This window comes from Ottowia thiooxydans (genome assembly GCF_040548795.1).
In the GTDB taxonomy this organism is placed as follows: Bacteria; Pseudomonadota; Gammaproteobacteria; order Burkholderiales; family Burkholderiaceae_C; genus Ottowia; species Ottowia thiooxydans_A.
This window is the reverse complement of the sequence record NZ_JBEPSH010000007.1, coordinates 288,004-403,346: the sequence shown is the minus strand read 5'-3', so window position 1 is coordinate 403,346 and position 115,343 is coordinate 288,004. Positions and strand designations below refer to the sequence as shown.

The 115,343-nt window shown below is 58.8% G+C and carries 95 protein-coding genes and 1 tRNA gene (1 of these 96 running past the window's edge); 36 read left to right on the top strand and 60 right to left on the bottom strand.

The annotated features are described in order from the left end of the window. Positions 1–719, bottom strand: partial view of a Do family serine endopeptidase gene (locus tag ABIE13_RS18885; protein ID WP_354446260.1) — the 5' portion only. The gene continues 427 nt to the left of window position 1, outside the view; 719 of the gene's 1,146 nt are visible here — the first part of the coding sequence; the start codon lies at positions 717–719; the stop codon falls past the left edge of the window. Positions 720–822: 103 nt separating this feature from the next. Here ABIE13_RS18885 and ABIE13_RS18880 point away from each other — a divergent pair, with 103 nt between their 5' ends. Continuing rightward, on the top strand, positions 823–1,596 hold the full coding sequence (locus tag ABIE13_RS18880; RefSeq protein WP_354446258.1) for a Nif3-like dinuclear metal center hexameric protein: 774 nt from the start codon (positions 823–825) through the stop codon (positions 1,594–1,596). Continuing rightward, complete coding sequence (pdxA, locus tag ABIE13_RS18875) at positions 1,593–2,663, top strand: 4-hydroxythreonine-4-phosphate dehydrogenase PdxA (RefSeq protein ID WP_436278441.1); 1,071 nt, start codon at positions 1,593–1,595, stop codon at positions 2,661–2,663. The genes ABIE13_RS18880 and pdxA overlap by 4 nt, the downstream gene beginning before the upstream one ends. 66 nt (positions 2,664–2,729) lie before the next feature. On the opposite strand, the gene mscL is transcribed toward pdxA, so the two are convergent. Next, on the bottom strand, positions 2,730–3,146 hold the full coding sequence (mscL, locus tag ABIE13_RS18870; protein ID WP_354446256.1) for a large conductance mechanosensitive channel protein MscL: 417 nt from the start codon (positions 3,144–3,146) through the stop codon (positions 2,730–2,732). A 343-nt stretch (positions 3,147–3,489) separates the two neighbouring features. Here mscL and petA point away from each other — a divergent pair, with 343 nt between their 5' ends. From petA to ABIE13_RS18830, 8 genes are all read left to right on the top strand, one after another. Next, entirely contained in the window at positions 3,490–4,110 is a 621-nt protein-coding gene (gene petA, locus ABIE13_RS18865; RefSeq protein ID WP_354446254.1) for a ubiquinol-cytochrome c reductase iron-sulfur subunit, read from the top strand. Between the two features lie 15 nt (positions 4,111–4,125). Next, positions 4,126–5,571 (top strand): cytochrome b, encoded by a 1,446-nt coding sequence (locus tag ABIE13_RS18860; RefSeq protein WP_354446253.1) that lies wholly within the window; start codon positions 4,126–4,128, stop codon positions 5,569–5,571. A gap of 20 nt (positions 5,572–5,591) precedes the next feature. Next, a complete protein-coding gene (locus tag ABIE13_RS18855; protein WP_354446251.1) occupies positions 5,592–6,359 on the top strand; it encodes a cytochrome c1 in 768 nt (255 codons plus the stop codon). A 102-nt stretch (positions 6,360–6,461) separates the two neighbouring features. Continuing rightward, positions 6,462–7,073, top strand: a complete 612-nt coding sequence (locus ABIE13_RS18850) for a glutathione S-transferase N-terminal domain-containing protein (RefSeq protein WP_354446249.1) — start codon at positions 6,462–6,464, stop codon at positions 7,071–7,073. Positions 7,074–7,107: 34 nt separating this feature from the next. Beyond that, positions 7,108–7,638 (top strand): ClpXP protease specificity-enhancing factor, encoded by a 531-nt coding sequence (locus ABIE13_RS18845; RefSeq protein WP_354446247.1) that lies wholly within the window; start codon positions 7,108–7,110, stop codon positions 7,636–7,638. Positions 7,639–7,677: 39 nt separating this feature from the next. Continuing rightward, a tRNA-Thr gene (locus ABIE13_RS18840) sits at positions 7,678–7,753 on the top strand. Positions 7,754–8,043: 290 nt separating this feature from the next. Then, complete coding sequence (locus tag ABIE13_RS18835) at positions 8,044–11,904, top strand: DUF11 domain-containing protein (protein WP_354446246.1); 3,861 nt, start codon at positions 8,044–8,046, stop codon at positions 11,902–11,904. 253 nt (positions 11,905–12,157) lie between these two features. Continuing rightward, complete coding sequence (locus tag ABIE13_RS18830) at positions 12,158–13,951, top strand: monovalent cation:proton antiporter-2 (CPA2) family protein (RefSeq protein ID WP_354446244.1); 1,794 nt, start codon at positions 12,158–12,160, stop codon at positions 13,949–13,951. A 98-nt stretch (positions 13,952–14,049) separates the two neighbouring features. Here ABIE13_RS18830 and ABIE13_RS18825 read toward each other — a convergent pair whose 3' ends face one another. The 10 genes from ABIE13_RS18825 to ABIE13_RS18780 form a co-directional block, all read right to left on the bottom strand. Further along, positions 14,050–15,018 carry an NAD(P)H-dependent flavin oxidoreductase gene (locus ABIE13_RS18825; protein WP_354446242.1) on the bottom strand — a complete coding sequence of 323 codons (969 nt, stop codon included), beginning with the start codon at positions 15,016–15,018 and terminating at the stop codon, positions 14,050–14,052. Positions 15,019–15,085: 67 nt separating this feature from the next. Next, entirely contained in the window at positions 15,086–16,063 is a 978-nt protein-coding gene (locus ABIE13_RS18820; RefSeq protein ID WP_354446240.1) for a Bug family tripartite tricarboxylate transporter substrate binding protein, read from the bottom strand. A gap of 11 nt (positions 16,064–16,074) precedes the next feature. Beyond that, complete coding sequence (locus ABIE13_RS18815) at positions 16,075–17,310, bottom strand: CaiB/BaiF CoA transferase family protein (protein WP_354446239.1); 1,236 nt, start codon at positions 17,308–17,310, stop codon at positions 16,075–16,077. A 6-nt stretch (positions 17,311–17,316) separates the two neighbouring features. Beyond that, positions 17,317–18,318: a Bug family tripartite tricarboxylate transporter substrate binding protein gene (locus ABIE13_RS18810; RefSeq protein WP_354446237.1), complete on the bottom strand. Its 1,002-nt coding sequence runs from the start codon at positions 18,316–18,318 to the stop codon at positions 17,317–17,319. A 222-nt stretch (positions 18,319–18,540) separates the two neighbouring features. Continuing rightward, the gene (locus ABIE13_RS18805; RefSeq protein WP_354446235.1) at positions 18,541–19,527 is read right to left on the bottom strand and encodes a hydroxymethylglutaryl-CoA lyase; all 987 of its coding nucleotides are present in this window, start codon (positions 19,525–19,527) and stop codon (positions 18,541–18,543) included. Next, entirely contained in the window at positions 19,524–21,188 is a 1,665-nt protein-coding gene (locus tag ABIE13_RS18800) for an AMP-binding protein (RefSeq protein ID WP_354446234.1), read from the bottom strand. Before ABIE13_RS18800 ends, ABIE13_RS18805 begins: the two co-directional genes overlap by 4 nt. Next, positions 21,178–21,990, bottom strand: a complete 813-nt coding sequence (locus tag ABIE13_RS18795; protein ID WP_354446233.1) for an enoyl-CoA hydratase/isomerase family protein — start codon at positions 21,988–21,990, stop codon at positions 21,178–21,180. Before ABIE13_RS18795 ends, ABIE13_RS18800 begins: the two co-directional genes overlap by 11 nt. Positions 21,991–21,996: 6 nt before the next feature. Further along, positions 21,997–22,971, bottom strand: a complete 975-nt coding sequence (locus tag ABIE13_RS18790) for a Bug family tripartite tricarboxylate transporter substrate binding protein (RefSeq protein ID WP_354446232.1) — start codon at positions 22,969–22,971, stop codon at positions 21,997–21,999. A gap of 64 nt (positions 22,972–23,035) precedes the next feature. Further along, positions 23,036–24,232 (bottom strand): CaiB/BaiF CoA transferase family protein, encoded by a 1,197-nt coding sequence (locus ABIE13_RS18785; RefSeq protein WP_354446231.1) that lies wholly within the window; start codon positions 24,230–24,232, stop codon positions 23,036–23,038. Positions 24,233–24,234: 2 nt separating this feature from the next. Continuing rightward, positions 24,235–25,026 (bottom strand): enoyl-CoA hydratase/isomerase family protein, encoded by a 792-nt coding sequence (locus ABIE13_RS18780; protein WP_354446230.1) that lies wholly within the window; start codon positions 25,024–25,026, stop codon positions 24,235–24,237. Positions 25,027–25,238: 212 nt separating this feature from the next. Between ABIE13_RS18780 and ABIE13_RS18775 the strand changes: the two genes are divergently transcribed. The 3 genes from ABIE13_RS18775 to ABIE13_RS18765 all read left to right on the top strand — a co-directional run bounded on the left by ABIE13_RS18775 (position 25,239) and on the right by ABIE13_RS18765 (position 28,029). Further along, entirely contained in the window at positions 25,239–25,730 is a 492-nt protein-coding gene (locus ABIE13_RS18775) for a MarR family winged helix-turn-helix transcriptional regulator (RefSeq protein WP_354446229.1), read from the top strand. Between the two features lie 453 nt (positions 25,731–26,183). Beyond that, positions 26,184–27,359, top strand: coding sequence for an acyl-CoA dehydrogenase family protein (locus tag ABIE13_RS18770; RefSeq protein ID WP_354446227.1), 1,176 nt, complete (start codon positions 26,184–26,186; stop codon positions 27,357–27,359). 22 nt (positions 27,360–27,381) lie between these two features. Then, positions 27,382–28,029 (top strand): glutathione S-transferase family protein, encoded by a 648-nt coding sequence (locus ABIE13_RS18765; RefSeq protein ID WP_354446225.1) that lies wholly within the window; start codon positions 27,382–27,384, stop codon positions 28,027–28,029. A 295-nt stretch (positions 28,030–28,324) separates the two neighbouring features. On the opposite strand, the gene ABIE13_RS18760 is transcribed toward ABIE13_RS18765, so the two are convergent. The 7 genes from ABIE13_RS18760 to ABIE13_RS18730 are packed head-to-tail and all read right to left on the bottom strand — an operon-like array spanning position 28,325 to position 35,154. Then, positions 28,325–30,076, bottom strand: coding sequence for an FAD-dependent monooxygenase (locus ABIE13_RS18760; RefSeq protein WP_354446223.1), 1,752 nt, complete (start codon positions 30,074–30,076; stop codon positions 28,325–28,327). Then, positions 30,073–30,915 carry a sulfurtransferase gene (locus tag ABIE13_RS18755; protein ID WP_354446221.1) on the bottom strand — a complete coding sequence of 281 codons (843 nt, stop codon included), beginning with the start codon at positions 30,913–30,915 and terminating at the stop codon, positions 30,073–30,075. The genes ABIE13_RS18760 and ABIE13_RS18755 overlap by 4 nt, the downstream gene beginning before the upstream one ends. Before the next feature lie 29 nt (positions 30,916–30,944). Continuing rightward, a complete protein-coding gene (locus ABIE13_RS18750) occupies positions 30,945–31,919 on the bottom strand; it encodes a tripartite tricarboxylate transporter substrate binding protein (RefSeq protein WP_354446219.1) in 975 nt (324 codons plus the stop codon). 57 nt (positions 31,920–31,976) lie between these two features. Beyond that, the gene (locus tag ABIE13_RS18745; protein ID WP_354446217.1) at positions 31,977–33,218 is read right to left on the bottom strand and encodes a CaiB/BaiF CoA transferase family protein; all 1,242 of its coding nucleotides are present in this window, start codon (positions 33,216–33,218) and stop codon (positions 31,977–31,979) included. A 9-nt stretch (positions 33,219–33,227) separates the two neighbouring features. Next, positions 33,228–34,202, bottom strand: coding sequence for a tripartite tricarboxylate transporter substrate binding protein (locus ABIE13_RS18740; protein WP_354446215.1), 975 nt, complete (start codon positions 34,200–34,202; stop codon positions 33,228–33,230). Positions 34,203–34,230: 28 nt separating this feature from the next. Next, entirely contained in the window at positions 34,231–34,659 is a 429-nt protein-coding gene (locus ABIE13_RS18735) for a MaoC family dehydratase (protein ID WP_354446213.1), read from the bottom strand. Positions 34,660–34,680: 21 nt separating this feature from the next. Continuing rightward, entirely contained in the window at positions 34,681–35,154 is a 474-nt protein-coding gene (locus ABIE13_RS18730; RefSeq protein ID WP_354446211.1) for a MaoC family dehydratase, read from the bottom strand. 128 nt (positions 35,155–35,282) lie between these two features. On the opposite strand from ABIE13_RS18730, the gene ABIE13_RS18725 reads away from it, so the two are divergent. Further along, positions 35,283–36,041: an IclR family transcriptional regulator domain-containing protein gene (locus ABIE13_RS18725; protein ID WP_354446209.1), complete on the top strand. Its 759-nt coding sequence runs from the start codon at positions 35,283–35,285 to the stop codon at positions 36,039–36,041. 121 nt (positions 36,042–36,162) lie between these two features. Here ABIE13_RS18725 and ABIE13_RS18720 read toward each other — a convergent pair whose 3' ends face one another. Further along, entirely contained in the window at positions 36,163–37,638 is a 1,476-nt protein-coding gene (locus ABIE13_RS18720) for an amidase family protein (protein ID WP_354446207.1), read from the bottom strand. A 326-nt stretch (positions 37,639–37,964) separates the two neighbouring features. On the opposite strand from ABIE13_RS18720, the gene ABIE13_RS18715 reads away from it, so the two are divergent. Then, positions 37,965–38,735, top strand: coding sequence for a helix-turn-helix transcriptional regulator (locus tag ABIE13_RS18715; RefSeq protein WP_354446205.1), 771 nt, complete (start codon positions 37,965–37,967; stop codon positions 38,733–38,735). A 54-nt stretch (positions 38,736–38,789) separates the two neighbouring features. On the opposite strand, the gene ABIE13_RS18710 is transcribed toward ABIE13_RS18715, so the two are convergent. Further along, positions 38,790–39,866, bottom strand: coding sequence for a metallophosphoesterase (locus tag ABIE13_RS18710; protein WP_354446203.1), 1,077 nt, complete (start codon positions 39,864–39,866; stop codon positions 38,790–38,792). A 48-nt stretch (positions 39,867–39,914) separates the two neighbouring features. Between ABIE13_RS18710 and ABIE13_RS18705 the strand changes: the two genes are divergently transcribed. From ABIE13_RS18705 to ABIE13_RS18670, 8 genes are all read left to right on the top strand, one after another. Further along, positions 39,915–41,432: a cryptochrome/photolyase family protein gene (locus ABIE13_RS18705; protein WP_354446201.1), complete on the top strand. Its 1,518-nt coding sequence runs from the start codon at positions 39,915–39,917 to the stop codon at positions 41,430–41,432. Between the two features lie 507 nt (positions 41,433–41,939). Continuing rightward, positions 41,940–42,680: a TorF family putative porin gene (locus tag ABIE13_RS18700; protein ID WP_354446199.1), complete on the top strand. Its 741-nt coding sequence runs from the start codon at positions 41,940–41,942 to the stop codon at positions 42,678–42,680. 48 nt (positions 42,681–42,728) lie between these two features. Next, positions 42,729–44,459 (top strand): potassium-transporting ATPase subunit KdpA, encoded by a 1,731-nt coding sequence (kdpA, locus tag ABIE13_RS18695; RefSeq protein ID WP_354446197.1) that lies wholly within the window; start codon positions 42,729–42,731, stop codon positions 44,457–44,459. 13 nt (positions 44,460–44,472) lie between these two features. Continuing rightward, positions 44,473–46,497 carry a potassium-transporting ATPase subunit KdpB gene (gene kdpB / locus ABIE13_RS18690; RefSeq protein WP_354446196.1) on the top strand — a complete coding sequence of 675 codons (2,025 nt, stop codon included), beginning with the start codon at positions 44,473–44,475 and terminating at the stop codon, positions 46,495–46,497. 10 nt (positions 46,498–46,507) lie between these two features. After that, entirely contained in the window at positions 46,508–47,197 is a 690-nt protein-coding gene (gene kdpC / locus ABIE13_RS18685) for a potassium-transporting ATPase subunit KdpC (RefSeq protein WP_354446194.1), read from the top strand. 455 nt (positions 47,198–47,652) lie between these two features. Continuing rightward, complete coding sequence (locus tag ABIE13_RS18680) at positions 47,653–50,373, top strand: sensor histidine kinase KdpD (RefSeq protein WP_354446192.1); 2,721 nt, start codon at positions 47,653–47,655, stop codon at positions 50,371–50,373. A 4-nt stretch (positions 50,374–50,377) separates the two neighbouring features. Then, positions 50,378–51,103, top strand: coding sequence for a response regulator transcription factor (locus tag ABIE13_RS18675; RefSeq protein ID WP_354446190.1), 726 nt, complete (start codon positions 50,378–50,380; stop codon positions 51,101–51,103). A 100-nt stretch (positions 51,104–51,203) separates the two neighbouring features. Continuing rightward, a complete protein-coding gene (locus ABIE13_RS18670) occupies positions 51,204–52,610 on the top strand; it encodes a cation:proton antiporter (protein ID WP_354446188.1) in 1,407 nt (468 codons plus the stop codon). A gap of 16 nt (positions 52,611–52,626) precedes the next feature. Here ABIE13_RS18670 and copM read toward each other — a convergent pair whose 3' ends face one another. Further along, positions 52,627–53,367 (bottom strand): CopM family metallochaperone, encoded by a 741-nt coding sequence (gene copM, locus ABIE13_RS18665; protein ID WP_354446186.1) that lies wholly within the window; start codon positions 53,365–53,367, stop codon positions 52,627–52,629. A gap of 148 nt (positions 53,368–53,515) precedes the next feature. Between copM and hglS the strand changes: the two genes are divergently transcribed. Next, positions 53,516–54,895: a 2-oxoadipate dioxygenase/decarboxylase HglS gene (gene hglS, locus ABIE13_RS18660; RefSeq protein ID WP_354446185.1), complete on the top strand. Its 1,380-nt coding sequence runs from the start codon at positions 53,516–53,518 to the stop codon at positions 54,893–54,895. Positions 54,896–54,988: 93 nt separating this feature from the next. Here hglS and ABIE13_RS18655 read toward each other — a convergent pair whose 3' ends face one another. The 13 genes from ABIE13_RS18655 to ABIE13_RS18595 form a co-directional block, all read right to left on the bottom strand. Further along, entirely contained in the window at positions 54,989–55,252 is a 264-nt protein-coding gene (locus ABIE13_RS18655) for a VF530 family protein (RefSeq protein WP_354446183.1), read from the bottom strand. Positions 55,253–55,449: 197 nt separating this feature from the next. Then, a complete protein-coding gene (locus ABIE13_RS18650; RefSeq protein WP_354446181.1) occupies positions 55,450–57,279 on the bottom strand; it encodes an ABC transporter ATP-binding protein in 1,830 nt (609 codons plus the stop codon). Continuing rightward, positions 57,263–58,915, bottom strand: coding sequence for a rhodanese-like domain-containing protein (locus tag ABIE13_RS18645; RefSeq protein ID WP_354446179.1), 1,653 nt, complete (start codon positions 58,913–58,915; stop codon positions 57,263–57,265). Before ABIE13_RS18645 ends, ABIE13_RS18650 begins: the two co-directional genes overlap by 17 nt. Positions 58,916–58,939: 24 nt before the next feature. Next, complete coding sequence (locus ABIE13_RS18640; protein ID WP_354446177.1) at positions 58,940–60,142, bottom strand: SfnB family sulfur acquisition oxidoreductase; 1,203 nt, start codon at positions 60,140–60,142, stop codon at positions 58,940–58,942. An 18-nt stretch (positions 60,143–60,160) separates the two neighbouring features. After that, positions 60,161–61,003: an ABC transporter permease gene (locus tag ABIE13_RS18635; protein WP_354446175.1), complete on the bottom strand. Its 843-nt coding sequence runs from the start codon at positions 61,001–61,003 to the stop codon at positions 60,161–60,163. Then, complete coding sequence (locus ABIE13_RS18630) at positions 61,000–61,977, bottom strand: ABC transporter permease (protein ID WP_354446173.1); 978 nt, start codon at positions 61,975–61,977, stop codon at positions 61,000–61,002. The genes ABIE13_RS18635 and ABIE13_RS18630 overlap by 4 nt, the downstream gene beginning before the upstream one ends. A 25-nt stretch (positions 61,978–62,002) precedes the next feature. Further along, complete coding sequence (locus ABIE13_RS18625; protein WP_354446171.1) at positions 62,003–63,595, bottom strand: ABC transporter substrate-binding protein; 1,593 nt, start codon at positions 63,593–63,595, stop codon at positions 62,003–62,005. A 17-nt stretch (positions 63,596–63,612) separates the two neighbouring features. Next, the gene (locus ABIE13_RS18620) at positions 63,613–64,791 is read right to left on the bottom strand and encodes an LLM class flavin-dependent oxidoreductase (RefSeq protein WP_354446169.1); all 1,179 of its coding nucleotides are present in this window, start codon (positions 64,789–64,791) and stop codon (positions 63,613–63,615) included. 55 nt (positions 64,792–64,846) lie between these two features. Further along, positions 64,847–66,541: an ABC transporter ATP-binding protein gene (locus ABIE13_RS18615; RefSeq protein WP_354446167.1), complete on the bottom strand. Its 1,695-nt coding sequence runs from the start codon at positions 66,539–66,541 to the stop codon at positions 64,847–64,849. Continuing rightward, positions 66,538–67,386 (bottom strand): ABC transporter permease, encoded by an 849-nt coding sequence (locus ABIE13_RS18610; RefSeq protein ID WP_354446165.1) that lies wholly within the window; start codon positions 67,384–67,386, stop codon positions 66,538–66,540. The genes ABIE13_RS18615 and ABIE13_RS18610 overlap by 4 nt, the downstream gene beginning before the upstream one ends. Beyond that, the gene (locus tag ABIE13_RS18605) at positions 67,383–68,330 is read right to left on the bottom strand and encodes an ABC transporter permease (RefSeq protein ID WP_354446163.1); all 948 of its coding nucleotides are present in this window, start codon (positions 68,328–68,330) and stop codon (positions 67,383–67,385) included. The genes ABIE13_RS18610 and ABIE13_RS18605 overlap by 4 nt, the downstream gene beginning before the upstream one ends. Before the next feature lie 45 nt (positions 68,331–68,375). Then, a complete protein-coding gene (locus tag ABIE13_RS18600) occupies positions 68,376–70,001 on the bottom strand; it encodes an ABC transporter substrate-binding protein (RefSeq protein ID WP_354446161.1) in 1,626 nt (541 codons plus the stop codon). Positions 70,002–70,091: 90 nt separating this feature from the next. Further along, positions 70,092–71,387 carry an acyl-CoA dehydrogenase family protein gene (locus tag ABIE13_RS18595; RefSeq protein ID WP_354446159.1) on the bottom strand — a complete coding sequence of 432 codons (1,296 nt, stop codon included), beginning with the start codon at positions 71,385–71,387 and terminating at the stop codon, positions 70,092–70,094. Positions 71,388–71,890: 503 nt separating this feature from the next. On the opposite strand from ABIE13_RS18595, the gene ABIE13_RS18590 reads away from it, so the two are divergent. After that, the gene (locus ABIE13_RS18590; protein ID WP_354446157.1) at positions 71,891–74,089 is read left to right on the top strand and encodes a delta-60 repeat domain-containing protein; all 2,199 of its coding nucleotides are present in this window, start codon (positions 71,891–71,893) and stop codon (positions 74,087–74,089) included. Between the two features lie 66 nt (positions 74,090–74,155). Here the strand turns inward: ABIE13_RS18590 and ABIE13_RS18585 are convergent, their stop codons facing one another. Genes ABIE13_RS18585 through ABIE13_RS18575 form a run of 3 tightly spaced genes read right to left on the bottom strand, consistent with a single transcriptional unit; the run spans position 74,156 to position 77,063 of the window. After that, complete coding sequence (locus tag ABIE13_RS18585; RefSeq protein ID WP_354446155.1) at positions 74,156–74,881, bottom strand: nitroreductase; 726 nt, start codon at positions 74,879–74,881, stop codon at positions 74,156–74,158. Beyond that, positions 74,878–75,858 carry a Bug family tripartite tricarboxylate transporter substrate binding protein gene (locus ABIE13_RS18580; RefSeq protein ID WP_354446153.1) on the bottom strand — a complete coding sequence of 327 codons (981 nt, stop codon included), beginning with the start codon at positions 75,856–75,858 and terminating at the stop codon, positions 74,878–74,880. The genes ABIE13_RS18585 and ABIE13_RS18580 overlap by 4 nt, the downstream gene beginning before the upstream one ends. 47 nt (positions 75,859–75,905) lie before the next feature. Then, complete coding sequence (locus ABIE13_RS18575; protein ID WP_354446151.1) at positions 75,906–77,063, bottom strand: CaiB/BaiF CoA transferase family protein; 1,158 nt, start codon at positions 77,061–77,063, stop codon at positions 75,906–75,908. Positions 77,064–77,153: 90 nt separating this feature from the next. Between ABIE13_RS18575 and ABIE13_RS18570 the strand changes: the two genes are divergently transcribed. Then, positions 77,154–78,092 carry a LysR family transcriptional regulator gene (locus tag ABIE13_RS18570; RefSeq protein ID WP_354446149.1) on the top strand — a complete coding sequence of 313 codons (939 nt, stop codon included), beginning with the start codon at positions 77,154–77,156 and terminating at the stop codon, positions 78,090–78,092. 81 nt (positions 78,093–78,173) lie between these two features. On the opposite strand, the gene ABIE13_RS18565 is transcribed toward ABIE13_RS18570, so the two are convergent. The 7 genes from ABIE13_RS18565 to ABIE13_RS18535 all read right to left on the bottom strand — a co-directional run bounded on the left by ABIE13_RS18565 (position 78,174) and on the right by ABIE13_RS18535 (position 84,773). After that, entirely contained in the window at positions 78,174–79,436 is a 1,263-nt protein-coding gene (locus ABIE13_RS18565) for a putative Na+/H+ antiporter (RefSeq protein ID WP_354446147.1), read from the bottom strand. Positions 79,437–79,642: 206 nt separating this feature from the next. Next, a complete protein-coding gene (locus ABIE13_RS18560; RefSeq protein ID WP_354446145.1) occupies positions 79,643–80,812 on the bottom strand; it encodes an MFS transporter in 1,170 nt (389 codons plus the stop codon). 14 nt (positions 80,813–80,826) lie between these two features. Further along, on the bottom strand, positions 80,827–81,543 hold the full coding sequence (arsH, locus tag ABIE13_RS18555; RefSeq protein ID WP_354446143.1) for an arsenical resistance protein ArsH: 717 nt from the start codon (positions 81,541–81,543) through the stop codon (positions 80,827–80,829). Beyond that, the gene (arsC, locus tag ABIE13_RS18550) at positions 81,530–81,961 is read right to left on the bottom strand and encodes an arsenate reductase (glutaredoxin) (RefSeq protein WP_354446141.1); all 432 of its coding nucleotides are present in this window, start codon (positions 81,959–81,961) and stop codon (positions 81,530–81,532) included. The genes arsH and arsC overlap by 14 nt, the downstream gene beginning before the upstream one ends. 32 nt (positions 81,962–81,993) lie before the next feature. Then, entirely contained in the window at positions 81,994–83,280 is a 1,287-nt protein-coding gene (locus tag ABIE13_RS18545; RefSeq protein ID WP_354446139.1) for an arsenic transporter, read from the bottom strand. A 163-nt stretch (positions 83,281–83,443) separates the two neighbouring features. After that, positions 83,444–83,770: an ArsR/SmtB family transcription factor gene (locus tag ABIE13_RS18540; RefSeq protein WP_354446137.1), complete on the bottom strand. Its 327-nt coding sequence runs from the start codon at positions 83,768–83,770 to the stop codon at positions 83,444–83,446. A 91-nt stretch (positions 83,771–83,861) separates the two neighbouring features. After that, entirely contained in the window at positions 83,862–84,773 is a 912-nt protein-coding gene (locus tag ABIE13_RS18535; protein ID WP_354446136.1) for a LysR family transcriptional regulator, read from the bottom strand. Positions 84,774–84,883: 110 nt separating this feature from the next. On the opposite strand from ABIE13_RS18535, the gene ABIE13_RS18530 reads away from it, so the two are divergent. Genes ABIE13_RS18530 through ABIE13_RS18515 form a run of 4 tightly spaced genes read left to right on the top strand, consistent with a single transcriptional unit; the run spans position 84,884 to position 90,312 of the window. Beyond that, positions 84,884–86,485, top strand: a complete 1,602-nt coding sequence (locus tag ABIE13_RS18530; RefSeq protein ID WP_354446134.1) for a gamma-glutamyltransferase family protein — start codon at positions 84,884–84,886, stop codon at positions 86,483–86,485. Then, complete coding sequence (locus tag ABIE13_RS18525; protein WP_354446132.1) at positions 86,485–88,176, top strand: amidohydrolase; 1,692 nt, start codon at positions 86,485–86,487, stop codon at positions 88,174–88,176. The genes ABIE13_RS18530 and ABIE13_RS18525 overlap by 1 nt, the downstream gene beginning before the upstream one ends. After that, positions 88,173–89,309, top strand: coding sequence for an alanine racemase (locus tag ABIE13_RS18520; protein ID WP_354446130.1), 1,137 nt, complete (start codon positions 88,173–88,175; stop codon positions 89,307–89,309). The genes ABIE13_RS18525 and ABIE13_RS18520 overlap by 4 nt, the downstream gene beginning before the upstream one ends. A 28-nt stretch (positions 89,310–89,337) precedes the next feature. After that, complete coding sequence (locus ABIE13_RS18515) at positions 89,338–90,312, top strand: Bug family tripartite tricarboxylate transporter substrate binding protein (RefSeq protein WP_354446129.1); 975 nt, start codon at positions 89,338–89,340, stop codon at positions 90,310–90,312. 206 nt (positions 90,313–90,518) lie between these two features. Here the strand turns inward: ABIE13_RS18515 and ABIE13_RS18510 are convergent, their stop codons facing one another. Both ABIE13_RS18510 and ABIE13_RS18505 read right to left on the bottom strand, forming a co-directional pair. Beyond that, positions 90,519–91,706, bottom strand: a complete 1,188-nt coding sequence (locus ABIE13_RS18510; protein WP_354446127.1) for a CaiB/BaiF CoA transferase family protein — start codon at positions 91,704–91,706, stop codon at positions 90,519–90,521. Beyond that, a complete protein-coding gene (locus ABIE13_RS18505; protein WP_354446125.1) occupies positions 91,703–92,569 on the bottom strand; it encodes an FAS1-like dehydratase domain-containing protein in 867 nt (288 codons plus the stop codon). Before ABIE13_RS18505 ends, ABIE13_RS18510 begins: the two co-directional genes overlap by 4 nt. A 123-nt stretch (positions 92,570–92,692) precedes the next feature. On the opposite strand from ABIE13_RS18505, the gene ABIE13_RS18500 reads away from it, so the two are divergent. The 3 genes from ABIE13_RS18500 (at position 92,693) to ABIE13_RS18490 (ending at position 94,724) form a co-directional block, all read left to right on the top strand. Further along, the gene (locus ABIE13_RS18500; protein WP_354446123.1) at positions 92,693–93,592 is read left to right on the top strand and encodes a LysR family transcriptional regulator; all 900 of its coding nucleotides are present in this window, start codon (positions 92,693–92,695) and stop codon (positions 93,590–93,592) included. Between the two features lie 158 nt (positions 93,593–93,750). Continuing rightward, a complete protein-coding gene (locus ABIE13_RS18495) occupies positions 93,751–94,134 on the top strand; it encodes a c-type cytochrome (protein WP_354446121.1) in 384 nt (127 codons plus the stop codon). Positions 94,135–94,283: 149 nt separating this feature from the next. After that, positions 94,284–94,724: a GNAT family N-acetyltransferase gene (locus tag ABIE13_RS18490; RefSeq protein ID WP_354446119.1), complete on the top strand. Its 441-nt coding sequence runs from the start codon at positions 94,284–94,286 to the stop codon at positions 94,722–94,724. Between the two features lie 29 nt (positions 94,725–94,753). On the opposite strand, the gene ABIE13_RS18485 is transcribed toward ABIE13_RS18490, so the two are convergent. From ABIE13_RS18485 to ABIE13_RS18465, 5 genes are all read right to left on the bottom strand, one after another. Then, positions 94,754–95,155, bottom strand: coding sequence for a GNAT family N-acetyltransferase (locus ABIE13_RS18485; RefSeq protein WP_354446117.1), 402 nt, complete (start codon positions 95,153–95,155; stop codon positions 94,754–94,756). A 205-nt stretch (positions 95,156–95,360) separates the two neighbouring features. Next, positions 95,361–95,882, bottom strand: a complete 522-nt coding sequence (locus tag ABIE13_RS18480; RefSeq protein WP_354446115.1) for a hypothetical protein — start codon at positions 95,880–95,882, stop codon at positions 95,361–95,363. A gap of 400 nt (positions 95,883–96,282) precedes the next feature. After that, a complete protein-coding gene (locus ABIE13_RS18475; protein WP_354446114.1) occupies positions 96,283–96,600 on the bottom strand; it encodes a hypothetical protein in 318 nt (105 codons plus the stop codon). A 364-nt stretch (positions 96,601–96,964) separates the two neighbouring features. Continuing rightward, the gene (locus tag ABIE13_RS18470; protein ID WP_354446112.1) at positions 96,965–97,594 is read right to left on the bottom strand and encodes a LysE family translocator; all 630 of its coding nucleotides are present in this window, start codon (positions 97,592–97,594) and stop codon (positions 96,965–96,967) included. Between the two features lie 109 nt (positions 97,595–97,703). Continuing rightward, positions 97,704–98,057 carry a DUF4180 domain-containing protein gene (locus ABIE13_RS18465; RefSeq protein WP_354446110.1) on the bottom strand — a complete coding sequence of 118 codons (354 nt, stop codon included), beginning with the start codon at positions 98,055–98,057 and terminating at the stop codon, positions 97,704–97,706. A gap of 85 nt (positions 98,058–98,142) precedes the next feature. On the opposite strand from ABIE13_RS18465, the gene ABIE13_RS18460 reads away from it, so the two are divergent. Then, entirely contained in the window at positions 98,143–98,592 is a 450-nt protein-coding gene (locus ABIE13_RS18460) for an SMI1/KNR4 family protein (protein ID WP_354446108.1), read from the top strand. A gap of 140 nt (positions 98,593–98,732) precedes the next feature. Here the strand turns inward: ABIE13_RS18460 and ABIE13_RS18455 are convergent, their stop codons facing one another. From ABIE13_RS18455 to ABIE13_RS18445, 3 genes are read right to left on the bottom strand one after another with little or no spacing between them, the layout of a single operon-like run. After that, positions 98,733–100,451, bottom strand: coding sequence for a GMC family oxidoreductase (locus ABIE13_RS18455; protein ID WP_354446106.1), 1,719 nt, complete (start codon positions 100,449–100,451; stop codon positions 98,733–98,735). Then, on the bottom strand, positions 100,448–101,908 hold the full coding sequence (locus tag ABIE13_RS18450) for an aldehyde dehydrogenase family protein (RefSeq protein ID WP_354446104.1): 1,461 nt from the start codon (positions 101,906–101,908) through the stop codon (positions 100,448–100,450). Before ABIE13_RS18450 ends, ABIE13_RS18455 begins: the two co-directional genes overlap by 4 nt. Before the next feature lie 54 nt (positions 101,909–101,962). Next, the gene (locus tag ABIE13_RS18445; RefSeq protein ID WP_354446102.1) at positions 101,963–102,955 is read right to left on the bottom strand and encodes a Bug family tripartite tricarboxylate transporter substrate binding protein; all 993 of its coding nucleotides are present in this window, start codon (positions 102,953–102,955) and stop codon (positions 101,963–101,965) included. Positions 102,956–103,039: 84 nt separating this feature from the next. On the opposite strand from ABIE13_RS18445, the gene ABIE13_RS18440 reads away from it, so the two are divergent. Together ABIE13_RS18440 and ABIE13_RS18435 are read left to right on the top strand one after the other, a co-directional pair. After that, the gene (locus ABIE13_RS18440) at positions 103,040–103,834 is read left to right on the top strand and encodes an IclR family transcriptional regulator (protein ID WP_354446100.1); all 795 of its coding nucleotides are present in this window, start codon (positions 103,040–103,042) and stop codon (positions 103,832–103,834) included. 998 nt (positions 103,835–104,832) lie between these two features. Next, positions 104,833–105,324, top strand: a complete 492-nt coding sequence (locus tag ABIE13_RS18435) for a hypothetical protein (RefSeq protein ID WP_354446098.1) — start codon at positions 104,833–104,835, stop codon at positions 105,322–105,324. 146 nt (positions 105,325–105,470) lie between these two features. Here ABIE13_RS18435 and ABIE13_RS18430 read toward each other — a convergent pair whose 3' ends face one another. From ABIE13_RS18430 to ABIE13_RS18410, 5 genes are all read right to left on the bottom strand, one after another. Further along, positions 105,471–105,953, bottom strand: coding sequence for a GreA/GreB family elongation factor (locus tag ABIE13_RS18430; RefSeq protein WP_354446096.1), 483 nt, complete (start codon positions 105,951–105,953; stop codon positions 105,471–105,473). 538 nt (positions 105,954–106,491) lie between these two features. Beyond that, a complete protein-coding gene (locus ABIE13_RS18425; protein WP_354446095.1) occupies positions 106,492–107,664 on the bottom strand; it encodes a reverse transcriptase family protein in 1,173 nt (390 codons plus the stop codon). 187 nt (positions 107,665–107,851) lie between these two features. Then, positions 107,852–109,168, bottom strand: coding sequence for a phosphoribosyltransferase-like protein (locus tag ABIE13_RS18420; RefSeq protein WP_354446093.1), 1,317 nt, complete (start codon positions 109,166–109,168; stop codon positions 107,852–107,854). 637 nt (positions 109,169–109,805) lie between these two features. Then, positions 109,806–114,062: a hypothetical protein gene (locus tag ABIE13_RS18415; protein WP_354446091.1), complete on the bottom strand. Its 4,257-nt coding sequence runs from the start codon at positions 114,060–114,062 to the stop codon at positions 109,806–109,808. Between the two features lie 114 nt (positions 114,063–114,176). Continuing rightward, positions 114,177–114,611, bottom strand: a complete 435-nt coding sequence (locus ABIE13_RS18410; protein WP_354446089.1) for a hypothetical protein — start codon at positions 114,609–114,611, stop codon at positions 114,177–114,179. Between the last annotated feature and the right edge of the window lie 732 nt (positions 114,612–115,343).

Below are 115,343 nucleotides of genomic sequence, written 5' to 3'. Positions count from 1 at the left end.
TTGACCCCCATCAGGTTGCCGTTGACGTCAATGAGCGCACCGCCTGAGTTCCCGGGGTTGATGGCGGCATCGGTCTGGATGAAGTTCTCGAACGTATTGATTCCCAGTTGATTTCGCCCCAAGGCACTCACGATCCCGCTGGTGACCGTCTGGCCGACGCCAAATGGGTTTCCAATGGCCAGGACCCTGTCTCCTACTTGCAGGTGGTCAGAATCGCCTAGAACGATCACTGGCAGTTTGTCCAGATCGATCTTCAGCACGGCCAGATCCGACTCCGGGTCGGTGCCTATGACCTTGGCGGCCGCACGGCGAGCATCGGCCAGAAGCACTTCAATCTCGTCGGCACCCTCGACAACGTGGTTGTTGGTGAGCACGTAGCCCTGTGGGCTCATGATGACGCCAGAACCCAGGCCAGCTTGCTGCTGTTCACCCTGATCGCCGAAGAAAAAGCGAAACCAGGGGTCTCTGGCGTTAGGGTGCCGCGAAGTCTTGCTGGTATTGATGCTGACCACGGCCGGGGCAGCACGCTTGACCGCCGCACTGAAACTGCCTTCAGCAATGGTTCCCGGTGTGGGCGCAGGCGCTTCCAGGATCGAGACCGTCCCCACGGTGCTCGAGACGGCGCGCCCCAGCCATTGAGGCTTGAGCGTGCCAACGACAAAATAGGCTGCCAGCAGCACAGTGGCTGCCTGGGCAAACAAAAGCCAGAGACGTTTCATGAAGAGCCTGAGGAGGGCGTTGTAAGTGCGGACAAATGCGCGGAGCGAGACATTGTAGGCTCCCGGCATGCTGGCAATGTGCCTTTCACCGACAATGACCCCTATGCCTGAAACCTCCCAAACCGATCGGTCGGCATTGCTGGCTGCCTGCAATGCCGAAATGCAGCCTGAGCGCTTCAAGGACTACGGGCCTAACGGCCTGCAGGTGGAAGGCCGGGCGCAGATTCGCAAGCTGGTGTCTGGCGTTACAGCGAGCCGAGCCTTGATCGAAGCCGCCATAGACGCCGGTGCTGACGCCATCCTGGTCCATCACGGTCTGTTCTGGCGAGGCCAGAGCGGCGTCATCACCGGATGGCTCAAAGAGCGGCTGCGCCTGCTCTTGTCCCACGAAATCAATCTGCTGGCCTACCATCTTCCTCTTGATGCCCATCCCGTATTGGGCAACAACGCTCAATTGGCCAGGGTCTTGGGTTTGCAAGCGACGGGACGCTTCGGGGAGCAAGACCTGGGTTTCATTGGCGGCCGCCTGGACGGCGAGACCTTCGCAGACGCGGATGTGCTCTCATGGCAGCTGGAACACGCGCTGGGCCGTCCGGTAGTGGCGATCCAAGGAAAGCGCGAGCCCATCGAGAGGGTGGCTTGGTGCACGGGCGGTGCACAGAGCTATTTTGAAGCAGCCATCGCTGCTGGGGCCCAAGCATTCATTACCGGGGAAATATCCGAGCCACAGGCTCATTTGGCCAGGGAGTGCGGAGTTTCATTCTTCGCCTGTGGCCACCATGCCACCGAAAGGTATGGCGCCCCGGCATTGGGAGCACATGTCGCGGCGCAGTTGGGTATTTCCCACCAATTCATCGATATCGACAACCCCGCATGATGACCGCGCCGCCTTTGCAAAAGCCCTTGGCCATCACCATGGGAGACCCCGCGGGCATTGGGCCTGAAATTATCGCCAAAGCGTTTCGTGACGCGCATGGGTTGACTCGCGGATGCTTTGTCGCGGGCGACCTCGCCACGCTGCGCCGCGCGGCTCAGATTGTGCAGGCAAGCCAGGGAGCGAGCCTTCCTGTGGCTCTGATTGAATCGCCACAGCAGGCTTGGGATGTGCCGCCTGGCTGCGTTCCCGTGTTGCAAGTCGTGGAGCCTGGGGTACTGGTGCCGCTTGGCGAAGTGAGCGCAATCGCCGGCAAAATGGCCGGAGACTGCGTGTTCTGGGCTGCCCGGGCCGCACTTCGCGGCGAGGTGGCCGCGGTGGTGACTGCACCTTTGCATAAGGAAGCTTTGGCAGCCGCAGGAGAACCCTACACCTGGTTCCCGGGTCATACGGAGCTGTTGCAAGCCGAAGCAGCTGCGCACCTCGGCAAGCCCACTCATGAGGTGCCCGTGCGCATGATGCTGGCCAATGAGGAGTTGCGTACCGTGCTCGTGAGCATTCACCTTTCTCTGCGTGACGCCCTGGAAAAAGTCACCAGAGAAAATATTTTGCAGACGCTGCGCATTACCCATCAATCTGTCGGCGCAGCGCTACAGAGGGCGCCGCGCATCGGCGTGGCTGGCCTCAACCCGCACGCGGGGGAGGGAGGTCTATTCGGTCGGGAGGAAATTGAAGTCATCTCGCCAGCCGTGGCAGCGGCGCAGGCCGAGGGGATTGATGCGCGGGGGCCCTTCGCGCCAGACACCGTGTTCATGCGAGCGCGTGCCACCCCCAAGCGAGCTGGTGAATTCGACGTGGTGGTGGCCATGTACCACGACCAGGGCTTGATTCCCGTCAAGTATCTGGGCGTGGAGCAGGGCGTCAATGTCACGCTGGGGCTGCCTTTTGTGCGTACCAGCCCTGACCACGGCACAGCGTTTGATATTGCCGGCAGTGGTCAGGCCGACCCCGCCAGCCTGATGGCTGCCGTTCACATGGCGCGCCAACTTATTCCAGCATCTTCCGAATGAAAAAACCTCTACCGCGGATGTCACGGTAGAGGCGAGTTGCTGCGCTTTTGGAGCCCTCGAATCGATTTATCCGCGCTTCAGGCTGTCACGAATTTCGCGCAGCAATTCGACCTCTTCCGGGGGCGCTTCAGGTGCGGGAGCAGGTTCAGCCTTTTTCAAGCGATTGATCTGCTTGACCATCAGGAAAATGATGAACGCCAGAATGAGGAAGTTCACCAAGATAGTAATGAAACTGCCGTAGGCGAACACCGCTCCGAGCTTTTTGGCTTCGACCAATGCCAGGCCTGATGCCTGGCCAGCAAGCGGAATGTAGTAGTTGGAAAAATCCAGTCCGCCGACCACCTTACCGGCGATGGGCATGATCAAGTCGCCCACGATCGAGTCCACGATCTTGCCGAAGGCGGCGCCGATGATCACACCGACCGCCAGGTCCATGGCGTTGCCCTTGATCGCGAATTCCTTGAATTCCGAGATTATTCCCATACTGTCCGCTCCTGTAAAAGTTGATGAATGCGCAAGTATTGCCGGGTGCATATGGTTGTCAAGCCCGCAGGTTCATGACTGCAACAGGTGCTCTTGCTCCTGTCGCCCCCTATCGGCTCCGCTACAATCGCGAGTTGACCATAGTGTCATGAGTTGGAAGTACTCGGGGGCGATTGAGCCGAAAATCAAAGCCATGCGGCGTAAAACCTTGCAATGACTGGAGAAGTTGCTACGGTTTTTACATCGGTGAGCGTTGAATTCGACTGATTTCTACCTGGCAGCTTTCAGGTTCAGACACTGATGTCGCGACATTACATACCAAGAACATACCCATAGGACAGCCATGAGTGACGCTCCGTCCAACACATTCACTCCCGCCCCCCTCGATGCCAGTAAGCGCACTTGGTTGATCGCCTCGGGATGTGCTGGTGCCGTAGGGGCTGGCTTCGCAGCCGTGCCCTTCGTCTCCAGTATCCAGCCCTCGGAAAAAGCCAAGGCTGCCGGGGCTGCCGTGGAGGTTGACATCAGCAGCCTCAAGCCAGGCGACAAGATGACCGTCGAATGGCGCGGCAAGCCCGTCTGGATTCTGCGCCGCACGCCTGAGATGCTGGCGACGCTCAAGAAGACTGACGCGGAGGTGGCTGACCCCAAATCGTTGCGTACAGCGTATCCCACACCGGAATATGCTCAGAACGAATGGCGTTCCATCAAGGAGGAGTTCCTCGTGGTGGTGGGCATCTGCACTCATTTGGGTTGCTCGCCCGTTGATCGTCTGCAGACCGGACCTCAGCCTTCGCTACCAGACAACTGGGAAGGCGGATTTTTCTGCCCTTGCCATGGCTCCACCTTTGATATGGCGGGCCGTGTGTTCAAGAACAAGCCGGCACCAGATAACCTCGAAGTGCCCCCCTACATGTACCTGTCAGACGCCAAGATGTTGATCGGCGAAGACAAAAAAGCTTGAAAAAGGTAGAGGGACATGGCTGAATTCAAGGAAATTTCCCCCAACGCGCCCGTGGGCGCCAAAGTGGGCAACTGGTTCAATAACCGTTTTCCAACTGTGTTCGCGGAGTACCGCAAACACATGTCGGAGTACTACGCACCGAAGAACTTCAACTTCTGGTATTTTTTCGGCTCGCTGGCGATGCTGGTTCTGGTGATCCAGATCGTCACCGGCATCTTCCTGGTGATGCATTACAAGCCGGACGCCGCCAAGGCATTTGAATCCGTGGAGTACATCATGCGTGATGTACCCTGGGGCTGGCTGATTCGCTACATGCACTCCACAGGCGCCTCGGCGTTCTTTGTGGTGGTGTATTTGCACATGTACCGCGGCTTGATCTACGGAAGCTACCGCAAGCCACGCGAGCTGGTCTGGGTTTTCGGTTGCGCCATTTTCCTGTGCCTGATGGCAGAGGCGTTCATGGGCTATCTGCTGCCTTGGGGCCAGATGTCCTACTGGGGCGCTCAGGTGATCGTGAACCTGTTCTCCGCTGTGCCTTTCATAGGTCCTGACCTGGCTCTGCTGATCCGTGGTGACTATGTGGTGGGTGATGCAACGCTGAACCGCTTCTTTGCATTCCACGTCATTGCCGTGCCGCTGGTTCTGATTGGCCTGGTGGTTGCTCACTTGTTGGCCTTGCACGACGTAGGCTCCAACAACCCGGATGGCGTTGAGATCAAGGCGGGCCCCAAAGGCAACCGCTGGTCGCCTGATGCGCCTGCGGATGGTGTTCCATTCCATCCTTACTACACGGTGCACGACATCGTGGGCGTGAGTGTCTTCCTGATGATCTTCTTCGCTGTGGTGTTCTTTGCGCCAGAGATGGGGGGCTACTTCCTGGAATACAACAACTTCATTCCCGCTGATCCGCTGGTGACGCCTTCGCACATTGCACCGGTTTGGTATTTCACCCCGTTCTACTCCATGTTGCGTGCGACGACTGACCTCATGGTCAACGTCCTGTCCATCATCATTGCGTTGGCTGCGGTGCTCACCTTCCTCAAGAGCAAGTCCTCCATGTTGATCAAGGTCGCCATTGCGGTCGCTGCATTGGTTGCCATCGTCCTGCTCAAGACTTTTGATGCCAAGTTCTGGGGCGTGGTCGTCATGGGCGGTGCCGTCATCATCCTGTTCTTCCTGCCATGGCTGGATCACAGTCCTGCCCGCTCGATCCGCTACAGGCCTGATTGGCACAAAGTGCTCTATGGCGTCTTTGTGGTTTGGTTCATCATTCTCATGATCCTTGGCATCAAGGCGCCGGGTCCAATTTTCAGCACGGCTTCGCTGAGCTGGATGACCAACGAACTGGTCGCCATGGTGGGCACCTTGTTCTACTTTGGATTCTTCCTGCTCATGCCGTGGTGGAGCCAAATTGGCGAGCCGAAGCAGGTGCCTGAACGTATTACGTTCACATCGCACTGAAGACGCTGGAGACTGCAAACATGAACTTCTACAAGAAATTGGTCTTCGGCCTGTTGCTCGCACTGAACCTGGCTGCCGGCGCAAACGCTGCGTCCGCGGGTATTCCATGGGACACAGCGCCTGGAAAAATCAATGACACAGCCTCGCTGCAAAACGGTGCCAAGCTGTTCGTCAACTACTGCCTGAGCTGCCACTCAGCCGCCTTCATGCGCTACAACCGGTTGACCGATATCGGCCTGACCGAGCAGCAAATCAAGGACAACCTGCTGTTTGCCACCGACAAGGTGGGAGACACCATGAAGGCCAATATTGATCCACGCCAGGCCAAAGCCTGGTTCGGTTCCAATCCGCCTGATCTCACCTTGATTGCACGTTCGCGTGCCGGCGCTGGTGGCACCGGAGCGGATTACATCTACACGCTGTTCCGTAGCTATTACCGCGACGCAAGCCGCCCACCAGGCTGGAATAACCTGGCCTTCCCCAACATCGGTATGCCTCATCCGCTGTGGGAATTGCAAGGTGAGCGCAAGCCTATTTTCGAGACGCGCGAAGAGCATGGCCATGAAGTCCATGTCTTTACAGGACGCTGGGAGCAGGTCTCGCCAGGTACCATGACGCCGCTGCAGTACGATCAAGCGGTGGGCGATCTGGTGAACTACTTGAAATGGATGGGAGAACCAGCGCAAAATAAACGCGTAAGTATTGGCGTTTGGGTGCTGATGTTCTTGCTGCTGTTTACATTCATCGCATGGCGATTGAACGCGGCGTACTGGAAAGACGTCAAGTAAGTTTCATTCTTCGGCCGGCTTTCACAGCTGGCTTGACACAGAGTGGGGGGGCGCCGATGCCGGCATCTCCTCCACTCTTTTGGTTTTAAGGAGCCTCTCACCATGATGGTGCTGTATTCAGGAACAACCTGCCCCTTCTCGCATCGTTGCCGTTTCGTGTTGTTCGAAAAAGGTATGGATTTCGAGATCCGCGATGTAGATCTGTATAACAAGCCAGAAGACATCGGCGTGATGAATCCGTACGGCCAGGTTCCTATCCTGGTCGAGCGCGACCTGATTCTGTATGAGTCGAACATCATCAACGAATACATCGACGAGCGTTTTCCTCATCCGCAGTTGATGCCAGGGGACCCTGTAGATCGTGCACGCGTTCGCCTGTTCTTGCTCAACTTCGAGAAAGAGCTGTTCGCCCACGTCAGCACGCTGGAAAATCGTGCCAGCAAAGGCAACGATAAAGCACTCGAGAAAGCGCGCTCCAACATCCGTGACCGCTTGACGCAGATGGCGCCGGTGTTCCTCAAGAACAAATACATCCTGGGCGACAATTTCTCTATGCTGGACGTTGCCCTGGCTCCGCTGCTGTGGCGCCTGGATTACTACGGTATTGATCTTTCAAAGAATGCAGCGCCGCTTCTGAAATATGCTGAGCGCATCTTCTCGCGCCCTGCGTACATTGAGGCGCTGACGCCTTCTGAGAAAGTCATGCGCAAGTAATGCGCCCGTATTGCGTACATAGGATGCTTTGGCGATGATGAGCGCACTTGATTCCACGTCCACTCGGCCGTACCTTATACGGGCGTTGTACGAATGGTGCACCGACAATGGCCTGACACCCTTCATCGCCGTCGTGGTCGACGAGAGGGTTCAGGTTCCACGTGAGTTCGTGCAAAACGGAGAGATCGTTTTGAACATCAGCTTCGATGCCACCAGTGCATTGAAGCTGGGCAATGATTTTGTCGAGTTCAAAGCGCGCTTCGGCGGAGTGGCACGTGAAATCATTGTGCCCATGGATCGGATCATCGCAATCTACGCACGTGAAAACGGGCAAGGCATGGCGTTTCCTGTCTCGGCGCCTGCAGCACCTGCGGATGAATCGCGCACGGACCAGGTTCAGCCCGATGCGTCATCGGTGACTCCAACGCCCGCAGAAAACGCGCGTGGTGGGATTCAACTGGTTCAAAGTTCAGAGCCCGAAGAGGCTCAAGACAATGATCCCGAGCCTCCCGCTCCGGCATCGCCTGGGAAACATAAAAGGCCTGCACTAAAACGCATCAAGTAGCCAATTAATGAGCTACTTATAGGCTAGAATACTAGCTTCGCCGCTTTAGCTCAGTTGGTAGAGCACCCGCCTTGTAAGCGGTAGGTCGTCAGTTCGAGTCCGACAAGCGGCACCAAAAAACACGAAACCCGCAATGCTTTCTTGCATTGCGGGTTTTTTGTTGTCCTGACGGTTCTGCACCATCCATCGTCGTAAGTTCTCGATTATTTTTTGTTTGACGCATCTCGGGTCCCGGTTTGGTGACTTATTTCACGAATTCATCGATCTGACCGCAAGGCTTAACCAAAGTTAATTTGAAATGTGTCGTGTGTAACTAAAATTTAACTTCGAGTCATTTGGTGCGACTTTCAACCGTCGTTCAGAGCTATTTCGTGCTCGCTAAACCCCGATTTTGAAAGGTGTCGCATGTCGACGTTTACACACCGCCTGTGGACACACTGGATTTTGCGCTGTCTCGGCGTTCTCACATTGCTTTGCATGGCGCTGCCGTCATCCGCTGCAGTCAGTTCCATAGCAATTCAGCTGATCAACCCGGCGTCAGGGTCAGCCCTTTCGGGGACGCAGTTTCAGTACCAAATCAATTACACCTGCTCTCCAAGCGTGCCCGCTGTGCCGGGGGAGATGAGTTGCGACAACATGGTGGTCCGGGTTCCGTTGGGCGCCGCTGTGCCGAACCCCGCGGGGTGGACAGTGGCCAATTGGGCCCGGTCCGTGACTCTTTTGCCACCTGGCGCCACATTCAGCATGTCAGGCACCGATCTGCTGATCACCCTGCCTCCCACCATCCCCACCAATGGACAGTCCAGCACTTTTCAGCTGAACCTGACTCCGCCCGATTACGTGACCTTCAACAACACCAGTTGGTCGTTGGCACCCTCTATTTCGGGAAGCAATATCCAGACGGCGACCGCCGCACCTGTGTTGGCTACCGCAACTGCGTCGGTTAGCATGAGTTTGGCCAAAAGATCGCTGACCGGTAACGTCGGGGTGATAGGCGATGAGGTGACCTACCGCATCACTGCATTTTGTGCGGGCTCAGATAGTTTTTACGGGCATCTGGCGCTGCAAAGCTTCGACCTCGTCGATACCTTGCCCAACACCGTCACCTACGTGTCGTCCAGCCCTGCGGCCGTGTATAACGCTGGCGCTCGCACTCTGACGTGGACGAACTTGCCCGCTCGCTGCTCGCAACCGGACACGAACCACTTCGAGTACGACGTCACGGTGCGGATCAACGATGGCGTAAGCTATCCTGGCACTGTGGTTGCTAATGGAGCAAGCATCGTCAACCCGGTGCAGTCTCGCTACCAGAGCATTAGCGAGGGAGCTCCGCGCACTGCCACGGCACAGCATACGATGACGGTCTACCACGGCGCGCCGCCGCTGGGCAACATTGTGGGCAAAGAGGCACGCGGCTTCTTGAATGCCACCAATAACAACAGCCAGGGGACGCCAACCTACGCAGGACATTGGTTGGCGGAAGCGCCTCAGCCGCAGATCTGGGGACAGGCCGAAGCGTCTTTCCGCATTAATATTTCTCCTCCACCGGTGGGCTATTCCTCGGAGTTGGTAGATCCCATGCCCTGTCTGGATAACTATGTGTCCACCTCAACCAGTGGCACATACAGTTCCAAGGCCTTAGCCCCTACGACGACGAACCTATCAGCTGATCCACTGAACAATCTGTGCCAACGCCCCGCGTTCCACCCGATCCGTTTCTCCCTGAGTCCCCGCTTTTACGACACAGCGAACACCACAGGTCTGCGCGTGATGTATGCAGCAGGCTGGCGCCCCGCAGCCATCATGAAGGACGGCACGCGCGTTGACCTGAACATGGAGTCGGAGGACTCGATCACAGGTGGCCGGATGTGGTTTGCCATTCCGACTGCTTACAGGGAACAGGTGGCCATGCTGCACTTGCCCAACCATACGGACCTGCGACAGTTTGAAATGGCTGTGCATGGTTATGCGGACCCGCTCACGGATGACAACATCAACGCTACGCGGACTGCCATCCGAATCAACAACACCGCTTACTCGCGAATGCACTGGAGAGGTGCGGCCAGCTTTACCCAAAGCAGTGCGATGGGGTACTTCACGGTCATCGCGCCTACGGTGCAAGTGCAAGCGGACAAATTCATGTCCCAGTTCTACGCCACATCGACATCCAGCGGCAAAAACTACACCCCCATCCGCTTGTGGGGGTATGTGAATTCTCCAATGCCTGTCGAGTCCGATGTGATCATGACCGATCTGCTGCCCGAGGGTATGAGTTTGCTTGGGTACCCCAGCGCCACGGTACCTGCCACCATACTCAATACGCAGACCTCGGCGATCTTGGGGGTGGTGAACGCGGCTATCGAAATCATTCCCAATCACATGGGCTCAGGGCGCGAACTGGTGCGCCTCACAATTCCCGAGGGAACATTCCCAGCCGGCGCCTATCGGGTGAGCTTCCAGCCCGAGCGGCCGCCTGGACCGTTCACCTCACAGAGCCAGCAAACGCTGAACGACACCATCTCTTTCTTCGTCGAATCCCCCATCGCAGTCGGCACCTATACCAACAGCATGAACATCTATGCACCCGATGTGACGCTGTCACAGATTTGCCAACCTACTAGCCCTAGCGCCAGCCCTCCCCAGACCACCGACGCGCTCAACCAGAGCGGGCGTGGCACGAGCGTCAGCTATTGCCAGTCCACCGCTACGTTTGTGCGCTCTGGCCAGGGTGCCGCTGGCTATACGCTGGCCAAGCAGGTGCAGGGGGATCTGGATCCCGCGTTCCAGCCTGCTGGAACGCCAGGACATATTTCCCTGCCCAATGGAAGCGCGCGTTACCGCTTGACCTGGACCAACACCGGTGGACAGACGCTTGGCAATGTGGTGGTCTACGATGTCCTTCCAAACATTGGCGATACCAGCACCATCAGCGGCGATGCGCGAGGCAGCCAGTTCGCAACCACGCTGACCAGCCTGGTCACCCCCCTACCTTCGGGCGTCACGGTTCAATACTCTGCGTCGACCAATCCGTGCCGTCCGGAGGTGTACGCCACCCAGCCAGTAGGCTGTGCGAGTGATTGGACCAGTAACCCAGCCACCTTGGGTGGCTTGGCGAATGTCCGGGCGCTGCGATACAGCTCTTCGCAGAGCTATGCTTCCGGACAAGCGTTCAGTCTGGAGATGAACGTGAGCGCTACAGGTGTGCTGCGCGGTCAGCTTGCCAACAACAACGCGGCATCTCGGGCTTCGTTGGGCGCCAGCCCGATGCTCCCGGCAGAAAGCCCCATCGGGGCCATCCGCGGCACGGACGATGGCCAACTGCAGATTGGCAAGACCGTGGATCAGGCCACCGCGCGGTCAGGCGATACGCTGACCTACACCGTCACTGTGCGCAACACCGGGCCGCTGCCTGCGATAGGCATTCAGGTCAGCGACACCTTGCCAGAGCACACCGGCTTTGTGTCGGCCACTGGCAATGGCGTTCATGACGCTGCGGCAACCGGCGGCAACATCACCTGGACGATGGATCTGGCCCCGGGCGCGACTGCGAGCTTTACAGTAGTCGCCACGGTGCAGGGCAGCGCACCCGCGGGCAGCACTTTGACCAACTCGGTCGGCGTGACGAACCCCGCCACAGGGCCGTTTCTACCTCCGGTCGTGGACCAGGCCTGCCCAGAGCCGCTGGCGACCAGGTCCTGCGCAAGCACGCAACTTCCCACTGCAGCCAACATCACCCTGAGCAAGGAAGGCCCGGCCACGGTGGGGGCGGGGCGCGCGCTCTCCTACACCATTGCGTTGGGTAACAGCGGTGAAACGCAAAGCGGCACGACCCTTACGGTCACGGAGAAGCTTCCTGCAGGTGTCGCAGCCCAGACCGTGGTGCCGGGCAACAATGTTCAAACGGTGAGCTGCCTGCCCGCACTGCCGCAAACGGGAACTACCCTGACCTGCACATTGACTCTGGCAGCGCCTCTTGCCGCCGGCAGCGCCAACGGCGCAGCCACTATACGGATCAATGCCTTGGCCCCTTTGGTGGATGGGGCGCTGGTGAACTATGCGTCGGTGGACCCAACAGGTGGAAGCACGCCGCCGGAGCCCGGCCTGACATGTGCGCCAGAGAGCAGTTGCGGTTCTGTCACGACTCAGGTGGCGACGTCCAAACTTGAGCCGATTCCTGCTTCGTCACCGCTGGCCCTGGCACTGATGGGGTTGGCGCTAGGGTGGTTCGCCCACTATGAGAATCGGCGCCGTCGCCGCGAACGCTAATTGAATACCAACGCCTGACACCCTGTGGCAGGCGCTGAGGGAATTTGAACAAAACCTGGATTTCTGCCTCGGACGCTATGACAATCGGATGCATGCAGGCGCTTGGAGCGGCTGCGCATTCATAAGGTCCAAGGGCGAGGGAGCTGTATGCAGATGGCGATGAGGGTGAGCGCAGGAACACTGCAGCGCACGGGGTTTCTGAGTTCCAGCTGGCGCGCTACCGTCCGGCAGGCAATTTTTCTGGGTTGAACGCATGTCCGCCGAAGCAAGTACAAGCGATCTGATCAGTGTGGTCAGTTTATTGGGCGCTGCCGTAGTCGCAGTCCCTATTTTCAAGAAAATCGGACTAGGTTCGGTACTGGGCTACCTCGCGGCAGGTCTGGCCATCGGCCCTTTCGGGCTCAAGCTGTTCAACGATCCACAGGCCATCTTGCATGTGGCCGAACTGGGGGTCGTGATGTTCCTGTTCGTGATCGGGCTGGAAATGCAGCCCTCTCACCTTTGGAGCCTGCGGCGCCAGATTTTTGGCTTGGGCAGCATGCAGTGTCTGGTTTGCGGCATCCTGCTCACGCTGGTGGGCATGGGCTTTGGTTTTCCTCTTGCCGTCTCTTTCGTGAGCGCCATGGGCTTTGTGCTCACCTCCACCGCTATCGTCATGCAGTTGCTGGGCGAGCGAGGTGACATTGCGGCTCCCCGGGGCCAGCGCATGGTCTCCATTCTCCTCTTTGAAGACCTGCTGATCGTGCCGCTGCTGGCCATTGTGGCTTTTATTGCGCCTCCTGCGCTGGATGCCTCCGCGGTGGCGGCACCTTCTCGTTGGGGGGTGATCGGATTGGCGCTCGCGTCATTGGCTGCCCTGGTGGCCGCAGGGGTATGGCTGCTGAACCCATTCTTCCGCGTGCTGGCGAACGCCAAGGCGCGTGAGGTCATGACGGCGGCGGCGCTGCTGGTGGTCCTCGGCGCTGCTCTGCTGATGCAACTGGGTGGCCTGTCCATGGCGATGGGTGCGTTCCTCGCGGGCGTGCTGTTGTCCGAGTCCACCTTCCGACATCAACTGGAGGCTGATATCGAGCCTTTCCGCGGCTTGCTATTGGGTTTGTTTTTCCTTGGTGTGGGCATGTCGCTGGATCTCAGCGTCGTGGCCGCGAACTGGCAATTGATCGTCGCTGGTGTGCTGGCTCTCATGGCCACGAAGGCACTGTGCATTTATGTGGTTGCTCGGCTTACCAAGAGCTCGCACGCGGACGCGCTGGACCGTGCGGTACTGATGGCGCAGGGGGGTGAGTTTGCCTTCGTCCTTTTTGCCGCCGCCGTTGGTGCGCGCGTGATTGATGCCACCGTGAACGCCAACATGACGGCGATCGTGGTGCTTTCCATGGCGCTGACACCGCTGGTCGTGCTGGTGCACCAACGTTTCGGCCCCCGCGCCAAAGTTTCCATGGAAGGCGTGGAAGCGCCGCAGGACAGGCAGTCCAGCGTGCTGGTGATTGGCTTCGGCCGCGTCGGTCAGATCGCCAGCCAGGGCGTGTTGGCGCGCGGCGCTTCTTTGACCGTGATCGATAACGACACCCAGGTGATTCGAGACGCGCAGACTTACTTGGGTTTCAAGGTCTACTACGGCGACGGTGGGCGCTCAGATGTGCTCCATGCCGCAGGTGCGCACACGGCCAATGCCATCCTCGTTTGCGTGGACGACAAGGCGGCTGCGACACGCATCGCCGAGAGCGTCCGAGCCGAGTGCCCGCATGCGCGCGTGTTGGTGCGGGCATTCGATAGAGAGCACGCTGTGGAATTGGTCAAGACCGACGGCGCCGATGTCGTGATTCGAGAGACTTTTGAGTCAGCCATGAAAATGGGCTACGAAGCCATGCTGGCCACTGGCGCAACAGAGGAAGAGGCGGAAGCTGTGGTCTCAGACCTTCGGCGGCTGGACAGCGAGCGATTTGATCTGGAAGTGGCTGGCGACGCATTCGCTGGTCGGGCCTTGTTGAGGGCAGGCTTGAGAAAAAAAGACAACCCGGATGCGAGTACTCAGGCGCACGTCTGAGCGCCAGGGGAAGCCTGTCCTGAGCCTGTCAAAGTGGCGCCGCGCAAGGCTTCGACAAGCTCAGCCCGAACGGGTGTTTGTCATGACTTATGAAAGGCTCAATAAGCGTGGACGCTGCTGCGCGACATGATCTGCATCCTGTCGCAAGCTTCCTCAAGTTCACGCACCAGTGTCCTCATGAGCTCGCCTGCAGGCTCCAGAGTCTTCACAAGGCCTGCGGATTGGCCCGCTTCGACTTTGCCCCACTCCACATCACCGTCCAGTGCCGCTTGTTTGAGAGTGTTCTTCTTGAAAAGCGCCTCGTATTCTTCCTGCGAAACGTCACGTTGCTCGGCTGCAAAGATCGCTTGCGCAAAGGCGTTGTTCAGTGCCCGCACCGGCAGGCTCCGTTTGCCGACCAGCACCGCGTCGGCGGCGCGGGCACCCAAGACTGCATCCTTGTAGGCCGCATGGACCGTAGCTTCATGCGTGGCGATGAATCTGGTGCCTAACTGGACGGCATCTGCACCCAGGGCGAGAAGAGCCGCGATGCCCCAGCCGTCGGCCACTCCACCACCAGCAATGACGGGAATGGACACCTCTTTCAAAACCTGGCGCACGGTAACGAGTGTGCTGACCCCGCTCACGGGTGGGTGCCCGCCGGCTTCAGCGCCCACCACGACCAACGCATCAACTCCCGCCGCCTGCGCTTTCAGGGCGTGCTCAAGCGTGGAGACTACGTGGATCCACTTCGCGCCGTATTCACGAAAGCGTGGCAAATGAACCTTGGGGCCACCCTGCGAAGCAATGATGACGGGCACCCTGTGCTCGACCATCGCGTCCAGAATCTCTTCTACCTTCGGGCGGTACAGCGGAATGTTGACGGCGAATGGTTTGTTCGTGAGGGTCGACATCTCATGCAGTGCGCTCTTGAATGTGTCGACATACATGGGCCCCGCCGCAATCACTCCCAAGCCTCCTTCGTTCGAAACAGCTGCAGGCAGCGCCGTGCTGGAAGAGGCCCAGCTCATCCCGGCCTGGACGATGGGGTGCTCAATGCCGAGCATTTCGGTAATTCTTGTCTTCATTGGGAAGCTCTTAACTCATAGGGGTACTGAACATGGGGGACCAGAGCGCTGTAAAGCCCACGGGGGCTTACTCAATCTTGATGCCGGATTCCTTGATGAGCTTGCTGTACGCGTTGCGCTCTTCTTCGACCAACTGGGCCAGATCTGCGCTGGAGCCTGGCAGCGCGATGTTGCCCGATGAAGCAAACTGGGCCTTGAGTTTTTCCGAACTGAGCGCGCGCTGTATGGCTGCATTCAAAGTCGCCACTGCAGCAGGCGGGGTCTTGGCCGGTGCGAAGACGGCGAACCAATTGCTGGCAGAGAAGCTGGGTACTCCGCTCTCGGCAATGGTGGGAATTTCGGGAAAGAGTGGTTCCCTGGATTTTCCGCTGGAGGCGAGAGCTGAGAGCGCGCCCGAGCGCACTTGCCCCAGCACGGTGGGAACCGAATCAAAGAGCAGATCGATGGTGCCCGAGCGCAAATCAGTCAGGGCAGGGCTGGTACCTTTGTACGGTATGTGCCTGAACTGAATGCCCGCAGCCCGCTGGAACGCAGCAGCGGCCAGGTGGGTATTGGATCCATTGCCTGCCGAACCAATGGTGAGCTTGCCCGGTTGCTGACGTGCGAAGGCAATGAGTTCCGAAACCGTCTTGAATGGCAGGCCTGGGCGTCCGAGCAGAAGATAGGCAAAGCGCGCCACGCCGCCTACTGGCAAAAAATCCTTCTGCGGGTCATAGGGCAGATTTGGCATCAGAACGGGGTTGATGACAAACGTCGCAGCGCTGCCCAGGAGCAGGGTGTATCCATCAGGCTCAGCAGAGGCTGCTTGCTGAGCGGCAATGATGCCGCCAGCGCCAGGCCTGTTCTCGATGATCATCGCTTGCCCCAGAGGGCTTTGAATTTCCTGGGCCAGCGCGCGTGCGACGAAATCACTGCCGCCCCCCGCCGCAAAGCCCACCACCAGCTTGGGCGGCTTGACCGGCCATTTGGCTTGCGCCAGAAGTTGCGGACTGGCGAGCAGGGACGCTGTCAGCGCGCCAAATGTGCGTCTATTGAAACGGGGCATTTGAGAGTTCCTTATTGGGGGCGCGACGACGGGTCGGGCTTGTGCGCAAGAGCGATTCCGCGGTTGAACAAGTTTTCGATATCAGCTGGGGAGTACCCCAGTTCACGCAGAATCTCGGTGGACTGTTCGCCGATGTGCGGTGCATGGTGTCGCAGCTTCGCTTGAAAGCCGGACATGGACATTGCAGGCTTGATCCTCTTGATCGCACCTTGCGTGGGATGTGTGTCGTTTTCTATCAATCCCACGTCGCGCAGGTGAGGATCCTGTAGAAGGCTGTCCAGGGTATGGCAGGGCATGATGGGCACGTCGTGCTCAAGCAAGCGCTCCATCAGTTCTTCAGTGCTGAACTGGCGCACAACGTCTGCGCGGGCAGAAAAGAATTCGGAGACATGTTCGATTCGAGCCAGTGATGTCGCGTACCGGGCATCGTTGGCCAGGTCGCTTCGCCCCAGGGCTTCAAAAAGACGCTTCACCTGGGCGTCTGTGTTGGTCGTAATGCACACATAACCATCCCTGGTTTGCACCGGTTTGGCATTGGCATCCAGAAGCCGCTGATCGCCCAATGGCCCGGTCGGTGGATCGAAGGTATGACCATACATATGTTCGCTGAGCAGCAACGCCGCAAAGCTCTCGAACATCGGGACTTCGAGTGTTCTACCCGCCCCATCCCTCTGGTGGGCGAAGAGTGCTGCCAGCACCGCGTTGGCCACCATGAGCCCTGCAGTCCGGTCTACCACCACATAGGGCACGTAGCGGGGCTCTGCCCCATGGGTTGCGAACAGGCTGGCCAGGCCGGTTCCTCCCTGCAATATGGAGTCGTACGCCGGTCTTCCGGCATAGCGCCCCTTGCTCCCAAAGCCGACTATGGATGCATGTATGAGGGGGGAGTGGCGCTTGCGCAGGGTCTCGGCATCCAAACCCAGGCGAGCCAATGCAGCCGGCCTCATGTTGTGCAAAAAGACATGAGCCGTGTCCACCAGCTTGAGCAGAGCCTGGCGGCCTTCTTCCTGCTTGAGATCCAGGCAGATGCTGCGCTTGTTGCCATTCATGTGCAGGAACTTGCCTGGCATGCCCGGTGTGGGCGATCGGCCGCAGATCCATCGGATCACGTCACCCGAACGCTCCTCCACCTTGATCACATCGGCGCCGTACTCACCCAATACCTGTGTGGCGTAGGGGCCCACGACTGCGGAAGTCAGATCAATAATTCGAATGCCGGCCAACGGCGCGGATGTGTTTTGCGTCACGGTGTGTCAGGTATCCAGCTTGATGCCACGGTCCTTGATGATCTTTCTCCACGTCTCTATCTCCTTGCTCAGAAACGCTTCGAACTCCTTGGGCGTGGTGCCGCGCACGCGAATGCCTTCCATCGCCAGTTTGGGCGCCAGGTCGGGGGCCTTGACTGCCTCGATGATGGCCTTGTTCAATCGCTCCACTATGGCTGCCGGCGTATTGGCAGGAGCGGCGAAGGCCCACCAACCTTCGATGTCGTAGGTGGGATAGCCCGCTTCAGCGATGGTGGGGTAGTCCTTGAAGGCGGGAGAACGTTCTGCGCTTGTAATGGCCAGCACGCGCACGCGGTCGGCCTTCAGTGCAGAGGCTGCGCCCGAATAGGTACTGAACGTATAGTTCAACTGCCCGCCGATCAAATCATTGATCACAGGGGCCGTACCCTTATAAGGTACGTGCAGCATCTTGATGCCCGCTACCGATTGAAGCAACTCACCCATCAGGTGCGCGTTGCCTCCCGTGCCAGATGATCCGAAAGAGTATTGGCCCGGTTTCTCTTTGGCCAGGCGCACAAGTTCCTTCACGTTCTGCACGGGGGAGTCCTTGCGCGTCAGTAGCAGGAAGGGTGCGCTGGCTGCGAGCGTGATGGGGGTGAAGCTCTTGACGGAGTCATAGGGGAGGTTGCTCACCAGGCTGGCATTGATGGCGTGAGCCGCCGGCATCTGGAGCAGGGTATAGCCATCGGGCTTGGCGGTCGCCACGGCCTGCGTACCGATCAAGGTGTTGCCGCCGGCGCGGTTTTCGACGATGACCGACTGCTTCAGTGACTGCGTCATCTGGTCTGCAATGGCACGTGCCAACACATCATTGATTGCGCCGGGAGGGTAGGGGACGACGATCTTGATGATGCGGTTGGGGAATTCCTCCGCATAGACGCCTGCGGAAATCGCAGCAAGGCTGGCCCCGAAAGCTTGAAGAATGGTTCGGCGAGAAGCCAACGCTGATGGGTTAGGCAAAGATTTCATGTGGTTGTCTCCCAGGAAATGGTTGTTTGATCAGGGCCGGGCTATTGAATCGTCCGTACCCACGGCGTCGCACACGGGGCGTCGCACAAGGTGATGGATCCGTCATGAACGTCGAATCCAGAAAACGGGTCGTCGATGTGACCCTGAGCGAATCGCCAGGTGGGGTGCCCCTGGCGTTGTCGCAGTTGCACAAAGGCAAAGCGGACTTCACAGGCGCTCAACTCACGCGCCCGCGCTTTGAAGCCTGGCATTGGCGTGGGCTTGTCGCAGGGGGTTCAAACCGCTGCGGCCCACACGCCCATCCAGCTCGCGCCCCAAGGCTGCCTCACAGGCTTCCACGGTTTCCAGCAGACGGTCCAGATCGATGCCTGTGCGTATGCCCATGTTCTCGAACAGGTCGATCAAATCCTCTGTGGCCACATTGCCCGTGTGTCCACCACCGTATTTGACTTTGCTCGGATGCCCTCCCACGCCGCCTAGCGCGCAGTCAAAGTAACGCACGCCGGCGTCGTAGGCTGCCACATAGTTGGCAAGGCCAGTCCCACGCGCGTCATGGAAGTGGGCGATGAGCGTCGCATCAGGAATAGCGTCACGCGTTTTCTGGAACAAGGCGCGCGTGGTCAAAGGTGTGGCGGTGCCGGTGGTGTCAGCCAGTGTGATGTGGTGCACGCCCAGATCAAACATGCGTTTGGAGTCCGCAACCACTTGAGCGGGTTCTACCCAGCCTTCAAACGAGCAGCCAAATGCCATGGAGATCGTGCCAATCAAGCGGAAGCGGCCTTGAGCGGCAGCGATCATCTCTTCGATGTTGCGCCATTGTTCTTCCCGGGTCCGTGCCAGATTTTTCTTCGAGTGGGTGTCGGTGGCAGAGACCAGCAAGCTGATTTCATTGGCGCCGAAACCTGCATCTGCATCCGCCAGAGCACGTTCTACGGCACGCACATTGGCGCACGTGGCCTTGTAGAACACGCCCGCCTTGCGTGGCAGCGTGCGCAAGAGTTCGCTCGCATCGGCGAACTGCGGCACGACCTTGGGGTTGGAGTAGGAGGTGGCCTCCACACGCTCGAATCCCAGATCGGCCAGGCGACTGATGAGCTCCACTTTTTTGGGGGTCGGCATGAACTCGGATTCATGCTGAAGTCCATCGCGCGGAAAGCATTCGCAAAGAACGACGTCGCGGTCAGAGGGGGTGTTCGTAGAATTCGTCATGTGGTGGGCGCGTTGGTTTCCGCGGTGATGTTCCAAAGCCGGATGGCATGCTCGCGAAGCTTGTTCTTCTGAATCTTGGAGCTGCCGGTCATGCCGATGTGCTCAAAGGTGTCCACCACATCCAGATAGCGGGGTACCTTGAAGTTGGCGCAGCGGTCACGGCACCAGCGGACGAGCTCCACGTTCTCTGCGGTACAACCTTCCTTCAGCAATATGAACGCCGCAGTGACCTCGCCCAGGCGGGCGTCAGGTACACCAATGACCTGGGCCTGTTGCACGGCAGGGTGTGCGTGAAGCACTTCCTCGACTTCTGCGGGTGCGACGTTTTCACCGCCAACACGGAACATGTCCTTGAGCCGGCCGACCATGCGAAAGCGCCCCTGCGCATTGCGTTCGCCGAGATCGCCCGTCTTCAGCCATCCATCAGCTGTAAAGGCCTTGGCTGTCGCTTCTGGCTGGTTGTGATAGCCCTTCATCACGTTCCAGCCGCGCACTTGAATTTCGCCTTGCGCTCCGGCTTTGGAAAAAACTTCGCCTGTGTCGGCGTCTGCCAGCCTGACTTCAACACCAGGGTGGGGGAGCATGAAGCCATCGCGGCGATCTTCCAGGCTGTCGTCCCAGTCGGAAAGCAATACATTGGGGGATGCTTCAGACTGTCCGTAGGCGTTGCACATGTGCGGCACACCCATTCGTTCGCTGATCTTGAGCATGACTTCAGGCCCTGCTGCAGCCCATCCTCCACGAAGATGAATGCGGCTCCTGTCAAACTCAGGGTGGCCGATCAGCATCAAAAAGATGGTGTCGTTGCCGGAGGTCAGCGTACAGCGCTCGGTGTCCAGCACCTGCAATGCCAGGGCGACGTCGAACTTGGGCAGGCTCAGCAGGCAGCAGCCCGAGACCAGGCTGACCAGGATGGACAAGGTACTTCCGGCCACATGGAAGAACGGTCGAATGCTGAAGTAGCGGTCCGTAGCCTGCACCCCCATTCGGCGCGCGACCGATGCGGCGTCGCCGATCATATTCAGGTGGCTCAGCATCACCCCCTTGGGAAACGACGTGGTGCCTGAGGTGTACTGGATCAGCAAGGTGTCGTGCGGATCCACCTCGCCCATGGCAGAGGTAAGTTCTGCAGGGCTTGCTTGCTCCCCGGCAGCCATGAACTGCTGAAGCCGGATGGCACCCGCAGGGACATCTCTGCCGCCCACCTGAACCGCCGCTTTGAGTGAGGGCAGGCCTGCTCCGGGCAATCTGGACAAGACCGCAGGTTCTACCTGCTCTAACATGGCCTGGAAATCAATGCCAAGGAAGTTGCTGGCATAGATCAGCAGCTTGACGTCGGCTTGGCGAAGGCAATACTGAAGCTCATCTGCTTTGAACCTGGTGTTCACAGGCACGGCAACAGCGCCTATGAGCGCACAGCCGAAGAAAATTTCTATCCAAAGGCTCTCGTTACCGATCAGGATGCCGACATGGTCGCCACGCCGTATACCCGATGCATGCAAGCTGGCCGCGACTTGGTGTGCACCAGCCTGGAGCTGTGACCAGGTGCGTCGTTCGCCTGGCCCTACATAGGCCTCATGGCTGCCGCGGCTGGCCACTGTAGAGGCCAGGACTTCGGCCAGTGTGTGCGGCTGGGGAACCTGGTTGGAATCAAGCAGCACCCTGAGCTCCTGATGTCGATGCGGCAGTCGTGCCAGAAGCGTCAGAGGCGGAACTACCGAAACCAGAAATCGCTTTCTTCCAGTCGCTGTGGCGAAGGTTTTCCTGAATGGCGAGCAGCTCCTGGGCCATGGCGCCTTCACGCGTTGTCTCCAGACCTGTGTCTATGCTGCGCTTGGTAAGCGCCACCGTCAGAGGATTGGCTTTGGCAATGCGCTCGGCAAGTTCCTGAACGCGCGCATCCAGTTCGCCAACTGGATAGACATGATTGACCAAGCCGAGTTCAAGAGCTTCTTGTGCTGCCACCTTGCGTCCGGAAAACAGCAGTTCTTTTGCAATGCGTGGGCCAACGATGCGGGGCAGGCGCTGGGTAGCACCAATGGTGCCCCAGCCTACTTCCGGGTAGCAAAAGACCGCTTCGGTACTTGCCAGAATGAAATCGCATGCGCCTGCGATTTCACAACCTGAGCCGTAAGCAGGGCCGTGGACTACCGCGATCACAGGCTTGCTCAGACGCTCCAGCGACGCATATGCCGTGAAACCGTCCACCCTGCGCGCCAGCGTCTCAGCACCACTCATGGTTTGGCGTTCTTTGAGATCTGCACCGGCACAGAAAGCTACCCCTTCGCCGCGCAGCAAGATGACACGGACGTTATCGTCGGCTTCCAGGGCTTCGCATGCCGCAACGATTTCGTGGCACATCTGCAAGTTGAGCGCATTGCGGTTATCAGGCCGGGCCAGGCGCAAGGTTGCAATGCTCCCGGTGGTCGTTACTTGAATGGCTTGAAAATCAGGCTTGCTCATCACTTATTACTCTTGAAGTTTCATTCCGGTGGCTTTAACCAACTGCTCGAGACGCTTGCCATCCAGGGCCGCAAAATCTTTGGCCTGCGCGCGCATCTGAGGCATCAGTTCGGAGTTCTGCTTGTCCAGGGCTGCGCGGAACTCTGGAGACGCCTTCACTTTTTCCAGCGCTTGGGCCAATCGCTCCACCACCGCTGCGGGGGTTTTTGCGGGGACGGCCAGGCTGTACCAACTGCCGGTCTCCATGCCTTTGAGACCGGCCTCCGCAAACGTGGGCACATCAGGCAACTCAGGAGAGCGTTTGGCGCCACCGTAGGCCAGGGCCTTCAGGCGTCCGTCCTTGATGAAAGGCACCACCACCGACACGTTGAGCATGCCCGCCTGTACTGTGCCCGCCACCATGTCTGTGGTGGCCGGTGCTGCGCCTCTATAGGGAATATGAACCAGGGAGATGCCGGCCGCATGCTTGAACATCTCGAAGGCGATATGCGGGGAACTGCCCATGCCAGCGGAGGCATAGCTGAGCTTGCCGGGCTGAGGCTTGACGAGCGCAATGAACTCTTTGAGCGTGCCAGCCTTGACGCCGGGATTGATCGTCAAGATATTGGGGACGTTGGCGATCATGCCGACGAACTCGAAATCCTTGATGCCGTCGTAAGGCACTTTGGTTGCCAGGGGCGTGACTGTGTGCGCAGCGGCCGTGCCCATGAGCAGCGTGTAGCCATCGGCGGGTGCTCGCGCCACGAAGGCTGCGCCCACCGAAGCGCCCCCACCCGGGCGGTTGTCCACAATCACTTGCTGGCCAAGAACATCTCCCAGACGTTTTGCCAGTTCACGGCCAAGAATGTCTGCCGGGCCCCCTGCCGCATAGGGGTTCACCATGGTGATCGGCTTGCTAGGAAATGAGTCGCCCTGGGCGTTCGCGACAGCTGCCACTGCCACTAGAAGACTGGCAAGCAGGCGCTTGTGAAAAATAGGCATGACGGGCTACTTTCTAAAAGAATGTCGAAAGGGAGTCGAAAAGTTGTCGAGCAGGGGGGGCGGATCAGATGGCGCGCTGCGTGCGCAAGGCATCGATCTCAGCGGGCTTGAGTCCCAGCACTCTCGAGAGCACTTCCTCGGTGTGCTCGCCCAGAAGGGGCGGTCGCTCTGCCTTGGGGTCGTCCAGGCCGTCGAATCGGAAGGGGACACGCAAGCCTTTGAACTCGCCTATGAGCGGGTGGTCGTACTTGACCACCATCTCACGCTCTGCGACGTGTTCGTTGCCAAGCACTTCGTCGACGTCAAGAATGGGCCCTGCAGGCACGCCCACGGCGTCACAGCGGCGGCACAGTTCTTCCTGGCTGAGCTTCTTGATGGCATCGCCCAAGCCCTGCATGACTTCTTCACGCCTGGCCAGCCGGTCGGCGTTCTTCAGCAGTGTCGGGTCTGTGGCCCAAGCCTGCAGGCCCAGCAATTCGCACAAAGGCTTCCAATGCTGATCACTTCCTGTGATCTGCACCCACTTGCCGTCGGAACACTCAAAGGCCGCAGATGGAATTCGCCCAGGGTGTTCTGTACCAAGGCGCTCTGGCACTTCACCCAGGGTGAACCAGCGAGCCGCTGCCAACGACAGCAAGCCCACTTGACCGTCGAACATCGAGAAATCCACATGGCTGCCCTGTCCGCTGGTGTGGCGGCCGTTAATGGCAGAAAGAATGGCAATGGCTACCCACAAGCCTGAGGTGAGGTCTGCAACGGGCAACCCAGGTTTCACAGGGCCGCCACCGCGTTCTCCGGTGAGGCTCATGATGCCGCCCATGGCCTGGAAAACGGTGTCGTAGCCTTTGCGATGCGCGTAGGGGCCGGTCATACCGAAGCCAGTGCACGACACATAGACCAGCTGATCATTGAGTGGCTTCAATGTTTCATAGTCCAACCCGTAGCGCTTCAATGTTCCTGTGGGAAAATTTTCAAGCAGTACGTCCGATTGGGCCGCCAGGCCGCGAATAACTTCCTGGCCTTGGGCAGAACGAAGATTGACCGTGACCGACTTCTTGCTGCGGTTGAACGCCAGATAGTAGGCCGAGACATCCCCCTTGTCACCATGCACGACGGGTTCGAAGCCGCGGGTTTCATCGCCAGTACCCGGCTGTTCCACCTTGATGACTTCGGCCCCGAGTTCGGCCAGGATCATGGACGCGAACGGGCAGGCGAGAACACGCGAAAGATCCAGGATCTTGAGTCCTTCGAGCGGGCGCATGTTCAGTGCTTTCCGTTCGCAGAAGCGGAGGTTGAAACAGAAGGCGTGGCGGCGGCGGTGCCTGCCGAGCGAAAGCCTCTCATCATCACGTTGGCATCCCGGCCCACATCGAGCGCATCGCCAAGAGATAGATCGCTGGCACGGTGAAATGTGCGCTTGGTGGTAGCCATGGCCAAGGGGCTCCACGCCGCCATCTTGGAGGCCATTTGCATGGCGGTGTCCAAAACATCCTGGTCCGGCACCGCACGATTGGCCAGGCCGAGCGCTTTGGCTTCGTGACCGTTGATGGGTTCTGCCATCGCAACCAGTTCAAACGCCTGCTTGCGTCCCAACTGCCGAACCAGGTTGGCAAGCACCACCGCGGCCACGATGCCGTGCTTGAGTTCAGGGTAACCGAAACGTGCGGTCTCCGACATCACGACCAGGTCACACGCCAGCGCGAGACCAGCCCCGCCGCCCAAGGCATTGCCGCGAACCGCTGCCACCACAGGCTTGTTCATCTGAGAGAAAACCAGATGGAGCGATGTCGTGAGATCGGCTCTGGCGTTGACGGCCTGCGGGTCGTCGGGCGTCAGGGCAGAAAACTCAGTCGTGTCAGCGCCTGCACAGAAGGATTTGCCGGCGCCTACCAGGACGACCGCATTGACAGCTGGGTCTGCGTCTGCCGCGCGCAAACCGTCCAGCAGCTCTCGCGTCAGCACGGTGTTCAGCGCATTGTGTTTTTCCGGCCGGTTCATGGTCAACACCCGAACAGGGCCGCGATTTTCGATCAGAAGGTGTGTCTCAGAGGTCATGAATATTGTTCTATGCAGCGGGTTGATCAGTTGGCGTGGCTGTCTCATGGATGGTGCGAGGAAGCACTTGGCACGCGCCTTAATTTGTGGACAATGTAAACTAACAAGTTGAGATCGTCAACTTATTTGCGGGCATCTCAAATGGTTGTTGATGTCCGAATTGATCTGGATCAGACCGATAAAATGGGCCAGCAGTAGATGAAGAAAGCCGTATGAAGAAGCCAAAAGTCCCCAAAGAGTCCGAGCTTGCGTTCGGAGAGTTGGTGTCGACCCGCCTTCACGCGCTGGCAGGCATTTCCGCGACCGTGACAACCTTGCGGATGCGCAGAAAACTCAATCTCACCTTGCTTGAGTGGCGCGCTGTGGGCCACTTGGGAAGTTACGGCCCGCTTTCGCTCAAACAGCTCGCTCAGCGAACCGGGCTGGACAAGAGCTACGCCAGCCGAACCGTGACCGCCCTGGTCAATAAAGGCGCCATCGTGAGCGAGCGAAGCGAAGAGGACGGCCGGGGCGTGGTGCTTTCGCTCACCGAGCAGGGTGTCAAGCTTTTCCACCTGGGCATGGATGACGCTCTCCAGCGCAACGAGACCTTGCTGTCCACCCTGGCGGGCGGGGATCGCGAGAAGCTTTGGGCTCTGCTGGACATGCTGACAGTCCAGGCCAAAGCGATGCTGAAAGAAGAGCGAGCGATTTCAGGCGGTTGAGGTCGCATGCCTTCCCGCCCGAAAAGTCCGCCTGGTGAGAGGGGGGTAAACGATCTGGCTTCGCTGAGTCCCAAAGATGCGAAGGTTTGCTTGAATACTGAACTTTCCAAGTTCTCCAGGTTCTCCGTCATTCCCGCGCAGGCGGGAATCCAGGGTTACTTGGCGCTGGGTGCCCTTAGTCGCAGGCCTACCCACCTGACAGCTTCAAACCCGCAACTAACAAGCGCAGTTACTGGCAAAGGCTGCGCTTCTTAACCCTGGATTCCCGCCTGCGCGGGAATGACGGGAAGGGAAGGGAAGGGAAGGGAAGGGAAGGGAAGGGAAGGGAAGGGAAGGGAAGAATCCGAAATCTCCAGCTTGTCTGCCATGTGACATGTCAGGCGAATCCACTATGAGAGGATGCGCATAGCCTGAAATTCCACCGTCACTTCCCAAGAAGCAGGAGCCTCTTTCATGGATTTTTCCCTCTCGCCGGAGATCATTGCCCTGCGCGACAAGACGCGCGAGTTCATTGCCGAGCAGATCATTCCCCTGGAAAACGATGCGCGCGCGTCCCATCACGGCCCGAGCGAGGAGCTGCGCCGTGAACTGGTGGGCCGCGCCAAGGCGGTTGGCTTGCTGACGCCCCATGCGTCCAAGGACATGGGCGGCCTGGGGCTCAGCCACATTGCCAAGGCGGCGGTGTTCGAGGAAGCTGGCTACTCGTGGCTGGGTCCTACAGCTTTGAACATCCACGCGCCAGATGAAGGCAATATCCATCTCATGGAAGAGGTGGCCACGCATGAGCAAAAAGAGCGCTGGCTGCGCCCTCAGGTGGCGGGGCAGACGCGTTCCTGCTTTGCCATGACCGAGCCCTCTCCAGGAGCGGGCGCAGATCCTTCGATGTTGATGACCACCGCGGTCCGTGATGGCAATGACTATCTGATCAACGGCGTGAAGTGGTTCATCACAGGGGCGGATGGCGCAGACTACATCATCATCATGGCACGCATGGAAGATGGCTCCGCCACCATGTTCCTGTCGGACATGGACCGCCCGGGCATTACCCTGGAGCGCAATATGGATGCCCTGGACGCTTGTTTCACAGGCGGTCATGGTGTGCTTCGTTTTGAGAATCTCAGGGTGCCCGCCAGTGACGTCCTGGGCGAAATCGGCAAGGGCTTCCGTTACGCGCAGGTTCGCCTTGCACCGGCGCGCCTCACGCATTGCATGCGCTGGCTGGGTCAAGCCAGGCGCGCGCACGACATCGCTCTCAACTACGTGAGCCGGCGCCAGGCCTTTGGCAAGCCTTTGGCAGAGCACGAAGGCGTGGGCTTCATGCTGGCAGATAACGACATCGATCTTCAGACCGCTCGCCTGCATATCTGGCATACAGCCTGGCTGCTCGACAAAGGGGAGAAGGGCAACTACGAATCCAGCCGGGCCAAGGTGGTCTGCTCTGAAGCAGAGTGGCGTGTGGTGGACCGCTGTGTGCAGATGCTGGGCGGGCAGGGTGTGACCGGAGAGTCTCCTGTGATGCGGATCTTCACCGACATGCGCGCCTTCAGGGTCTATGATGGCCCCAGCGAAGTCCACCGCTGGAGCATGGCTCGAAAGCTTGTGCACGCTGCCGGAAAAACATCCAACTGATCTAAAAAAGGGGAGACAACCCATGTTAAAGCTCTGCGGTTTTGCCGCCAGCAACTACTACAACAAGGTCAAATTGGCGCTGCTTGAAAAGGGCGTGCCGTTTGAGGAAGTTCTGGCCTGGCTTGGTGAGACCGATCCCGCCGCCAGCCCTCTTGGCAAAGTGCCCTATGCCATCACCGACCAGGGGCCTTTGAGTGAGTCGACGATCATCCTTGAATACATCGAAGACCGATACCCTGACAATCCGCTCCTGCCTGCCAGCCCGTATGAGGCTGCCAAGGTGCGCGAGCTTCTGCGCTATATCGAACTGCACCTGGAACTGCTTGCGCGCAACCTCTATGCGGAGGCTTTCTTTGGCGGCAAGGTGAGCGAAAACCTCAAGGAGAAGATTCGCCCCCAACTGGAAAAAAATGTGGCTGGCTTCGGTAAGCTGGTCAAGTTCTCCCCCTTCATCGCAGGCGAGAATTTCACCTTGGCGGACTGCGCTGCGGCTGTACACCTGCCTCTGGTCAGTAGCGCCAGCAAGATCATTTATGGGCAAGATATGCTGGCCGGTCTACCTGTCAAGGACTACCTCAAGCGACTGGGAGAGCGGCCTGCGGTTCAGAAGGTCAACGCTGATCGAAAAAGCAATACCGAGGTCATGATGGCTCGGATGAAAAAGCCCTGAGTTTCTTGACGTAGCAAGTCGCTGCAGGCCTGAGTTCAAGAGGGCCTGCTGGTCTACGTTTTTGCAATTGCTGAGAGTCAACCTACCGCCGTTTGGGCTGAGGTTCCACGGTTGTCGGCAAGCGGAAAGAGGTTTGAACTACCTAAAACCGTTCGGGCTGAGCCTGTCGAAGCCTCGCGCAAACGCTTCGACAGGCTCAGCGCGAACGGGTGTTTTTCATTCAATCCCTTAAGTCAAGGGGTGTCTAGCTTCATGAAGGTCTCAATAAGTTGAGGTCCTTCGTTTCAGATTTCGCTCAAGTCAGCGCTACTGCTGCCGGTGCTTCCAGCATAGCGGTCATGCCCAGAATGGACTGCATCACTTCCAGAAGCTGCAGGCCTGCGGACTTCGAATCAGCCGCTTGCAGTTTGGCCGCTATGAACCCATCCGGGCGTACGAGAATGACATCACCTTTCTCGTATCCGTAGAGCTTTTCAAACTTGGAATCAAACGGACGGTACATACCGTCCTTGCCTATCTTGACGGCCGGTATGGGGATCCCCATTACGTTTGAAGTATGTTGGGCCGCCTTCAACCAATGGGAGGGCATCTCGTGTCCGATCAGCACAAACTGCTTTCCCCAGAGGTCTATCGTCGAGACACGCTGTCCAGTGGCATCGAGCAACCACGCATGGGGAGCTCGCACGCCAGGTACGGTGGTTTCAGTGTACTCAGCCAGTTCAGGCACTGGGGGCGTTTCATGGTTTCGAATGACCGCTTGCGACTGATAGACCGTTCCAAGTTGATACCCGGTGTGCAACACAGCGTTCTCGCCGTGCGGAACAGACCGTTGAGAAAGGAATAGTTTGGCTTCCTCCGAGATCTGCCCCTGAGCAAAGAGTTCTCCCTCACCAACTCGAGCTGCTTCGGCAATCGCCTGGTAGTGCAAGGAGTTATACGTGGCTGACTTCACGGTGATCCTGGCCTTGGATTTGCGCTCAACCTCGTACGTCTCGAGCAGCGAGTCCCCGGCTTTTCCCCTGAGTACAAGATCCAGCTTCCACGCCAGATTGTTGGCGTCCTGAATGCCAGAATTCATGCCAAACCCCCCCCAGGGTGAATGCCAATGCGCCGCGTCTCCGGCGAACAGCACGTTGCCTTCACGCCACTTTCGAAGCAGTCCGGTGCTGTAATCGAACCGGTAGGTCTGGAAAATCTCGATGGCAAGCTCCGGCATGCCCAGCGCGCCTCGAATGCGCTCCAGCACCACTTCATGAATAGGCGGTGTTTCCTCATCATGACGGAAGCTGTAACGCCAGAGACCGCTTTCGGGGTGTTGGCTCCCGAACCAGCCTGCATACCGGGGTGGCAAGACGAACGAATGAAAGAATCCGTCTTTGCCCAAGGTGTTGTCCAGATCGGCGCGAAACTCCACAAGCACCTGGTTCCCGAAGGTGGGCCCGTGATCCTGCCCACGCCCTAACCTGGAGCGAATGAAGCTGTGCGCGCCATCGCACGCCACCACGTAGCGCGCAGTGACTTCTTTGGTGGCGTGAGATTGAGCGTCTTCGACGGTCAAATGCACGTGGTCTTCCTGCTGTGTGACGTCCGTGACGCGGGCGTTGAAATGCAATGAGGCGTTGGCGCAAGATTCACCCCGGCGGCGAATCGCGGCTTCATAGTCAGACGCGGGGACTTTGCGCGGGAAAACCGGACTGTGTGCTTCCCACTTCCTGACGTATTCATCGTGCGTTCCTTCCGTCGCCCGGATGGCGGCCACGGGGCCATTGGCTACGGTGACATAAAACCCCTGACCGTTTGCGTTTTCGGTTTCCCAGCCGACATCTTGCAAGAGATCCCATACGCCCCATTGCCTGAAAAGCTCGCCTGTGGACGCGTGAAGATATTGCCCCTTGGGCAAGGTCGTCGTGGTGGGGCGCCTTTCGAACATCGCCACGCTCAAACCGGCGCGGCCTAACAAGAGGGTCATGGAAAGACCGACCGGACCACCTCCGCAGACCACCACGTCAAAGTGATCGCTCTCATGATTTCTGGACTGTGCTGTCATGCGGGAGCCCTTTCTGCAGCGCTGCGCGCCATGCGCTCCGGACTTTTGTTCCACTCGGACCACGATCCCACATAAAGGCGGGGCGTGTGCCCCAAGGCATTGAGCGTGAGTACGGTAAGCGCTGAAAGTACCCCACCTCCGCAATACACCACAATGTCCTGGCCCGTTTTGACATCTGCGTTCCGGTACAACGCCTCAATCTCGCTCACAGTGCGTAGGTTGCCTGCGGGCGTCAGTTGCTCGGCAGTGGGGAGGTTAAGCGCGCGGGGAATGCTGCCGGCAAGATAGGAGTTCTCATCTCGTGCATCGAGAACCAGAGTATCAACACCAAGCTCTTCCAGGTCATTCACTTCGATCTGAGGCATGCCACCTGCATGCAGTTTGAGTTGCTGTGAAGCTGCAGTAGGTGTGCGATGCGTCTCGCCCTGAGCTACAGGCCCCCCGTGGTTAATCCATGCTTTCAGGCCGCCGTCAATCACCTTCACGTTGGTAAGACCTGCCCAGCGCAACACCCACCATCCACGAGCAGCAAGTGCCATTGAAGGTCCATAGAGAATCACCTCCGTGCTGTTGTCTACTCCCCAGGCCTTGAGTTGCCGCTCCAGTGTTTCCAGCTCGGGCAAAGGCAGATTCCCTGAAAGGGGCGTAGGCGCAGCCGCAAATACTTCGCGTATCTGCGCGTGAACAGCCCCCAGGATGTGGCCGTCGCGATAGTCCTTGAACTCGTCCGCCGGTTCGCCCAGGCGAGTGTCAATGAACAATCTGTTGGTGTTGGGTTGCCGAAGCAACTCTTCCAGTTGTACCAGGTCGCCGGATAACGAAGACAGCAAGTGCTTCATGAGAAAGTCCTCAGGAAAGGCGATGCGGGTCAATCCGCCACAGGCAGATTGCGTTCCTTGATCAGTTTTTTCCAGAAACTGGTTTCGGAGCGCACGACGTTGGTGAGGGCAGTCGTGCTGGTGTCGGGCAATTCTGCTGCCCAGCCTTTGACGGTTTCCTGAGTCGCCGTGCTCTTGGCGATTTCGGTAATCCTCTCAGACAGGCTTCGCACAATGGCGGGGTCCATATCCTTGGGCCCAAACACTGCAATCCAGGCGCCTATGGCAGGCACGTCTTTGAGGCCAAGCTCATGCAAGGTCGGAACGTTGCTCGCGATGACGCTGCGCTCACCGGAACTTACCGCCAGTGCTTCCATGGTGCCCGCCTTTATCTGGGGCCATGCAGTGACCAGGGAAATGATGGCGATATCGACATCTCCCCCCATGACCGCCGCCAACTGCTTGGAACCTGTGCTGTACGGTATGTGCATCATCTGCAAGCCGGCGCTGATATTGATGAGTTCGCCCAGATAGTGCATGCCCGTTCCTACGCCTGCGGAGGCGAAGTTCACCTTGCTCTGGCTGCTTTTGGCCTGCGCAAGAAAATCCTGGAACGTTTTGAATTTCCCGGTCTTGGCCACAATGACGTAGGGTGTGGTCGTGATCTGGGCAATGGGTTGCAGATCGCGCAAACCGTCCGCGTTCTTGTCATTCGTTGCCGCGCGTATGGTGATGGAGGAGCCCGTGACTAAAAGCGTATATCCATCTGGCGGCGCCGCAATCACCTGTTTGGCCGCCACCTCACCGCCTGCACCGGGTTTAGGTTCCACAACAAACGCTTGTTTGTATCGCGTGGCCAGTTCCTGTGAAAACAAGCGCGTGGAGTTGGCGGGGAAGCCGTCGTTCCAGGGCATGACAATCTTGACCGGTTTATTCGGGTAGGTTTGCGCATACCCGGCAGGAGCAAAGGACAGCGCGAATCCGGCCATAGCCAATGCCGCTGCTTTGAGAATCGATTTTTTCATCTGAAGTTCTCCATTGTTTGAACCACAAGAAAATTGAAAAGCCTGGCTTGGACGCTCTCAGATCACGTTGGCTGTTCTGTACCTGAGGATGTCCTGATCTGATTTGCCCAGGAGCTGTTTGAGCAATTCCTCGGTGCTGCTGCCAAGTTTGGGTGGTGCCAGCTTGTACTGCACAGGCGTGCCCATCAATCGCAGGGGGCTTGCGATCGTGGACACCATGCCTCCGTCTTCGGTGGGCAGGTCCACCCGCAGCCCGCGATGAATCACTTGGGGATCCTCAAAGACTTGCTTGTAGTCATTGATGCGCCCGCAGGGCACGCCCAATGACTCCAACCGCTCTATCCATTGATCGGCGGTACGGGTAAGCATGGTTTTGGCGAGTTCGGGAATGAGCGTTTCGCGGCCGGTCACTCTCCCTGTGACCTTGGTCCACCGTGCATCGGCAGCCAGGTCTGGGCGTTCTATGGCTTCGCAGTATTTCTGCCACTGCGCATCGTTACCCACAGCCACGACCATGCTGCCACCTAGGGTCTGAAATACCTGGTAGGGCACCAGGCTGGCGTGCGCATTGCCATACCTGAATGGAACTTTGCCGCTGGAAAAGTACCCGGTGACCTGGTTTCCGCCAAGGGCTACAAGGCAATCGAGCAGCGCCATGTCAATGTACTGTCCCCGTCCCGATACTTCTCGGTGGTTGAGTGCCGCCAGAATGGCGATGGACGAATACATGCCCGTGATCACATCCGCGATCGCAATGCCTACTTTCTGCGCGCCGCCACCAGGAACTTCGTCACGTTCCCCCGTGATGCTCATCAGTCCGCCCTGCGCCTGAAAAACGAAGTCATAGCCGGGTTTGTGCGAGCTGGGGCCGGTTTGTCCGTAACCCGTGATGGAGCAATAGACCAGGCGTGGATTGATGGCGCTCAAGGCTTCATAGTCCAGACCGTAGCGTTTGAGGTCACCGATCTTGTAGTTCTCCACCACCACATCAGATATGGCGGCCAAGGCCCTGATCAGCTCCTGCCCCTCGGAACTGGCTATGTCCACCGTGATGGACTTCTTGCCACGATTGGCTGCTGCGTAGTAGGTGGAGTCCTGTGTGTATTCGCCATCGTCATCCCTGATCCAGGGAGGACCCCAGCTTCGCGTGTCGTCTCCCACGCTGGGTCGCTCCACCTTGATCACCTCTGCGCCAAGATCGGCCAGGTTCTGCGTAGCCCACGGTCCGGCCAATACTCTCGACAAATCCAGTACGCGGACATGAGACAGCGCACCCACAGCTTGAGTTGAGGAAGTCATGGGACGCACTTACTCAATCTTGATGTTGGCTGAAGAGATCACCTTGGCCCATTTGTCGATCTCGGCATTCACAAACGCCGAGAACTCCGCTTGGCTCCTCGTGCCTGGCTCTGCTCCCTGCTCAAGAAAAAGCGACTTCATCTTGGGCGTGCTCAGAACTTCGCGCACATCTGCATTGATCTTCTGAGCGGTCTCTGGCTTCATCTGCGCTGGGCCATAGAGACCGAACCAGGCGGTCGCTTCAAAGCCCTTGACACCGGCTTCGTCGAGGGTCGGAATATCCGGAACTGCCGGCGATCGTTTCAGGGAGGTGACGCCCAGAGCCTTCAGCTTGCCCGCCTTCACATGCTGTATGACGCCAGTGACCGAGTCAAACATCATGGGAATCGTTCCACCCAGCAAATCGTTAAGTGCCGGCGCAGCACCCTTGTAGGGGACGTGCACCATCTGCACGCCGGTCATGGCCTTGAACAGCTCGCCCGAGAGGTGATTCGCGCCGCCCGTTCCGGCCGAGCCAAAGCTCAGCTTGCCAGGGTTTTCCTTTCCGTACTGAATGAGCTGCTGCACATTCTTGATCGGCAAGGCTGGGTTGATCAGCAGAAGGTTGGGCACTGCTGCCACCTCTGCCAGCGGCGTGAACGCGGTCTTGGTGTCGTATTTAAGGCTCTTGTACAGCCCTGGGTTGATCACGTGGTGCGTTGCCGTGAGCATCAGGGTGTACCCATCGGCCGGAGTCCGTGTCAGTTGCTCGGAGAAAATGGTTCCGCTGGCGCCTGCCCTGTTTTCCACCACCACAGGTACAGACCACTTCTGACCAAGCTCGGTGGCCAACTGACGCGCAAGAATGTCGGTCGTTCCGCCCGGAGGAAACGGCACCACGATCTTGACCGCCTGGGAGGGATAGGCCTGGCTGAATGCCAGGCTTGTAGCCAGGGCGGCCACGGCGCCCACTGACCACTTCAGGAATTTGAGGTTTGGTTTCATGAGCAGGCTATCCTTTTTCAATGTCTATTCACAGCGGAAATTCGGCCATGGCTTCACCCACGGCGACGATTTCGTCGCGCTGATTTCTCACTTCCACATCAAGACTGGCCCAGCGACTCGTTCCTGTCGTCTTGAGCGCGGTGATTCGTCCTTTGGGCGTGATGACGTCACCCGGTTTCACAGGACTCTTCCAGCGGGTTTCGAGTCGGCGCTGCACCGCGTTCTGCTCATAAAGCCAGTCGGTCAACATCTTGGTGATGACGCCGAAATTGTTCATGCCGTGCATGATGATTCCGCCGAAATTGGTCTTGCCGAAATCACCCTTCATGTATTCGTCGTCCAGGTGCAAGGGGTTGAAATCCAGGGATGCCTCGCAAAAATTGCGAATGGTTTCCCGGGTGGGCGAGAAGGACGTGCCTACGATTTCCTGGCCGATGCTCAGCTTTTCAAAACTCATTTGCGTATCTCCTGCTTTGGCTTATTGCGGGCGAATGGTCCAGCCGCGGCCGGAGCAGATCACTTCGTCGTGCTGGTTGAAAAAGACGTTGTCGTGCACGACGAACAAGCGGTCTTTCTTGATGAATTTGTCCAGGGCGCGGGCTTCAAGGCGAATCACATCACCAGGGCGAGCGGGCTTGTTGTAGCTCCAGGACTGTCCTGCGTTCACAGTGCCAGGGCTGCGCATCCAGTCGTCGGTGGGCGTGCACGCAAACATAAGGAGGATGTGGATGGCGGGCGGAGCAATGAGGCCGCCGTAAGGGGTTTTCTTGGCGTATTCCTCATCGAAGTACAGCGGATGCATATCTCCCACCACCCGGCAGTACTTCTGAATCGCTTCAAGCGTCAGCGTGTAGGGAAGGGTTTTTCTAGGGGCACCGGGAATGATGTCGTCCCATGTCTTGCGAAGGTTCGCGTCTTTCCAGAAGTCCGTTTCGAACGTCGTCTCTTTCATGAATACCTGCCTGGTTGAAATTAGGGAGAACATCGTGCATAATGTCCGCTAAGCGGTTAATTAAGACCGCTCTACGTTCATTCTTGTGCTTTTTTAATCTGCGTCAACCTGTTCGCGGGAAATCCCTTATGGCAACACCGGAAAGCGAGTCGTTTGTTCGAACCTTTGCGCGAGGCTTGCGCGTGATTGAAGTCATGGGGCAATCCACAGGAAGGCAGAACATTGCCCAGCTCAGCGAAGCGTCGGAGCTTCCTCGCACCGTGGTCCGGCGCTTTCTCTTGACGCTGATCGATCTCGGCTTTGTGAAGACAGATGAGAAGGACTACTGGCTGACCCCCAAGGTGCTGCGCTTGGGAATGACCTATCTCTACACGTTGCCGTTTTGGCGCCAATCGCAATTGGTGCTGGAGGAGCTTGGCACGCGCATGAAGCAGTCTTGCGCGGTCTCAGTGCTGGATGACGGCGATATCGTGTACATACAACGCTTTCATACCAAGCGTATCCTGGCTTTCAGCCCTTCCATAGGCAGCCGCTTGCCGGCCTATTCGGTATCGATGGGGCGGGTGCTTCTAAGTGGGTTACCGGGCGACCAACTCCAGACTTATCTCGATACCACCAGGTTCACTCCGCTCACACCTCGCACTGAGACAGACAAGACAAGATTGAACGCGGTAATCTCCAAAGTCCGGGGGCAGGGCTATGCCTGGTCAGACGCCGAATACGACGAGTCCATCAGTGGGCTGGCAGTGCCCATCAAAGACCACGCAGGCTCCATCATCGCGGCCATCAACGTGAGTTTGATCTCTGGAGAGTTCTCCGAGGATCAGGCCAAGGCGGAGTTCCTGCCGCTTCTGAAGTTGGCTGCATCTCGGTTGAAGGAGCACTGATGCTCTGAAGTTGCGAGGGATGCTGCGTCGGAACAAGAACTCCAGGTGGTCTGGTTGTGGACCTTCCTTGCGGCGCGCATCATCTTCAGGCAGCGAAGGACCGCAGCTTTTTGCCTGCCGGTCATTTCGATGCCAGCAGGGGTGCTGATATGGCGCCAATTGTTCTTTCCAAAGCGAAGCCGAGCGCCAAAAGCTGCGGATCCTGATGAGGCAACGCGGAGAATTCCAGGGCTATGGGCAAGCCCTCTTTTGATAGGGTAATTGGCACCACCAGGCTTGCCAGGTTGGCGACGGGTCCAAGTGCGGTGTTTCGCCCGTAGGCCTGAAAGAACGACACTTTCTTACCGCAGATAATTGCGTCTGAATTTTCACCAATGGGCGCAGGTAAGGCTGAAATAGGCGGGTAAACCATGGCGTCCAAGCCATGGTCTTGGAAGTAGCGCGTAGTGGCTTCTCTAACCTTGACACGCTGCGCAACCATGGCCAGAAATATTTCCTCCGGCGGCCTGTTGGGAGGTAGGGCTGTGTGTTTCAAGAAGTCCTGCATGTCGGGCGCAACCTGAGACAGCAACTGCTCAAAACTAACGCCGGTCTGCTGTTGTCTCAGGAAACTCGATACGGAAGGCAAGGCTTCGTACATCATGATGGTGGCGGCGACGTCAAACGCGCTTTGCATGTCGCTGGGTAGGTCGACCTTCACCAGCACAGCGCCGGCCTCTTGCAATTTTCGATAAGCCTCTTCTGTGGCGTTTTGAATCTCGGGGTCCAGGTCCGAGTGGTAGTAAGGCGCGATTCCCAGACGAATGCCGCTCAATGAGGTGAGCGCAGTAGCGGGTGCAGACCCTGTTTGGACCGAATCAAACAAGGCCAGATCAGCGACTGATCGCGTGAGCGCTCCCGCTTGATCGAACTTTCCATCGGTCAGGGAAAAGATTCCATCCCCCGGATACCGGCCATGGGTGGGGCGAAATCCATAGATACCGCACATAGCTGCAGGAATTCTGAGAGAGCCCAAGGTGTCCGCGGCCACAGCGATGGGAACCATTCCCGCCGCAACTGCGGCTGCTGATCCGCCGCTGCTACCACCGGGAATTTTCGCGGGGTCATGAGGGTTGTGAACAGCCCCGAATGCTCCATTGTGGCTTGTCCAACCGAAAGACAGTTCGGTCATATTCGTCTTTCCAAAGCAAATGGCCCCCTCGTTGAACAGCTTGCTCGCCAGCGGCGCGTCCACTGCCGGCTGGAACGACTTCAGTGCTTGCGTGCCATTGGATGTGAAGTATTCGCTGGTATTGACGCTGTCTTTAATGGCAATCGGAAGGCCTGCAAGCGCGCCGCCCAAGGCGCCGGCGCTGCGGGCTTTGTCGGCGTTGATTGCAGCCTGCAGAACCTTGTTGTCATCCAGAGAGATAAAGGCATTGAGCTGGTGCAGTGCACGTGCACGAGCCAGGAGCGCGCTGACATACTCTTGCGATGACATCTTGCCGTCACGCATGGCTGCAATAGCCTGTGTAGCGCTCATTGAGTGATAGCCGGCTGTGGAGGACTTGGCGCTTTCAACGCCTGCATCGACAGATGGAACGTGGCGAGAAGTCATGGTTTTTTCACCTATCAATCACTGGTTGCACTTCATTTGGAAATCTGCCCAAGCTTCTTTTCGGTCCTCAGGAATGCGAGCGTCTGAAGGCCAAGCCAACGCGGTGACCAATCTGGAGCATTCGTTGCCGGTTCGGACAGCGTCGCAGGGCATTTCGAACATACTGCTGCTGAATGAGGCTGGCTAGCTAGCAAGATCGCTAGGGTTGTGCTTCCAGCTCACGAGACCAAGCATAGGCTTAACGGGCCTTGGTACTCCTGGATCCATGAGTTCGTCATTCAGCGCTACCATTCGATCATCCGTCGAACACGGCGAGGAAGGAGACAATGTCTGCCCACTTGAACACCACTCAGACTTGCGCATGGGGTCAACTTTCGGAGATGGCTGCCGGGGCCATCGACGCTGACCGGCTCCGGGAATCTGTTGGGGCGCCGCTGCTGGATTTACTTGGCGCGGACACGTACGCATCCATGGTGTGGTGCGCCACCGAGCAGAGGTTTCGTCGGACGGTTTCTGTCGATATGGACCATGAGCGCCTGCATGAATGGCAGCGCTACTATCGCCACGTCGATCCGTTGACTATGCAGTTCATGGCACGGCGGGAGCCTACGGTGGCCACTCAGATAGTCTCGCGCCGGGAGTTGGTGCGATCGGAGTTTTTTGGAGACTTCCTCAGACCTCAGCGCATGCATTGGGGCATCAACGTTTTCTTTGTCTACGGGGGCGAATGCCTGGGGGATTTCAGGATCTGGCGGTCCTATCGAAAAGGCGATTTCGACGACCATGACATTAGCAGGCTCAAGCTGATAGAGCCAGTCATTCTCGCGTCCTTGGTTCGAATGCGTCGTGCTGCGCGGCCCCAGTCACTGGACGGCCGATTGCAGGCTTCTACAGAGCTGCCCGGTCTCATCCCAGGCCTGACCTCTCGGCAATGCGAGGTTGCGAGGCTCCTTCAGCACGGCGCAGCCGATAAAGAAATTGCTCGTCAACTTGGTATCAGTTATGCCACTGTGCGCTTTCACATAGGGCACCTCATGCGCAAGCTGAAGGTGGCAAGCCGGACCGCAGCGGTAGTTCGCCTCAGCCAGATCTGCTAGCTGCGTCGTCTCTCAAACCTGCCGGCCGCCTCTAGACCTCAACAGGTGCGGCATTCAAAGGCGGCCCGCCTCTCCAAATCCCTGCGTGACCTCCACCTGCCCGTCATCAAAGTGCAGGGTTCGCTCGGGCCAGCGCAGGGCAGCCAGTTTGAAGGCGTGTCCTACAGCGGCGCCAGACTTTCGCTCCTGCCAGCGCCCGCCCACAGAGAAGTCCACGCAAAACACATTTCCGCGAGCGCCATGCCAGGAAAGCGGATGGGTGTTTTCGAAAAGGTCAGCATCATCCTTGCCGATGGCGGTGCGATCGACGGCGCGCAGGCGCCGCCAGTAATGCCCCACCACTACCGGCGTGGAGTCTACATATTTGTCCCACCAGGCCACCCGGGCAACGAAGCGCCATTTTCCACCGGCAAAGAAGGGAATCTCTCCTTTCTGCTCCACGCCGGATGTCAAGACTTTCAGCGGGTTCACCATTTGCTTGTTGGCCTCAAATTCTGCATGTGCGTGCAGGAAAGGCGGTTGGTGCTGGCTGCTTTCCAGCCCGTGCGGCCAGGGGCTGATTTCCTGGGCCATGCGCGCTGCAAGTGCAGATTCTCTGGCCTGCTGCTGGCCCATTCGTTCCCACTTGTCGAATTCGTCCCTGACGCTTCCCAGCGGTAGTTGGCGGACTGCGGCGATCTGTGCCTCTTGCCAGGCGGCATGAACGATGCGCAGATCAGGCCGTTCCAGGCCAATGGGCAGGTCCGACAGAAATTCGACGATCTCACTGCGTTGCTGCAGGGTAGGCCGATTGAAGGGGGCGTATTTGTCATGGTCGCGCGCCATGCGCGCATCGAAGAACCACCCGGATCCGTCCTTGACGTCTTCACGCAGAAGATTAATTTCGTGGTTACCAAGCACCGCCAAGGCACGACCAGATTGAACCCACTGCCTTCCCAATTCCAACACGGCCGGGCTGTCAGGGCCGCGGTCGCAGAAATCTCCCACGAAGACGACCTTCCGGCCATCAGGGTGGTGGCCTTGCTGGTCATAGCCCAGATGGTCCAGCAACTGAAGAAGCGCGTCTAATTCACCGTGAATATCGCCCACGATGTCCAGTGGACCAGGGGGAAGGGGCTGGATAAGGCTCATGAGTGTTTTTAAGCTCGCGTGAATGCAGTTCCGACAGAGAATACATGCATGACATCTTCTGCCCTGGTATGGCTGCGACGCGATTTGCGTTGCCATGATCAAGCCGCTCTTTATCACGCGCTGCGCCGATTTGAGCGGGTTTACTGCGCCTTTGTTTTTGATACCGACATTCTGGACGTTTTGCCCCGCCGAGAGGACCGGCGCGTGGAGTTCATTCACGCCAGTGTGACGGAACTCCACGAAGCATTCCAGGCCATGGCGTTGAATGGCGGGGCGCCGGGCTCAGGGGCGCCCGGCTCAGGGACGCCCGGCGTAGGGGCGCCCGGCGGGGGAGTCATCGTAAGGGTGGGCTCGGCGGCGCGCTGTATTGTCGAATTGGCGCAAAGTCTGGGCGTGCAAGAGGTCTTGACCAACCGAGACTACGAGCCGCAGGCGGTAGAACGTGATCAGCGCGTCAAGCAGGGCTTGCGTGCCTTGGGCATTGCGTTTAGCGACTACAAAGACCAAGTGCTGCAAGACCGGGACGAGGTGCTCACCCAGCAAGGCCACCCCTATAGTGTGTTCACGCCCTACAAGCGAGCGTGGCTGCAAAAGCTGGACGATTTTCAGTTGAAGCCCTACCCAGTGGAGCGGTACGCCCACCATCTGGCCGCCTTGCCCCCGGGAGAGAGCATCCCTTCCCTGGAAGACCTAGGGTTCAAGACCACTAACTTGAAGCAGCTGCGCATTCCCTTGGGCATGAAGGGCGCGCAGCAACTGCTGCAAGACTTCTTGCCCCGTATGCACTCCTATGACGAAGACCGTGACTTTCCCGGGCGCAAAGGGGTGTCCTATCTCTCGGTGCATTTGCGATTTGGCACGGTCTCCATTCGCCAACTGGCGGCGCTGGCCCAGGAGCGTGCATTGCAGGGTGACCCAGGCGCTTCCACGTGGCTTTCCGAGCTGGCATGGCGCGACTTCTACTTCATGATCTTGCACCACCACCCGCATGTGGTGACACAGTCATTCCGCCCAGCCTACGACCGTGTCGCCTGGGACGAAGCGCCTGAGCTGTGGCAGGCCTGGTGCGATGCTCAGACCGGATATCCATTGGTGGACGCTGCCATGCGGCAACTGCACCAGACGGGCTACATGCACAACCGCCTGCGCATGGTGGTGGCCAGCTTTCTTACCAAGGACCTGGGCATCGATTGGCGCAGAGGTGAACGCCATTTTGCAGAGCACCTGAACGACTACGACCTGTCAGCCAACAACGGCGGCTGGCAGTGGGCCGCTTCAACGGGGTGTGATGCGCAGCCCTGGTTTCGCATTTTCAACCCGGTGACCCAGTCCCAGCGGTTTGACCCCGATGGACGGTTTATCCGCAAGTACGTGCCTGAGTTGGCCAAGGTGCCCGACAAGCACATTCACTTTCCGGCTGGCATGAAGCCGGCGGAACTGCAGGCATGTGGCGTTCATTTGGGTCAAACCTACCCCGAGCCCATTGTTGACCACGCCAAAGCACGTCAGCGCACGCTCATGCGATTTCACTTTCTGAGTGAGGACGCCAAGCCTGCACGAAATTGAGTGCGATGGACCAGGTCTCGACACGCGGGTCATGGTTCTTGAATGTCTTTGGATGCGTCCGAGCGTTGCTTGCTCCGGGCCGAGCGGTCGATGAGCAACCAGGCGAAAAGCAACGGAGCTATGAAGGCAAGCGCTGCCAGGAGGATATGAAGTAGATCAGTCAAGGTTATGAGACCCAGAATCCCGGGGTTTCGATCTGGCTTCATGCCGCATAGCTACACGGTCGGAAACCCGAAAAAGAGCGATGAACCCCGCAATGACGGATAGAACGAATACTAGGTCCTGGAGAAACTGAGGCATTTCGCTGCGTCTTGTAGGTCTTGAGTGCTCCGCTGACCATACGCTGAAGCTGCTCGGCGCGTCGTAAATTCCGCATAAATTCTCGCTCAGCTTTCGAGAGCTTCGCTCCCTATGTATCGCCTCCTGGCCGCACCCTCTGTGGAGCAGGGCGCGTGAAATTTACGCAGAAGTTATGACGACACGCAACGTTCAGGCGAATACTGGCGCATGGCAACTTCGCCGTTCGATTCCGTTAAGGATATGCGTCTCAAGCTCTTCAAATCTCTCGCGAGTACCGCTGCGTTATGCAGTGGTTTTGTGCTCTTCGCGTGGCCCACGGCCGCTGCCGCACAGCTCACTGGCAGCCTGGCACTGACCTCTGACTACGTTTGGCGAGGCTCTTCCCAAACGCGCGAGAAGCCTGCCGTCCAGGGAGCCGTCAAGTATGCCCATGGGTCTGGCCTGTACGCATCGGTGTGGGGTTCCAACGTCAAGTTCAAGCCCGACAACGGTGCGACGACTGAGTTCGATATCGCACTGGGCTGGAACGGGAACGTCGCTGAGGACTGGGCGCTTGACGTGTACCTGCTTCGCTATCAGTACCCGGGCTCTAGCGCGAACCTTAACTGGAACGAGGTCAACGCCGCAGTGACTTGGCGGGGCAACTATTGGGTATCGGTAGGTCATTCCACGAACGCCATGGCGAGCCGCGCTACCGGCACCTACGTGCTCGCCGGAGCGCGCTACCCCATCAACGATCGTTGGCGTATGGAGGGAACCTTGGCGCACTACGTCCTGGACAGTGCCTACGCGGACAGCTACACGCATGGATCCGTAGGGGTCATCTGGGTGTTCAAGGCGCCATTTGAAGCGCGGTTGACGCTGCACAGCACCGACTCGGCTGCCAAGCGGCTGTTTCCTGGCATGGCCGGCTCGCGCGTTGAGTTTGCGCTGCAGGCTTCCTTCTAGGCCTGTCCTTGACCGCACTTCTTAACGGAATTCACAGATTTTCAAATCATGGTTGAACCACTTTTACTACTAGCACTGCTCATCCTGTTGGGCTGGCCATTGGGCCGCTACCTTGCGGCGGTCATGCGTGGCGCCCCCATGCGCAGCGATGTGATGTTTGCCTGGGCCGAACGCCCTCTCTACGCGTTGCTGGGCACTCGGCCCCAGGTTGGTATGAGCTGGCGTGGATATGCCGGTGCGTTCCTGTTGTCCAACCTGCTGCTCGCGCTCGCGGTGTGGGTGATATTCATGACGCAGGCTTGGCTTCCGCTCAATCCGGACGGGGTGCCCAATATGAGTTGGGACTTGGCGCTGCACACCATGGTGTCTTTTCTCACGAACACCAACCAGCAGCACTACTCGGGCCAGGCTCAGCTGTCTTACCTATCTCAGATGACGGGCATCGTGGGCCTGCAGGTCGTCACGCCTATCATGGGCCTGGCGATGGTCGCGGCCACATTGCGCGGATTGTTCGGCGGCCGCCAAGCCATGGCGCAGGAACAGAGCCGCTCCAATACAGCAGATGCCAAGGCTGCCATCGACGTAGGCAACTACTGGGCTGACGTCATCCGTGCAGCGCTGCGCTTCGTGCTTCCGCTGTGTCTCGTGTGGTCTGCGCTGCTGACTTGGCAGGGCGTACCAGCCACCCTCTCGGCAGGGCCCGTAGCGACGCCCGTCGAAGCCACGACTGAGTTCAAAGAGCAAAAAATCCCGCTCGGCCCAGTGGCGCCCATGGTGGCTATCAAACAGCTGGGGAGCAATGGTGGCGGATGGTACGGCCCCAATAGCTCGGTGCCGCTGGAAAACCCCACGCCCCTTAGCAACTTCCTGGAACTCTTTGCGATTGCCATCATTCCTGTATCCATTGTGTTCATGGTGGCTCCGTTCACGGGTCGGCGCAAGTTCGGCACCATGGTGTTCGGCACCATGCTCGTGATGTCGGTGCTGACGGCGGGCATCAGCCTGTGGTCGGAGAGCAATTCAGCTACCACGCTGGATCTAGCGTTGATGGAAGGAAAAGAGGTCCGACTGGGCGCAGAGGCGTCCGCGCTATGGGCATCCACCACGACACAGATCAACAACGGCTCCGTGAACTCGATGCTGGACTCCGCTGCGCCCCTGACCGGAATGATGTCCATGATCAACATGCTGATCAATGCCATCTGGGGAGGAGTCGGATGCGGCCTGATGCAGTTCCTGGTTTATCTGATGCTCTCTGTCTTCCTGGCAGGCCTGATGACTGGGCGTACCCCGGAACTGTTCGGGCGAAAGATCGAAGGCCCGGAAGTCAAGCTGCTAGCTGTCCTGGTGCTGTTGCAGCCGCTGGTGATCCTGGGATTTACCGCCGTCACCTTGGCTGTGCCCAGCCTTACAGGCAACTCGAACCCAGGGTTCCACGGCATCAGCCAAGTCTTCTACGAGTATGTCTCAGCCTTTGCCAATAACGGATCGGGCTTTGAGGGTTTGGGTGACGCAACCGTGTGGTGGAACGTCAGCTGCGCGATTGTGTTGGCACTGGGTCGCTTCCCCTCGCTGGTGATTCCGCTGGCCATCTCCGCCATGCTGGCATCCAAACGCCGATCCCCTGAAAGCTCCGGGACGTTGCAGGTGGAGACGCCAACGTTTGCGATCACGCTGATTGGCATCGCCGTCGTCCTCACGCTTTTGCAGTTCATGCCTGTGCTGGTGCTTGGCCCCGTCGCAGACCACTTGCTGCTGACTGAGCTGCTGGCTCGGTGAAGGGAAACGAAAAATGACTACTACGAATGAAAAATCCTCGATAACGGACGGAAACAGCTTCAAGCCCGCGTTCATCGATTCGTTCAAGAAGCTGGCTCCTCAACACGCCATCAAGAACCCGGTGATGGCCGTGGTCTGGCTAGGTACCGTCCTGACAGCTGTGGCCACCATCGCCGGTTGGACGACCTCGGGCTTTGGCTGGTCCGTGACGCTTATCCTGCTGGCAACCGTGTTGTTCGCCAACTTCGCCGAAGCCGTCGCAGAGGCGCGCGGTCGTGGCCAGGCAGCCTCGCTGCGCCGCGCTCGCAAGGACCTGGTTGCACGCCGGCTTGATAAATCGGGCAAAGAATCCACTGTGCCGGGGGCTGAGTTGCGGCCCGGAGACCTGGTGGTTGTAGAAGAAGGTCAGCTTGTTCCTGCGGATGGTGAAATCGTTGAAGGAATGGCGACCATCAACGAAGCAGCGGTGACGGGAGAGTCCGCGCCAGTGCTGCGCGAAGCGGGGACTGACCGATCCGGTGTCATCGGCGGCACTAAAGTCCTGTCTGATCGGATTGTGGTGCGCGTGACTGCCGAGCCGGGAGCCAGTTTTCTGGATCGCATGATCTCCCTCGTCGAGGGCTCGAACCGGCAGAAAACGCCCAACGAGATCGCTCTGGGCATTGTGCTTGCCGTCATGACGCTGACCTTCCTGATCGTGGTCGTCACGCTGCCCTTCATCTCTGGGTTTGTGAACGTTGAAATCAACATCGTGTTGCTGGTGGCCCTGTTGGTATGCCTCATTCCTACCACCATTGGTGGCTTGCTGCCGGCTATTGGCATTGCGGGGATGAACCGGGCGCTCAAAGCCAATGTACTGGCCAAGTCCGGCAAGGCGGTGGAGGTGGCGGGCGACGTCGATGTGTTGCTGCTGGATAAGACCGGAACGATCACCTACGGCGATCGCCAGGCCACGGCTTTCTATGCACTCGCTGGCGTTGACGCGACCCAGCTTCGCCAAGCCGCGTTGCTCGCTTCATTGGCTGATCCAACGCCCGAAGGTAAGTCAATTGTCAAACTGGCCCGTGAGAAGGGCGAGAAACTGGTCGATCCGGAGCATGCTCACTTTCTGCCGTTTACCGCGCAGACTCGCATGTCTGGAGTTGACTTGCCTGGCAACCGGGTGATCCGCAAAGGCGCCATGGATGCGATCGTCAAGCACGTGCAGGCGCTGAACGGCCACGTTCTGGCCGAGCTGGAAGTGCGCGTGCACGATGTCGCTCGCAAGGGGGCTACGCCTCTTGTCGTCAGCGATGGCCACCACGTGCTCGGTGTCATTGAACTGTCCGACGTGATCAAGCGAGGCATCAAGGAGCGCTTTGCCCGCTTGCGCGAGATGGGCGTGAAGACGGTCATGATCACTGGCGACAACAAGTTGACTGCCGCCAGCATTGCCGCGGACGCCGGCGTAGATGACTATATTGCCGAGGCCACACCTGAAGACAAACTCGCCCGCATTCGTGCCGAGCAGGCCGGAGGGCGCCTCGTGGCCATGGTCGGAGATGGCACCAACGACGCACCGGCGCTTGCGCAGGCTGACGTGGGGCTGGCGATGAACTCCGGCACGCAAGCTGCCAAGGAAGCCGGCAATATGGTGGACCTGGACTCAGATCCAGCCAAGCTTCTTGCGGTGGTGGAGATCGGCAAGCAGCAACTCATCACGCGCGGTGCGCTGACGACTTTCTCGCTGGCCAATGACGTGTCCAAGTACTTTGCCATCTTGCCTGCTCTGTTCGCTTCTGCGATTCCTTCCATGGCGGCGCTCAATGTCATGAACCTGTCGAGCCCGTCCAGCGCTGTGCTGTCTGCATTGATCTTCAATGCCTTCATCATCCCGGCCTTGATTCCGCTGGCGCTGCGCGGCGTTCGCTTCAAGCCGGCCAGTGCAACCCAATTGCTGCGCAACAACATGCTGATTTACGGCGTGGGCGGGGTGGTGCTTCCGTTCATTGCAATCAAACTCATCGACATGATTTTGTCGGCTCTTTTCCACATTTGAGGTGATTTCCATGAGCGTGAACTCTTCTCTCTCTTCACTGCCTCCCCAAGCCCGCAAAACCAGTGGTGACGTCTCTCCGGTGACCGACCGAGGGGTGTGGCGCGGTGCCATCGGCCTGACAGTGCTCTCCCTGGCCGGCTTCGGCTTTCTCTACTCACTCGCTGGAGTAGGTATTGGACAAGCCCTCTTTCCTACCACGGCGAACGGCAGCATCATCACGCGTGACGGCAAGGTGATGGGCTCCGAACTGGTGGCCCAGCCTTTTGGCAGTGACCAATACTTTCAGTCGCGGCCCTCTGCAGCCGGCTACAACACCATGGCATTGGCAGGCAGCAACCAGGCACGCACCAACCCCGATCTGCGCAAGCGGCTGGAAGAGGCTCGCCTGGCGGTGGCGCAGCGTGAAGGTATTGAGCTCTCTGCTGTGCCTGGCGATCTGATCACGCAGTCCGGCGGCGGGATAGACCCTCACATCAGTCCGGTCGGTGCAGCCGTTCAGATCGCTCGGGTGGCCCGTGCACGGGGCTTGGCGCCGAAACTCGTTCAAGGGATGGTGGCTGAGTACACCGAGAGCAAGCAGCTAGGTTTTCTGGGGCAGGAGCGGGTCAACGTGTTAAAGCTGAATCTGGCCTTGGATGCACGACAGTCGGGTTCTGGAAAGTCGTCTGCCAATGGGCCAACTGGCACGGCAACTCCCTGAGCTTGTCGAAGGCTCGCGCAAGGCTTCGACAGGCTCAGCCCGAACGGGTTTTGATTGTTCAGAGGCTGCTAATTGGTGGACCAAGACTAAGGAATCTCAAAACCGCCCTAGCTCAAGGCATGCCAATCTCACGATTCTGCGTTGATCGTGTTCAGGGATGTTGGATATGTTGAGTGGAATTGAGTCGTTCTGAGTCAACTCCACCCGTTCGGCCTGAGCTTGTCGAAGGCTTGCGCAAGGCTTCGACAGGCGCAGCCCGAACGGGTTCTGATTGTTCAGAGGCTGCTAGTTGGTGGACTAAGACTATGGAACCTCGGGGCCGCCCAAGCTCGGGACATGCCAATCTCACGACAGGCTTGCGTCACCGGAATAGATTTACATTAATGAAAGCAAGTTGGGTTTGCGCATCAGATCGGCCGTGAGTCGCTGACTGGCATATCCGTCACAAAAAACCTATGGGCTCTGAAAACACAGAACAAGCTGACGCGCTCATCGGTGAGCTGCGGCGCCAGGCGGCGGGGAGGTTGACCGTCTTTCTTGGTGCGGCACCCGGGGTGGGAAAGACATACGCCATGTTGGCGCGTGCGCGCGAGTTGCATCGTCAGGGTGTGGATGTTTTGATAGGGATCGTGGAAACGCATGGGCGTAGCGAAACCCAGGCCATGGCCGATGGCCTGCCGCACCTGGCACGCAAGAAGGTGGAGTACCAGGGTCGCATGCTCGATGAGATGGACCTTGACGGCCTTCTGGCGCGTAAACCTGCCATCGCACTTGTGGATGAATTGGCCCATCGCAACGCGCCGGGCAGTCGGCATGAGCGCCGCTGGCAAGATGTGGAGGAGCTTCTCGATGCGGGCATCGATGTCTACACCACAGTCAATATCCAGCATCTGGAAAGCTTGAACGATGTAGTGCACCAGATCACTGGCATTCGGGTGAACGAGACGGTGCCCGATGCCGTGTTCGAGCGTCTGCGGGACATTCGGCTGGTTGACCTGCCGGCGCAAGAATTGATTGAGCGCCTGAACCAGGGCAAGGTGTATCTTCCCGAGCAGGCGACCCAGGCCCTGCAGGCATTCTTCTCTCCCTCCAATCTGACGGCGCTACGCGAATTGGCCATGCAGACTGTCGCAGAGCATGTCGATGCCGATCTGCGCGAGAAGCGCACGGCTCGCGGCTTGGCCGACATCGGGATTCAGCGCCATGTGCTCATTGCCATTGATGGGAAAGGCCAGTCGGAGTACCTGGTCCGGGCGGGCGCACGGATTGCGGAGCGCCGTGGCGCGCCTTGGTCTGTCGTGTCGGTGGATACGGGGCATTCTGCGGACGCGGCGCTTCATGCTGAAGATCTCGAGCATGCGGTATCTCAACGCCACTCGATGGCGCATGTGGAGCAGCAGCGCCAAATTGAACTCGACAAGGCCTTTGCGCTCGCGCGCAGCCTGGGCGGCCAGACCGAGTTGATACACAACACGGACATCACGCAGGCGCTACTGGACGCCGCCGCTGCGCGAGGGGCTCGTGCCATAGTCATCGGACGCACGCGCGAGCGCCCGATTGCTCGAATTTTCAACCGTACGCTGACCCAGCAGCTTTTGCAAAGAGGTGCGCGGTATGAGCTGACCATTGTCAGTACCCCTCAGGTGAGACAGCGTGCACGGCGATTCCAGGACCTGGCAGGCGAGCGATTGGCCAAGGGCGAAGCAGCGCTGATCTTGTTTGCCACTTTGGGTGCCGTCGTGGCGGCGGCCATAGCCGAGCGGTTTGTGGGGTTGGAAGATCTATCCACAGTGTTCCTGGTGGCCGTTCTGTTGGTGGCGTCGCGAACGCGCATGGCGGCGGCGGTCATCACTTCGGTGCTGTGCTTTCTGGCGTATGACTTCCTGTTCATCGAGCCACGCTTTACCTTTCTCATCAGTGCGCAACGGGGTGTGGCCACTGTGCTGCTGTTCATGGCGGCAGCGTTGATTGCAGGACGTCTTGCATCGAGGTTGAGAATGCAGGTGATCTCTTTGCGTGCAGCGAACACGCATGCCACGGTCATACAGAATCTGGCACGGCAATTGTCCAAGGCGGCCGATCTTGGCCAGGTGATTTCTGCGAGCTCATCAGTGCTCCAGTCCAGCTTGAATGCCCAGGCATGGCTGCGCATCAACGGTGAATCCGGCCCGGTTTCAGTTGAAAGTGAGTTCTCGGAGAAAGAGCTCGTAGCTGCTGAATGGTCGGAACAACATGGGCAACCCAGTGGCCGTTACACGGACACATTGGCCAACTCCAGTTGGTGGTTTCTACCTATTCGCGCCGATCAAGACACGCTTGGCGTCGTGGGACTGCGGTTTCCCTCCGCGATGGGGCGGCTTTCGTTCGAGCAGCGTCGCCTTGCAGAGAGCATGACAGAAGACATCGGGCAGGCCGCGTTGCGTGCTCGCCTGGTCTCAGAGCTGGAAGTCGCGCGGGTGGCGGGCGAGACAGAGCGCTTGCGTTCAGCGCTGCTGTCATCGGTATCGCACGATCTGCGCTCGCCTTTGTCTTCCATGATAGGCGCTGCTGATAGCCTGGCCCGTTATGGCAAGGACATGGTGCCAGAGGACCGCCGAAGTCTGTTGGACACCATTCGAGTGGAGGGCGAGCGACTGGATCGCTACATTCAGAATCTGCTGGACATGACCCGGCTGGGCCAGCAGGGCCTGACCTTGGCCCGCGATTGGATCGGTGTGGATGAACTCATTGGTTCCGCCTCACGGCGCCTTCAGCGATACGAGCCTTCGGTGAAGGTGGAAAGTGCCATCGACCCCCAGATCGGCTTGATCCATGTCCATCCGGCATTGATCGAGCAAGCCATCTTCAACGTGATGGAAAACGCCGCAAAATTTTCTCCACCGGGAGAGCCCGTCATGGTGCAAGCCAGGCTCGCTGAAGGCCATACTGTCCGCATAGATATTTCGGACAGCGGGCCAGGCATTCCTGCGCATGAACGTCGCCGGATATTCGACATGTTCTACAGTGTGGAGCGCGGTGACCGCGGCAAGCAGGGAACAGGCCTTGGCCTGACGATTGTCCAGGGCATCGTGGGCGCCCATATGGGAACGGTGGAGGCATTGCCTGGGCCGCAAGGGCGAGGCACATCCATCCGGCTGACTTTGCCACGAGGTGAGCTGCCGGACAAGGAGGTTTGAACAGGTGAGCCAAATAGTCGATTCCGCACCCGCGCCGCGCGTCCTCATCATTGACGACGAGCCCCACATTCGAAAACTGATCGATATCAGCTTGCGATCGCAAGGCTATCTCACCTTGTTGGCCGCAACCGGCCAAGAGGGCTTGAGCCTGCTTGCAGGAAGGGGCGCTGACGTTGTGGTGCTGGATCTGGGGCTTCCTGATCGGGACGGCCAGGATGTTCTCAAGGAACTGAGGCGGTGGTCGCGGGTGCCTGTCATTGTGTTGACCGTTCGTTCGGGTGAGGAGGAAAAGGTGGCGCTGCTGGATGCCGGTGCCAATGACTACGTCACGAAGCCGTTCGGAATTGAAGAGCTCATGGCACGCATTCGTGCCTTTCTTCGAGTGAGTAATTTGCGCAGCGAGACCGGGCCGGTTTTTGACGATGGAACTCTGCATATCGACCTCGCGCAACGCGAAGTGCAGGTTCTCGGGCAGTCGGTCATCCTCACCCGTAAGGAGTTCGCACTGCTGGCCTTGCTGGTTGAACAGTCAGGCAGGCTGGTTCCCCAGTCACAACTATTGAGGGAGGTGTGGGGACCAACCCATCAAGAAGACGCCCATTACCTGCGGATTCTGGTTGGGAAACTGCGGCACAAGCTTGGCGACGATGCGTCTGCACCGCGGTACATCGTGACGGAGCCGGGCGTAGGGCTGCGATTTGTCGGCAAGGATCGCCTCGGCGCATCCTGAATCGGCACCAGGGTTACGCCTCCAGGCAAAAAAGGGCGTCCTGAATCTGGGCTGCCAAGGAAGCTCCGCGTAGACTCACGCCCGTAAAGGAATGCTTCCCATGTCATCTTGGTTTCGACAGTTTTTAGTCTATGCAGTCGTCGTATTGCTGTCCATATTGCTGATCGGGTTGATCATCCAGTACGGGGCAGCTCTTGCGCCTGCGGCCGCTAGCGCACCGGCGGCGGACGCCAAAGGTCTTTTTGGCACCATTCACGACAACATGGCACACCCCTTGAGCCGGTTGTTTGTCCAGTTGCTGGTCATCATTGCAGCAGCGCGTCTGGCAGGTGCTGTCTTCGTTCGATTTGGCTTGCCTGCAGTGGTCGGCGAAATGACGGCGGGCCTGTTGTTGGGGCCTTCCTTGCTCGGATGGGTGTGGCCACAAGCCTTTGCGTTTGTTTTTCCCACCGATTCTCTGGGGGCACTGCGACTTTTTAGCCAGATTGGCATCTGCCTGTTCATGTTCACTGTGGGCATGGAGCTCCGGTCAGACCATCTGCGCCACAAGGTTCGCTCGGCGGTGGCTGTCAGCCACGCCAGCATCGCGGTGCCTTTCCTGCTGGGCACGGCGCTGGCGACCGTTTTGTTCGAAAAGCTCGCCGGACCGCAAGCGAGCTTTCGCGCCTTCGCACTGTTCCTCGGCATCTCATTGAGCATCACGGCATTTCCCGTGCTTGCGCGCATTCTTCAGGAACGGGGCATGACCCATACTCCCTTGGGGGCTACGGCGATTGCCTGTGCGGCGGTAGACGATGTCACCGCATGGAGCATCATGGCCTTCGTCGTGGCCATATCTCGCTCGTCAGACTTGGCCGGAGCCGCGGTGGCACTGGTGCTCGCACTGCTGTTTGTCGTAGTGATGTTGACGGTCGTCAAACGCATCCTGCCGCGCTGGATGGACACTTCCGGTCAGGAGCCATCCTCAAGTGCCCTGGCTATCGTGGTGTTCGTCATGGTGGCTGCCAGCCTGTCGACGGAGCTGATTGGGATACATGCCTTGTTTGGCGCTTTTCTGGCCGGCGTGGTGATGCCCGATCGAAACGACTTCCGAGACCGCGTGCGTGTTCGGGTAGAAAAGTTCAGCAGTGTGATGCTGCTGCCTTTGTTTTTTGCCTTCACGGGTTTGCGGACAGAGATCGGCCTGATCTCCAGCATGGGCGACTGGCTGATCTGCGCCGCGATCATCGTGCTGGCTACGATAGGCAAGCTGGGCGCAACGGCGATTGCGGCGCGCTGGACCGGCATGGGGTGGCGCGATTCCTTGCAATTGGGCGCGCTCATGAATACCAGAGGTCTCATGGAACTGATCGCGTTGAACATCGGTTACGACCTGGGCATCTTGTCGCCGCAGATTTTTACGATGCTGGTCATCATGGCCTTGGTCACCACCTTCATGACGGGCCCGCTGCTGACCTTGTTTCAGCGTGGGCAAGGCCAGGACATGCCGCTGAACCGTCCTAGCTGAAGCCTGGGCTGGCCGATCACTTGCCTCGCTCAGCCAGCCACTTCTTCATCATGTCAATTTCACGGGCCTGGGCACGGATCACTTCATCAGCCAGCTTGCGCACCTGAGCATCCTGGCCATATTGCAGCGCCACCTTGGCCATATCAATCGCGCCCTGATGGTGCGGAATCATGCCGCGCATGAAGTCAATGTCGGCGTCGCCGGTGAAGGCTATCGCCATGTCTTTGTGCATGCGGTCGTTGCTTGAGCGATAGGCCGCGGTCGAGGCCTCGTTCGGGCTGCCGGCCGTGGCTTTCTTGCCGTTTTCGTCGAGCCAGGTCTTCATCATCGCGACCTCGCTTTCCTGTGCTGAAATCACGTCCTTAGCCAGGGTTCGAACCTGCTGGTCCTTACCGTGCTGGAGCGCGACCTTCGCCATGTCGATGGCCGCCTGATGGTGCGGAATCATGCCGCGCATGAAGTCGACATCGGCGTGTCCTGTGAACTCAGCACCCATCCCGGCGTGCATTTGATTGTTGATGGCGCGGTACTCTGCGGTGGAGGGACTGTCGTTGCCTGGCGCGCTGGCGGGCATGGTGTGTCCTTCATGGCTGCCTTGGCCACTGTCAGCGCCGTGCCCACCGTGTGCGCCGCTTCCACTGTGGGCGTTGGTGCTGGGGGCCGTGGACGATGGTTCATGTTTCTGACACGCAACCAAGCCCGCTGCAGCTACCACCACTGCAGCGACTAGCAGCGAGCTGCGTTTGTGGTCCTTCATAAAATCTCTCCTTGAATTGGGGTTCCTGCTGACTCTATTCCTTCCCACAGTGGGAAGGTCAAGTTCTTATTGAGGATGGGTGCTTCTAAGCCTGGGAGGCGAGAATTCGTCGAGAATTTAGACTGACCCGATTTTGCCGCTTCAATCCATGCCCAATCATGTCCACCCTGACGAGATCCGCTCGAACTTCTCTAGTGCGCTCTCTGATATGTATAAAACCGAGGTGCCGCTGTACGGCGATTTGCTGGATCTGGTGGCTGACACCAATCGCCGCGTGCTTCAAAGCGACTCGACGCTCATGCACGCCATGGAAGAATCGGACCAGCTCCACCGCCTGAACGTGGAGCGGCACGGGGCCGTGCGCCTCGGTACGGCCGCGGAGTTGGAGACGCTGCGCAGGGTTTTTGCCGTGATGGGCATGGTCCCGGTGGGCTATTACGACCTGTCTGTTGCGGGCGTACCCGTGCATGCGACCGCCTTTCGCCCGATTGAAGAAGCCTCGCTGCGGCGCAACCCGTTCCGGGTCTTCACTTCGCTGCTTCGGCTCGAACTCATCGACAATGCCGAACTGCGAGGCGAGGCGGAGAAGATTCTCGCCCGGCGCGACATCTTCACAGGCCGCTGCCGTGAACTGCTTGATGTGGCCGATGCGGAAGGCGGGTTGAACCTGGCCCAGTCGACTGAGTTTGTGCAAGAGGTTCTGGAGACCTTCCGCTGGCACAGCGAGGCGACTGTTGATGTCCAAACCTACCGCCGGCTGCGCAGCATTCACCCGCTCATAGCCGATGTTGTTTGCTTCAAAGGGCCGCACATCAACCACCTCACGCCACGCGTTTTGGATATTGATGATGCGCAGGCTGAGATGAAGGCACGCGGCATCAAGGCCAAGACCGACATCGAAGGGCCGCCCCGTAACGATTGCCCGGTACTTCTGCGTCAGACCAGCTTCCTGGCGTTGGATGAACCCATACGCTTTGTTGGCGATGCGGCCCACGGCACCCACACGGCTCGCTTCGGCGAAATTGAGCAGCGCGGCTGTGCGTTGACTCCTGAAGGCCGCATGCGCTATGACGGCTTATTGCAGTCAGCGCTTGCAGACACGGCCCAGGGCACCGACAGGGCAGAAGCCATGCGAAAGGCCTTTGAACAATGGCCCAACTCACTTCACGCGCTGTTCAGTGAAGGTCTTGCATTTGTTCGGTTTTTACCGGGTCGCGCTCACCTCGAACAAGGACGCAAGCTTGCTGATGGTTTGTCTGCGCAAGCCTTGGTCGACGAGGGTTGGCTACAGATCGAAGCCCTGGTGTACGAAGATTTCCTGCCCGTGAGCGCGGCCGGCATCTTTCGCTCCAATCTTGGCGCTGAAGTGCGGGCGGGCTATGAAGGCGGTGGCAATCGTGCGGAATTTGAACGGGCACTCGGTACAGCTGTGCGCAGCGAGTTCTCGCTTTACGAAGCCGCGCAGGAGCGATCACTGGCCGAAGCGTTGAAGGCCTGCCATGCAGTCCCTCAAACCGACGGCGCTTGAGTTTCTGCTAATTGGAGGCCGCCTTGAGGCCTGTAAGCTGCGCTGGCGCCGCGTAACCCACGGCAATCCCCAGGCTGGCGCAGCGCTCCGGTCCTAAGCGCCAGGCTTATTGGTCCGCTTTTCTTCTCTGAGCATGAAGAGGTAGAGCCCTTCCACCTTCTCTCGTGCCCAAGGTGTCTTGCGCAAAAACTTCAAACTGGAGTTCACACTGGGCTCATGCGAGAAACAACGCACCGGTATCCGCTCGGCCAAACCTGCCCACCCGTACCGAGCCTCCAGCGCGCGAACAATCGTCTCCAGCGTCATGCCGTGCAGCGGATTCTTGGGTTGGGAAGTGGGTGGCGAAGCTTCGTGCATCCCATCATTGTGCACGGGCGCTCAACAAGAATTTGCTCCAGCCCGGTAACTTCCTGGTCCTGTCCCGGGTGAATTCTCCTTCACGCAAGCGGTAGAAGATATCCACTGATCAGCGCATGGGAGACTCCGATGCGCTAATCTGTGCGGGGACATGCAACCAGGCCGACCAGGCCGATCAGCCGGGCGAGTCCGGCTCTTCAGGCCGGAGCGAGCACCATGTGATCGGGCGCTACGTTACGGTAAGTCCTGTCCGGCGTGACATAGCTGAGCGGATGCCGCTGTGTGCGCAGATCCATCCCCACGCGATCAATGGCGGTCGCACGGTGTCGTCTATAGGCTGGGTCGGGCACCGGTACGGCGGAGAGCAGCTGCCGCGTATAGGGGTGCTGAGGGTTGTTCAGCACGGCGTCGCGCAGGCCGATCTCGACGATCTCGCCTAGATACATCACTGCAATGCGGTGGCTGATGCGCTCTACCGTCGCCAGATCGTGCGAAATGAAAAGATACGCGAGGCCAAGCTCTGCCTGCAGCTGCAGCATCAGATTGATGATGCGCGCCTTGACCGACACATCCAGTGCAGACACGGATTCGTCGGCAATGATCAGGCTGGGTTGCAGTCCCAGAATGCGTGCCAGGCAGACTCGCTGGCGTTGCCCGCCCGAAAACTCGTGCGGGTAGCGGCTGGCCATGTCCGGGTCCAGGCTGACTTTGCGCAACGCGCCGGCTACTTGATCAGCCACGGACGAGCGGTCCGACAGCCCATGGAACAGCAATGGTTCGGCGATGGCTTGCCCTATGGTCTGGCGCGGGTCCAGGCTGGCGTAAGGGTCTTGAAAAAGAATTTGCATGCGCCTGCGCAAGGCCGCCAATGCGGTTCGCGGTTGGCGCGAGATGTCTTGCCCCTCCAGCTCGATCGAACCACTGGTCGGAGGCACCAGGCCGATGATGGAGCGGCCTATGGTCGATTTGCCGGAGCCGGATTCACCCACCAGCGCCAGCGTCTCACCGGGCTGAATGGTAAAGGAGACATTTTCCACGGCATGTACGCGCGCAGAGATCCTGCCAAACAGGCCGTCACGCACGTCAAATCGCGTTGTTAACCCACGCACTGCCAACACAGGCGGCACGTCGTTTCGAGGCAAGCTGGCCTCGAAGGTGGGTGTCTGCGTCTGCCCGGTAGCAGTGTCCACCAGGTTGAAGGGTTCAGGCTGAGGCTTACCCTTCAAGTCACCCAGGCGCGGTACGGCAGCCAGCAAGGCTCGGGTATAGGCGTGCTGCGGTGCCTTGAAGATGTGCTCAGTGGACCCAGCTTCCACGGCATGGCCCTGATACATGACCAGTGTGCGGTCAGCGATCTCCGCCACCACACCCATGTCGTGCGTGATAAACAAGGCAGCCATACCCGTGTCGGCTTGCAGTTCCTTGATCAATTCCAGAATCTGGGCTTGTATGGTCACGTCCAATGCCGTGGTCGGTTCGTCGGCGATCAGCACGTCGGGTTGGCAGGCCAGCGCCATGGCGATCATCACCCGCTGACGCATACCCCCGGAGAACTGCTGTGGATAGTCCTTGATGCGGCCGCGCGCGCTGGGCACATGGACCCGGTCCAGCAGACGCACTGCCTCTTCCAGTGCGGCGCGTCCTGTCAGCCCCCGATGTTGGCGCAGCGCTTCAGCGATCTGATAGCCCACACTCAGGACAGGATTCAGGCTGGTCATGGGTTCCTGGAAAACCATGGATATCCGGTTGCCGCGGATGGCCTGCATGGAGCGCTCGGATAGCGATGTCAGCTCTTGACTGCCTAAGGCAACGCGGCCCTCGGTGCGAGACTGGTCTGAAGACAAAAGCCGCATGATCGCGAGGGCCGTGACGCTTTTGCCCGACCCGGATTCGCCCACAATGGCCAGGGTTTCCCCAGCCTCGAGATGGAACGAAACGCCATGGACCACTTCTCGCCATGCGTCCTGCACACGGAAGGACACGCGCAAGTCTGCGACTGAGAGTAGGGGCTCAGGAATGCGGTCCATAGTCTTTGAAGGAGATGGTGGTGTCACGTTGGAGCTGTTCGATCAAACCCACTTCCCAGTCGATGTAGGTCTTGAACGCACCGAAGCGGTCCTCGCGGAAATAGGGTGACAGCCATACGTCGTCGGCAGGGTCATGCCATAGGGCTTGGTCGGTTTGCAAGGTTTGGCCGCTGTCCTTCCACGCCTGATGGGCTCCAGCGAATACGCGTACCTTGTTCTCACCAGCGATGCGCGCGATGTCGGCCGCCGCCAGGCGCGCCAGTGCGGGGTCGGCGGCTACGACCAGAATGTCCCGGCCTGCTGCTGCATCCAGAAGGCGCTGGTCAATGCGCGAGCGCAAGGCGAACTGCGCACCGGGAATGTGGCCGGCGCGGTAGGCCTGGCTACCTGAGAAATCGAAAAGTGAAATCTCGTTGGCGTCGAGCCCTTGTTTGAGTTCACCCGCGGTGATGGACGCTGGCGCTTGGGGCAAGCCCACAGTTGCCCGGCGTGAGGCGCCGATCTCCAGCGCATCTGTCGCAGGGTCCAGACCGTAGGTGTAGACCTCTTTCCAGCCGAGCTGGATCAACCAGGAAGCGGTGATGGCTGAACGTACCCCATTCTGGTCGTCGACCAGCACCACACGGGCATGATGGGTGGCAATCCATTGGTCGGTGGCTTGCACCAGTTGCCCGCCTTCAGCCCAGACGGACAGCGGCAGATGGCCATCCTGATATTCCTCGCGCGTACGCACGTCAAACAAGTACAAGGTGCGTGAGGTGTCCGCACGAAGGGCGTCAAGTTCGCTTCGGTCGAGATTCTGGATGCCGAAGCGTTCGCGCAAGGGCGCTATTGAACGCAGGGCTTTCTGCAAACCCGCTTTCGACGGAGGTGGCGCCGTGTTGTGGTGCTTGGTGTTCAAGGGGTAGCCCGCATGCAGCCAGGCCATTGCGCCGTTCTCCAGGGCCACGACGCGGTTGGGCAGGCCGGTGTTGATGAGGGCTTGTGCGCCAATGATGGAACGGGTGCGCCCTGCGCAGTTGACCACGACCAGCGTGTCTTTGGACGGTACGAGGTCATGCACACGGTAAGGCAGTTCGGCGTTGGGGACTGCGTGAGCGCCCGGAATGCTGAAGTTGTAGAACTCATCTACATTGCGGCCATCCAGTACGACCAGGTCTGCGTTGCTGTCCAGCAGAGACTTCAATTCCTCCGGTGGTATGTGGGGGGTGCCATAGGCATGTTCGACGAATTCACCAAACGCTTTGGAAAGCACATGCCAGCCGGTGTAGACCTCGAAGCCGGCGTCACGCCAGCCTTGCACGCCATGTTCGAGCAGGGCGACATCGCGGTACCCCACCTCTATGAGTCGTTGCGCCCCGCGCTCTGCAAGGCCGTCCGCACCGGCGTCATAGACGACGACGGGTGTGTCGCGACGCGGAATCAGCGCATCGACCTGGACCTCCAGCTGGCTGAGCGGCAGGGGAATGGATTGCAGCACATGGCCGTCATCTACGTGGCGCGCCAGTTCGCGCACGTCAATGACCGCGATTTCCCGCGGTTCCTGCAAGCGCTGAGCCAATTGCCGTGCAGAAATCGTTTTGACCGGGCTGGTTGGGGTGAAAGTGTCAAACACTTCGGAAATGAGAGCGCTCATGGCTTGTCCTTTTCGTGATGAAGATCAGATGAGAGACCGAGGGCCGGGCTCGACACCGTTGAGGTAATAGTTGCCAAGATGGAAGAGCTTCCATCGCAGAGGGTCGTGCAGGGTATGGGTACGTGCATTGCGCCAATGGCGGTCCAGGTCGTACTCCGCCAAGGTAGAGCGGGCCCCGGTCAAGGCGAACAATTGGTCGGACACCTTGAGCGCTGCATTGCCGCAAGCGATACGCGCGTCGGCAGTGGCCAGGCCCGCGTGCAAGGCGGCATCCTTGCTGCCGTCGGCCCAGGCGCGGTCGATGTCGTCGGCGGCGCCTTGCAGGAGGCGGGCGGCCGTACGGACGTCATGGCTCACATCGCCAAAGGCCTGGATGATGAAGGGTTCCTGTGCATGGTGCTCATGCGGGTTGTCTATCCAGGGGCGGTTCTGGTTCAGGATGTAGTGGCGCAGGTCATCCAGGGCTTCTTCTGCAATGCCTAGATCAATGGCCGAATGGATCAGAGCCGCCAGCAGCCGGGTTGGACGCGTCGCATCCCCCGCGAGGTAGTAGGGAAAGACGTGAAAGTCCGGGATGAAGACATTTTCAAAAAGCGTCGTGCCGCTGGCGGTCGTGCGCTGGCCCATGCCGCTCCAGTCGTTCACCAGCTTCACGCCAGGGGCCTTGGCGTCAACGAAGAACATCAACTGCCGGTTCTGATCATCGTAGCCAATGAAGGGAATCCACTGGGCGAAAGCAGCCCCCGTGGAATAGAACTTTTTGCCGGTGACCGTCCAGCCGCCGTCCACCTTGCGCAGGTCATGCTCATAGGTGCCCGCCCGCTTGCGTGAGTTCTCAGAATGCGCATTGCCGATGCTGTCACCGGCCAGGATGCGCTGGTAGAAAAAATCGGCCTGCTCTGGCGTGCCGAAGGAGAACGTGGGAAGAAAGCAAAAGTGATTCTGCGGGATCTGCCCAATGCTGGGGTCCGCCTTGGACAGGATGCGGAAAACTTCTCCCACCGTGCGCGCTGACGCACCCAGTCCGCCGTACTGACGCGGCACCGTAATCGCAAACACACCCGCCTGCTTGAGTTCGGCGATTTCCTGATGGGGCAGGCACCGTTCGCGGTCGCGCTCTACCGCGCCTGAGCGAAACCTCTCCGCCAGCCGTTCTACGGTTTCTATCACCGCAGCTTCATTCTCTAGTCGCTCTGCGGGTTGGATGGCAGCCTCAGGCTGGGGCATGTACGGTCTCCATGATTTTCAAATGTCGGTATTGGGGTTGAGCAAAAGGCTCACGCCGTTGCCAATGGCCGTGATGGCAGCAACAGTCAGCACAATGGCGCATCCGGGTATGGCGGTGATGTACCAGGCCGTGCGCAGCACTTGCCTGCCTGCGCCCACCATGCTGCCCCAGGACATGACGTTGGGGTCGCCCAGGCCTAGAAAGGCCAGGCCTGCTTCCGTCAGGATGGCCGTACCCGCGAGGATGGTCGCCGTCACGATGGCGGGTGAGATGACGTTGCGCAGGATGTGCAGACGAACGATGTGCGGAGCGCTCAGGCCCAGGGCAAAGGCGGCGGCGATGTATTCGCTGGCGCGCACTCGCAAGGTCTCAGCCCGTATCAGGCGTGCCGTCTGCGGCCAACTGGTCAGGCCGATGGCCAGCACAATGGTCAAGATCGTGGGCTTGAAGATCGCCACGATGGTGATGACGAAGATCATGGAGGGCATGGTCTGAAAGAGTTCGGTCACGCGCATCAGCGCATGGTCCACCCAGCCCCCGAAGTAGCCTGCCGCCAGGCCGATGGCAATCCCCAGTGCGGACGACAGGCCAGCCGCAGCCAGCCCCACGAGCAGCGATACGCGTGCGCCGTAGACCAGCCCCACCAGAATGTCCCGCCCAAAGCTGTCGGTTCCCAAGGGAAATCGGGGATCTTCTCCGGGCCACAGAAAGGGCTGACCCACCATCGCGAAAGCGTCTTGTTCGAAAACCCAGGGCGCGGCCGCGGCCCACAAGGCAGTCAGTGCGAGCAGGGCCAGCGCAGCCACTGCGGCCGGGTGCTGGGCGAAGCGGCGCCAGGTTGTCGCAGAGGTGCTGCTCATTTAAGTTCTATCCTCGGGTCCAGGGCGGCGTAGATCAGGTCGGTGGCGATGTTGGTCAGCATGACCACCAGCGAACTGCAAAAGAGAATGCCCAGCAACAGATTCAGATCGCGCTGCGATACGGCATCAAAGGCAAGCCGCCCCAGACCCGGCCAGGCAAAGACCGTCTCGATCACCACCGATCCGCTCAGGATGGAGCCGATCTGCATACCGGTGACTGTGACGATGGGCAGCAAGGCATTGCGCAGCACGTGAACGACGGACACCCGCACGTTGCTCAAGCCCTTGGCATGCGCTGTGCGTACGAAGTCCAGGCGTTCTACATCCTTGATGGCCGTGCGCGTGATCCGTGCGTAGATGGCCAGATAGAAAAAGCTCAGGCTCAGCACCGGCATGATCATGTGGCGGGCGATGTCCAGCAAACGGGCGATGCCTTCGTATTCGCTATCGATATCCTCGACGCCCCCCGTGGGCAGCCATTGGAGGTGAATGGAGAACAGCACGATCAGCATCAGGCCGATCCAGAACAAGGGCGTGGCAAACCCCACCGTCGTGAGGATGGAGATGCCGTTCTTGATCCAGGGCCGCCGTGTATTGGCCGAGAGCCAGCCCAGGCCAACTCCTGTCACGCAGGCTAGCAGCAGGCTGGCGCTGGCCAGAAGAACGGTGGCCGGCAGGCGCTCGGCAATGAGCACCGCCACGCTCATGCCGTTGCGAAAGGAAAAGCCCAGGTCGAAGCTGAGCAATTTGCCGTAGTAGTGCATCAGTTGCAGCGGCACGGACTGGTCTGTTCCGAACTGTTGGCGCAGCATGGCCATCAGCTCGGGCGTGGCTGCGCCCATCTCCCCGGCCATCACATCGGTGATGTCCCCGGGCGCCATCTTCAGCAGAAAGAAGTTGGCAAGAATGATCAACAGGGCAATCGGAATGACCTGGACCAACCGGTGGATGAAATAGGCGAAATAGCGCAGCATGGTGGTGGGCTAGGGCGTGTTCACACTAAGCCCTGGCTTGTAGCCAGATGTCCTTGAAGGACTTGGCATAGCCGTCCGGGAAGGTGCTCAAGCCGCGTACGCGCGAAGACACGACACTGAAGTGCTGAAGTTCCAGCAAATTGATGGAAGGCAGATCGTTCTGCGCAATCTTCTGAAATTGCACCAGCAGGTCCCGCCGCTTGGCGGCGTCGTTCTCAGTGAAGCTGGCTTCGATGATTTTGTCCAGCTGGGGGTTGGAGTAACCCGTTCCGTTGGACCACGGCACACCTTTGGAAATGGTCTTGGTCCAGTAGCGCCTCAGTACACCGAACTGGGGATCGGCTCCGGCGGCGTAGTAAGTGCTGAACGTGTCGAAGTTGCGATCTCCGAAGATGGTCCGGTGGAACTGGCCGAGATCCAGATTCACCAGCTCCACTTCAATGCCCACTTGCTTGAGCGACTCCTTGAGGAATTCGCCCACGCGCTTGAAGACGTCGCCATAAGGCATCGTGTGGTGCGTAATGCGCAGTCGCACCCCGTCGGCCTTGCGCGGCAGCCCGGCTTCATCCAATAGTTGTTCGGCCTTTTTCAGATCGAACGGGTATTGGGTGGTGTCGGCGGTGTAGTTGGCGGCCTGGGCGCTAGGAATGGGGCCTGTCGCGATCTTGGCCAATCCAAACCAAACCTTGTTCGCCAAGGCCTGGCGGTCAATCGCATGAGCGAAGGCGGCGCGCAGGCGCTTGTCTCGGAACTGTGGCCGGTCCAAATTGAAATCAAAGAAAAACTGAGGAACGAAGATTCCGTAGCCACCGGTTTCTATGCGCAGCCCGCGGGTTTTTTTCAGCCGATCCACTTCGGAAGGCGCCACTGAGCTGAAGGGCGAGTAGTGGACTTCACCGGCTTCGAGCGCGGCCGCGCGTGAGCCAGGGTCGGTGATGGTCTTGAAGCGCACGCGGCTCAGGTGAGGGCGGCCACCCCAGTAATCAGGGTTGCGCTCCAGCAGAATGAAGTCGCCGCGCTTCCATTCCTTGAACACGAAGGGGCCTGTGCCAATGAGCTTGTTGTTCCACTCATTGGTCAGCGGCGGTTTGCCCTCGTACAAATGACGGGGCAAGATAGCGGCCTCTGCGGAAGACAGTACCGACCAGATGGCAGGTGAGGGCTCCGAGAGCTTGAAGACCGCGGTATAGGCATCGGGCGTTTCAACGGACTGCACCGCTTTGTAGGCGGTGCCCGCGCGCGGGTTCACTTTCTTGACGACCTCCAGCACCGTGTATTGCACGTCGGCTGATGTAAAGGGCTTGCCGTCATGCCACTTCACTCCACGGCGCAAGTGGAAGGTAATGGTCTGTCCATCTGGAGAGGCCTCCCAGCGTTCGGCCAGGGCCGGCACTGGCTTGTAGTCCTTGTCATAGGCTACCAGGCCTTCGACGACCTGCCCGGCCAGCACGCCGGCCGTGTTCGAGTTGAACAGGAAGCCGGAGGGCTCGGGTTCGAGGTTGACCACGAACGTGCCACCCTCGCGCGGTTTTTCCTGGGCAAGGGCCTCCAGTGGAAACGCCCCGGCCAGCGTGGTGGCCATGGAGGTCAATAGGAAGGCGCGGCGGTCTGAGGTCATGAATGGGTTTCCTTGTGTCATGGCTTGGAATCTGTGGGGGTGTCTGGAATGCGCAGGCCCGCTTCATAGAGCAGAGGGAGGACTTTCTGGCCGAAGTACTCCAGGTCGGGTGCGAAGTCGTAGAAGGTCAGCTGCACGCCGTCAATGCCTGCGGCCTTGAGCTTGATCAGCTTGTCGACGATCTGCTCCGGGCTGCCCACCAGATGCAGATTGCCGCCGATGGCGCGGTGCTGACGACGCTGCTTGCTCCAGGCCTGGGCGTCGCCGCGGCGTCCGTGCTCGGCAAAGTTCTCCACGGCCACCACATCGGCGGCCGCTTCAATGGCGTCGCGGTAAGCGATGGCTTCCGCTTCGGTGTCGCGGCAGATCACCATCGGGTTGATCATGGTGCGCAACGAGCGGCCTGCAGCGGCTGCCGTGGCGCGGATGTTGGCGATGTGCTCTGGCAGGCTGGCCAGCGCATCTTCCATCTGATTGCCCGTAGGGCTTGTGATAAAGATCAGGTCCGAATGTTGCGCGGCAAACTGAATGCCCGGCTGCGAACCCGCCGCATTGACCAGAACAGGCCGTCCATGCACCGGCTTGGGCGATACGAAGGCATCTTCCATGGCCCAGTACGGGCCGTCCACGGTCAGGTTCTCAGGCAGTGACCAGAGCTGTTTGAGCCTTTGCACAAAGACATCGGCCATTTCATAGCGCTTGTCATGCTCGATTTTCTTCATGCCAAACATCAGAGGCTCGCGCTCCGCATACCCGGTCACCACATTGATGCCCCAGCGTCCCTTGGAAATGTGGTCCAGCGTGGCGCCAAACTTGGCTAGATGAACCGGATGCCAGGGACCGTAGAGCACGTGCAGTGTCGAGATCAGCAAAATGCGCTTGGTGCACGCTGACAGGGCGGCCGTAGCCATGAATGAATCCAGCGATATCTCGCGGTAACGGATGTCGCCCCCGTAGCCGCCCGCGCTGGCCCATTGCGCCAGCGCGAACACCAGGTCAAAGCCAAGCGCTTCTGCGCGCTGGGTCAGGGCGGCGTTGTAGTCGAAGGTCCAGGTGGTGGTGCGGGGCAACGTGGAAGGCGTCCAGCCACCGTCTTGCACCGGAAGAAACAGACCCAGGATCAGGGGCTGCCGCAGCACACGAGCCAGCGGGCTGCTAGGGTCGTCGGCGGGTGATCGCTGCAACGGCGCGTTCATAAAGAGGCTCCAGCAAAGGCGTGGTGCATGGCGTAGGTCATCTTGGGTTTCAAGTTCATGAGAGGTGCGGGGCTGAAATGGCGCTCCCCACGTTCAGGCGCAGCCCGGGCGCAGCCGCAATCAGCTGCCGTGTGTAGGGGTGATTGGGTTGGGCAAATACTTGCTCGGTCAGGCCGCGCTCGACCAGCTCACCGTCTCGCATGACCGCTACTTCATCCGCAATACGGCGTACGACGGCAAGGTCGTGCGAGATGAAGAGATAGGTCAGGCCCAGGCTGGCCTGCAAAGATTCAAGCAAACGCAGAATCTGCGCCTGCACCGTCACATCCAGCGCAGACACAGGCTCGTCCAGCACCAGAATGGCCGGCTGCGCCGCCAGCGCGCGTGCGATGGCCAGACGTTGCAACTGGCCGCCAGACAGCTCGCGTGATTTGCGCGTGAGCACTTCTTTGGGCAAGGCCACCAGATCCAGAAGCTCTTCCACCCGTGCGGCATGCGTGTTCGGAGTTCCAATGCCCATGGCGCGCAAGGGTTCAGTCAGCACGGTCTGAATCCTGTGCTGCGGATTCAACGAGAGATAGGGGTTCTGGTAGACGAACTGCACATGGCGGCGGTACTCGCGATCCGTCGTGCTGGACAGTTCAGTGCCGGCCGTGTTCCGAACCACCACCTGTCCGACGGAGGGCGCAAGAAACCTCGCGATCACGCGGGCCGTGGTGGTCTTTCCAGAACCGGATTCCCCGACGATGGCCAGCGTGGACCCTGGTGCCACGTCGAAGGACACATCGTTGACCGCCTTGGTACCTGCAGCGCCGCCGCGCCCCAGGTACTGGACGCTCACACCTGAAAGGCTGATGGCGGGCGCAAGCGTGGGCCTGGCAAACGGTCTGCGTTGACTAGGGCCGGCGCCTAGTACGTCGCTAAGAAGTTGGCGGGTGTATTCGTGTTGGGGATCTCCAAACACTTGCTGCGTGGGCCCGGCTTCAACGATACGTCCGTGCCGCAGCACCACCACATGCTGGGAGCGCTCAGCGGCCACGCCAATGTCATGTGTGACCAGCAGCACACCCATGTGGTCTTCGGCACGCCGCTGGTCAATCAGATCGAGAATGCCCTTTTGCACCGTGACGTCAAGCGCCGATGTGGGTTCGTCAGCAATCAGAATGCGCGGCGTCCAGGCCAGGGCGATGGCAATCAGCACCCGCTGCTGCATGCCACCCGAAAGTTCATGTGGATAGTGACGGGCTACCGTGTCCGGGTTACGAAAGCCCACGCGCTCCAGAAGGTGCAGGACGCGGTCCCAGCGGTCCTCGCGCGCAGCGCGCAGGCCATGGACCACCAGCACTTCGTCCAGTTGCTGGCCTATGGCTTGCAAGGGGTCGAGCGAGCGCCCTGGGTTCTGCGGCACATAACCCAGCGCCGTACCACGCAGGCGCCGGAAGCGATGTTCGGGCAAGGTCAGCAGATTCTCGTCACTGAAAAGCACGGTTCCTGCCGTATGGGCAGATGCCGGGAGCGTGCCCGCGACAGCACCTACGATGGTGCTTTTGCCCGAGCCCGATTCGCCGAGAAGGGCGGTGGTTTCGCCCCGTCGCAATTGAAAGCTCACCTTGGCAGCGGCCAGCACGTCGCGGTCTTGACCGCGGTAGGTCACGGCGAGGTCACTGACGGCCAGGACGATGTCCCCAAGGTCAGAGAGGCTGGCCGGGCTTTCCGGGGCAATGACCTGAACAGCGTGTTGAAGGCTCATCGCACCCTCCTGCGGATTTCAGTGGCGATGCGGCTGGCCGACAACACGACTGCGACGATCACCAGCCCCGGCAAGGTAGTCAGCCACCAGGCAAATGCCATGAAATCGCGGCCTTCGGCGACCAGTAATCCCCATTCAGGTGTAGGCGGAGGTGTGCCAAAACCCAGGAAGCCCAAAGTCGCGATGGCCAGAATGGCAGTGCCGAACTGCAAGGCTGCAAGCCCCAGCACTGGTGTGATGGCATTGGGCAAGATATGACGGAACACGATGCCTGCGTGGCCCACCCCTGATCCGCGAGCGGCTTCCACATAGGGCAGGGCGCGCACGCGCAGCACTTCTGCGCGTGTGAGCCGCGCAAAAACCGCTATGGAGGCCACCCCCACTGCCAAGGCGGCATTCCATGTGCCAAAGCCGAAGGTAACGACAATGGCCATGCTCAAAAGCAGATTCGGTACTGCCAGCAGCACATCGATCAGTCGCATGATGACCGTATCGACCAAGCCACCACCGTAGCCTGCCAGCACGCCGATGAGGACGCCCACCGACAAGCCTAGAGAAACGGCGATGGTTGCGCCGCTGAGGGAGAGGACCGCCCCGTGGATGGTGCGACTGAAGACGTCGCGTCCCAGGTTGTCAGTGCCGAACAGATGTTGCAGGCTGGGTTCCAACAAGCGGTTGGCAGGGTTGGCGTCGAGCGGGCCATACGGAGCCAGTACGCCGGGTGCCACAGCGCAAAGCACCGCCAGGGCGACGACGATCAAGGCCAGGACAAGTCCAGGTTGTTTGACACGTACCAGCTTGAGTCGGGTGAAGCTCGCAGGTCGGGACAAAGCGGCGGTATTCATGTCACGGACTCCTTGGGTGTGGCGCGCACGCGTGGGTCAACCAGCGGATGAACCACATCGACCAGCCAGTTGGCAATCACGAAGGCGGCCGCGGCAATCAACACCACGGCTTGAATCACCGGCAAGTCCTGGTTGGCGACCGATCTCTCTGTCAGGTGGCCCAGGCCCGGCCGGGAGAAAATGGTTTCGGTGACCACAGCACCAGCGACCAGCTCACCGGTGGTGATGCCCAGCACCGTCAGCGCAGGCATCAGCGAATTGCGCAGAACGTGGCGCAGGTAGATTCGAGTCGCCCCCACGCCCTTGGTCTTGAGCACGTCCACAAAGGGCTCGTGATAAACGGCCTGCACGCTGGACATGAGCACAGCAGCCAGTGGGGCGCTGACGGGCAGTGCCATGGCCAGCGCGGCGAAAATCAGTGATGAGCTCGCCTGGTCGTCGACTGCCACGAACATGCCCAGCCTGAAAGAGAACACCTGAATGACCAGCAGGCCCAACCAGAACATCGGCACCGAAACGAACAGGCTGGGCAGCAATTCCAGCGCGCGTCGCAGGGATTCCCACCGGGTCAGCGAGACAATGCTGACGATGACCAGCGCCAGCGCAATGGCGAACATCAACCCCAGGCCTGTCAACTGCAGCGTTGAGGGAATGGCCTTGGCCACCAGGGTGCTGACGCGCTCTCCGGAGATCAGCGAAAAACCAATGTCACCTTGAAATAGTCGCTGCAGGGATCCGATGTACTGTTCCCACATCGGCCTGTCGAGTCCGTAATACGTCAATATCCTGGCCGCATCCTCGGGGCTGACCGGGTTGTCCGGGTCGGCCAGGCGAACGCTGATGGGGTCCGACGGAATCTGATACAGCAAGACGTAGCTGGCTGTGTAGGCCAGCCACAGCACAAGCAACGCTTGTGCGCTGCGGCGTAGGAGGTATCGCAACATAGTGGTGGGCCAGGGCGGCGCAGCGCCCCTCAAGAAAAGTTGGGTTTACTTCTTCGCAAGCCAGGTGGTCAGGAAGTAGGGGCGTCCCTGCGCTTCGTGGCCAATGCCCTTGACGTAGTTGGCAGCGCCGTAGACCAGCGCGTCTTCATACAGAGGAATCGCCAAGCCGTTTTCCAGCACATAGTTCTGCACTTGCGCTGCAATCTGCTTACGCACTTTGAGATCGGCCGTCTGGTTTTGCTTGCGCACCAGATCATTCAGCTCCGGGATCTCCTTGTTGGCTTGGTTGCCCACCGTGCTATCCCAGGTGAAGCGCAGCGCGTCAATATCAAAGCGAATCTGCGAGGTCTGGAAGAACGCGTTCAGCTTGCCGTCACGCTGCACCTTGGAATAGGTCGCGGTGTCGGACTTGTGCAAACGCAACTCAATGCCTACCTTCTTCCATTGCTCGCTCAGCAACTCAAAGCCGCCTTGCGAAGTAATGTGGTGCATGGAGATATAGGTGGGAATCGTCAGCTTCACACCGTTCTTGTAGCGGTAGCCATCGGCGCCCAGCTTCCAACCTGCTTCTTCAAGCAAGGCGGCGGCGGCCTTGGGGTCATACGCCAGGCGGGCCGATTGGTCGGCCCAGCCAGGGTTGTTGCGGCCCAATACCGAGGTTGCCAATGCATAGCTATCCGAGAGCAGTGCCTTCCTCAACTCGGCCCGGTTGGTGGCCAGGTTCAGTGCACGCCGCACCTGTACATCCTGCAGCGTCGGCGTGCTGGAGTTGACCGTGAGCACATTGGCTACGTTGGATGAGATCACTTCCAGGTGGTGACGAGGTGAGCGCTTGACCAAAGGCTCGTCCGTCGGCAATATTCCGCGCGCCGCATCGGCTTGACCAGCCAGCAAAGTGCCCACCCGCACGCTCGCTTCCGTGGCAATCGTGTGAACAAACCCGTCCAGGTAAGCCGGGCCCGAGTGCTTCAGCACGGGGGGAGCCCAGTTGTATTGGTCACGGCGCTTGTAGGAAATCTCTTTGCCAGGGCGCTCAGACGCGAACACAAAGGGGCCAGTCGTCACCAGATTTTTGCCCTGGCATTGTTCCTGGTAAGGCAGCTTGAGCGAGCTTTCCGCAATGATCCCCGCCTGCGGCATGGAAAGCTGCTGCGGGAAGCTGACATTGGGCTTCTTGAAGTGCACCGTCACCTGCGTGGGTGAATCGACCTCGGTGCGGTCGTAATCAGCCACCATGGTCCAGCGCGGAATGGCCTGCTCTGTGCTGCCCAGCGCAATCTGGTCCAGGTTGGCCTTGACCACGTTGGCCGTCAACGCAGTGCCGTCGCTGAACGTCACGCCCTTGCGCAGCACAAAGGTAAACCGAGTGGCGTCATCATTGACCTTCCAGGATTCGGCCAACCAGGCAGACAGTTGCGCCGTCTTCGGGTCTTGGTAGATCAGCCTTTCAAGAATGCTGTTGGAGATCACTGAATTGGCGTAGGTACCACCTGCCGAAGGCGCCAGGCAGATCCAGGCCAGGTAGTCCAGCACCCGCAAGGTGCCACCACGCTGAGGCGTTTCTGCCGAGGCAGACAAGGGGGCGCTGACGGCGAGTACCGTGCCGATCAATCCGGCCAGGGCCAAAGATGGTGCGGACTTTGCAGATAGGGCAGATTTGCTTTTTTTCATTGTGAAGATTCCAGGTGAAAGAGACAGGCAAGGGCCACGCCCGCCCCTGAACGGGTCGCCGCGTTGCGATGCCGTAGAACGTAGAACGGCTTAAAAGAAGCCCTGCTTGGGCAGGGGCTCACCCCTGGCCAGATGGGCGCCAATTGCCAGGCTTTTGTACGAAGACGGGTTGTGCGAGGCGATCGTGCGGGCATTGCGCCAGTGCCGATCGAGTTGCTTGCCGCGGTGGGTCGCAGAGGCACCGGCTATGTCGAACAGCAGCGTGGCAGAACTGGTGCCCAAGGCATCAATCACCACCTTGGCTTGTGCAGCCGCAAGCGCAGCAGCCTGGTTGGCTGCCGACCGCTCCACCACTGGAAGTGCAGCCGCGGCATCAAGTGCTTCTGCAGCGTGCAGAATCACCGACCGCGCTGCGAAGGCGTTGGCAGCCAGCTGCCCCAGCGTTTGCAAGAGCAAGGGGTCTTCAGTCGGTGTGGGTGATGGCGCAAAGTACAAGTTCTGCTTGCGCGTTTTTACCAACTGCAGGGCGTCGTCAAAGGAAGCCTGAACAATGCCGGCGATGACGGCCGTCAAGAACAGCTGCGGGAGGCTGGAGCTGTATTCAGAACCAGGGCGCAGGCGATCGCGCCTTAGAAGATGCAGCTTGCTGCGCAGGCGCGCCTGCTCAAGAATGACGGTGCCGCTTCCCGTGAACCGCTGACCAAAGCCAGCCCAGTCGTCTATGACCTTCACGCCCTCGGCCTTTGTGGAAACCAGCACTGAAAAAGCCTGTGAACCGTCTTCACTGGTGGCTTGAACGGCGATCCAGTCTGCATAGACGCTACCGGTCGCGTATTGCTTCTGGCCGTCCAGGAACTGGCCCTTTTCATCTTCGCGCAAGGTGGTGCTGAAACGGCTGAGGTCGGCCACGCTGCCATCGGCATTCAGGGGGCGTACTGCGTCAGTCACGCCCTGGGCAAACAGATCACCTTGAGCGGCGCGCCTGAGCCAATGTTCGGCCTGGTCCCGATCGGCCAGGGTCAATAGCCCGTTGACAAAGGCGTAGTGGTTGCGAAAGATGTGAGCAATATTGGCATCAGCCGCGCCCAGGCGAACAACCAGCGCAAACAATTCGCGGTAGTTCAATCCCCCGCCGCCCAGCTCACGTGGTACGTGCAACGCTCCGAAGCCGCGCGCCAATAGCGCTCGTACTTCGGCATGCGGCAGACGGCCATCGTCTTCTCGTTGCGCGGCACTGCGGGCTATAGAAGCGAATAGCTCTGTCCAGGGATCTTGGGATTCTGTTGTTTCGAGGCGTGCTGCAGATGCGCGAGTGGATGGCTCAGCTTTGCCCTGCGTCTGGTTCCAACTGCTCTGAGGCACCTCAGCTTCTGTCGTGAGCGTCATGTAGATCCCGTGTGGTTCGATTCATTCATTGCCTGCACCCCGAAGGGCGTTTTCAGTAACGAATTTACAAACCAGCGGGGCTCTGGACAACGAAGCGCTCCAGATATGGTTATGCGTTGCGCAAACTTGCTGATGGGCAAAGCAGGGGGTTCACCGGGGGGCTTCGTTCACCAGTCCGGCTGAACCATTTGACGAAGCTCGGGACGGGCGCGGCTCAGTTACACCTTTTTGGAGAGGGCTTTTCCCGTGGCCTCATCTTGTCCGGGCTATTGAACCGACTCCAGGTTCGCATTTGTTTTTTGCGAGGATTTCTTTGCTCGAAGTTATCCGAGCGCGCCCGAGACGCGGCAGTACATCTCGAAAATATTTATTTTGTGTGATAAACCAAAAAATCAATGCAAATGCAAAAAAGCAATACTAAATGATAAAAAGCAAAAGTTATGGAAGTGGGAACTACCCATAATCGTTTGGAATTTTTTACTAACGTAAGTTGGAGGAACCCAATGCATGCTGCCCTGACACGCAAACGACCACATAAAGCTCTCCCTAAGTTTCTGGTAGCAACTGCCCTTGCTTTTTCACTAGGCATGGCGCATGGCGCGGTCTATGCTCCAGACACCTTCGCTTCTGCAGGCGGTACCAATTTTCAAACCATGGCCATGGTCAAGGACAACTCGGGCCGAGTCATCATTGGCGGAAGTTTCACCACAGTAGAAGGACAGGCCAACTACCAAGGGGTAGCGCGGTTCAACACCAATGACACGCTCGACACGAGCTTCAAGGTCAAGACTGACACATATGTGCGAGCTGTAGCCGTCCAGAGCGATGGCAAGATTCTAATTGGTGGCAGTTTCAACTATGTCACGGGAACGGGCAGCACTACCCCCGTGACCAGTTCCGGAATTGCGCGCTTGAATTCTGACGGCACAGTGGATTCAACGTTTCATAACGTGCCTTTCTGGAAGGTCAACAATCCCGTACGTAGCATCGCCGTTCAGCCCGACGGGAAGATACTAGTAGGTGGCTACTTCACCTCGTTTGATAGTGTTCCACGCTCGTATATCGTACGGTTGAACTCCGATGGCACACAGGATAGCGGCTTTACTGCTCTGCCCAATAGTCAAGTTGAAGACATAAAACTGCAGGCGGATGGCAAGATTGTGATCGCTGGGGCCTTTACCCAGGTACAGGGCACCGACATCCGCGGGGTGGCGCGCCTGAATGCTGACGGTACGCTGGACGCCACGTTTGTGCCAAATGCAAACAGTCCTCTGGCACCCAACGGCTCTTCTGGAGGATTGTTCCCCGTGTACCAGATTGTTATCCAGTCGGACAACAAGATCGTGGTCAACGGGGGGCCGCTCAAATTTGCGGACGAGTGGCATCGTGGCGTGGTGCGGCTGAACGCAAATGGCACACCGGACAGCGCATTCAATCCATTCATTAATGATTGGGGCTACGCCGTAGCATTACAGACGGTGGGCGGCCAGGAGAAGATCCTTGCTGGCGGCAGATTCACTGTAGTGGGTCAGCGCGATATTGCTACGGATGCACCCGTCGGCACCGACGTTGTGCGACGCGGCATAGCCCGCTTCAACGCCGATGGCACGGTAGATGCCGATTTCGACACATCGAACGGCACCAATCTACCGGTGTTGGCCGTGCTGCCCAACAGCGATGGCACAGTCTACATTGGAGGCGAGTTCACCAGCGTGGCTGGAATGGCGCGCAGCGGCATTGCGCGCTTGAAAGAGCTTGACCCCACAAAACAGATCATCAGCTTTGTTCAACCTGATCCCGGCGTGTATTCAGCTATGAACGGCGCCACAGTCACTTGGACGCCTGCACCGCCCACCAGCAGCAGTGCCAATTTGCCAGTCACATACAGCAGCTTGACGACGTCGGTCTGCACTGTGAATGCATCGACAGGCGTGGTCACGCTAGCCACTCCAGCCATATCCGGACTGTGCACGATTGAGGCCAATGCAGCGCCTGGAACACAGGTTATTGGTGGAAATACCTACCAAGTTAGCGCAGCAACTCCCGTGCAACAAAGCATGCAGATCGATGCGCCGCCAGATCAGAGCATCACGTTCCCAGCACAAACTACGCCACGCAATGTAGCAGGCGGCACATTCAGCATTGATCCCGTTGCTACTGCCAGCTCGACCCTGCCAGTGACCTATTCCAGTCTGACGCCTTCCATCTGCACCGTGTCGGGAACAACCGTCACGCCAGTAGCGGGCGGTCTCTGCACGATCGCCGCTAACCAAGCTGGAGGCACGGTGGGCGCCGTGGCATTCAATGCGGCGCCTCAGGTGACACAGAGCGTGACTGTGCAAAGCGCGCAAACCATCAGCTTTCCGGCTCAAGCCGCGCAAACCGTAGTTACTGGCAGCACCTTTGCTTTGGCTCCTGCAGCCACGGCTACTTCTGGCTTAGCCGTGACTTACACAAGTCTCACGCCTAACGTGTGCACCGTGACGGGAAGTGCTGTGCAAGTTTGGGCCACGGGCACCTGCACGATTGAAGCCAATCAGTTCGGGAATGAGTACTTCACACTGGCAACGCCTGTGACTCAGTCTGTGTCGGTCACTGCACTGCCTGCGCCTCAGACCAAAGCAGTACCAACCCTTGGAACATGGGCCTTGGCAATGCTGGCAGGATTGCTGGCGTTCATGGGCTATCGCCGCCGCGCCTGACCTTTGTTAGCGATGTAAGAAGCCTCCCCAGGGCCTGAGTGGCACTGGGGAGGCTTTTCTTTTGGCTTACTCGCGAAAGTCGGCGAAAACCGAGACCGGCTCACGGTGGGAGCGCAGCGTGTTTTCAGGCCGTGCCGGGTCCGGATGGCCGAGGCTCAGACCACATACCACCATCTCATCGTCGGATAGGTTCAGGTGCGAGCGAACTACGCGGTGCAGTGGCGCGAAGGCCGCCTGTATACACGTCCCCAGGCCTCGCGCCTGGGCAGCGATGGCGATGTTCTGCAAAAAGCCGCCGTAGTCCAGCCAGGATCCAAGCTCCAGCCGGCGACTGATGGTGAAGACCATGCCGACCGGCGCGTCGAAGAAATCGAGGTTGCGTCCGTGCTGGTGCTGCATGCGGTCGCGGTCTTCGCGCTGAATGCCGAGAAGCCCATAAAGCTCCCAGCCCAGCTTTCGCCGGCGCGACAACCAGGGTTCCGGCCACGGTTCGGGGTAGTAAGGCTTTTCGTGCTTGTGCTCTCGCACCGCCTCAGGGTCATCGTGCACCGCGCGCAGCGCGCGTGATAGGGAAGCTTTGGCGTTGCCCGTCAGCACATAGACCTGCCAAGGCTGCATGTTGGTGCCCGATGGTGCGCACCTGGCAACGCGCAGAATATCTTCTACCGTAGTGCGTGGCACCGGGGTCGGCAGGAAAGCACGTACCGAACGGCGCGCCTCTATCGCGCCGTCCACCGCCGCTATGCGGTCCGCCGCGTCCACGGCATCGAGTTTTCGCTCTACTGCCGTCATTCCAGGGGGATCCTTGCGCTGGCCGCAATCTTCTTGTACTTGTCGATTTCGCTCACCTGGAACTGCGTCATTTGCTTATCGTCATAAGCCAGTATGGGCGCACCTTGCTGGTCGGCAAAGCGCTTCATCTCTGGCTCGGCCAGGATTTTCATCATGGTGGCGGTCAACTTGGCCGCGATAGGCGCCGCCGTATCCGCGCGCACGGCCATCGATACCCAGGCGGACTTGCCGTACGCAGGCAGCCCGGCCTCTTGCAGTGTGGGTACGCGCGGCAGTTGCGGATGGCGTTCGTCGCCCGTGACCACCAGCGCCCGCAGCTGCCCGCCTTGCACCAGCGGTGCGACGGCGACCACGTCGACCATGGCGAAGTCAATCTGGCCGCCTATCAGGTCGGTGGTCACCTGCGGCGCACCCTTATAGGCCACGTAGGTACTCTGGATGCCATTGGCCTGGTTGAACCATTCGGTGGAAAGACGGTAGGCGGCAGCGTAACTGCCGTAGTTCAACCTGCCTGGGCTGGCCTTGCCGGCAGCCACCAGTTCCTGCACGGTGTTGTAGGGCGACTTGGCCGGCACGACCAGCACCGCCTTGCCTTCGAATATGCCTGAGATCCAGCGGAAGTCCTTGACCGGGTCATAGGGCATGGACTTGAACAACGCCACGTTCTGCGCCATCGGTGAGCTGCCTGCGATGAACACCGTGTAGCCATCGGCTGGCGCCTGCGTGACGGCGGTGGCGCCGATGAAGCCGTTGCCGCCCGCACGGTTTTCTACGGTGGTGGGTTGCCCCAACAGCGCGGTCATGCGACCTGCGACGTAGCGGGCGTAGATGTCCGAGGAGTTGCCCGGTGGCCCCGGCACCACCAGCTTGATCGGCTTGGTTGGCCATTCTTGCGTCTGCGTCTGCGCTTGTGCATGCGCCGGCAAGCCAGCCAGCGCGGCGAGCAGAAAGTGGAAGGCAACGATCGTCTGACGCATGCAGTCTCCTTGGGTTGTTTGTTGTGTGCGGTTCGGCTCGGCTCGGCTCAGGTGCGGAGAAGGGCCAATTCGGCGTTGTGTTCACCAAGCCCGGGCGCAACGCTTTCCAGTGTCGGACGGTGGCCGTTGACGGTCACCGGCAACCCGGTAAGCCGCATGCCGGTCGCACCTACTGCTTGGGTGAGCCCCAGTGCTTGTACCTGCGGGTGGGCCAGCGCATCCGCAATCGAATGAAGCTCACAGCAAGGTACACCCACGTGCTTGAATGCTTCCAGCCAGTCTCCTCGCAGACGGCTGCGCAGCAGGGGCTGCAGCTCGTCCACCAGGGCGTCACGATTGAGCAGCCGCTGACGGTTGGTGGCGTAGCGCGGGTCAGCAATCCACTGCGGCTGATCCATCACAGCCGCCAGCTTGGCGAACAGGCGGTCATTGCCGCAGCAGATCAGAATCGGCTGGTCACCAGTGTCGAAAAGCTCATAGGGGCAGAGGCTGGGATGGCCGGAGCGGTGCCTCGGTGCAATTTTTCCTTCATTGACCCAGCCGTCGGATTTCTGCGCGTTCCAGACCAGGGCCGTTTCCAGCAGGGACAGCTGCAGCAGACCGCCGCGGCCCGTGCGCTCGCGTTGGGCCAGCATGGCCAGCGCACTGATGACGGCCCACATGCCTGTGCCCTGGTCGCACACCGACGCGCCTATTCGCGTGGGTGGATCTTCGGGCCCGCCATTAGAGCTGGACAAACCACTGAAGGCTTGCACCAGCGGCTCGAACCCCGGCTCCATTCGCATCGGGCCGGCATGGCCGAAGGCCGAGATCAGCGCATAGATCAAACGCGGATGACGCTTGCACATTGATTCGGCATCGATACCGAAGCGTTCGGATACTCCGGGCCGCAGGTTGTTGATCAGAATGTCGCAGTCGGCAGCCAGCGCATGGAAGGCGGCGAGGTCACCCGGGTCTTCCAGGTTCAACGCCACCGATTTTTTGCCGCGGTTAAAGACATGGAAGGCGAGCGAATCGCCGTTAACGAAGGCCGCTCCCATGCGGCGCGCATCGTCGCCGCCGTCCGGGCGTTCAATCTTCACAACCTCGGCGCCGAGGTCGGCCAGGATGGAGCCCGCGTAGGGTCCGGCGAGCATCTGCCCGAGCTCGATCACCTTGGTGCCAGCAAGCATTTGTCCTGGCGCTCCTGCCTTGACTTGTTCCAAACACGGTCTCCTTTTGTACCTCACTGTAGCAAGCGAGATTCATAACGAGAAATACAATCTTTGAATCGCAATCATGCATCTTTTACATTAATGCCTGCCGCCCGTTCCCTGCGTCGCCAGCCGTCGGTCAAGCAGCTGGAAGCCTTTCTGGCCATCGAGTCCACTCGCAACCTGACCGAAGCGGCTGCGCGGCTGCACGTCTCGCAACCGGCGCTCAGCCGCACGTTACAGCTGATGGAAGACGGTCTGAATGTGCGGCTATTCGAGCGCAGCACGCGCTCGGTAGAACTCACGCCGGCGGGCGCGGCTATGCTGCCGGTCGCGCGGCGGCTCGTGGGCGAATTCCACGAAGCCTTCGGTCTGTTCGGCGAGCACCTCGAAGGTTTGAAAGGCCAGGCGGTGGTGGCCGGCCTGCCGTCGGTGGTAGTGGCTTTGATGCCACGCGCCATTCGCGAGCTGGTGGCTGTGTCGCCGGGCGTCGACGTCAAGGTCTTCGGAATCATGGAGCAGCAGGTGCTTGCCGCCGTGCGCGCAGGGAGTGTCGACTTTGCGCTCGCAACCCAGCCCGCCACCAGCAGCGGCCTGAGCTTCGAGCCGCTGTTGACCGACGATTACGTGCTGGTCTGCCGCAAGGACGACCCGCTGGCGCGCCGCAAGACACTTGCCTGGTCTGCACTGGCAGGCCGCGACTTCGTGGCCATGATGCCGGCCAGCAGCGTGCGGCCGGTGACCGACCGCGTGTTCATTGAAGGCGCCATCACTGTGGTGGTGCGCCATGAATGCGACAACATCGCCTTGATGGGCCCCATGGTGGCCGCCGGCCTGGGTGTCACGGCCTTGCCCAGGCTCGCGCTGGCGCTCACGGATTGCTCGGAACTTGCGGTGGTGAAACTGCGCCAGCCTGATGTACAGCGGTCAGTCGGCCTGCTGCAACGTGTGGGGGTGCCGCTGTCTCCAGCGGCCGCGCGTCTGGCGGAGGCTCTGCGGCAGAACCTGCCAAGTCGAGTTGCACGCCAGCGGATTGATTGATGCGTTCGTAGCTTTGTTTTCGGTTTGCTCGTCGCAACGGATCCAAGCCGATGGGCTGGACACACTCTTGAATCACCCGGTTCACAGCAGCAGCAACGCGGCAGCAGCAATCAGCGTGGGTACCGCAGCACCGGCCAGCAGCCCGCCCGCTCCAATCGATTCGTCAGCAAAGCCGTTTTTCAGCAACGCGACCCCAGCAGGGTTCGGTGCGTTGGCGATCACGGTCAACCCACCGCCAGCAACCGCGCCAGCTACCAGCATGTACTTTGAGGCGTCGTTCATGCCTTCAATCAAGGAGCCGAGATATGTCAGCGCCGCGTTATCAGTGATGGCGGTGAGTCCTAGTGCCCCGAAGAACAAGGCGACAGGTTCAAGGCTCGACACAATGGGTTGCAGCCACCAGCTTTGAAGACCGCCGAGCACCACCAGACCGGCCAGGAAGAAGCCAACCAGCAAGGCCTCGCGAATCACCAGCGGGCTCTGGTGCCGTTCGTAGGCCTGCGTAAAGCCAAGGAAAAGCAAAAAGAGCGCCAGAAAGGCAACGGGGTGATGGGCGAGCATCACTACGCCGGCGAGCACGGCCACGTGTACCAGCACTACCGCGAGGGGAATGGGGGTGGCGACTTCAGCTTTCGCATCGGCTGAGGCTGTCAGCTGGCGTCGCAGAACAAAAGCAGCCACTGTCGCATTGATCAGCACGGCAAGTGCAGCTTTCCAGCCAAAATTGGTCAGCATGAATTTGCTGTCCCAGTCCCAAGCCGACGCCACCATAAGTACCGGCGGTGCTGCGTAAGAGGTGAGTGTGCCGCCGATGGAAACGTTTACAAACAGCACGCCTAGTGCGAAGTACTTCACCCTTTCCGAAACGTCAGGGCGAAACACTATTGGGGCCAACATCAGCGCTGCAAGCGTCATCGCGGCAGGTTCGGTAATGAGCGAACCAAGTAGAGGTACCACTGCGAGCCCGAGCCACGTCAACGCAAGGCGGGGAGGGAACGGGGCCAGACGAGCCAACGCGTTCATGCTGACGCCTACTGTGTGCAGGATAGGACGAGAGGCGGCAACGACCATGACCACGAACACAAAGAGCGGCTCGGTGTAGTTGCGTGACTCCGCATAGGTGAGAGCTTCATCTCCACCCACCAGTACAGCCATGGTGATCACCAGCACCATGGCCCAGAAGCCAAAGACCACTTCTACTTCGCCAAGAAGGTGAAACGAACCGCTGTGTTGAGGGAAGCGATGAGCTAGACGCTCGAACTGCTTGGCTGTGAATGTGTGAAGGAGCGCGACCGCGAAAATAACGGCGGCGACGACCTGAATAGTGTCTGGAGTAGGGAACATGGGACGGTCCAAAGCTGCGTGGCGGCCCGACCGACGCTGAACCTGCTTTCCTGGAATTGGAAAAGCACCCTGAACTCGATTTTACCAAACCCATTCATGGCAATCCCATGGTCCCCATCGAGTCGTGGCAGCCGATGATGAGATCAAGGGGCTGCGATGGTGTACGCCTATTGGATCGATTCAACTTTTCAGCACGTAGTCGTGCTTCAACGGCGCATCTTCACCGCCATGCGCGTCAGCGCAATGGAGGCCGCCAATCCCAGGCCCGCTGAAATCCACAGTGATCCCGTACCCAGCCGTTCCACTGCCACCCCAAAAATGAAGGGAGCGCCTGCCTGGACAATGCGCGCAGGCACCATCAAAAGACCTTGCCGCTGGCCGTATCCCTTGCTGCCAAAGAAAATGAGAGGGAGTGTCCCAATGGCGATGGTCAATATGCCATTGCCCAGGCCGTGCAGAACAGCGAAGGCCAGGGCGGCTGAACTACCGAACACACCTATGCACAATGCACCCAGGGGATGGGCAAGCATGGCCAAGCGTGACGATAGCAGGGGGTGGGTGCGGCGCAGAAAGGAAAACTCGATCAAACGGCCCGCAACCTGAGCAGGGCCTACTACCGCGGCAATGCCCACGGCTGCGGCTGCGGTGGCTCCTGCGTCCCGCAGAAGGTGGGGCAGGTGCGCCGCCATGGCCGTACTGGTGAACCAAGCCACTGCGAAGACAAATGCCATCAGAACGGCAGCGCTGCGCCACTGATCTGCAGCCAAGACCGATGGTTGCTCCGGTCGGCTTGCCACGTCCTCAGCATCCTTGGGTTTGCGGACGGTGGCCGGCAGCATGGCGTTGAGTGGCAACGCAATGACCAGATGCAAGCTCGCCCATACCAGGCAGGCATCGCGCCAGCCGAAACTGCTATTGAGCCAGGCTGTCAACGGCCAGCCTATTGTGCTGGCAAAGCCGGCAAACAGCGTGATGCCAGTGATAGTGCGCCTTGCGCCTTGGCCATGCAGATGTACGGCGGTGGCGAAAGCGGCTTCGTACAGGCCACCGCCCATCGCTACGCCCATCAGGGCCCAGGCAGCAAAAACCTGCAGGGGATGTTGCGCTTGACTGAGAGCGGCCAGGGCTATCGCGAACACCAGGTTGCTGGACATGAGCACCGGCCTGCCTCCCCACCTGTCAATCAGCTTGCCTGCCAATGGTCCGATGGCGGCAGACACCAGCAAGGCCACAGAAAATGCGCCAAAGACAGTCCCACGGGAGATTCCCAGGTCCTTGCCGACGGCGTCCGCCAGAATGGCTGGCAGGTAGTAGGAAGAGGCCCATGCCAGCGTCTGGGACAAGCCCAGCAATACAGTGGTGGGCCTTTTTTGCATGGAGGTTCGGCGGCTCAGATACTACGCAGCTTGACTCGCTTGGATAGCGCCTCGGCGCTCTCTCGCCGCTCGCTGTAACGGTCAACGAGATATTCGGAACAATCACGGGTCAGGAGGGTGAACTTCACAAGCTCCTCCATCACATCGACCACTCGTTCGTAGTAAGGCGACGGTTTCATGCGACCATTTTCCTCGAATTCCGCGAAGGCTTTCGCCACTGAAGATTGGTTGGGGATCGTCAGCATGCGCATCCAACGTCCAAGCACGCGCAACTGGTTCACCGCGTTAAACGATTGCGATCCGCCTGAAACTTCCATGACGGCCAGCGTCTTGCCCTGCGTCGGCCTCACAGATCCGACCGACAATGGAATCCAATCGATCTGGGACTTCATGATGCCGGTCATGGCGCCATGCCGCTCTGGGGAACACCACACCATGCCCTCGGCCCACTGGGCCAGTTCGCGCAGTTCCTGAACTTTTGGGTGGTCCTCCGGGGCTCCATCTGGTTGCGGCAGTCCGCGCGGATCGAAGATACGAGGCTCGGCGCCCATGGCGCGCAGCAGCCGCGCTGCTTCTTCGGTCAGCAGCCGGCTGTACGAGCGCTCGCGCACGGACCCGTATAGCAGCAGAATGCGCGGCGGATGGGTTGCGCGCTCGGCCGGCAGCAGCCGCGCCAGGTCGGGATGGCGAAAGCTGTCGGCGTCGATGTTCGGTAGTTCAGGGCTTTGCAATGCGTGCTCCCGTCTCGTCCACGACGGCTTCGCCGTCTTCCTTGGTGAAGGCGGCCTGCTGCGGCTGCGGCAGGAGCTCGAGCACGGTTTCCGAAGGCCGGCACAACCGCGTTCCTAGCGGGGTCACCACAATGGGCCGATTGATGAGAATGGGCTCTTGCATCATGAAGTCGATCAACTGCGCATCGGTCCACGCGGGGCTGTCCAGGCCCAGAGCTTCGTAGGGAGTGCCCTTTCTGCGCAGCAAATCGCGAGGCGCAATGCCCATGTCCGAGATCAGTTGTTCCAGCATGGCGCGTTCGGGCGGGGTCTTAAGGTACTCGATGACCTCGGGTTCCTCGCCAGAATTGCGGATCATCGCCAACACGTTGCGCGACGTGCCGCAGGCGGGGTTGTGGTAGATCGTGATGTTGCTCATGGTCAGTTCCTTGTGAGGGGGGAGGGCGCCGATCAGGCCAGGCTCAGGCGCAGCGCCAAGGCCGCCAGCGTGATCAAAAGCACGGGCAGCGTGAGCACGACGCCCACGCGGAAGTAGTAGCCCCAGCCGATAGTGGTGCCCTTCTTTTGCAGCACGTGTAGCCACAGTAGCGTGGCCAAGCTTCCTATGGGCGTGATCTTGGGGCCCAGGTCGCAGCCGATCACGTTGGCGTAGACCATGGCCTCTTTAACCACACCGCTGGCCTGCGATGCGTCGACAGACAGCGCGCCGACCAGTACTGTTGGCAAGTTGTTCATGACAGAAGACAGCATGGCCGTGAGCACGCCGGTGCCTATGGCTGCTCCCCATATACCGCCTTGCGCGAACACATCAAGCAGCCCTGCAAGGCGGTCGGTCAGCCCCGCGTTGCGCAGTCCATACACCACCATGTACATACCTAGCGAGAACACCACGATCTGCCAAGGCGCGCCGTAAAGCACTTTGCGCGTGCTGATGACCTGACCCCTGGCCGCAGCAGCCAGCAGCACCAAAGCGGCCACCGCCGCGACCACACTGACCGGCACGCCCAGTGGCTCCAGGCCGAAGAAGCCCACCAGCAGCAAGGCCAGCACCACCCAGCCGGCGCGGAAGGTGGCCGGGTCGCGGATGGCCTGCGCGGGCCTCTTGAGCTGGGTCAAGTCGTAGCGCGCTGGCACCGCTTTTCCAAAGAACAGCATCAGGACCAGTAAGCTGGCCAATACAGCGGCGATGTTGACCGGCACCATCACGGCCGCGTATTGGTTGAACCCGATGCCGAAGAAATCGGCCGACACAATATTGACCAGGTTGGACACGATCAGCGGCAGGCTGGCTGTGTCGGCTATGAAGCCGGCCGCCATCACGAACGCCAGCGTGGCGGCTGGCGAGAAGCCCAGCGCCACCAGCATCGCCATGACGATGGGCGTCAAGATCAGGGCCGCTCCATCGTTGGCGAACAGAGCTGCAACGACCGCCCCAAGCAGCACGATGAAGGCAAACAGTCGGCGGCCGTTGCCACCCCCCCAACGTGCGACGTGAAGGGCTGCCCATTCAAAGAAGCCAGCTTCGTCCAGGAGAAGGCTGATGATGATGATCGCCACGAACGTGGCCGTTGCATTCCAGACGATGCCCCACACCACGGCAATGTCGGCCAAGTGCACCACGCCGAAAAGCAGGGCCAGCACAGCGCCGAATGATGCGCTCCAGCCAATGCCCAAACCTCTGGGCTGCCAGATGACCAGCACAAGCGTGAGCAGAAAAATCAGGATGGCCGCGAACATGGTGAAAGACTTCTTGGGTGGCGAACAGGAGGAGGTAGAGCCCAGTCTGTGAAGGTCATAGCCCTTGCAAAGCACTGGCCGCGCGCGACATAGCGAGCAGTCCGTTGTTGAAAGCTTTTCAGGTGCTGGGTTTCTGGTCGTTGCTCGTGGCTACACCGCAGCCTTAACAACCGCAATCCAAAGAAAGGGCAGTTGTTGAGCACGCCGCTCCCTCACAACAGTTTTCCGTAAGGTATGACAAGAGCTCGTTCATGGTGCTAAATGAAGCGCGGTAAATGAGGTTTCGTCCCTGTCGCTCTTGAGTCACCAGGCCCGAATGCGTCAGTTCCTTGAGATGAAAGGACAGCGTGTTGCCAGCCACATTCAATTGATCAGCCAGGACGCTCGGAGTCAAGCCGCCTGGGCCGGCAACCACCAGTGCGCGGAAAAGGCGCAGGCGAAGCGCTTGTGCAAGAGCGGCAAGGGATCGAACTGCGTCTTCTTCGTTCATAAATCAACTATACAACAAATATTGAATTATTTGTTGGTGGCAAGTCTTGCCAGGCCCATGACTGGTTCCCTGAAGAGCTCTTCGCTCAGAGTTACTTCTGCGCAGTTTGACGACGAAGTTTGGCGCCAAGCTTGAGGGCGCTCGCAAGTTGCGTCGCTGCCCGGGAAAGCCTTCGGTTGGAACGGACGAAGAGCGCTACCGTGTCTCGGGACTTCAGCTCGGGAACCCGAACTTCCCGAAGCCCGGATGAGGCCACCACGACCTTGAGCAATGGCTCTGGAATCAGCGTGACGTAATCAGTCGACGCTACCAGCGCCTGTACAAAATAAAGTGAATCTGAGCGCATGGCGATCCTTGGCCCGCTCTTTCGCAGGCCCTTGAACGCAGCCTGAAGGTCCGCGGCAACGTCAAATGCAGCGCTCGGGAGCACCCATTGAGATTGGGCGAAATCCTCGAGCGATTTGGCTGCGCGCAATGGATGTTTTTGGCGTACGGCGATCACAGTGCTTACGGTAAACAGATCATGCACTTCGATCGATGCAGGAAGCTGTCCCCGAGGCCGTGCACCGATGACGAGGTCAAGCGAGCCATCCGCCAACTGAGAAAGATGGGAACTTGGTAAGCCACCCATCACGTGCAACTGGACCTTTGGATATCTTTCGTGGAAATCTTCCAGAACCGAAGGCAGGAGATCGATCCCCAGCGTCGCCGAACATGCGATGCGCACCACGTCATCCGGATCACCCGACAACTCAGCGAGATCGATGGGAATGCGGTCGATCTCATTCGTGATCAGCTTCGCACGCTCATGGAGGACTTGGCCGAACTCGGTCAAGTGCGACCCTTTCGAGTCGCGGGTGAGCAGCGAGACCCCCAATGTCGTCTCCAATGCGCGCAGTGACCGGGACACTGCTGGCTGGGTGATCCCCAGCAACTCTGCTGCAAGACGGACGCTCCCGTTATCGGCAACCGCCACAAAGTGCTGCAAATGAGTGAGATTCACAGAAGCGCCTCAAGCGTGGAAATGTTGAATAAGTTAACCCCTTAACTGAAATGAGTATATCCACGGATCGAGCTCGCTCCTACATTGAACACCGTTACACATGAGGATCTATGCAGGACTTTTTGCAATTATCGAAAGCCGAAGCAGGTCAGGGAGTCACCGAGGCAGCTGGAGCGGGCTATGCAGTCGTGTCGAGTCATCCGCTTGCGACCTCGCAGGCTCAGCGCGTTCTGCAAGCCGGCGGCAACGCCTTTGACGCGGCTGTTGCGGGCGCAGCCATGCTGTGCGTTGCGCTGCCACATGCCTGCGGCCTGGGTGGTGATTGCTTTGCGATGGTGCATGACTCATCAAAAAACGAGGTCTGGAGCCTGAATGGCTCTGGGGCTTCGCCTCAGGCGCTTCCCCCGGATCTGTCAAGCTCTCAATTGGGCCTTGGGCCGCTCAGTTGCGGTGTTCCCGGTATGGTGGGTGGATGGCATGCCATTCATCAGCGGTTCGGTCACAGTACCTGGGCGTCGCTCATCGAGCCAGCCGCGAGGCTGGCCGCAGAGGGCATCGAGGTTTGCGATGATCTCGCGCAAGCATTTCGCTTGTTCGACGCAAGAGTCCGGAGAGATACCGGTCTCGGGAAGCTCTTTCTTGTGGATGAGCAACTCCCGGTCGTTGGGGAAAGACTGCTTCAATCGCCTTTGAGTCGTTCGCTGCAAGCGATTGCAGACAACGGCCCCCAAGCTCTTTATCAAGGAACTATCGGTCAATCGATTTGCCAAGTGCTGCAGGCGCAAGGCGGTTCCATGTCTTTGGACGACCTGAGCACGTATGAGCCCATCTGGTCGCATCCACTCCGCTCTAAGTACCGCGGATTGACCGTGAACGTCGCGCCGCCCAATTCGTTCGGCCTGTTTATGTTGCTTCAGCTTCTTGCGCTTGAGGACACTGACGTCCAAGAGCAAGGTCTCTTGTCATCCGGGCGGCTTGCCCTTTTAATGAGGGCGGCCAGAACATCATTCGCACATGGACTCTCCTACGTGGGTGACCCCTCTCATGTGGTGTCCCCGCAAGAGGCCTTATCACCAGTGGCTGCGCAGGCGCTGCGTGAAGGCATGCGTTCCATTTCTCCGGCCCGTTCGGTCAGCAAGTCCCAGGGTACGGCGACGATATCGGTAGTGGACAAGGCTGGCCATGCGATTACTCTGATTCAAAGCATTTTCAAACCCTTCGGTGCCATGGTGGCCGATGCTGCGACGGGCGTGATCTTGAACAACCGCCTGGCAGGCTTCCATCCGCAGTCCGGGCATCCTAATAGTGCTGGACCGGGCAAGCGGCCCGCGCATACCCTGAATCCGGTCATGGTAACGAACGGTGGGCGGCTTAAGTATTTGCTGGGAACACCAGGAGGCTCGGGCCAGACAATCACTCTGACACACGTCTTGTCTGCCTTGGTGGATTTGAAGCTTTCCCTCAGGGATAGCATTGCGGCGCCGCGATGGTCGATGGATCTTGCCGGCGGGCTGCTGATTGAGCCAGGCCTTGCCGAAGGAGTGGCCGCAGGAGTTCCTGCTCAGCTAAGGGAACAGGGTCTCGATGTTCAGGTTGCAGTGGGTGAGCGATTTTTCTTCGGTTCGGCCGAATGCATCGAGCTGGCCGACGACGGCCGACGCATCGCTGTGGCAGACGACAGACGGGACGCTTCTTGCGCGGCGGGGAATTGATGAATCGCGACCACATATTCCTCAACGGCAAAATAATCTCGGTTGATCAGCGCTTCGGCGTGTACGAGGCCGTGCACGTGCGGGGGGGCCGTATCGTTGCGGTGGGGTCCAGCGATCAGATCAAAGCCGGCGCCCCCGTTGACGCAGTCACTCAAGATCTGAATGGCCGTGCCGTACTTCCGGGGCTGATCGACGGGCATGCCCACATGGACCGGGAGGGGCTCAAGCAGGTCTACCCGACGCTCGAAGGTGCGCGTTCGATTCGCGACATTCTTGACCGCATTGCGGGGCTGGTGCGCCGTGCCAAACCTGGCGAGTGGATCGTCACCATGCCGATCGGCGATCCGCCTTCCTACTGGAATATGCCGCAAGGATTGCAAGAGCAGCGCTGGCCAACGCGCTGGGATCTCGATCAGGTGTCACCCGACAACCCTGTGTTCATCAAGCCTATTTGGGGGTTCTGGCGCCACGCGCTGCCGCTCGTATCGATTGCGAATTCAAGGGCGCTCGAAGCGTGTGGTCTTGACGGGAGTACACCATCGATGACCGAATCGGTGCATCTTGAAAAGGACCCTCAGGGAAACCTCACGGGTGTTTTTCTAGAGCATACCTATATGTCCGTAGTCGAATTGACACTGATGCTCAGGGCGGGCCGCTTTACGGCTCGCGATCGCGTTGCGGCACTTGAGCGCTCCATGCGGGAATACAACGCCCATGGAACCACCAGCGTGTTCGAAGAACACGGGATTGCCGGGGAGGTGCTGAGCGCCTACCAGGAACTCAGGTCCCGCGGACCGTTGAATGTACGGGCGCATCTGGTTCACAGCCCATCATGGTCGACGGTGGCGGGCGCCGATCGTGAGAAGCTGCTTGCCACCTGGGGCGCGTGGATGGGCGGGCGAGGCCTCGGCGACGAGTATCTTCGCGCAGGCGGCCTGTACGTGCTGATGGACGAGGAGGGGGATGGCCCCCGGTCTCCAAGGGAGAACACGCTGAGGGCGTCATGCAACCCCTACACAGGATGGGCAGGTTTCTACAACGACGCCGGCCTTCCTCGAGAGGAACTGAAAGCGGTGCTGATTGCCGCAGCCCGAAACAACATCAGGTGCGTCGGCGTGACGCCCGATCTGATTGACTTGTACGAAGAAGTCAATCGTGTCGTGCCGATCCGAGACAAGCGTTGGGTTCTCGGGCACATCAGCCTGCTGACGGAGACGGACATCGCCAAGGCGCGAGACCTCGGGCTCGTCATGACTACGCACACTAACAGGTACATCTACCGGGCCGGGATCAGAACACGTGAATCGATCGGTATCGATCGCGAGCAGGAGATATCACCGTTGCGGAGCCTGGAGAAGGCGGGCATTCCGGTATCGCTGGCAACGGACAACGTGCCGGTGTCGATGTTTCATCCGATATGGCATGCCGTAGCGCGCCGGGACCGGTCAGGCGAGCTGGTGGCTGCCGACCAACGCGTCAGCAGAGAGCGGGCCATACGAGCCGCGACCCTGGACGGCGCGTTCCTGACATTCGAGGAAAAATCAAAAGGTTCTTTGGAACCGGGCAAGTTGGCGGACTTCTTCGTGTGTAGCGATGACCCCCTCACGGTGCAGGAGGATGCGTTGAAAGACATTGTGTCTTTGGAGACTTACGTGGGCGGCGTTCAGACCTATTCAAGGAGCGACGAATGACCGCGAACGCTGATCTTATTGGGCAACCTGGCGGCGCCCGGCTTCTGACGACACCCGCGCTGATTGTCGATGGCGAACTGCTTGAGCGAAACACACGATCCATGGTGGAACTCGCCGCCAACGCGGGAATGAGGTTGCGTCCGCATGCCAAAACCCATAAATGTTCGGAGTTGGGCAAACGGCAGATCCAATGGGGTGCTAGCGGCCTGTGTTGCGCCACCCCGCTTGAAGCGCTGGTGATGCTTGGCGCGGGCATCGAAGATCTGCTTCTCACGGCGCCGGTCACCCAACCAAGGCAAGCGAGCGCCATTGCCGATGCGGTTGGGCGCCAGCGTCAATCCGGGCAGAGTTGCGAGTTTTCTGTGGTGGTCGATTCGATTCGCGGTATCGAGTTGTGGGAAGAGGCATTGAAGGGCACCCAGCTTCAGTTCCATGCGTTGGTGGATCTCGATATTGGAATGCAGCGGACTGGAGTTCCGGATGGCCCGGCTGCGATCCAGCTCGCAGCGCGCCTTTCAGATAGCACGAGCTTGAAGTACGCAGGCATACAGGCTTACTCGGGGTTAATACAGCACATAGAGAGTTTCGAGGAAAGACAGCGGATCTACGGAACTCATCTGCAAAAGCTGGCGACGCTCATCGATGAATTGCGGGCAGCAGGGCTCGGTCCTTCCACAGTCTCGGGCGGCGGTACCGGTTCGTTTCCGATCGATGCTGCGAGCGGACTTTTCAATGAGCATCAGGCGGGTTCGTTTGTCTTCATGGATGTGGAATACGGCAGGGTAGCCTGGGGCACTTCCATGGTGCCGTTCGATGTCTCTATTTGGCTGAGAGGGCATGTCATCAGCCAGAACCATGCTGGCATGGCCACGGTGAACCTGGGTACTAAAAGTTTTTCTTCGGACAGCTTCGCACCAGACGTTCGGAACCAACCAGATTGGGCCTTCCAGTTCTTTGGCGACGAATACGGCAAGCTTCGATTCGACGGGCCTGACGCACCGCTTTGGGGGGAATCCGTGGATTTCGTGCTTCCGCATTGCGACCCCACCGTCAACTTGCACAGCGAATATCACGTGCTGCACGGAAACACACTCGTCGCGATCTGGCCCATTGATGGCCGGGGCGTGCTTTAGTTTTGACGCCATCAACCGGAGCTTTCTCATGAAGCTATTTATCTCGAAAATGGTCTTTGCGTTGGCCCTCCTCAGCTTTGGACAGGCAGGATTCACGCAGGCGGCCTACCCGTCCAAGCCGATCACTATGGTCGTTCCATTTGCTCCGGGCGGTACCGCAGACAACATTGGCCGGCTGCTGGCCAACCACATGTCGCAAGTCTTGGGCCAGACGGTCGCAGTGGAAAACAGGGGCGGAGCAGGGGGCAATATCGGATCTGCGTATGTGGCCAAGGCCGCGTTGCCCGATGGTTACACGATTCTGCTTGCGACGAACAGTCTTGCAACGAACGTGTCGCTCATGAAAATGTCCTTCGATCCCAGGCGAGATCTCGCTGCCGTCGCCGGCATCGCAGGCCTTCCCAATGTCATGATTGTTTCCAAGGACAGTCCTTTCAAATCGCTGGCTGACATCGTGGCTGCCGGCAAAGCGAATTCTCAATCGCTGAGTTATGGGTCCTCGGGGCCTGGCTCGGGAAGTCACCTTGCGAGTGAATTGTTCCGCGCGGCCTCAGGAACACCGATGCTGCATGTACCCTACAAGGGAAGCACAGCGGTTTACCCGGATCTGCTGTCGGGCCGAATTTCTTTTCTGTTCGACGTCTTCGGATCGGCGGCTCCAATGATCGAAGGTGGGTCCGTGCGCGCTCTCGCGATTTCATCACGTCAACGGTTGCCGTCGTTCCCCAATATCCCCACCGTCCAGGAGTCGGGATACCCTGGCTTTGTTGTCTTGAACTGGATTGGCTTCTTCGCGCCTGCTCACACCCCTGCGCCCGTGATCGCGAAAATCCAGTCTGCGGTGGAGCGCGCGCTCTTGCAGTCAGATGTCAAGACTGCCTTGTCCAAGATCGGAGCCGAAAGCGTTCCGGTGAATTCAGCGGAGTTCGGTGTCTATTTCAACGCGGACGTGGATCGGTGGGCGGGACTGGTCCGCAGTGGACGTGTTAAACCAAATGAGTGAAAACTTTGGCTATTCGATAAGCAGGTCCGTCGAACCGCTTCGGCGGCAAGTCGTGCTGGGAACCATAGGTCCGGAATTGGTCGATGCCCTGCATGAGTTGCCAAAAGGGAATATCCGGGAATCCTCCTACACCACAACTTTTTCTGAAACTGCGTGAAACGTTGATGTCGTTGCGGTGTTGACGGATCGTCCGGTTTCAACCGCATTTAGGCCAGTGATGCCTTGAGTCGCTCAATCGTTGCTGCGTCGAAACCTGCCTCAGTGAGGACCTCGGTCGTATGCTGTCCTCGCATGGGTGGGGGCATGTAATCGGTGCGAGCCCCTGATCCCAATTTGTTGGGAAGGCCGACGTTCCAGATCGTCCCTTCCGACGGGTGTTCGACTGTCGTCAACATTCCCACGTCGTCGATATGTGGGTCTTCCAGCAAGGTCTCCAGCGTGTGATAGGGCATTGCGGGCACGTTGGCATTCTCAAATATGCTGAGCCATTGCGCAGTCGTCCGCTCACGCAGTGCACCTAACCTGAATTCGAAGAAGGCTTGCACGTTTTTGAAACGTCCCGCGACCGTCGAAAAGCGGGGGTCGTCTTTCAACTCGGGTCGGCCCACCGCTTCAAAGAACGCATAAGCTTGCGCGTCGGTATTGGCCGAGATGCAGATATGGCCATCGAGTGTGGGCAACGGACGATTCTGAGGATCAAGGATTCGAGGGTCGCCTGTCCCTCCAAGAGACGGTTCAAAGCTCCGTAGGTACATGTGTTCCGCGAGCATGAATGCCGCCATGTTCTCGAACATGGGCACCTGGATCGAATCGCCCTGGCCTGTGCGCTCTCTCCTGTAGAGCGCCAAGAGAATCATTTGAATGGCAATCAAACCTACCGTGTGGTCGGCTGCCAGCACGGGGGCGTAAGAGGGCTGTCCGACCAATCTTTCCATGGCCCCAGCGACTCCGGAAGCTCCCTGGACAATAGTGTCGTAGGCAGGACGATCCGCGTAACGACCGCCTTGGCCGAAGCCGGCCAGCCAACAATGGATCAGACGAGGATTGGCTGCGCGCAACAACTCATCGGTCAGTCCTGCCCGCTCGAGAGCAGGACCCCGCATATTGAGTACGACGACATCCGCCTCAGCACACAGTACTTGCAAGGTGCGTCTAGCCTCTTGCGTCTTCAGGTCCAGAATAATCGACCGTTTGTTGCGATTGAAATGCAGAAATTTTGCAGAGGCATCGCCTGAGGGCGACTTACCGCCAAGCTTGCGAAGCAGATCCCCCTCCGGCGGTTCAATCTTGATTACATCTGCACCGTAGTCGGCCAGAAATTGCGTAGCAACAGGCCCAACAACGACCGAGGTGAGGTCGATGACGCGCACCCCTTCCAATGGACCGCCGCTCACGCGAGTTCTCCAAGTTCCAACTCCATGCGCATGACAGGAACACCCTGATCATTGAGCGCCCACGCTAGGATTTGCGACGTTCCTGTGAACGCAGCGCAGAGCGTGGCTTCACGATTCGCAAACAGCGTTTGAAGATTGCGCGAGCGCGACGCGAGGATCGGCCTATTGGTATGGGCTGCCACCATCTGCCACAGTTTGATCGTCGTAAGTCCACCGTTGACCACGAGTTCTGGATAGCCTTCGACGTCACGGGCGAAGGGCAGGTCATAGTGAATGCGGTGAGCGTTGAAGGTGATGGCCGAGTATCTGAACAGCATCGTCGCGTCAGGTCGGTATTTATCGGAAAAGTGGGGAGGCGGGAATGACTCAATGCGCTCTGGATGAGACGCCGACGAGCTTGGTGTGGTGCTGTCGGATGGGGTGTCAACCGCTTGGCGATACACGATGTCTTGTTCCTCTTTGACAAGCCGGCGATTGTTCGAATCCTTCAACTCGTGAGCCACGGTGACGAAGCACAGCGAACCGCTTCGGCCCGTCTTTGGCACGATGCTCTGAATGGTACTGGTGCGATAGACCTCCGCGCCGATCTGAATTGGACTGTCGAAGCCAACTCGCCTTCCTGCGAGCAGGCGACGAGGCCAAGGTATGGGAGGTAAAAATTCGCCTTTGGTCGGATGCCCGTCAGCGGCCAGCTTCGACTGAAGGTCAAAAGGTGAGAACAGTATTTGATACCAAAAGCCTGGAATTTCGCTACCGAAAGCTATGGAGGCGGTCGGTAAGTCCAGCATGGCCGCCAAGTGGCGAGCAGGTGCGAGCCCCACTACATCGTAGGCCTCTTGTGTGCGACCTATCCATTGGTCCATAGATATCTCTTGCATGGTTGGCTGTTTCCCTTCTGGCGTGGCACAGGGATTTTCCAGCGATGGCGTCGACAACAGAAGCGCATTTATTCGAATCGATATATGCATAAAACGCGATAATCCGTCATGCCCTCTCACTCCCATTTAGACATCCTCGGCGTTCAGGCCTTCGTGGCGATTGCAGAACTCGGAAGCTTTCGGGCCGCTGCAAATCACATGCACCTGTCAGAGTCCGCGTTAGGCAGGCGTCTTGCGAAATTGGAAAGTAGTCTCGGCATTCGACTTGTGACCCGCACGACGCGAACCCTCACGCTGTCTCAGGAAGGAGCGGTTTTTCTACCGCAAGCAAGGCGAGTTGTCCAGGAACTCGCGTCTTCGTTGGATAGCCTTCGTGTCGGGACGGGGCGCCGAGTCGGCACCCTCAAGATCGGTTGCCTTCCGACGATCGCCGCGTTGCGCATGCCCTCCTTGCTAAGGGCCTTCGCTAGAGACTATCCTGATGTGAGAGTTCAACTATTTGACCGCTCAGCTACCGAGATCCGTCGGGCCGTGCTCGAAGGCGAGGTCGACTTTGCAATCACGGTGCCGGGGGCGACCCACGCGAAGCTCGAAAGCGATAAGCTTTTTTCAGAGCCGATGGTGGCGGCATGCCCGTCCGGGCACAGGCTGGCGCGCAGGGCCAGCATCACATGGCAGGATCTGAGTGGCGAGCCGTTGATCAACATCGGCATGCTGAGCGCCAATCGGGCGCTGATCGAAGCTGCCATGCAAAAGAGCGCCTTGCGTCTTAACTGGGCCTACCAGGTCGAGCATCTGGCGACAGCCGTGTCCCTGGTTTCGGGTGGTGGCATCATCGCCATTGTTCCGGCCTCAGCTGTCGCGGAGCGATCGGACGACACTGTGCGGGTGCTAGCACTACGCAAGCCCGTGGTTCACAGAGAGATCGTCTTACTTCGGCGAAAGCTGCCTCAATCCGAAGCTGCCGATTTGTTCATTGAATTGTCCAAGGCAAGTCTGCGTGGCTAGTTAATTCAGCGGTGTTTGCCGACTGCACCACCCTTGACTTGTCACAGTATGACCATCAGGAAGTACCGCCAAATTGGTACCGTTGGCCAGAAGCGGCCATTTCACGCCTGAGAGGCTATACTCGCGGCCCCGCGATCTGCGTGATACGACAAGGCTAAATGAAAGCAAGACAATTGTTCATTGCTTCGCTAGGATCGTTGGTGTTGAGCCAACCATTGGCATCCTTAGCGCAAAGCAGCAACGGGAAAAATCTCTACATACAGAGATGCGCGATGTGCCACGGTGTCGATATCAAGGGCACGGGGCCATTGGCCAAGAAAAGCAACCCTCCAACGCCTGATCTCACAACGGCTGCTTTCAAAAAGCGACTCGATGAGTATCCAGGCGTCATTGTGTCGTCGGTGATACTTCGTCCGAACGGAGACCTGATTCCAAAAACACTGCGTGTTAACGGGGTGAAGCTGGCACCGCACGCCTGGACGGTTCAGGATTTTCGCGATTTGCATCAGTACATGAGTGGCGTGATCTCCAAAAGTCGGTGATTGCGTGCTGACCGTCTGACCGTTATGGGTCGACATGAGTCTGACGCTGAGACGCCCTCAGGTCGGCAGTTCAGGTCATTCTCTACAGAAAGCGAGGCCATCTTTTGGCTAGAGAACCAATAAAGCTTGGTGGGCGGACTGCTCAACCCATGGAAGACTTTGAGATCTACACACCGTCTGCCGATGAAGTTCGTTCCGGTGAGTTGGGGCGCCGGATGCGCCAGTTCAATTACCAGTTCGTTGGCGAATACGGCGAGGCGCAGCCCGTCTGGGTCAGTGCGAGGTCCGGTGAAGAATTGATCGGCGGTCTGCGAGGGTTCGTTTTCTTGAACTGGCTCCGAATCGATCTCCTGTTCGTGGATGAACGCGCCCGGCGGTCTGGTGTTGGTGCCAAGCTTCTTGAGTCAGCCGAAAAGCAGGCGATAGATTTGGGAGCAAAGTGTGCTGCCCTTGAGACGTTCGAATGGCAGGCACGCAACTTCTATCTCAAGCAGGGCTATGAAGAGTACGCACGCCTTGATGACTACATAAAAGGCTTTGGCTTGATTCACATGAAGAAGGAATTGGCCAAGTTACGAACGTCGAAGTGACCCCACTTCTAAGCAAGCGGCCATTCAATTTAATTGATCACTTGGGTGCGCGGACGCTCCATGGCAATCGTTGAAGATGTGAAACCTAATTTGGCAAAAAATTCTGCAGCGCCAACTCTTCCCGCCCGAAGGACCCAAGTAATCTCATGGGCAGGTTCAATGAGAGCTTCGACCAGCGTCCGTCCAATCCCCTGGCCTCGATGCAGCTCGGCGACTGCAACCATGGACACGTAGCCGTTGGAAAGGCCGTCCGTAATTCCTCTCACAAAGCCCACTATCTCGTTGTTGATTTCTGCAACCACTGCGCGTTGGGAGGCGGAAATCAATCGACTAAGGTGGTTAACGTCGCCCAATCGATGTCCCCAGCCGCATGCCGACAGCAGGCTGTGGATTGCTTGAATGTCCGCAGTTTCAGCGTTTCGAATCTGCATGATTACCCCGTGTTTAGTGGAACGTTTTGCACATGGCAAATATCTGCTTTTGGCCGACAGCTGAAGTCTAGCCTCCAGGCACGTCTGCTGACCTCAGCCAATGCGGCGTGGGCCTGCTCGCGGAATAGTAAATCCGAAGCACCTCAAACTGCTGTGGGGTTGGAGCGACCTGTAGGCGCATGTTGCACCAACCTCCAACGCGAACTCAGGTCTTTCGCAGCGAACGATAGAAAGCCAGTCCAGACTCCAGATGAGGGCCGAATGCGAATCCGCGCTGGATCATCTGGTCAAGCTCTGGCTGCTGGATCTCGATCACGTAGCTTTTGGCGGTTCCCACCACGCGTGTGTCGCCGACTCCCAGCGCCTGCATGTCGCGCCCTCCGTACCACTTGGCGGGGTCAGCGTGACCTGCCTTGAAGGTCTTGCCTGCATGTTCGATTTGCCAGCCACCATCGAGCAACACCCAGAAGCTGTTGGCCCCGCGCGAGCTACTGGCTATGACAGCACCGGGCTCCGTGGCCCATTCACGCGAGTGGTCGATCACCCATTGCAGTTGCTCACGCGTCAGCGCCTTGAAGAACGGCACTTTGGCCAGCAGGTTCAGATAGGTGACCGAAGCAGCCATGCCCGGTCCCGGTGGAGGGGCCGAAGCCTTTTGCGCGCACGCGCCGAGTGGCAGGGAAGTAGCCATCAGCAGCAACCCTCTTCTGTGAATCGCATGGGACATGTTTTCTCCTCGTGGTGTATCTGCGCCATGAAAATCCGCCTTTCCAAAGAGCGTGCTCAGGTTCTATGCGATGGCCTGTGCTCGCTCAGGCTTGGAAAGCCTCCGCTTGGGCTTGCCCGTTAGCATGGCCTCGGTGTTACCCAGTTTATTGATCCGGATCCAGGTTGGCTTTTGTTTTTGGGAAGACTATTTTGTTTAAGGTAGGCGCCCTGATGCACAACTCGTTGCCACTGGCAGCACGGCCCTTATACGAACCCCGGAAACAACGAAGCCCAGCGGCTTAGGTTGGGCTTTGGCGCTCCTTCCAAGCGAAGGTCAGACGTTGGGCCCTCTACATAGTCGGGCGGTTGATGCGCATTGTGGGCTTCAGATTTCCCATACATCGTTAGGCCTTCGCAATTCACGCTCTATATACCGTTTCGTAGCCGTTGCCTCTGCCGCTCAGCCAGCGCAAGTCCGTCTTGCCCTGGGCCTGAAGATACTCCGATGCTGAGAGGAACAGCGCTTGCGACATGTCACGGTCAACCAGCAACCTGGATTTGCCGCGAAACTCAATACCCAGGAAGTGAGCCTCGCCCGGCTGGTCGACGTAGCTGCGCGCGGTGAGACAGCGCACGCCGTCACTGAAACGATAGATATCGTATTCGTAGTGGTATTCGTGCATACCTGCCTCATCCGGTTCGCTTGCATCGACGTGATGGGTACGCTCGACATGCATGGCATGGGGTCTGGCACACCGCAATCTGAGGAACTTCGAAATAAGCTGGCTGATGACGGACACTGTGTCCCCCAAAAAAGTGAGTCTCATAATACGCTTGGCGTCAGGCTGGTTGCTCTTTCATGCAGGTCCAAGACGGCGATGAAAATCGGCATCTCTATCAGATCTCTGGATCCGAGCTACCCGTGCCTTCGCCGCCGAGACAAGTACTTCGGAGACCGGATGCTTTGGGCCCGAAGCGGCCAAAGCGCTGACCGATTTCAAGGCCGTAAAGCGGTCGCTAACTTTTTGATATGAAGGGTGACTAAAAGGCGCAGCCTTTTAGTGATCCCCTCGATGGAAGGGTTAGACCGCACTCGGGTGGCTAAGCCTTGGTGGCACTGGTGACAAGCTTTAGCCCAAGCCCGAACATAACAAGACCGGCCGCTCGATCAACCCAGGACTTGTACGAAAGATAGGCCTGTTGAGGCTTCGGACTGGACAGAAGCAGCGCAACCAGCGAATACCACCCAGCCTCAACCAAGAAAACCATAAGCAGCAGAGATGCGGCAAATGAGAACGAGAAATGCGGCGGCAAGAACGCGGCGAAAACACTGGCGTAGACAATTGCGGTCTTTGGGTTGCTGACCTGGGTGGTAAGGCCGAGCCAGAACGACTTGACCGACGTTGTTTTCCCTTGTGTGCCAGCTGCGGTAGTCAGTGGATGCGACGCAGACCTGAAGATCAGAAACCCCAGGTAGCACAGGTACAGACCACCGAGAACTTTGAGCGCAATATACAGCGCGGGTACAGCATGGAAGATGCCTTGCAGCCCTAGCAGTGCTGCGGCGCCAAAGAACATGCCACCTGCGCCCATGCCAAGAGAAGCACCAAGCGCCCGAGATCTCGATGACGAGACTGCCATTCGGGCAACCATGACGAAGCTGGGGCCGAGGCTAATGACGCCGACGGTCAAGGCCGTAAGAATACCGGCAAGGGCGGTGAGTTCGTGCATTCGAGGACTCCGGAAGGTAATGTTTGTGAGGTCTAACGTTTGAGAGTGTGCCAAGGCCTGCGGGGGCATGTCAGCTCGATGGAAGGGTCGGACTGCAACGTCCCCAACTTTACTGGTTCTCTAGCCAAAAGATGGCCTCGCTTTCGGTCGAGAACGACCTGAACTGCCGACCTGTGCGCGCCTCAGCGACATACTCCCGAAAGCGCTCGTTGAGGATTTCGTGCTCCCCAAATACGCCCGCAATGCGGAATCGGTAGTTCACCAGCTTCTGGATGAACTCGCCAGCGAAGCGCGTTTGAAGGTCGAAGAACTCCGGTGGTAGTTGCTTTCCACGAAGAAGAATTTTGCTGGAGTCGTTCTCGTAGCTAGACGAGACAATATCAAGTGCTTCTTGCAGCGACGAAATTGTGCCGACTAGTTCGAGGATTGGCGTGTTCGTGTTTGGAAATAGTCGAATCTCCATCTTTGCCTCCTGGCGCCTAACGTGATGTGTCTCGCATCGTCCATCTTATCCCACAGGTTTTGCGGGATACATTACGCTAGACCTTATGACCGAACACTCTCGCGAAGTTGCCAGTGATGAACTGATTTACCATGCCGAGACCGAACTGGGCATCACATTCCCGGAAGAGCTGAAATCAATTTGGCGCACACATAACTGCAATGAACTCTCAGGCGGCTGGATCTTCTACCCCATATTCAATCCTGCCAACCCAAGAAAAACAGCTGGAGCTATTACATACGAGAATTTGCGTGGTGCTTGGGGAAAGCATATCCGCGATCTGGGGTTGCTAGCTCTTGCGTCAAATGGGACGGGAAATCATCTGGTAGCACGAGTCGTTGATGGTTATGTGGAGCCAAAGATTCTTCACTGGCACCATGAGACTGGGCGGCTGACACACTGGAAGCCAGGGATTCCGGCAGTCATGCGATCTGCACAGAAATCGGCAGATTCTCTTGCAAAAATTAGGGACAAATTCGTGCTGAATAAGGCCTAACTCAGGCGTTAGGCAGCACAGAGGCACCGCGCGAATGAACAAAGCTCAGTTCATGAATCGGGGCGAGCAGTTCCTCGTCATCCATGAATCCACGCGCTATGAAGGCGAGTGCGTGTGGTCGCGGGAAGAAGTTCCACGCCTTAGGACGTCGCCATCTTGCGGAGGCCGTCACTGATCTTTTCCGCGACCATAAGAACGGGCAGATTGGTGTTCGCACTGGGCAGGGTAGGTATGACAGAAGCATCGGCCACCCACACGTTTGCGAGCGCTACAACCTTGCCGTGCGCGTCGGCCACGGTGTCAGGCGAATCCGGATGCCCCATTTTGCAGGTCCCACTCACGTGCCACATACTGAAGGTCTGCGCGCGAAGAAACTTCTGCATCGTTTCGCTGCAGGTGAGCAGTTCCCGGATGGACCACCCGCCGTTGACTGCGTGGCGCAGCAGCAGCGGGCGCAGTCGCCCAGCGGCATCGACCACGGTCGCAGCAACTCGCGCCAGAGCCGCATTAGAAGGTGTGATTCGCGACAATGCCTTAGCCCTTGGCGACAGCGCCAGCGGCATCGCTCCTTCTAGATGTGCGAAAGGCATCGACTGCGCGATGCCAGCGAGCCGGTGAACGCCGTCAGCCATGCGCATTGCATCGCGCTCGTCGCCCAACAAGTTGAGGTCGACTTCGGGCGCCACGTTCGGGTCCATCGACGCCAACCGGACTTGACCGCGAGCGTACGGACGGTTGCACCAAAGGAAGTAGGTGGCCAACCGAGCTCCCATCGCGTGCCAAGCTGCCCGGCCCGAGCTGGCAACATACATGTCCGAGTCTTCGCCAGCATCAAAGCCTGACGAATAACGCAGGCCAAGCAGGCTTGCGCGCACAGGCGGCGCAGGGGCGCGGAGTCCCCGCGGCAGGTATTGACACAATGCGATTCCCGGATGGTCTTGTAGCCTGCGGCCAATCGCAGGTACGTTGGCAACCATTTGCGCACCTAGCGGCAGCAGCTCCTCGGCAGGCCCAACACCCGAGCGAAGCAACAGCGCGGGCGTATGGAGCGCACCAGCAGTGAGCACGAAGCGCCGTCCTCGCACGCTGAACACAGGCCGCGCCTCGAACGAAACCTGGACGGACGTGGCGACCCGGTCATCGAATGCGATCCGGTCGACGCGATGGCCAGTGAGGATCTGGAGGTTCTTTCGACGGCGCACGTTCGCGTCTAGGTACGCCATCGCAGCCGTCACCCGGTGGTCGTCCTCATTAGAAATAGCGGGAGAGAAGAAACCGTCGCCGAACTCGCCGTTCTGGTCGTGTAGTTCTTCGAATCCGGCATTCAGGTAGGCCTTGCGCAGCGCCAGCGAAAAGCCGTTCCACTGCGCCGGCGGGATGCGGCGCACGGGGACCGGACCTGCATCGCCATGCAATGGTCCGCCAAAGTCCAGGTCGCGCTCGAGTTTTCGGAAATAGGGGAGAACGTCGTCCCACCCCCAGCCCACAAGCCCTGATGCGCACCAGTCGTCGTAGTCGCGTGGCAGCCCGCGGTTGGCGGCTTGTGCGTTCACGGTGGAGCCCCCTCCCAGTACCCGGCCTTGCTCGTACGGTACTGAAGCCCTTCCGGCAGCGGGACGAACGCGCAACCCGGGCCAGAGCCACCTGTCGCCGCGGAAAGTGGCCAACGGGAAGCTGCTAAGAATGTCCGGGTCGACCTGGCCGGGCGGCATATCCTCGCCAGCCTCAATAAGCAGCACGGAAGTCGAGGGGTCTTCCGACAGCCTGCTGGCCAGTACGCAGCCGGCCGAGCCGCCGCCGACAATCACCACATCGAAGGTGGCGCCGTCGGCAATACCAACTGAAGGTGCAGCATTCACGCCGCGTCCTCGCGGTAGATGTGGCGTGTCTGCAGGAACAGGTCGAGCCCATCCACGCCGTGTTGTAGACCAAAGCCGCTATCGCGCAGGCCACCCATTTCGACCTCCGGAAGGACGACGTTGTGCGTGTTGATCCACACCGTTCCTGCGCGAACGCGCTGCGCTACGGCCTGAGCATGGCCCACGTCTCGGCTCCAAACGCTGGCCGCCAGGCCGAAGGGGTGGAAGTTGGCACGGTGAATCGCGTCCTGTGCGTCGGTGAAGGTCTCGAAGTTAAGCAGCGGTCCAAACACCTCCTCGCCCGCGCCCGGCGCGCTCAGGTCTTGCACGGCAATGAGGCCGGGTCGCAGGAAAGCGCCGCGCTCGTCCTGACCCGGCGGACGACGAACTGGGAGCAACACGTCGCCATAGTGCGAGGCTTCATCGCACAGCCTTTCCATTCTTTCACAGGACGCATGGTCGATCAGCGGGCCCATCTGGGTGGCAGGATCGAACCCGTCGCCCACGACGATCGAATCCAGGGACTCAGTGAGTGCATCGCGGAAGGCATCGGCAATCCTGACGTCGACCAGCACCCTCGAAGCCGCAGTGCACAGCTGCCCCGCGAGGGCGGTTGCCGCGCGCGCAACCGATGTCGCAGTGGCGCGAACGTCCACATCACCGAATACGATGCAAGGTGCCTTGCCACCCAGCTCCAGGCACAGTCGTTTGAGAGTCTGCGCACCATCGGCCATGATCTGCCGTCCGACTGAGGTAGAGCCGGTGTAGGCTAGTACGTCCACGCTCGGTGACCTTACCAGGGTTTGTGCCCCCGCATGCCCACTCTCAGAGAAACTGTTGACCACACCATGTGGAAGTTCATCAACGGCCGCAAGACACTCCATCATGGCCGTGTGCACCAGAGCGGTCTGTCTTGCGCCTTTGACGACGACGGTGCACCCGGCGGCTAAGGCTGGCGCCAGCGAACGCACCAGCAAGATGGCCGGCGCGTTCCAAGGCGTGATGACGGCTGCTACCCCCGACGCCTCGCGCTGCAGAAGGCTGTGGACGCCTGGCGAGGTTTGCAGCGAGCGGCCGGCGATCTGTCGCGTGAGCCCGGCGTAGTATTCCAACTCGCTGATGCAGTTTCGGATTTCCGCTTGCGCGACTGCCAGCGGCTTTCCGTTCTCAGCCGTCAGAAGGCGTGCAAGACCGTCCGCGCGGGCTGCGATATTCGCAGCGAAGCGCAGCAGCACTTGGGCGCGTAGACGAGGCGAACTACTCCATTGGGTGGTGTCGAACGTATGGCGCGCCGCATCAATCGCCGATTGGACCTGGCGAACATCCGCATCCGCAGCGTGGCCGAGGATGTTTCCATTCGCGGGATTGACGCTCGAAAAAACGGCACCATTGCGATGCTCAAGCCATTCGCCGCCTATCCATTGACGCCCCAGAGTCTCAACTTTTTCTGCCTTCATGAATCACCTTTTTTTATGTTGGGACCACAGAGTGCATCCTGGCCCCAGCGCCTCTCATTGCGGCTGCAGCTTGATCGCATCGGCGATGCTTCTGAACTTATCCGCCTCGGATGTGTACAGCTTCTGTGCATCAAGCAGAGACGTTGTAGCTGTGCCAAGGAACCCCGCCGCGGCCAAGCCCTTGCGCACATCGGGTTGACGCAGCGCCTCGGCGAGTGCGGCGTTAATCCGCTGCACGACCGGCTCGGGCGTGCTTTTGGACACCACGGGTCCGACCCAGATGCTGTAGACGAAGTCTTTGAGCACCTTGCTTTCATTGACAGTCGGCCAATCGGCCCAGCGAGCGCTGCGGGCGGCACTGGTCAGGCCGAAGAACTTGACCCTGCCGGTTTCGATCAAGCCCTGCACCGGGCCCGCCAAAGGCGTGAAGGCGAAATCGATCTGACCGCTGGCCACATCCTGCACCAGCGGAGCCGCCCCTTTGTAGGGGATGTGGTTGAGCCGGACGCCTGTCTTCGCGCCAAAGGCCTCGGTGGCCAGGTGATTGATGGAGCCGCTGCCCATGCTGCCGTAGCTCAAGGAGCGTGCTGCATTCGCTTTGGCGTAAGCGATCAATTCGTCCACTGTGCCGGCCGGAAAATCGGGGCGTGCGATCAGCACATAGGGTAGCTCGCCCACCGTACCCACAAGCCGGAAGTCGTCCGCCTTGTATTTGACCGCAGACAGGCCCAGCGGCGCCAGGATGACTTCGTTGGGTGAGCCCATCAAAATCTGGCTGCCATCTATGGCGCGCAGCACTTTGGTCGCTCCAATCGAGCCGCCTGCGCCAGCCAGGTTTTCAACGATGGTGGTCTTTCCCAGGGTGGATTCAAACACTGGCCGGATCAGCCGGGCCGCCGAGTCGGCAGGGCCGCCCGGTGCATACGGCACCACAATGGAGAACTGATTGGGCGCGCTTTGGGCCATAGCGAGTGTGGTGCCGGCGACGAGGCCAATGAGGGCTGCACCACGCAAGACGCGCAGCCGGATAGATGAGGTTGTGAGCATGCGGTTTTCCTGGATGCCGGGGTGATGTCCGGGTAGGGGCGAATTTTGTCCGCCGTCCCGACAGGGGACAAGTAGAATTCTCAAATGGTGCGAATCGGCACCGACATCGCAGAGCGAAGGCGTGCCATGACCGTGATTACCAAGGTCCTTCAGGTGTTGCAACACTTCCGCGACGGCCCTGCGCGCCTCACGGCCAGGGAGGTGGCGGAGTTCCTCGGCGTGTCGCTTGCTACCGCCTACCGTTACCTCGCCGACTTGGAAGACGCAGGGCTGGTCGAGCGGGCATCGCTCAACGAGTATGTGCTCGGGTCCACCATTGTTGAATTAGACCGCGTCATCAGACTCAATGACCCGCTTCTGGCCGCGGCAGGCGAGATCATGGACAGCCTATCCGAACGCACCGGCGCAACGGTTCTGCTGTCTCGGCTGCATGGGCTCAAGGTCGTTTGCATTCGCGAGGTACGAGGGACATCGGCGCCGGCAGCTGCCTGCTACGAGCGCGGACGTGCGATGCCGCTGTTCCAAGGCGCGACCTCAAAGGCAATCATGGCCCATCTAACCCTGGACCAGTTGGAAAAGGTCGCCCAGCAGCATGCGCACGAGCTACACGCAGCGAGCCTGCCAACTTCGCGAGAAGCCTTGGGTAGGGCCATGGCGGGGTTGCGTACTTCCGGCGTGTGTTTCACCTGCAACGAAGTCAGCCCCGGTACGCAGGCCTGGGCTGTCCCCATTCACCACGGCAAGAAGCTGCTGGGGAGCATGAGCTTGGTCTACGCGTCGCCCGGTGGCCCTGCTGTCCCTAAGGCAGCTGTCGACTCACTTGTTCGCGCGGGTTTGCGTGTGGAGGGGCGACTAGTGCCGCAGAGAACCACCTCGTAGCTCAGGCGGCAATGTGCACCGTCCTGAAGACACCTCAGCTTCAGGCTTGAGCGATGGTTTTCGAGATGGCGTGTGCGCCATTTTTCACCGATTCGATGAATGCTGCCTTGTCAAGTCGTTTCAGCTCCAAGACGAGGCTCAATCCGGCAATCACTTGCCCGTTAACAAAAACCGGGGCAAGGGCCTGCGGGTTGGCACGGTCTGCATTTCGTCAGGCCTCACAAACTAGTTACATCCTGCCATGAAACAACTTCCAAATCTTATTGCGTCCATTGCTCCTGTCGCTGAACGGTATCTAACGCTTCTGCGTGTCCATCCCACAAAGACATACAACTACGCAAGGCGAGGTTTCTACAGCCTCCCTGTAATTGAAGTCGAACAACTCGGTCCAAAGTGCAAGATCGGCGAGTCATGGCTCTATTTTGCAGTGCCTGCAGATACAAATCTCTCTGCCATACCCGCTGGCCATCGTCTCTATGTCGGGGCTCAAACCCAGGATCGTATGTTTCGAGGGGACGGCCTCGGCGGAACGAACTATCACCACGCTGAAATGCGGTACGGCAACGGAACGGATACGCCTTTGACATTTCTGAGCGCTGGCAGGAAGATTGCCATCTTTCGAGCACGCTCCGAGCGAATTGCTGCAGTTGTTGCGAGCGATCAGGCGCTAGCTCCACTTCGCGTCCTTGTGGCGCAACCACGAACCGCGAAGAAGCACCTCGGCTGGTGGTTCGAGCAGTACGTTCTTTACTCTGAGGCGAGGCAGTGGAGTTGGAACACAGCAACGGCAGACAAGTCGCTCCATGGGCTATTCTCCTTATGAACAAAAGTGCAGCCAAACCTATCGTTCGAGCGAGCATGTATCGGCATCCCCTGCCTGGCTCTCATTTCATTCTTGGCCGAGCGCGTCCCACCGGCGCTTGCCTCTATACACAAAAGTTAGCCTTCACGCAAGCACCTAGCAATCCCTGCATAGTTTTCCACGTGCCGAGGCTCGGATGATCGGCCTGATAGTCATTGGGTTACTGATCACGTGGTTGGTCATAACGGGCATGATTACGGCAGGGATTGTTCGAGAGATCCGCATTCCCGGTGCGTCGTTGCTGGGCGTGCTCATATTTCCAGTTGTGGCTGCACTCCCATTTTCTGATGAGATCATAGGTCGATGGCAGTTTCAACGACTTTGTAAAGCAGAGGCCAAAGTATGGGTTGCACCTGACGCGAGAAATGTCGTGGCAGCGCGAAGAGGAGACTCGTACACCAGTGAATTGGTTGGTTATGTGATCCCTGTGAGAGAACAAGGTGTGGCCTATATCGACGCAGACACCGGAAAGCCGTTCTACTCTTACAAGACATTTCACACTCCCGGCGGGGTTGTCATGCAATTGGGGCTCAATATGGGAAGCAGTTCGTCGTGCAGGCCTGATAAATGGACGTCGCGGGAGAACGGTTTCGACATAGATGAACTGATGCGGCGAGGAAAAAATTGAGGCTTAACACGTCGCTCGACGCAGAAACGCAATCGCAGGCTGTCGCTTCTCCCGGACGCAGATGGCAGTTTCTGGCCGACAGCCGAAGTCTAGCCTTCAGGTAAGTCTGCTGACCTTAGCCAATTGGGCGTGGGCCTGATTGCGGATCAATAAACCCGCAGCACCTCAAACTGCTGTCGACTTGGACCGACCTGAATCCACACCTCATCACCCTCGAATTTACCCAGCATAGCTCTGCCCAAAGGGGCTTCGCTGCTGATGACCTGAACGAGCTGAGCGCCGCTGACCAACTTCATGCTGCCCCCATCCGGCCCGAGAAAGAGCTGTTGCTGCTTGTCGTCGGAATCAACCAGGCAGACGAGCGCGCCGAGCTGAATACCTTTGCTGGCATCGTAGGGGTGTGGACGGAATTGGCGCCAAGTTGCCATCGCCTGACGGATACCTTCGGCGCGCCGAGCCTGGCCGGTGGCCAGGTAGGCGGCTTCGAGTCCCAGTGTGTCGTATTTGTTTTCGGCGATGTTTTCTTCGTGAGTCGCCGCTTCATGGGACGTCCGCACTGCCTGTTCAACTTGCAGCAGGTCTTCGGCGAGCCGCTCAAGCACCTGCAGCTGCAGCAAGAATTTATCCATGGTGAAAGTTTGGCATATCGAACAAGCGGGAGCAGGTTTTGATTATGAAGGGCTTCACCAGCCTTAGGCGCTTCTGTTGGCTGTAGGCTAACTTTAGCCATGGGCACTGCGCTAGCGCGCATTTCGATGTATCCAACGGAAGGAGCTGGTAGAAAGTACGCATTTATATGAGCAAAGGCACTAGCTGTAGTTGGCCAGTTCTGCGTTGAGGACTGTCGCGCAGATTGACTCGCTTAGAGAGCTCATCAGCGCTCTCCCTGCGCTCACTGTAACGGTCAACCAGATACCCTGTGCAATCGCGCGTCAGCAGGGTGAACTTCACCGGGCCAGACGACAGCACGAGCCCGGCCAAGTATTGAGCACGCGTGCCAGCTAGTTTTTCGAGCGAAATTATCGCCAAATCCGCGGCCTGATAGGGCAGCTATCGACTAAGTAGCACCCATTCGAGGCAGCCTATCGCGGTCACATTTCATGTTCATGCCGCGAAGCTTCCAGCGCAACTGAACAAACCAGTCTGAAGTGACGGCGTATCTAACCTCTAGACGAATGAGATACCGTGCTCTACCGGCCAGGGCAGGGCTTTCAGTTCAGCAAGGCGTGCTGCACCCCAGGCACGTTCAATGCCCATTGCGTAGTAGGCGAGCCCGAAGACGTGGCGCTGTAGCCCCAGACTCGAGTCGAAGCTCAGTTTTTCGTGAGGAGGAGTACCTTGGGTGTGGTACTTTTTCAGATAGTGGATGTGGGCCCGCAGTTTGTTCTTGAAATCGCGAGTGAGCCGAGGCTCTGTATCCGACACCGATAGGCCCAACACCACCTTACGTCCACCTGGACCGGCGATGGTGGACTTTGCAAGGTTGGGCTGAAGCCCGTGTTCCTTCAGGATGTCATGCCCCTGATTGAGCAACGCAACCGCCTTGGATTTGGACCAATCGTCTGTTGATGAAGAAAAAACGATGTCGTCGGCATAACGCGTATAGACCATACCGTGGGACTTCGCGAGTAACTCCAATCTACAGTCAAGGTCGAACACTGCAAGATTTGCCAGCAATGGGCTTGTTGGCGCACCCTGAGGAAGATGGCCCAAAGCAGCACTGTTATATTGAAGAATCCGTGCTGTGAGGTCCACTTTGTGACGTCTAGGTCCACCTTTTCTAACTCGAGTGCACAGTCGCGTTAGCTCGAACGCCATCAGAGGCTGATAACCGAATGATCGGAACACTCTGTAGACCTTGGGCTCCAGTACTGATTCGAAGAAATTCATCACATCCATCTTGACTAGCCAACGAGCATTTCGGTGTTGGGCAGCCGCATCCCGAATTCTCGATCCGGGTTGATAGGCGCTGGATGCATTGTGGGCACAAACTTTCTTCAGGATGTGTTCGTGAATCCATCGCTGCGCCTTCATGAGCAGCGGATCTGGCACGCATATGGTGCGCATCCTCTTGCCCTTGAAACCGGCATTACCCTTCTTCAAAGAGAAGACACGATAGAACGTGACATCGTTGCGACCGCCGCGCGCCGCAACGTCGCGAAGGTAGCTGTAAGGCACGCCTGTCTCACGGGCCAGATGATTCAATGTAAAGAGAATTGCCGCGCCTGGCGCGGCTTTGCGTATGAGCGCAGCGGTGCTGACCGCGTTTTCTAGAACGCGGGTATTGCGCTTCTGACTATGTCCTGAAGCAAGATATCGCTGAGAGTTCCAGTGGTTCATCTACCTTTGGCCCCGCTCGCGGAGCATCTCCTGCCCTGGCCCGAGGTTACGCTGGTAGCCAGGCGCAGGAGATGGTGCAAGTAGGCGCAAGTTCAATTTCGGCTTTCGGACTCCTAAGCCTCGCCACAGCAAAAGCTACGGCTCGACCACGGGGAGTCGCCTCCCCATGGAAACTAGAGTGTTGCCACTACGGCGGAGCTCTCAGCGACAGCGGATAATAATACGGACTTGGTGAGGCTGGTGCCAGGGTTGATGTAGAGGCTTTCTGATTCAGGTGATTGATGAATGCATGGCCCTCCGAGGTAATCCGTCCGTTGGTTGTCAGTAGCTTCTGCTGGATGGCTCGGTCGAAGGCGGCTATGACCCGTACATACGGCAGGAGCGACGCTGCCACGAGGTCTTCCGTTTGACGCTTTCCACGAAAGACCGCCGCTAACAATCTGACGACATCTTGCTGCTCTTCGGTGCTCCTGAGAAACGACTTATTCCTCACGATGTTGCCAAGTCTGAGTGCGTCGAATGCTTCAGAGGACTGTTGCGCAGGATCTGCAGAAATGACGTGATTTATCCCCTCCGTAGTGCGTGAGGGAAAGAGTGGCTGCCATCTGTGTTGGCCTTTTTGAGCTGACTCAATGAACATTGCAGGAACGTTGTTCGGGCAAGAGTGCTGGAAGGCCATGAGTGCGCCTGTGTCCCTAAAACCTAAAGGCTCACGCGCGTTCTGAGGGAGTCGCCGGCAAAGCGAAATTATTTCCTGCGCAGTTTTGCTTCGGAAGGCCGACTTGATAGTTGGGCACGTTCGGACAACGTGGACATTAGGGCGACTGGGATGTCGCTTGACATGCGCGATCCCTGCATCGGTCCCGGAATAAGCGAACACCATCAGCTTGCGATATCCACTACTGTGCCAACTGCGAACGGACGCGAGGCGCCAGAGAGCGTCCAGCATGTCGCGTGACCTCTTGCCAGAGCCGATGAAGTCGGTCACAACGACTAAGTACGTGGCCTTTCCTGGGGTTAGGTCGTTCGTGTGTGGCTGCAAGGCGAACCGATTCTTGCGCAGCTTACAGAACTTGGAAATCGCCATCGCCACGACGCCTTCGCTGCCTATATCCTGCTGTCGGTTTTTCGGAGACTTCACAGCGGGTAGCGCGCTGCCATGCGCCGTCCACTTCTTTGGAAGTCCCCTACCTCGTGGGCGTCCGACTTCGAGGTACATCTTCTCGGCGATCTTTCGGGGCGACAATCTGGTAACGATTTTTCGATTGTCGGGCTGCTTGTACGGCCACTTAGGCTTTACCTGCTTTAGTTCGCGTTCAATGTAAAAGGCTGCGGTCGAGGGTGCCGGCAGCTTTGACGCGATCAATGCCTTCAAGTCTCTTTGAAAGTCATCAGCAGATATGAATACAAAATTCTGAAGCAGTTTAGTCGCCAGAGCACGGTCTGCAGGTATCTTGAACTGGCCTAACCAAAGATCAGCTGCGCGGCTGCAAATCAGTGACATTAGAATCGTCCTTGCACAAGAAAGCCATTTAGCGGGCACGCAACCGCGTGTCGGCAGGAATCAGGATGCTAACGCTGGTTAGCTGGTGGCTTCATCTTGGAGATGAGGTTGGTTGCCCTTTAGCTCGACTGCAGATTTGGCTACCCGACGTCGCCTAAAAGGAAACTATCGGACCGACCTTGGTCGAAGGATAGACCAACGTGTGAGGTCGCCAGCAGAGCCAACTTCGATTCGACCATGGCGTCCAAGCACGGCTAGTCCAGTTTCGCGTGATGCTCGATCGATGTTATTCAGTCTACAGATTTCTTGCACGGTGGATGCTGGAACGACAGAAATCGCCCCGCTTTGATCGACAGTCCGACGAAGTAGGTTGAAAAGTCGACCAGTACGTCCCGCGTACTGAATGTTTTCAAGACGTCCCGCGCCGTTGACGGCATCCAAACTCTTGGACTGCGCAAGGAGCCACGCTCCCTTCGTTTTTGCCTCCATATTTGCCCTCCACTTTTTTTACTGACTTCTTAAGCACTATGTCATAGTTGGTCGTTATCACTGTACGTGTAAGAGAGATGTCAGGACAGTTGCCTGCAAAGATTGAACGGCATCATTTGACTATTGGGATAACCACAACCGACGGATCTCAGACGACACATCGAATACCGAAAACGGTTAGCTCGTTGACTCCATCGGAGACGGTTTTGATGGCCTGCGCCTGACTCTCCAGATAGCTCACCAAAGCGGGAAACGCCTGACCGGTCGCACCACCTGGGATGCTCCAGGTCTTGTTGTCGAGTTGCATGAGAACAAGGATTCCCCGCGTGCTATTGGCGCCACGCAGGTATTGGCCAACAATCTGAGTTCTGAGAGTGTCGGTCAGCGAGTTTGCAGAGTAGCTCCGAGTCGAGTCGACGGGCTTAATTTCGATGCAGACATTTCCCGCAGGGCAGCTAAGTTGAATGTCTGTCATGTTGTCGTCGTCAACTTCTTCTTCTCTGTGGACGCTAAATCGACGATTCTGGGTTTCGCGAAACTTCGCTGCTAGCCATCGTTGAAGAAACTTTTCCGGGATTCTTGGACTAAAGAGGTCCCGCTCACTGAAAGGGCCTTCTTCGAGATTCTTGCGTAGCTCCTCCAGTCGGGCTAGGACCTGCTCGTAGAGGTGGGCCTCGGTCCGCGGCTCTGACTGAAACGGGGAACCAATCGCCTTCAGCTCGGCAGCCGTCCTTTTCGCTACCAGCTCAGCATCTAACGACGCATGCTCATTCACCCTCCCTTTCATCCAATTGCGTTCGGTTGGGTCCGTATGTCTGGCGAGCAAAGATACTAAGCCTTTGTGCCCTATCGGTCCGCGAGCCGCTAGAAATGCGGTGACTATACCTTCACGCAGGCGCTTTGAAGGGGGTCCGAAGAAGTGACTATCGCTGTCCTCCGACGGGGTGGACGCCGCCGGCGGATACATGCTTAGCATCGAGTGAATGCCGAGGAGCACGTCGGCCGTCGGGCTGTCCAGAGGCACCATCAACCATTTCAGGTCGCCCACCGCAGCGGCAAAGCTGCTCACCGCAGGTTCGACGTCCCCCGGGAAGGTTTGAACATGCCGAACGAACCACGCCCAGGCGCTGTGGGCCTCGACCTCCATCCAGACACGAAGCCAAGTCATTTCGGCGAGCGCACCCGTTGGCCCTATAGAGGAGTCAAGCTTGCTTTGGCAAAGCGCAGTAAGGGTGGCAAGCGGCAACAATCCGTCCTCCTTGAGCGCGTCAATCACTGCCTTGTGGGTGTCATCGCGTACGATGCCGCCATCAACGGCCAGCGGAACCAGCGCAGCTATGAGTTCCTTGCGAACATCTGAAGCACAATTGAGCGCCATCTCCAATGCTCCGCGAACACCGTTGCCGGTAGTGGCCGATTGGGCCTCTGCCAGTATCCAGGCCGTAAGCGCAACGTTGACCGTGGCCGAATGCGTCCTTGTCAAGGGTTCTAACCACGTGGGAGGACCGTTCAACTCCCAGACCGCAAGTTGGGCAGCCCTCTCGACCTCCGTCGCTGAGAGGGAGGTTATGACAGCCTGACTCCGCAAAGTCAGGCGTACCCCAGCAAGAGCGACGAGCGCAGACCATGGAAGTTGACCATTGGAAACGTCGGACGGGTTTGGCGGGACCGACATTGGCCAGTATGCCCTCAGACCTTCCTCGAATGCTTCTGCGATTTGTGGGCCGAGGCTAGCCGCCAGGGCGTCGAAGTCAATCGTCGAATGGTCGTTGGTTCTTGAGCGACTGAAGGAGTACTGAAGAAGGCGCTGAAGCCCTCCGAAGTGCGTACCAGTACGAATCTGGGGAAGGTGAGCGGTCAGACTCGTCTTGAAAGCTTCTAGGTCTCGTTCGGTTGCCGCCTTTCGCAGCTTTTCTTCTGCCCCCCAATGTCGAGTCTGAGCTGCGCCTTGCCGCCATAGCTTGTACTCAGCTCTGACAAGAATGCCACGCTTTGAAGTCTCGCCTTGCACTCCAAGTGCTCGGAGCGCGTCTGCGCGCGACTTATGGCGCTTATTCTTGAATACAACCTCCAACGCTACGGAAAACCAGACCTCCTGCTCGAAGGTGGGCAGAGTCGAGTCGTTGGCGCATCGTGTTAGCTCGGGTAAATCATCTACGTCAAAGCTCACGATGCACGAGGCCCCCCAGGTCAGGCGACGTGTGGAGTGCCGGATGTCGTCGGATTCTGCGATGGCGAGTGCCAAGCTCCAGCGAAGACCTGGGTGCTGGGCAATTGCCTTGCGGAGCCGACTGAACTCAACACGGTCTGTGAAACCGGTGTCGCGCTGCGCTTCGATTCGCTCTGCCGCGTCTAAGTAGACCTTCGGGTAAGCGGTAGATGTAGGTTGAAGCAATGCAAGGACGCGCTCATAGCAATGGGGCAGTGCGTCCAACAACCACGCACGTTCAGGTTGGTCGGGATCAGTGAAGCGCGCGAACCGTTTGCCTGGCATCGGGCGTGGCAGTGAGGCCATGACCGCGCTGAGCAGTAGTGTTGCGCCCGGCAGGTCGGCTGAAGGCAGCAGGCCGCTCTTAAGGGCCTCTGTCATTGGCCCACCACCATACACGGCTTCACTTCGGGTCGAGTCAAAGATGGCAGACAACTGAGCCACGGTGAGTGAACGCCATTCGACAGCCTGCAGAGCGCGAGCAATGAGTTCGTTGGAGCCAAGGACGGAAGTCTGCAGGTCGACCAAGACGGCTGAACGGTGTGCCGGAGTTGCAACTACCTCGAGGACTTCCAGCGCATATCGGCGCTCCCACTCTTGCGCGGTGGTGTTTCTATAGATGTCGAAGGCGCCAGATGCGCAATCGGCCAGCTTCGCGTATCGAGCAAGGTAGAAGCACAAACTCCGAATCTGTGGCGGACGTGACGGGTCCACAAGGGCAGCAGCAACCTTGCCGTCGCTGAGTGACCGCCCCACCCGCATGTATTCGCTGGCGCTATTGACCCACTTTGTCTGGAGGCCGAATTTGGAGCCGGAGACGAAGTTGTCGAAGGCCTTGTCTGCCGACAGCCCGTCCCAGGCCTGCGGGTCGCCCTCAAAGAAGAGGACTTCAGGGAAGTCTCGCACCACCCATTCCCTTGCCTCCACGCTAATGGTCGCTAGCCAACTGAGCGCCGCGCGACGGGATGGGATTAGCACAGACGTGCCGTAGGGGCTGGCGGCGAAAAGACCCTGCAAGCGGAGCAAGGGAACGCCGAGCTCCAATTGCCGCCTCACCCAATGTGCAGCAAGGTACTCTCGGATGGAGCGGTGATGAAACTTGACTCGACCAAAACTTGCTTCGTCGAAGACCGCAGTCGCCAGAAGTCGGCGAACCTCGGTTGGGTCCCAGTCGCTCAAAATAGTGTGCGGAGCGAGCTCATTGTCGGCCGGAACAGCGCCCGGTTCTAGAACGAAGAACGCGGCGCTTCCGAACTCTGCGGCCGCGGCAAGCGCAACTGCTCCTGCCCGAAGCTGGTCAACCGACAAGACCTCGCCTGCCACTTCGTAGCTGTCATTGAATTCCTGAAGGCGGTTTGAAACGTTGACCTCAATCAGGTCGCGGTAGGTGCCAAGCGTCTTTCGCTGATTCCAAAGGCCAACCATCCACTGAAGGTCCAGGGGACGGGTTGCCATGAACTCGTAGTCACCATCTTCGACCGCCGACCAGAACAGCTCCACGTCCTGGAGCTCGAAGGCCTCGGCGCAGCGCCGTGCCTCGGTGTTTGACAGGGGGTCTAGCGTTACTACAAGGGCTTCGACTTTTGCGGCGTCGTCATCCGCAGGAAGCGAAACGGATGAAGCCTCGTCCAATGAGAGTGGCCTTTCGGCAGCCGCCTTGGCGCCGAATGCCCGCTGAATGGGCATTGCCAGGCGGGTATCGACCGCAGCTCGTACGCTAACAGCTGACCAATCCGTAATCCGAGTCGATATGGCGACGCGGACCCGCCAAAGGTGAGGGCCAAGAGCTTGTTGAACCAACGTCAGCGCACGTTCGAAGTCCGCATGGGACCTCAGTCGGGCCTCGTCAACTGCGTCAAGGAAGAAATAGCCTGTAGCGGTGGACGCCGCCCAAGCTGCGTAGGAGTCTTCACACCCGATCAGGGCAAGCGTCCAAGAGTCGGAATCTTGCAGCTGATTCAGGGGCAGGAAGAACGCGGCCTTCCCCCCTCCTGTGAGACGCGCAACTTCGTGCTTGAACTCGGTGGTCTTGCCGATGCCGGCCTCACCGAGAACGACAACGAGCGGTTTCTCGTGCAGGTCGCTCCACGCGTGCCTACCGTTGCGCATGCCAAGGAAGGCTCCCCAGTCTTCGTCTTGGACTTCAGACGACTCGCTTGAGTACTCTGAGAAGGAACGATGTAGGTCGATAAGCATGTGGATAGCCTACCGGATAGCCGGGACGGAAGAGTCTGATCTAGTCACCTGCCGCTACAAGGGGCCGTATTGCCCCCGCCTCCCGCGAACTTCTTCCTGCATGGCTCGCTGAAATTAGCTGGGCGAAAATCGCTCAAGAAATTTTATTTTTGAGAACCATTGTGTAGATCGCACTGGATATTTCGCAAGAACCTCTTCATATTCAAAAGTGGATGGGCCTAGAAGTTGCTCGCAAATGCTTCGTGACGCTTGAGTTGCTGAGAATAATGCTGAGCGTGCCATCGCAAGCGAAGCCAACGCCGACTCTTTATGAATAGTAGCGTTTCGACGTAGGTGCAAGGCACTTGCAGATTTAAACGGTTCGGTTTGTAGATGGAATCCTTGACCAGTAATTTCGAGCGGCCATTTTGTGAATGCGTCACTGAAAATTGCTTTTTTCGAAAAATCCTTTTCGTACTTAGGAAACTTTCCAGGCGAGGCGTCAAGCAAATGCCGCAAACATTTGAAGAGCATCAATTCGACGAGGTGATGGGACGAAAGAATTAACATTTGGCAAAGAGGCCCGTGATGGATCTCGAACTGCCATTGTTCTGGCGGTAGCTCATGTTCCGCAGCCCATTGACATCCAACGTACATTCCCGACCATGAATCTAGGCTGAGATTACTGCTTGAGAAAGATGCACTTATTTGGATCATAAAATATAAAAGCTAATGAATAGAGTTTAACTGCCGCGTGGGCAAGCCAGAGTCATGGGCGAAGTACATACGCAGCAGTTAAACCTTTTTGGACTGAACCAACGCACCGAATGGCTGTTGGTGGCGATACAGAGGATTGCTCAAGAAAATCCTGCCGATAAACACAAATTATTTCCCGATTCAGGGTGCTTTCGGGTCTTCATCTCTGAGCTGCGCGCACCCATGCCGGCACACCAGGCGAGTTGGGTGAGCCTCTGTGCCTAGATGCCGTGGCCTGCCCGGGTTTTTAATCAATGACCGTTTTGAAGACCAAGGCCCACCGTCGGTTCAGGGGCAATAGCAGACATCCATTGCAGTCTGCTATCTCGGATAGGTCATTTCCTAGCGAGTGCGTCCAGAAACACCATGATATTCCTGAGCACGCTCCACGCGACGGCGACAGGCAGTAACACGAGACCTATTAAAAGGAAGCAGGCCATTAAAGCCAGACCGCTGAGCTACAGCGTCTGCATTGCGACCGATTCACAGACGCAATCGACCCCCACGCGCATAGGAATTTAATAGTGGTGCCCTTCGACTTTCCTA

What these genes read in the sequence shown, in the direction of transcription:
- ABIE13_RS18630 (WP_354446173.1), bottom strand. Translation starts at nt 61,977, where the DNA reads ATGCTGCGCTATTTCGCCTATTTCATCCACCGGTTGGTCCAGGTCATT.
- ABIE13_RS18465 (WP_354446110.1), bottom strand. Translation starts at nt 98,057, where the DNA reads ATGGAGATTCGACTATTTCCAAACACGAACACGCCAATCCTCGAACTA.
- ABIE13_RS18425 (WP_354446095.1), bottom strand. Translation starts at nt 107,664, where the DNA reads ATGAACCACTGGAACTCTCAGCGATATCTTGCTTCAGGACATAGTCAG.
- ABIE13_RS18650 (WP_354446181.1), bottom strand. Translation starts at nt 57,279, where the DNA reads ATGGACCGCATTCCTGAGCCCCTACTCTCAGTCGCAGACTTGCGCGTG.
- ABIE13_RS18780 (WP_354446230.1), bottom strand. Translation starts at nt 25,026, where the DNA reads ATGACCTCTGAGACACACCTTCTGATCGAAAATCGCGGCCCTGTTCGG.
- ABIE13_RS18755 (WP_354446221.1), bottom strand. Translation starts at nt 30,915, where the DNA reads ATGAAGCACTTGCTGTCTTCGTTATCCGGCGACCTGGTACAACTGGAA.
- ABIE13_RS18570 (WP_354446149.1), top strand. Translation starts at nt 77,154, where the DNA reads ATGCCTGCCGCCCGTTCCCTGCGTCGCCAGCCGTCGGTCAAGCAGCTG.
- ABIE13_RS18750 (WP_354446219.1), bottom strand. Translation starts at nt 31,919, where the DNA reads ATGAAAAAATCGATTCTCAAAGCAGCGGCATTGGCTATGGCCGGATTC.
- ABIE13_RS18705 (WP_354446201.1), top strand. Translation starts at nt 39,915, where the DNA reads ATGACATCTTCTGCCCTGGTATGGCTGCGACGCGATTTGCGTTGCCAT.
- ABIE13_RS18615 (WP_354446167.1), bottom strand. Translation starts at nt 66,541, where the DNA reads ATGAGCCTTCAACACGCTGTTCAGGTCATTGCCCCGGAAAGCCCGGCC.
- ABIE13_RS18830 (WP_354446244.1), top strand. Translation starts at nt 12,158, where the DNA reads ATGTCCGCCGAAGCAAGTACAAGCGATCTGATCAGTGTGGTCAGTTTA.
- ABIE13_RS18640 (WP_354446177.1), bottom strand. Translation starts at nt 60,142, where the DNA reads ATGCCCCAGCCTGAGGCTGCCATCCAACCCGCAGAGCGACTAGAGAAT.
- ABIE13_RS18450 (WP_354446104.1), bottom strand. Translation starts at nt 101,908, where the DNA reads ATGAAGGCAGAAAAAGTTGAGACTCTGGGGCGTCAATGGATAGGCGGC.
- ABIE13_RS18565 (WP_354446147.1), bottom strand. Translation starts at nt 79,436, where the DNA reads ATGTTCCCTACTCCAGACACTATTCAGGTCGTCGCCGCCGTTATTTTC.
- ABIE13_RS18795 (WP_354446233.1), bottom strand. Translation starts at nt 21,990, where the DNA reads ATGAGCAAGCCTGATTTTCAAGCCATTCAAGTAACGACCACCGGGAGC.
- ABIE13_RS18855 (WP_354446251.1), top strand. Translation starts at nt 5,592, where the DNA reads ATGAACTTCTACAAGAAATTGGTCTTCGGCCTGTTGCTCGCACTGAAC.
- arsC (WP_354446141.1), bottom strand. Translation starts at nt 81,961, where the DNA reads ATGAGCAACATCACGATCTACCACAACCCCGCCTGCGGCACGTCGCGC.
- kdpB (WP_354446196.1), top strand. Translation starts at nt 44,473, where the DNA reads ATGACTACTACGAATGAAAAATCCTCGATAACGGACGGAAACAGCTTC.
- ABIE13_RS18435 (WP_354446098.1), top strand. Translation starts at nt 104,833, where the DNA reads ATGATCGGCCTGATAGTCATTGGGTTACTGATCACGTGGTTGGTCATA.
- ABIE13_RS18445 (WP_354446102.1), bottom strand. Translation starts at nt 102,955, where the DNA reads ATGCTCACAACCTCATCTATCCGGCTGCGCGTCTTGCGTGGTGCAGCC.
- ABIE13_RS18680 (WP_354446192.1), top strand. Translation starts at nt 47,653, where the DNA reads ATGGGCTCTGAAAACACAGAACAAGCTGACGCGCTCATCGGTGAGCTG.
- ABIE13_RS18485 (WP_354446117.1), bottom strand. Translation starts at nt 95,155, where the DNA reads ATGCAGATTCGAAACGCTGAAACTGCGGACATTCAAGCAATCCACAGC.
- ABIE13_RS18460 (WP_354446108.1), top strand. Translation starts at nt 98,143, where the DNA reads ATGACCGAACACTCTCGCGAAGTTGCCAGTGATGAACTGATTTACCAT.
- ABIE13_RS18415 (WP_354446091.1), bottom strand. Translation starts at nt 114,062, where the DNA reads ATGCTTATCGACCTACATCGTTCCTTCTCAGAGTACTCAAGCGAGTCG.
- ABIE13_RS18540 (WP_354446137.1), bottom strand. Translation starts at nt 83,770, where the DNA reads ATGAACGAAGAAGACGCAGTTCGATCCCTTGCCGCTCTTGCACAAGCG.
- ABIE13_RS18770 (WP_354446227.1), top strand. Translation starts at nt 26,184, where the DNA reads ATGGATTTTTCCCTCTCGCCGGAGATCATTGCCCTGCGCGACAAGACG.
- ABIE13_RS18560 (WP_354446145.1), bottom strand. Translation starts at nt 80,812, where the DNA reads ATGCAAAAAAGGCCCACCACTGTATTGCTGGGCTTGTCCCAGACGCTG.
- ABIE13_RS18845 (WP_354446247.1), top strand. Translation starts at nt 7,108, where the DNA reads ATGATGAGCGCACTTGATTCCACGTCCACTCGGCCGTACCTTATACGG.
- ABIE13_RS18785 (WP_354446231.1), bottom strand. Translation starts at nt 24,232, where the DNA reads ATGCGCCCGCTCGAAGGACTCAAGATCCTGGATCTTTCGCGTGTTCTC.
- ABIE13_RS18430 (WP_354446096.1), bottom strand. Translation starts at nt 105,953, where the DNA reads ATGGATAAATTCTTGCTGCAGCTGCAGGTGCTTGAGCGGCTCGCCGAA.
- ABIE13_RS18820 (WP_354446240.1), bottom strand. Translation starts at nt 16,063, where the DNA reads ATGCCCCGTTTCAATAGACGCACATTTGGCGCGCTGACAGCGTCCCTG.
- ABIE13_RS18420 (WP_354446093.1), bottom strand. Translation starts at nt 109,168, where the DNA reads ATGTCACTGATTTGCAGCCGCGCAGCTGATCTTTGGTTAGGCCAGTTC.
- ABIE13_RS18790 (WP_354446232.1), bottom strand. Translation starts at nt 22,971, where the DNA reads ATGCCTATTTTTCACAAGCGCCTGCTTGCCAGTCTTCTAGTGGCAGTG.
- ABIE13_RS18860 (WP_354446253.1), top strand. Translation starts at nt 4,126, where the DNA reads ATGGCTGAATTCAAGGAAATTTCCCCCAACGCGCCCGTGGGCGCCAAA.
- ABIE13_RS18610 (WP_354446165.1), bottom strand. Translation starts at nt 67,386, where the DNA reads ATGAATACCGCCGCTTTGTCCCGACCTGCGAGCTTCACCCGACTCAAG.
- ABIE13_RS18410 (WP_354446089.1), bottom strand. Translation starts at nt 114,611, where the DNA reads ATGTTAATTCTTTCGTCCCATCACCTCGTCGAATTGATGCTCTTCAAA.
- mscL (WP_354446256.1), bottom strand. Translation starts at nt 3,146, where the DNA reads ATGGGAATAATCTCGGAATTCAAGGAATTCGCGATCAAGGGCAACGCC.
- kdpA (WP_354446197.1), top strand. Translation starts at nt 42,729, where the DNA reads ATGGTTGAACCACTTTTACTACTAGCACTGCTCATCCTGTTGGGCTGG.
- ABIE13_RS18490 (WP_354446119.1), top strand. Translation starts at nt 94,284, where the DNA reads ATGGAAGACTTTGAGATCTACACACCGTCTGCCGATGAAGTTCGTTCC.
- ABIE13_RS18515 (WP_354446129.1), top strand. Translation starts at nt 89,338, where the DNA reads ATGAAGCTATTTATCTCGAAAATGGTCTTTGCGTTGGCCCTCCTCAGC.
- ABIE13_RS18700 (WP_354446199.1), top strand. Translation starts at nt 41,940, where the DNA reads ATGGCAACTTCGCCGTTCGATTCCGTTAAGGATATGCGTCTCAAGCTC.
- ABIE13_RS18775 (WP_354446229.1), top strand. Translation starts at nt 25,239, where the DNA reads ATGAAGAAGCCAAAAGTCCCCAAAGAGTCCGAGCTTGCGTTCGGAGAG.
- ABIE13_RS18580 (WP_354446153.1), bottom strand. Translation starts at nt 75,858, where the DNA reads ATGCGTCAGACGATCGTTGCCTTCCACTTTCTGCTCGCCGCGCTGGCT.
- ABIE13_RS18765 (WP_354446225.1), top strand. Translation starts at nt 27,382, where the DNA reads ATGTTAAAGCTCTGCGGTTTTGCCGCCAGCAACTACTACAACAAGGTC.
- ABIE13_RS18475 (WP_354446114.1), bottom strand. Translation starts at nt 96,600, where the DNA reads ATGCATGTCGAGCGTACCCATCACGTCGATGCAAGCGAACCGGATGAG.
- ABIE13_RS18605 (WP_354446163.1), bottom strand. Translation starts at nt 68,330, where the DNA reads ATGTTGCGATACCTCCTACGCCGCAGCGCACAAGCGTTGCTTGTGCTG.
- copM (WP_354446186.1), bottom strand. Translation starts at nt 53,367, where the DNA reads ATGAAGGACCACAAACGCAGCTCGCTGCTAGTCGCTGCAGTGGTGGTA.
- ABIE13_RS18835 (WP_354446246.1), top strand. Translation starts at nt 8,044, where the DNA reads ATGTCGACGTTTACACACCGCCTGTGGACACACTGGATTTTGCGCTGT.
- ABIE13_RS18470 (WP_354446112.1), bottom strand. Translation starts at nt 97,594, where the DNA reads ATGCACGAACTCACCGCCCTTGCCGGTATTCTTACGGCCTTGACCGTC.
- ABIE13_RS18715 (WP_354446205.1), top strand. Translation starts at nt 37,965, where the DNA reads ATGTCTGCCCACTTGAACACCACTCAGACTTGCGCATGGGGTCAACTT.
- ABIE13_RS18635 (WP_354446175.1), bottom strand. Translation starts at nt 61,003, where the DNA reads ATGAGCAGCACCTCTGCGACAACCTGGCGCCGCTTCGCCCAGCACCCG.
- ABIE13_RS18520 (WP_354446130.1), top strand. Translation starts at nt 88,173, where the DNA reads ATGACCGCGAACGCTGATCTTATTGGGCAACCTGGCGGCGCCCGGCTT.
- ABIE13_RS18525 (WP_354446132.1), top strand. Translation starts at nt 86,485, where the DNA reads ATGAATCGCGACCACATATTCCTCAACGGCAAAATAATCTCGGTTGAT.
- ABIE13_RS18825 (WP_354446242.1), bottom strand. Translation starts at nt 15,018, where the DNA reads ATGAAGACAAGAATTACCGAAATGCTCGGCATTGAGCACCCCATCGTC.
- ABIE13_RS18655 (WP_354446183.1), bottom strand. Translation starts at nt 55,252, where the DNA reads ATGCACGAAGCTTCGCCACCCACTTCCCAACCCAAGAATCCGCTGCAC.
- ABIE13_RS18440 (WP_354446100.1), top strand. Translation starts at nt 103,040, where the DNA reads ATGGTGCGAATCGGCACCGACATCGCAGAGCGAAGGCGTGCCATGACC.
- ABIE13_RS18745 (WP_354446217.1), bottom strand. Translation starts at nt 33,218, where the DNA reads ATGACTTCCTCAACTCAAGCTGTGGGTGCGCTGTCTCATGTCCGCGTA.
- ABIE13_RS18620 (WP_354446169.1), bottom strand. Translation starts at nt 64,791, where the DNA reads ATGAACGCGCCGTTGCAGCGATCACCCGCCGACGACCCTAGCAGCCCG.
- ABIE13_RS18880 (WP_354446258.1), top strand. Translation starts at nt 823, where the DNA reads ATGCCTGAAACCTCCCAAACCGATCGGTCGGCATTGCTGGCTGCCTGC.
- ABIE13_RS18850 (WP_354446249.1), top strand. Translation starts at nt 6,462, where the DNA reads ATGATGGTGCTGTATTCAGGAACAACCTGCCCCTTCTCGCATCGTTGC.
- hglS (WP_354446185.1), top strand. Translation starts at nt 53,516, where the DNA reads ATGCCCAATCATGTCCACCCTGACGAGATCCGCTCGAACTTCTCTAGT.
- ABIE13_RS18805 (WP_354446235.1), bottom strand. Translation starts at nt 19,527, where the DNA reads ATGACGAATTCTACGAACACCCCCTCTGACCGCGACGTCGTTCTTTGC.
- ABIE13_RS18590 (WP_354446157.1), top strand. Translation starts at nt 71,891, where the DNA reads ATGCATGCTGCCCTGACACGCAAACGACCACATAAAGCTCTCCCTAAG.
- ABIE13_RS18585 (WP_354446155.1), bottom strand. Translation starts at nt 74,881, where the DNA reads ATGACGGCAGTAGAGCGAAAACTCGATGCCGTGGACGCGGCGGACCGC.
- pdxA (WP_436278441.1), top strand. Translation starts at nt 1,593, where the DNA reads ATGATGACCGCGCCGCCTTTGCAAAAGCCCTTGGCCATCACCATGGGA.
- ABIE13_RS18595 (WP_354446159.1), bottom strand. Translation starts at nt 71,387, where the DNA reads ATGACGCTCACGACAGAAGCTGAGGTGCCTCAGAGCAGTTGGAACCAG.
- ABIE13_RS18760 (WP_354446223.1), bottom strand. Translation starts at nt 30,076, where the DNA reads ATGACAGCACAGTCCAGAAATCATGAGAGCGATCACTTTGACGTGGTG.
- ABIE13_RS18480 (WP_354446115.1), bottom strand. Translation starts at nt 95,882, where the DNA reads ATGTCCCATGCGATTCACAGAAGAGGGTTGCTGCTGATGGCTACTTCC.
- ABIE13_RS18710 (WP_354446203.1), bottom strand. Translation starts at nt 39,866, where the DNA reads ATGAGCCTTATCCAGCCCCTTCCCCCTGGTCCACTGGACATCGTGGGC.
- ABIE13_RS18645 (WP_354446179.1), bottom strand. Translation starts at nt 58,915, where the DNA reads ATGAGCGCTCTCATTTCCGAAGTGTTTGACACTTTCACCCCAACCAGC.
- ABIE13_RS18810 (WP_354446237.1), bottom strand. Translation starts at nt 18,318, where the DNA reads ATGAAATCTTTGCCTAACCCATCAGCGTTGGCTTCTCGCCGAACCATT.
- ABIE13_RS18545 (WP_354446139.1), bottom strand. Translation starts at nt 83,280, where the DNA reads ATGTTCGCGGCCATCCTGATTTTTCTGCTCACGCTTGTGCTGGTCATC.
- ABIE13_RS18670 (WP_354446188.1), top strand. Translation starts at nt 51,204, where the DNA reads ATGTCATCTTGGTTTCGACAGTTTTTAGTCTATGCAGTCGTCGTATTG.
- ABIE13_RS18505 (WP_354446125.1), bottom strand. Translation starts at nt 92,569, where the DNA reads ATGGACCAATGGATAGGTCGCACACAAGAGGCCTACGATGTAGTGGGG.
- ABIE13_RS18495 (WP_354446121.1), top strand. Translation starts at nt 93,751, where the DNA reads ATGAAAGCAAGACAATTGTTCATTGCTTCGCTAGGATCGTTGGTGTTG.
- ABIE13_RS18625 (WP_354446171.1), bottom strand. Translation starts at nt 63,595, where the DNA reads ATGACCTCAGACCGCCGCGCCTTCCTATTGACCTCCATGGCCACCACG.
- petA (WP_354446254.1), top strand. Translation starts at nt 3,490, where the DNA reads ATGAGTGACGCTCCGTCCAACACATTCACTCCCGCCCCCCTCGATGCC.
- ABIE13_RS18740 (WP_354446215.1), bottom strand. Translation starts at nt 34,202, where the DNA reads ATGAAACCAAACCTCAAATTCCTGAAGTGGTCAGTGGGCGCCGTGGCC.
- ABIE13_RS18530 (WP_354446134.1), top strand. Translation starts at nt 84,884, where the DNA reads ATGCAGGACTTTTTGCAATTATCGAAAGCCGAAGCAGGTCAGGGAGTC.
- kdpC (WP_354446194.1), top strand. Translation starts at nt 46,508, where the DNA reads ATGAGCGTGAACTCTTCTCTCTCTTCACTGCCTCCCCAAGCCCGCAAA.
- ABIE13_RS18730 (WP_354446211.1), bottom strand. Translation starts at nt 35,154, where the DNA reads ATGAAAGAGACGACGTTCGAAACGGACTTCTGGAAAGACGCGAACCTT.
- ABIE13_RS18725 (WP_354446209.1), top strand. Translation starts at nt 35,283, where the DNA reads ATGGCAACACCGGAAAGCGAGTCGTTTGTTCGAACCTTTGCGCGAGGC.
- ABIE13_RS18720 (WP_354446207.1), bottom strand. Translation starts at nt 37,638, where the DNA reads ATGACTTCTCGCCACGTTCCATCTGTCGATGCAGGCGTTGAAAGCGCC.
- ABIE13_RS18500 (WP_354446123.1), top strand. Translation starts at nt 92,693, where the DNA reads ATGCCCTCTCACTCCCATTTAGACATCCTCGGCGTTCAGGCCTTCGTG.
- ABIE13_RS18600 (WP_354446161.1), bottom strand. Translation starts at nt 70,001, where the DNA reads ATGAAAAAAAGCAAATCTGCCCTATCTGCAAAGTCCGCACCATCTTTG.
- ABIE13_RS18735 (WP_354446213.1), bottom strand. Translation starts at nt 34,659, where the DNA reads ATGAGTTTTGAAAAGCTGAGCATCGGCCAGGAAATCGTAGGCACGTCC.